The sequence below is a fragment of the Mumia sp. zg.B53 genome (genome assembly GCF_019550935.1).
Lineage (GTDB): Bacteria > Actinomycetota > Actinomycetes > Propionibacteriales > Nocardioidaceae > Mumia.
In genome coordinates this window covers 337,576-449,781 of the sequence record NZ_JAHWCK010000002.1, presented here as the reverse complement: position 1 = coordinate 449,781, position 112,206 = coordinate 337,576, and the positions used below count along the sequence as shown (strand labels likewise).

The window sequence follows — 112,206 nt, the reverse complement described above, 5'->3', positions numbered from 1 at the left end:
GGGTGGCGAGCCGCGAGCGCAGGCCGATCCGGCCCCCGACGACGACACCCAGGATCGTGGCCAGGGTGACGAAGCCGAAGCCGCCGACCTGGACGAGCACGAGGATGACGACCTGCCCGAGCGGCGTCCAGTAGGACGAGACGTCGACCGTGCTGAGTCCGGTCACGGTCACCGCGGACACCGACGTGAAGGCGGCCGGCAGGACCGCGCCACCCTGCTGACCGTCGGTCCGCATGCCTGGGAGGAGCAGGAGGAGGGTGCCGGCGACGCTGCCGAGCACGAACGTCGCCGGGAGGATGCGGACGGGGTGCGCCAACGCCGTCAGCATGCCGCTCATGCCCGAACGCTGGGAGGACACAGCCACCCGAGGCACGCTACCGCGTGCGTGGCCCGTCCGGGCGTGGAGCCATCGTGCTCGAGCGGATCACGAGGTCCAGGCCGAGCTCGGTGTGGACGGGCTCGCGGTCCACGGAGTCGTCGTCGAGCTGGCGGAGGAGAAGGTCGGCGGCCTGGGTCGCCTGCTCGCGCACGTGCTGGTCGACCGTCGTCAGACCGAACACGCCGCCGAGGTCGTGCCCGTCGATCCCCACCACCGACACGTCACGCGGCACGTCCAGACCGAGGTCCCGCGCGGCGGTGATCGCCCCGATGGCCAGCTCGTCGGAGGCGGCAGAGATCGCGGTCGGACGCAGTCGTGGGTCGGACAGCAGACGCTTGGCGGTGGAGTAGCCCTCCTGCATCGTGAAGTCTCCGAGGGCGACCAGCTCCGGTGCGACCTCGAGGCCCGCATCGCGCAGCGCCCGCGCATAGCCGTCCTCCCGGGTCGCTGCCAGAGCGAAGTCCCCGGCGCCCTCCCAGCCGATGTGCGCGATGCGGCGGTGTCCGAGCGCGACGAGATGGTCGGTGGCGAGACGCGCGGTCGCGAAGTCGTCGACGCTGACCGTCGACACGCCGGGGATCACGCCGCCGATGCAGACGACCGGGGTGCCGACTCGCAACAGGTCGACGCGCTCGGTGTCGTCGAGCTCGAGCGCCACGGCAAGGAGCCCGTCGACACGCTTGCGGAGCAGGAAGTCGCTGAAGACGAGCCCACGCTCGCGCTTGCCGCCACCGAGGTAGTAGAGAGTGACGTCGTACCCCGCCGCCGCCAGAACCGTCGATGCGGTCTCGATGATCGTGCTGAAGAACCAGCGGTTCACCCAGGGCACGACCAGCCCGACGTTCTTGCTGCGTCCCGAGGCGAGACTGGCCGCGTTGTACGAGGCGACGTAGCCCAGGTCACGAGCAGCCTGGGCGCTCAGCGTCCGGGCGGTCTCCGAGACGTGACCGCGCCCGCTGAGCGCGCGCGACACGGTGGCGACCGACAGACCCGCCCGTTCGGCGACGTCCTTGATCGTCACTCCCGCCACCGGATCAGCCTTCCGTCAGACCCGTGCCGGCCGGCGCGCGGAACCACGCGGTCGCGTCCGGGGCCAGGAGTCCGTCGCTGACCGCACCCGGGACGCTCTCGAGCACGATCTCGTCGGCCTCGGCAGGGACGGGGTGGTCGGAGAGGTTGGCGACCACGAGGACCTCCCCGTTGACGAAGGCGAGCACCGCCGGCTCGTCGGCGCGGACCCACCGTAACGAACCCGCGCCGAGCCCGAGGACCTTTCGCGTCGCCAGGGCGTGGGTGTAGAGCGCCAGGGTCGACGTCGGTTCGGCGCCTTGGACGTCGCGGGCGTAGCGGGCCCACTGCGCGGGCTGTGGCAACCAGGAGGAGCCGCTGCCGTTGAAGCCGTACGCGGGGGCGTGCGCCTCCCACGGGATCGGCACCCGGCAGCCGTCGCGGCCGACCACGGCGCCACCGCTGCGCAGGAAGTAGGGGTCGTGCCGCTGGTCGTCGGGGATGTCCAGCACCTCGGGCAGCCCGAGCTCCTCGCCCTGGTAGAGGTAGACGGCACCGGGCAGTGCCAGCATGAGCGCCGTGGCGGCACGAGCCCGCCGCTCCCCCCGCTCGGGGTCGAGGGGCGTGTCGGCCCGGAAGCCGTGCCCATGGGCGACGTGAGCGGCGTCGACCAGCGCGAAGCGCGTGGCGTGGCGGACGACGTCGTGGTTGGACAGGACCCACGTGCTCGGTGCGCCCACGCCACCGAACGCGGCGAGCGACTCGTCGATGACGCGGCGCAGGGCGACGGCGTCCCACGGCGCGTGGAGGTAGGCGAAGTTGAACGCCTGGTGCATCTCTCGCGGACGGACCCACTTGGCGGCGCGCTCGAGGGGCGCGACGTTGGCCTCGGCGCACAGGATGCGGTCGGGCCCCCAGCGCTCGAGCCGCTCGCGCCAGCGCTCGTAGACGGCGTGCACGCCGGGCTGGTCGAACATCGGGGCCTCGTGGCCGGGGAACCCGGGTGAGCTGGCGCCATCGGCCCGTCCGCCCCAGTCGGGCAGGCCGGGGGCCTTGACGAGCGCGTGGGCGACGTCGACGCGGAAGCCGTCCACACCCCGCGCGAGCCAGAAGTCGAGGACCTCGTCGAAGAAGGTGAGGACGTCCTCGCTGTCCCAGTTGAAGTCCGGCTGGGTGGGGTCGAAGAGGTGCAGGTACCACTGCCCCGGGCGCCCGTCGGGCTCGGTGACACGGGTCCACGCGGAGCCGCCGAAGTGCGACTGCCAGTCGTTCGGGGGCAGCTCACCGTGCTCGCCACGGCCGTCACGGAAGTGGAAACGCGCTCGCTCCCTGCTGTCCGGAGGCGCCGCGAGAGCCGCCCGGAACATCGGGTGGTCGCTGGAGCAGTGGTTCGGGACGAGATCGATGATCACCCGCAGGCCGTGGGCGTGCGCGACGTCGACGACACGGTCGAGGTCGGCCAGGGTCCCGAAAGCGGGATCGACGTCGCAGTAGTCGCTCACGTCGTAGCCCCCGTCACGCTGCGGCGACGGATAGAACGGCGACAGCCACACCGCGTCGACTCCGAGTCCGGCGAGGGCCGGCAGGCGGTCGCCGATGCCCATGAGGTCACCCGTGCCGTCCCCGTCGCCGTCGGCGAAGGAGCGCGGATAGACCTGGTAGACGACGGCGTCACGCCACCAGTCACGCTGCGACACAGGGGTGTCGGCGGGTCCGTCGGCGCGGGGGGCCACGTCGATCGCCATTTCTGCTCTCCTTCGAGGCCGGATTTGTGGAAGCGATTACACCATAGTCAACACCCATGGCTTATCCGGCCATCCGGCCCGTACGGAGGCCCGTTATCGAAATGTTGCGATCAGGTTTCGTCGCGCGACTTGCTTGAGGTAACTCTTGTCGCTTAGAAATGGAACCGATTCCACTCTTACGAAGGAGCACACCTCATGCTCGTGAACCGCAGAGGCGTCCTGGCCGCAGTTGCCCTGGCCGTCGCCTCGTCTCTCCTGCTCGGCGCCTGCGGCGGGTCGTCCGACGACGACGCCGCCGACGACTCCGCTAAGTCGTCGGGTTCGACCCTCACGATGTGGGTCGATGCCGAGCGCGCGCCGGCTCTGAAGGACGCGGTCGCCTCCTTCAAGAAGGACAAGGACGTCGAGGTCAAGCTCGTCATCAAGGACTTCCAGTCGGCTCGTGACGACTTCATCACCCAGGTACCGACCGGCAAGGGTCCTGACATGATCGTCGGCCCGCACGACTGGCTCGGGAAGTTCGTCCAGAACGGCGTCGTCGCCCCCCTCGAGCTCGGCGACAAGGCCGGTGAGTTCGAGGACGCGGCCATCCAGGCGATGACCTACGAGGGCAAGACGTACGGCCTCCCGTACGCGATCGAGAACGTGGCGCTCGTCCGCAACACCGCGCTCCTCGCCGAGCCGGCCACCACGATGGACGAGGTCGTCGCCGCCGGCACGAAGGTCGTCGACGCCGGCAAGGCGAAGTACCCGTTCCTCGTCGGGCTCGACCCGAAGCAGGGCGACCCGTACCACCTCTACGGCATCCAGACCTCGTACGGCGTCCCCGTGTTCGAGCGCAACGCCGACGGCGACTACGACCCGAGCAAGCTCGGCCTCGGCAACCCTGGCGGCGTCGAGTTCGCGAAGGACCTGGCGGCGTGGGCGAACGCCGGCGCGCTGAACCCGAGCATCACCGCGGACATCGCGAAGGAGACCTTCAACAAGGGTCAGTCGCCGTACTTCCTGACCGGACCGTGGAACGTCCCGGACATGCAGAAGGCCGGCCTCGAGATCGCCATCGACCCGATCCCGACCGGTGGCAGCGAGCCGGCGACCCCGTTCATCGGCGTCAACGGGTTCTTCATCAGCGCGAAGGCCACCAACGCCCTCGCCGCCAGCGAGTTCGTGCTCAACTACCTGAGCTCCGAGGACGCCCAGGACGCGCTCTTCGCCCAGGGCGGTCGTCCGCCGGCGCTGAAGGCGTCGTTCGAGAAGGCGGCGTCCGACCCGATCGTCGCGGCGTTCGGCGCGATCGGCAAGAGCGGTTCGCCGATGCCGGCCATCCCGCAGATGGACGCGGTGTGGGCCGACTGGGGCGCGACCGAGCTCGACATCATCAAGGGCAAGGCTCAGCCTGCCCAGGCGTGGCCCAAGATGGTCGCGAGCGTCCAGACGAAGGTCGCAGGCTGACATCTCTCACTGACGGCCGGGGAGCGGTTCCGCTCCCCGGCCGGTCTGCTCTCCCCCGCTCTCACCCCAGGAGGGGCACGCCCTGATGACGCTCACCGACGAGCACCGCAGCGAGGACTCGGGCTCTCCCGACCAGCGACCGGGGCGCCGGGGCCCGTGGGCACGGCTGCGCCGGCCCGGAGAGACCGACGGGCTGATCGGCATCCTCGTGAAGATCGCGCTCCTCGGCCTCGTCGACGCGCTCGCGGTGTATGCGGTCTTCATGCTGGCCGCCCAGGAGAAGTGGCTGGTCCTTGCCGTCACGGTGGTCGTGACGGTCGCCGTGAACGTCGTCTACCTGCGCCGCGACGGCCTGCCGGCGAAGTACCTCGCGCCCGGGATCACGCTGCTGCTGATCTTCCAGGTCTTCGTCATGGTCTACACCGGCTACATCGCCTTCACCAATGCCGGCGACGGGCACAACAGCACCAAGGAGGACGCGGTCACGGCGATCGCGACCAAGGGCCAGGAGCGTGTCCCCGACTCCCCGCAGTACCAGCTCGCCGTCCTCGAGAAGGGCGACGACCTGTGGTTCCTGGTCACCGCTCCCGACGGCACGGTCTCCCTCGGCTCGGCCGACGAACCGCTCTCCGAGGTCGAGGACGCCGAGGTCTCCGGCGGCGGAAAGGCGACGCAGGTCGACGGCTACGCCCCCCTCGCGTTCGAGGACCTCCTCCAGCGCCAGGACGAGATCCTCGACATCTCCGTCCCCGTCTCCGACAACCCCTCCGACGGCACACTGCGCACGGCCGACGGCAGCAGCGCCTACGAGTACCGCTCGAACCTGCGCTACGACGAGGACGCCGACAGCTTCACCGACGTCGCCACCGGCACGGTCTACACCGACGGCGGCGAGGGCGCGTACGTCTCGGCCGAGGGCGAGGAGCTGGTCCCGGGCTGGAAGATCAACGTGGGCCTGGAGAACTTCCGCCGCGCGGTCGAGACACCCCAGCTGCGCGACTCCCTGGTCTCCGTGATCGTGTGGACGTTCGCCTTCGCGACCCTGTCGGTCGTGCTCTGCTTCGGGCTCGGGCTGTTCCTCGCGATGGTCTTCAACGTGCCGAGCATGCGTGGCAAGAAGGTCTACCGGGTGCTGCTGATCCTTCCCTACGCCTTCCCCGCCTTCCTGTCGGGACTCGTCTGGTCGGGGATGCTCAACACGGAGTTCGGGTTCGTCAACCAGGTGCTGCTGGGCGGCGCCGAGATCGAGTGGCTCACCGACCCGTGGCTGGCCCGCTTCAGCGTGCTGTTCGTCAACCTCTGGCTCGGCTTCCCCTACATGTTCCTCGTCTGCACCGGGGCGCTGCAGTCGATCCCCGACGAGATGACCGAGGCCGCCCGCATGGACGGCGCCGGCCCGTGGCGGGCCTTCCGGTCGGTCAAGCTCCCGCTGCTGCTCGTGTCGGTCGCACCACTGCTGATCACGACGTTCGCCTTCAACTTCAACAACTTCAACGTCATCTACATGCTGACCCGCGGCGGGCCGCGGTTCGAGGACACGAGCAACGACATCGGAGCCACGGACCTGCTGATCACGATGGTCTACAAGGTCGCGTTCGGCACCGGGACCGGTCGCGACTACGGCCTCGCCAGCGCGCTGGCCATCATCATCTTCGTCGTCATCGGCGTCATCGCGGCGATCATGTTCCGCCGTACCAAGGCCCTGGAGGACATCCACTGATGAGCACCGTCCACGCTCCGCGCCGGCGCAGCTTCCGGCGCTGGTTCACCGCCCTGGGCTGGCGGCACCTTGTCGGCATCGCCGTCGTCGTCTATGCGACGTTCCCGATCCTCTACGTCCTGTCCGCCTCGCTCGACCCCGCCGGCACGCTGTCGGGGAGCAGTCGGCTCTTCAGCACGTTCGACCTCACCAACTACCGTGCACTCTTCGACGACCCGAGCCGGCCGTACGGGCGGTGGTTCGTCAACACGCTCGTGGTCGGCACGGTCACCGCACTCGGCACGGTGTTCCTCGGTGCGCTGGCAGCGTATGCGTTCTCGCGGATGCGGTTCACCGGGCGGCGGTTCGGGCTGCTGTCGCTGATGCTCGTCCAGATGTTCCCGCAGATGCTGGCGGTCGTCGCGATCTTCATCCTGATGTCGAACGTCGGCGACGTCTTCCCCGCGCTGGGCATCGGCACCCACGCGGGGCTGATCCTCGTCTACCTGGGCGGCGCGCTCGGCGTGAACACCTACCTGATGTACGGGTTCTTCAACACGGTGCCGGTCTCGATCGACGAGGCCGCCCGGCTCGACGGAGCCAGCCATGCTCAGATCTTCTTCGGGATCGTCCTGCGCCTGGTGACGCCGATCCTGGCGGTCGTGGGCCTGCTGGCCTTCATCACCGCCACCAGCGAGTTCATGATCGCGAGTGTGTTCCTCACCGACCCCGACAACCAGACGCTCGCGGTCGGGCTCTTCGGGTTCGTCTCCGAGCAGACGTCGTCGAACTGGACGATCTTCGCGGCCGGCGCGGTGCTGGCCGCCCTCCCCGTCACGATCCTCTTCCTCGCGCTCCAGCGCTACATCGTCAGCGGACTCGTGTCGGGATCGGTCAAGTAGGACCGGCAGCAGGCGTCGCCATAATGCGTGAGGTCTCGGAGACCCTCCCTGCCTAGACTGACGAGGGCGTGAGGCGAGAGCCGCCGCCACGAGGTCGATGACGAGGAGTACGCGTGAGATCAGGGATCGACGGCAGCGGCAGCGACCAGGCGGTGCGTCCCCAGGACGACCTGTTCCGCTACGTCAACGGGGGCTGGCTCGCCACCGCCGAGATCCCGCCGGACCGCGCTGTCGCCGGCTCGTTCGTCACCCTCGTCGACGAGGCCGAGGTGCACGTCCGCGCCATCGTCGAGGAGTGCCAGGCAGACCCGGCCGGAGACCCGGCCGGTGGCAGCGTGAACGACGAGGGCGCCAAGATCGGTGCTCTCTACGCCAGCTTCATGGACGTCGACCGGGTGGAGGCGCTCGAGGCGGCCCCGCTGGCCGACGACCTCGCCCACGTCGACGAGGTACGCGACCTCGCCGCCGTCGTCGACGCGCTCGGCCGGCTGGAGCGCCAGGCCGCCTCCGGCGCCTTCGGGATGTACGTCGGGCCCGACCCCGGTGCGCCCGAGCGCTACGTGGTCACCGTCGTGCAGGGCGGCCTGGGTCTTCCTGACGAGGCCTACTACCGCGAGGAGCAGTTCGCCGCGGCGCGCACGGCCTACCAGGCGCACGTCGCGATCATGCTGGGCCTCGCCGGTTTCGACGACGCCGACGCCCGGGCGGCGCGGGTCTACGGCCTCGAGGAGCGGCTGGCGAAGGGGCACTGGGACCGGGTGGCGAGCCGCGACGCGGTCGAGACCTACAACCTCCTCGACCGCGATGCCCTCCAGGGGCTCTCCCCGGCCCTCGACTGGCACGCGTGGGCCGCCGCCGCACGCTTCGACCCGGCGGTGCTGTCCGAGGTCGTCGTCTCCCAGCCGTCCTACCTCCAGGCGCTGTCCGACGCGCTCCGCGAGGAGCCCGTGGCCGCGTGGCAGGACTGGCTGCGCTTCCGCCTCGTGTCCGCGGCGGCCCCGTACCTGTCGAGTCCGTTCGTCGACGCGAACTTCGACTTCTACGGCAAGACGCTCTCGGGCACCGACGAGCTGCGCGCCCGCTGGAAGCGCGGCGTCGCGTTCGTGGAGGGCGCGATCGGCGAAGGGCTCGGCCGGCTCTACGTCGAGCGTCACTTCCCCCCGACCGCCGCGGCACGCATGGACGCCCTCGTCGCGAACCTCGTGGCGGCCTACCGGCACAGCATCTCGACGCTGCCCTGGATGAGCGACGAGACCAAGGAGCGCGCGCTCGAGAAGCTCGACGCGTTCACCCCCAAGGTCGGCTTCCCGAAGCGCTGGCGTGACTACGCCCCGCTGGCCGCCGACCCCGCGGACCTGCTCGGCAACGTCCGCCGCGCCTCCAACGTGGCGACCGACCGCGAGCTCGCCAAGATCGGGAAGCCGATCGACCGGGACGAGTGGCTGATGACGCCGCAGACGGTGAACGCCTACTACAACCCGACGATGAACGAGATCGTCTTCCCCGCAGCGATCCTCCAGCCGCCGTTCTTCGACGCCGAGGCCGACGACGCGGTGAACTACGGCGGGATCGGCGCCGTGATCGGCCACGAGATCGGCCACGGGTTCGACGACCAGGGATCGCAGTACGACGGTTCCGGAGCCCTGCGCAGCTGGTGGACCGACGAGGACCGGGCCGCGTTCGAGAAGCTCACGAGCTCGCTGATCGCTCAGTACGACACGCTCTCCCCCGACGGCGCCGATGGCAGAACGGTCAACGGTGCCCTGACGATCGGCGAGAACATCGGGGACCTGGGCGGGCTGGGGATCGCGTACCAGGCCTACCTCCTCGCCCTCGACGGACAGGAGCCGCCCGTGCTCGACGGTCTGACGGGCGCGCAGCGGTTCTTCATCTCGTGGGCGCAGTGCTGGCGGGGCAAGGTGCGCCCGGCCGAGGTCGTCCGTCGCCTCACGATCGACCCGCACTCCCCGCCGGAGTTCCGCACGAACCAGGTGGTCCGCAACCTCGACGCCTTCCACGACGCGTTCTCCGTGACCTCCGACGACGGCATGTGGTTGGCGCCGCACCAGCGCGTGACGATCTGGTGACGACGACGTCCTGGTCTCCCGAGCACGTCGCCGCCGTCCAGCGGCGTACGGTCGGCGTCCTCTCGTCCGCCCAGGTCATCGGTGGGCTGGGAGCGGGCGCCGCGCTCTCGATCGGGGCGCTGCTGGTCAAGGAGGTCTCGGGCTCTGCGGCCGTCGCCGGACTGGCGACGACGATGCTGACTCTCGGCGCGGCCGTGCTCGCGCTGCCGCTGGCTGGTCTCGCCTCGGTTCGTGGGCGGCGGACGAGCCTGGCCACCGGATGGCTCGTCGCCGCGATCGGTGCGGTCGTGGTGGTCGCGGGCGCCGTCGCCGACTCGACGTGGATCCTGCTCGCCGGGCTCTTCGTGGTGGGCGCCAACAGCGCGACCAACTTCCAGTCGCGCTACGCCGCCACCGACCTCGCCGAGCCGATGCACGTCGGCCGCGCGTTGTCCCTGGTCGTCTGGTCGACCACGATCGGATCGGTGATCGGGCCGAACCTCACCGGCCTCGGCGCCCAGGCGGCCGGTGCTCTCGGCATCCCGGCCCTCGCCGGCCCGTTCGTCTTCGCCGCGGTCGGGTTCGCGCTCACCGCGCTCCTCATGGCCGTCGCCCTGACGCCGGACCCCCTCCACGTCGCCAAGGAGATCCGTCCGGCGACCGACGGGCCGCGCCCGCGTTCGCGGATGAGCGACGCGTGGCCGCTGCTCCGGTCGAACGCGGCGGCGCGGACGGGCGTGGTGACCGTGGCGGGGGCCCACGCACTGATGGTCGCGGTGATGGCGATGACGCCGGTCCACATGGAGGACCACGGATCGAGCCTCACCATCATCGGCCTGACCATCAGCCTGCACATCGCCGGCATGTTCGCGCTCGCACCGGTCATGGGCCTGCTCACCGACCGGTGGGGGCGCGGGCGCACCATCATCCTCGGTCAGGCGACGCTGCTCCTCGCCACCCTCGTCGCGGGCACCGCCGGAGAGTCGGAGCTCCAGATGATGGTCGGCCTCGTGCTGCTGGGGCTGGGTTGGTCGGCGTCGACCATCGCCGGGTCCTCGCTCGTCGCCCAGTCGGTCCTGCCGGCGTCCCGTCCGGCCGTCCAGGGTGCCTCCGACCTTCTCATGAGCCTGGCCGGTGCGTTCGGCGGCCTGCTCGCGGGCGTGGTCGTCAACGTCTGGGGCTTCGGCCCGCTCAACGTCGTCGCCGCCTTCCTGACCGTCCCCGCGATCCGGATGGTGGTGGCACGGCGGCACCGCATCATCGGAGCAGGCAGACTGGGGAGGTGAGCACCACGACGGACGACCCCAACTCGACCAAGGGCGCGTACGTGCACGCGGGCGAGGACTTCACCCGCGACATGCGCTATCTGACCACTCGCATCACGCGCGACGGCCGTGACGGCTACCCGGTGGAGCCGGGCCGGTACCGGCTGGTCGCCGCCCGCGCCTGCCCCTGGGCGAACCGGACAATCATCGTCCGTCGCCTCCTCGGCCTGGAGGACGCGATCTCCCTCGGCCTGTGCGGACCGGTCCACGACGCACGGAGCTGGACCTTCGACCTCGGTCCCGGCGGCGTCGACCCCGTCCTCGGCTACGAGCGCCTGCAGCAGGCCTACTTCGCCCGTGTCCCGGATTATCCCCTCGGCATCACCGTGCCCGCCATGGTCGACGTGCCGACCAAGGCCGTGGCGACGAACGACTTCGACCAGATCACTCGTGACCTGTTCTTCGAGTGGTCCGACCACCACCGCGCCGGCGCGCCGGACCTGTGGCCCGAGCACCTCCGCGACGAGATGGAGACCGTGATGAGGCGCGTCTTCACCGAGGTCAACAACGGTGTCTACCGGTGTGGCTTCGCGGGCTCGCAGGCCGCGTACGACGCGGCGTACGAGCGCCTGTGGACCGCGCTCGACTGGCTCGAGGAGCGGCTCGCGACACGGCGCTACCTGATGGGCGACACGATCACCGAGGCCGACATCCGCCTGTTCACCACCCTGGTGCGCTTCGACCCCGTCTACCACGGCCACTTCAAGTGCAACCGTCAGAAGCTGACCGAGATGCCGGTCCTGTGGGCGTACGCACGAGACCTGTTCCAGACCCCTGGCTTCGGTGACACGATCGACTTCGACCAGATCAAGGCGCACTACTACGTCGTCCACACCGACCTGAACCCGACGCAGATCATCCCGGCCGGTCCCGACCTGACGGGTTGGCACTCCGCGCACGGACGTGAGGCGCTGGGCGGCTCGCCCTTCGGGGAGGGGACCGCTCCGGACGCGCTCCCCGAAGGCGTCCTGGCGCACTGAGGCGGTGACCGGCCGCGTCGCCACGTTCACGCAGCCCTTGCCAGCCGCCGAGCAGCGACCTAACGTCGTGCTCAGGCTGCTGGGGGGCAGCGCTGAACCTCGGGGGACGCTATGAAGGACGAGATGCCATGGGGGCCGTCGCCGGCTCTCGGTCACTACACGTACTGGATGCGCGACGACCGGTGGGAGTTCTCCGACGGGCTGTACGCGATCCTCGGTCTCGGGCCGTCCGACTGCATCACGACGGAGCTGTTGCTCCGCCACCAGCACCCCGACGACATCGAGCGCACCCGCGCGCTGATCGCGGAGGGCTTCAATGAGTCGGCCGGCTACAGCTACCAGCACCGGGTCGTCGACACCGCGGGCTTCGTCCACGAGGTCATCGCGGTGGGGAGCAACGTCGGCAGCGAGGACGACGAGGGCGGTCCGCGAAGCGAGGGCTTCGTGGTCGACATCAGCGAGGTGGGCGGCCACCCGGCAGTCAGCACACCGATGATGCCGGTCGAGTTCGATCCGGACGACCTCGTGATCACACCGTGCCCGCACTGTCCGCACTGGTGGGCGGAAGTGGTCCCGTCTGCCGGCTCGACCGTTCTCCGCGAGTGGCACGCGCCCTTCTGCCCCGAGGTGCTGCACTGGACCACCCCCGACCCCGCGACGCTGGCACGCGGACCACGCTGAGGCTGCTGCTACGGTGGCGGCCGTGCCCGACTCGACCGCTGCCAGGCCCGATCGCCCGACCCTCGCGGAGTATCGTGCGGTCGCCCAGCCACCCGAGGTGCGCGCCAGGCGCAGCGCCGAGCACTGGGTCGCCGACCTCTACCTGAGAGACATCTCGCCCTACGTCAGCCGTCCGCTGGTGCGCCTCGGTCTCAGTGCCAATGCGGTGACGGGTCTGATGATCCTGAGCGGCTGGTTCGCCGCGGGGTCCTTGCTTGTCCCCGGCATCGTCGGAGTGGTGCTCGCCGTCCTCTTCGGACAGCTCCAGATGCTGCTCGACTGCGCCGACGGCGAGGTCGCGAGGTGGCGTCAGACGTTCTCCCCCGCGGGAGTCTTCCTCGACAAGATCGGCCACTACACGACCGAGTCGCTGATCCCCATTGCGCTCGGCGTACGAGCGGCCGGCGGCTTCCCCGACCTCGACGACCACTACGGGTGGACGACGCTCGGTGCGCTGCTCGCGGTGATCATCCTGCTCAACAAATCGCTCAACGACTTCGTGCACGTCTCCCGGGCCTTCGCCGGCCTCCCCCGGGTGCCTGACAGCGCCGAGGCCTCGGCACCCCGGCCGGGCGTCGTCGCGCGTCTGCGCCGGGTCGCCCGCTTCGTCCCGTTCCACCGCCTCTACCACTCCGTCGAGCTGACCCTGCTCGCCCTCGTCGCCGCGGTGGTCGATCTCGTCGCGGGCGACGCCTGGGGCGGCCTGGCCGGGACGCGCACCCTCGTCGTCGTGCTCGTGCCCCTCGCGCTGGCCGCGGTCGTCGGCCACTTCCTGGCGATCATGGCGTCCTCCCGGCTTCGCGCTCCCGCGCCGTGACGGGCGGCGGACGCCGGTGCGACCGGCGGTAGAGTGACCGGCGTGCACCGGATCCGCCGCCTCGCCTCTGTCGCGCGCCGAGGCGTCGCGACGGTGCGCAACCGCCTCGACCGCGGGGCGTTCGCCGCTCGTTGCAACACCGACCCGGCTGCCCTCGAGGCGCCGATCGTCCTCTACTTCGCCGACGGCCCGGAGAACCTCTACCAGCTGCACCAGTGGGACCGCGTCCTCGCCGCGCTCCCCTGGCCGGTGGCCGTGGTGGTCGCCCGACCCGACACGGGACGGCGGGTTCTCGAGGAGACAGCGTTCCCCGTCTACTTCGCGCCAGGGTCCTCGTACCTCGAGGACCTCGTCGGTCGAGGCGCCGTCAGGGTCGTGCTCTACGTCAACCATCTCCCCCTCAACTTCCGCATGCTGCGGTTCGCACGACCCGTGCACGTCCACCTCGGGCACGGTGAGAGCGACAAGGACTCGAGCGTCACCAACCAGAACAAGGCGTACGACCGCGTCCTCGTCGCCGGTCCTGCGGCGCGCGAACGCATCACCGGAGCGCTACGGGAGTTCGACGCGACGACGCACGTCCGCGAGGTGGGCCGCCCGCAGCTCGACCTCGACTACCCGGGGGCGCCGTCCTGGCCGGCCGACGGCAGTGTCCGCGTGCTCTACGCGCCGACGTGGGAGGGTGACCGGGCGAGCATGGCCTACGGGTCCGTGGCTTCCCACGGGGTGGCGCTCGTCGCCTCGCTGGTGGCCGACCCCCGCTACCGGGTGATCTACCGTCCGCACCCGCGCAGCGGCGTGCAGGACACCGCGTACGCTGCCGCGGACCGCCAGATCCGCGCCCTGCTCGCCGACCACGGAGACCGTCACCTGGTCGACACCGGGCCGTACGGCTGGCAGTGGTCGTTCGCCGACGTGTGCGTGACCGACCTGTCGTCGGTGGCCTACGACTGGCTCGCCACAGGCAAGCCGATGGTCGTCACCGTCCCGAGCGAGCCCCGGACGACCCTCCCAGCGTCGCGGTTCCTGGACGAGGTGCCACGACTGTCGGCTGAGGATGCGCCCCGGACCGCGGAGCTGCTCGACCGCCCGTGGCCTCGCGAGCGGATGCACGCGCTGTCGTTCCACTACTTCGGCGAGACGGCCGACGGGGCGAGCACACGCCGCTTCACCGACGCGCTCGACGAGGCCCTCAGACTCGCTGACGAGCCGGTCGGACCACCCTCCGCGCCTTCGACCTGATCCGGTCGGCCAGCGCACGGGAGCGTCCCACCCCGACGACGGGCTCTCCGACGGGCGGCGGGAACGACTTGCGGGCGATCCGTTCGTCGAACGCCTGGGCACCCGCGGCCTGACCGGGATCGAACACGTGCGAGAGGCCGTGGGAGTGGAGGAAGGCGGAGTAGCGACCGAAGCGCTCGGCGTGGCCGGCCGTCATCGGGGTCCAGTCCGCCTCGGCGTACAGGGCCGCCGCATCCACACCGTCGACGTCCACGTCGATGCGACGGTGCGGGATCTGGTGGTAGCGCGCCAGCTCCAGGGTGCGGGCGTCGTGGGCGAGGACGTAGGCCGGCGTGCCCGCGAGGAGGGCCGCGATGTTGCCATGGATCCGCGTGCCGTACGAGAACGGGTACGTTGCGAGCGCCTCCATCCACGTCGTCGCGTCCAGCGGGAACCGGGTCCGGCCCTCGGCGATCAGAGGATGGTCGGCGTGGATCGGCAAGCGCTCATCGATGACCGTGCGATCGCTGCTGCCCTCGAGCAGGAGCCCGAGGGTCTTGATGTCCTGGGCGAAGTAGACCAGTCCCGGGTAGCGCGCGACCTGGTCCTCGACGACAGGCGCCATCTTGGGGAGGTACGGCGAGAGGTTGAAGGCGACCGGCCCACGGGGGTCGAGCGGCCGCGTCGAGCGGCGCAGCGGGAGCTGGTCGCCGTGGAGGAACATCGACGGACAGCCGATGACCTCGACATGGTCGGAGCCGAAGCCGAGCCCTTCGAGATACTCGGCGGTCCACTCGCCACGGACGCCGATCGACGGCGAGTGCTCGAGCACCGCCCGGACGAACCGGGTGACCGACTCGCCGACCTGCCGAGGGGCCCTCACGCGCTCCCCCACCGCCGACTGCACCCCGACCCCGACCACGGTGACGGGGATCTCGAGCTTCTCGATCGTCTCGCTGATCGCGTCGAGGTTGGGCAGGAACCGTTTGCGGAAGGCGTTCGCCAGCGGGATCACGACGTGGTCGTACCGCTCGGCGATCTCCTCAGGGCTCAGCGTGCGTGCACGGTTGAGACGCGCCACGTCGACCGACGACCCCGGCACGGACAGCGTCCGCTGGACCGCATAGCTGAAGACGAGGTTGCCCACGTTGTCACCGACCAGGTTGCGCGCGAGGACCCGTGCCGCGGACGGCGTGGTGAACGGGCTCCGGTGAGCCCGCAGCAGCAAGCGCGTCATTTGTCTCCTAGGTTAGTCGACTAACTTGTGAGAAAGCCTACCCCCCAGGCACCGTGCATCGTCACCATGGCCACCGGGAGCCGCCGGCGCGCCTGCGGATCCAGGTCACGGCCCTCCCACAGCGCCGCGGCCGTGACCCCCGCCAGGTAACCTGCGGGGGCCGCGAAGCCGAGGAGCAGCCACGGCGTCGTGAAGAGGCCCGCCACTCCTGCCGCGAGGCCCAGGCCCGAGGCCACGACGACCGCCGGAGGCGCGAGATAGCGTACGGAGGCTGTCTCCGGGTGCTCCTTGATCACGCGACGCCGCCAGCCGCCCGTGCGGTACTGCTGCGTGGCGAAGGCCTTCCAGGTCTCCCTCGGATGGTACGTGACGGCCACGTCGGGCAAGAACCAGACGATCTCGCCGTTCTCACGCAGCCGGTGGTTCAGCTCCCAGTCCTGAGCCCGGACGAAGCGCTCGTCGTAACCACCCACCTTCTCGAGCGCGCTGCGGCGGAAGGCACCGAGATACACGGTGAGCTGCTGGCCGGGCTCGCCGCCGGTGTGGAAGGCAGCACCGCCGATCCCGAACCGGGAGGACATCGTCCGAGCGACCGCACGGCCGAACGCGCTGTGACCGACCGGGTGCATGCGGCCCCCGACGTTGGCCGCGCCGGTGGTCACCAGTGCCGAGACCACGCGTTCGAGGTAGTCCGGCGGGAAGAGGGCGTGCCCGTCGGCGCGGACGAGCCACTCGTGCCGCGCGGCGGCGACCGCGGCGTTGAGACCGTGCGGGGTGAGGCCCGTCGGGTTGTCCACCACCGTCACCGTGGGGTGCCTCGACGCGAGCTCGTCCGCGATCTCGCGCGTCCGGTCCTCCGACGGACCCACCGCGACGACGACCTCGACCTCTCCGTCGTAGTCCTGCGCCAGGATCCGCTCGACGCACTCGGCCAGGTCACGCTCCTCGTTGCGTACGGCCATGAAGACCGAGACCGGCGGCATCGACGTCGCACGCTCGGGGATCAGGGTCTCGTCCGTGGTCATCGCAGTCCTTCGTCGAGGGGCCCGGCGTCGACGAGACGCCGCGCTCTGGTCAGGAACCCGTCGGCGTACGAGCCGGCAGGGAAGTCACCGAGGTAGTACGTCCGCGTCTTCTGGCGGTCTGCGGCGAGCGGGTCGTCACCCAGCATGGCGTCGAGCGCCTCCTCGACGTTGGACAGCGCGCCGTCCACGACGTACGCGGCCCGCGCCGCCGGGGCCTCCGTCCGGAGCTGCTCGGGCGACCTGCCGACCGAGATCATCGCGAACGGCTTGCCGGACTGCAGGTAGTCCGAGACGACCGCGGAGACGTCGGCGACCATCGCGTCGGAGGCGTTGAAGCAGTCGACCAGCGACATCGCCTCCTCCGCGGCCGGACCCCAGACGTGCTGGCGACCGGTGCGAGCACGATCGGCGTCGAGCAGCGCGCCGATCTTCGTGATCATCCGCTCGGCGTCGGGGAAGCGGTAGTTGAACGGGTGCGACCGGAAGATCACCCGCGCACCGCGCTCGAGCAGGGCGGAGACGATCTCCTTGCCGCGAGGGAGGGAGTAGACCTCGGAGTCGGCGTACGGACCCCTCCAGGTCGGTGCGTAGAGGACGGTGAGGTCCTCCAGCGAGTCGACGGGGCCGCGTGCGGGCGTGATGTCCTCGACCTGGGGCCGACCGACGATCTCGAACTTCTCCCGCGGGATCTCCACGCCGTGGCGCGCGTACCGATCGATCCCCGCCTGCCCCGCAGTGAAGATACGGTCGTAGATCGCGTGGACCGGGTTGTAGCACGCGGGCTTCTCCGAGTCGCCGTGGTTGAGCCAGACGTGCACCATCTGGCGACGCTCGAGGAAGTGGGTGTTGTTGGGAGCGTTGTTGACGTAGAACGACGCCCGCATGCTCGGGACGACGACCTCCTGGAGGCTCCTGATCGTCGGCCGGTGGACCACCGGCGCGTCGGTGAGGCCCCCGATCGCCCGGAACATCCCGAGGTTGCGGGTGACCACCACGAAGGGTCGACCGATCCGTTCGAAGTACGGCATCCACATCCCGAGCTGGTACTGCGCGCCCACGTTGGACCCGAAGTAGACGGCGAACTCGGGGGCGACACCCTCCAACGTCGCGTACAGGCGGTCCTCGGCGTCGACGCACCGGTGGACCCGCCGCAGGCCCGTGACCAGGGCGACGACCGTGGCGGCAGCAACGACGAGGGCGAGCAGCACGAGCGCAGCGGTCAGCCCGGCCATCCCAGCGAGCCAGGCGAGGGCGAGGGCAGCCACGTCCACCACGCCGACCGTGCCCCGCGAGACGATCTCCCGTGTGTCGACGCGCAGCGACGGCAGGTTGCGCGCCTCGAGACCGACCCGCTCCCAGCAGTCGAAGATCGTGGTCTCGACCGCGGTCGCCGCGCCGATCACCGCCAGGCTCACCGCCACCGCCCAGGACGTGCCGTGCCAGTCGAACCATCCGACGAGCAGCGCGAGCACGAGGAGGAGCCGCGAGAGCTGGAGGGTGCCAGCGATCTCCGGATAGTTGCGGTTGCCCGGTCGGGCCCGACGGTGCAGCACCACGAAGAGAGCCAGGGTCACCAGTGCGCCGGCCAGCGGGAGGACTCGTGAGGTCCCGACGAGGGTGGCCACGAAGGTCAGGAGCGCCAGGCCGCCCGTCACGACGTCGCGAGCGGCCACGGCGAGCTGGCGACGGACAGCTCCGAGTGTCAGCCTGACGCCGGCGTCCTCCGTCTCCCCCTCGGCAGCCTCACCTCCCAACGACGAGACGCGCGGATGGTCGATGATCTCGCGGGCACGCTCGACGAAGACGTCGGAATATCCCTCTGCCGGGAAGTCACCCAGGTAGTCCGCACGGACCGCGCGGCGTTCGAGCGCGAGCGGATCGCTGCCGAGCATCGCGTCGAGCGCCTGAGGGAGGGTGGAGGCGTCCCCCTCGATGACGTACGAGGCACCGGCGATCGGGTAGTGAGCGACGAAGTCACGACCGTTCTCGGTCATCGCGGTCATCGCGAACGGCTTGCCCGAGAACAACCAGTCCACCACGACGCTCGAGACGTCGGACACCATCGCGTCGGCGGCGTTGATGCAGTCGAAGACCGACATCTCGCGCTCGGCCCGGTGGCCGTAGACGTGCTGGCGCCCGGTGCGCTCTGCGTCCTCGCGCAGCATCTGGTGGATGGTCCGGATCGTCTCGGTGTCGGTCTCGAAGCGGTAGCTGAACGGGTGCGGCCGGAAGACGACCGTCGCCTCCCTCTCGAGCAGCGCCGCGACGATCTCGGTGCCGATGGGCAGGGAGTGGTACGCGGTCTCGTCCACGTGCCCGCGCCACGTCGGCGCGTACAAGACGGTGGGGTCGGCGGGGACCGGGCCCTCGACCTGCCGGACGCCCTCGACCTGCGGTCGGCCGACGACGTCGAAGGTGTCGCGCGGGATGGCCACCCCGTGGGCCGCGTAGCGGCGGACGGCCGCCTCGCCTGCGGCGAAGATGCGGTCGTACATGGCGTGGGTCGGGTTGTACGACGTCGGCTTGTCGGAGTCGCCGTGCCCCAGGAAGACGTGGGTGATCTGGTGGTGGCGGACGAAGATGCTGTTGCCCGACGACGCGTTGACGTAGAAAGCGGTGGTCAGCGACGGGACGACCAGGTCGTCCAGATCGCGCGATCCGTGTCGCATGACCACGGGAAGGTCGGTGTGCTGAGCGAGGAGCTCGGCCGGGTAGTTGTGGCGCGTGACGACCAGCAGTCGTCGGCCCGTCCGCTGGAGGTACGGGAGCCACATGGTGACCTGGTGCGTGCCGTCGTCGGGCCAGGCGGTGTAGACGATCGCCTGGGGCGCGTAGGCCTCGACGGCCGCCGGGAGGTCGGCCTCGATGCGCCGGCCGGCACGCATCCGCGCCACGGCGTTGATCCCCATGATCACGTCGGGCAGGGCGGCGACGAGCGTCACCGCTGCCCACCACCACGCGGACAGGCCCAGCCCCGCGGCGATCGCGCCGAACGCCAGCGCGCCGAGGTGGGCCCCTGTGGCGGCGGCCTCGAGGTCGATCTGCTTGGGCGCTGGTGTGAGTCCGGGGACGTTGGCCACGAAGGTCACGCGATACTGACGGGCCTGGCTCAGGACGGGCTCGAGGACGACGATCCCGATGCTCGTCAGCGCCGCAAGCGAGGCGACCCAGGCCGAGGAGTCACCCCACGCGACGAAGCAGACGGTGACCGCAGCGCCGAGGGCGCCGCGCAGCGCGCCGTCGTGCCCGAGGAGCAGCCGCTCCACGGTGGGCGGCAGGTCGTCTCGTCGCACGAAGCGCCACGCGTCGAAGCCGAGCGCGGCCACCACGGCCAGGAGGACCGCGACGACGACGGCGTGGACGGCGCCGGTCAGCGCGGCCGCCGTCGCTACGGTGATCGCCGCCGCACTGCCGATCTCGGTCGCGGTATCGCCCGCGCGGGCGGCCGTGACGCGCCCTGCCTCCGGCGGCGCCAGGCCTGCGTCAGCCATTCGTGATCGCCGCGGGGCCGTTCTCGCGCCGGATGTCGATCACGTGCCCGGTCTGCTCTGAGAGGAGCACGTCCAGCGACTGCCGCGCCACCTCTTCGGACGACAGGAGGGTGCCGGCCGGCTCGTCACCGAAGGCCTTGGTCCGCATCGGCGTGCCGGTGCGCTCGGGGTTGACGCAGTTCACGCGGACCTGCCCCGCCCACTCGTCCGCGAGCGCCTGCGTCAGGTTGACCACGGCCGCCTTGGCCGACGAGTAGAGCGAGTATCCCGAGCGCCCGCGGGTGTAGGACGAGGAGGTGAACAACAGCAGCGAGCCGGACGTCTCGGCCAGGTGGGGATAGAACTCCTGGGCGATGAAGATCGGCCCGAGGTAGTTGACCTCGGTCGCGTTGTAGATGGTCTCCTCGCTCGTCTCCGACAACGGAGCGATCGGCAGGACCCCCGCGGTGTTGACGACGTAGTCGATCCGGCCGGTCTTGGCCAGGACCTCGGCAGCGGCCGCGTGGACCTCGTCGCGACGCTCGACGTGGGTGCCGGTCGCCGAGCGGGAGAAGGTGAAGACTGTCGCGCCGGCCCGCTCGGCGGTCTTGGCGATGTCGCCGCCGATCCCGTACGACCCGCCGAAGACCACCATCGTCTTGCCCTCGAGCGCCGCAGCCTGCTCCGACTCGGAGAGGGCGGCCGGGCGCTCGGCGGAGGCGAGCTGGAACAGCTTGTCGGCGATGTAGACGTCGATCGGCTCGGTGACCTTCATGTTGCGCTCGTGCCCGTCGACCACCGTGATCGGGACGTGGGGCGTGTAGCGCAGAACCACGGTGCAGTCGTCCGTCGCCACGAAGTCGGGGTCCTTGGCGGCCTCGGCGTACGCGGCCCGGATCACCGAGAGCCGGAAAGCCTGCGGGGTCTGTCCGCGCCGCAGCAGGTGCCGGGGCAGGACGTCGGCGATGGTGCCGGTGTCCTCGTGGACCGAGACGATCGTGTCGGCCGACGGGATCACCGTGTCGACGGCTTCGTACTCCTCGAGCGCCGTCACGACGTCCTCGATGATCGTCTGCGAGACGAGGGGGCGTACGGCGTCGTGGAGGAGGACGTTGCACTCGGTGTCGCCGAGGGCCGCCAGCGCCCGCTCCGTCGTGGCGTTGCGGGTCTCGGCGCCCTCGAGGATCGCGGTCACCTTGTCGTAGCCGCCGTTGCGGACGATGGCCCGCACGGGGTCCAGGTGACCCGGAGCCATCAGGACCAGGATCTCGTCGATCAGCGGCGACCTCTGCATGGATGCGATCGTGTGCTCGATGATCGGCTTGCCGGCGATCTTGATCAGCTGTTTCGGGATCGACAGCCCGACGCGCGTGCCGGTCCCGCCCGCCAGCACGACGGCCACGTTTCGCATCCTAGTCACGCCCAAGAGAGTAACTTGTGGCGCGAGGCCAGACCCGGAGGGTGTGCGTGGACCCGCGGGATATCGCGCGTACAGTAGCCGTGCGACACGGGGTCTGTCCCCGAGCGGGGCTAGGCTTCGGACGGAAAGGGACCGATGGTCGACTCGAGCTACACGCGGTCGCCCTGGGCGCGGACACGCGCAATCTGGGGCGCCCGCAAGATCTTTTTCCTGCTGGTACGCCGCGACCTGAAGGTCCGGTACGCCGACTCCGTCCTGGGATACGTCTGGACGGTCCTCGACCCGCTGCTGATGAGCCTGGTCTACTGGGCCGTCTTCTCGATGCTCTTCGAGAGAAACGTCCCCGGTGACGACCCCTACATCGTCTTCCTCCTCGCCGGCATGCTCCCGTGGCAGTGGTTCAACTCCACCGTGTCGCAGGGCGCCAAGGCGCTGCGCAGCTCTTCGCGCCTGATCCGGTCGACCAACCTGCCACGCGAGATCTGGGTGCTGCGGGTGGTGGCCTCCAACGCCGTCGAGTACTTCTTCGCGCTCCCCGTCCTCGCCGGCTTCCTCATCGCCTTCCAGGTCCCGCTCCACTGGAACATGCTGATCACGCTGCCCCTGGCGTTCGTGCTGATGAGCGTGCTGCTCTCCGGCATCGGACTCGCGCTCAGCGTGCTCACCGTGCTGGTGCCAGACCTCAACCGGATCGTCGCGATCTTCCTGCGACTGTTCTTCTACGCCTCGCCGGTCCTGTACTCGACGACACGGCTGCCGGAAGAGATCCGGTGGGTGTACGTCGCGAACCCGGTCGCCGACCTCCTCCAGCTCTTCCGCGCGGGGATCTTCCCGCAATACCTCAACTGGCTCCACGTCGGATACGCGGCAGCAGTCTCGCTGCTCGTCCTCGCGCTCGGCTGGTGGGTCTTCGCCCGCCTCGAGCGCACGGTCCTCAAGGAACTCTAGGCATGACCGAACCCATCATCTCCGTCCAGGACGTCTCCGTCCGGTTCCACCGGTCACGACGCCACCGCAGCATCCGTGACCTCGTCTTCCGGGGCGAGGGCGGGGTGCGCGCTGGGGAGTTCTGGGGTCTGCGCCACATCTCCTTCGACGTCCAGCCGGGCGAGGCGATCGGTGTCGTCGGTCGCAACGGTCAGGGCAAGTCGACCCTCCTCAAGACCATCGCCGGGGTCCTCATCCCCGACGAGGGGCGCGCGGTCATCAACGGCGGTGTGGCACCGCTCATCGAGATCACCGGCGGTTTCGTGGGTGACCTCACGGTCCGCGACAACATCTATCTCGCGGCCGGCCTCCACGGCATGAAGAAGAAGGAGATCAACGCGTCGTTCGACGAGATCGTCGAGTTCGCCGAGATCGAGAACTTCGTCGACACCCCGTACAAGCACCTGTCGTCCGGCATGAAGGTCCGCGTGGCCTTCAGTGTCGTGTCGCGCCTCGAGGAGCCGATCCTGCTCGTGGACGAGGTGCTGGCCGTCGGTGACCGTGCGTTCCGCGAGAAGTGCTTCGAGCGCATCGACGAGATGCTCGCCGACGGCCGGACGCTGTTCATGGTGTCGCACAGCGAGGCGAACCTGACCCGCTTCTGCAGCCGCGGCCTCTATCTCCGCGAGGGCAAGCTGATCAAGGACGGCCCGATCGACAAGGTGGTCGAGGACTACTTCAGCGACTCCGGCAACGAGGCTGCCCTGCGACGCCGCCACGAACGCCGGATGCGTCGGATGCGCAACCTCGGTCTCCTGCAGGACGGCGACAGCGACGAGGACGACGACGACGGTCAGACCGAGGGCCGGCGCGTCGGCTGACGCCGGTCAGACGACCGGCGGGCGGCCTCGTCGCGTCATCGCAGCGATGGTCCGCCATCGCATCGGACGCCTCGGGCCCGGGTCGCCGCGCCACCCCTCGGACCACCCGGCGAACCATGGCCGCAGCGCCGCGCGTCCCGACGCCGTCCGCGCACCGCGCAGCACCGCCACGGCCGTCCAGGTCGCGACGTACGCCCAGGTGAACGGCCACGGCAGGTTCCGGCGCGCCAGCCACACACGGTTGCGCGCGTTCAGCCGGTAGTAGAAGTCGTGCCGCGCCGGGTCGATCGCCGGGTGGGCGCACCGCAGGTCCCCTCGGTACCAGACCTCGTACCCCGCGTCCCACACCCGCCATGCGAGCTCGATGCCCTCGTGCGCGTAGAAGTACTCGTCGCCCCAGCCGCCCGCGGCGTCGAAGGCTGCTCGCCGGACGACCAGCACGCCCTCCCACAGCGAGAACGCGGGCGAGGAACGGCGCGGGTCGCCCTTGCGCATCCGGGGGATCCACCGCGTCGGCGCCTCCTCCCCCGGGCTCTCGACGCGAGGCTGGACCACCCCCAGCCGCCGGTCGTCCGCGAACAGCTCCGAAGCCCTCGCGAGGAAGTCCGGGTCGACCAGGCGCGCGTCGTCGTCGACGAAGAGCAGCAGGTCGCCCGTGACGTGGGGCACACCGGCGTTGCGGCCCGCCGGGATCCCGAGGTTCTCCGGGAGCGCGAGCGTCGCGACGCCCTCGGGCAGGTCGACCGGAGCCCATCCGTTGCCGACGCACACCACGTCGACGTCGACCCCCTGCTGGGCCAGCACCGAGTCGATCGCGGCGCGGAGGTCGTCAGGGCGCTTGCCCTGGGTCAGGATGACGGCTCCGACACGGGGGCGTACGGCGGTGGTCACGCGAGCCACCGTACCCGCGGGCCTCAGGGAGGCTCGCTGCCGGTCAGGACGCGACAGCGTCGCCGTACGTCACGGCGAGCCGCCCCGCGGGTGCGACGTCGACGATCAGCGCAGAGGCCCGGACGGCGAGCTGGCCCGAGGTGTGGAGGATCCGGAAGCGCCCGCCCCGTCCACGGCTGAGCTCGACGACCTCGGGCAGGTCCGTGGGGCGTCGGCGCAGCCGCTCGCGCCACGACGGACGCCAGACCGGCACTCGGACGCCGTCGAACGTGAGCACGACGTGGACGGGCACGTCCCCGAGCGGCGAGGAGTCCTCCGAGATCGCCAGCGACACCGACAGCTGCGGCGTCATCCCGCCGTGGAAGGAGACGTGCTGGAGCCGCGAACCAGGGATGCGGGCAAGGATGTCGCCCGCCCACAACCCGTATCCGCGCGCCCGGTCGGAGAGTGTCACGGGCCGTCGCATGAACGCATCACAGCACATCGAGCGGTCACGCTCGCGCTGCCACGCGGGCTCACCGACCCGCCAGCATGTCCTCGAACGAGGACGTCAGGGTGAAGGGATCGGCTGCCGGAGGCGCCTCCCGTGCCGCGACAAGCGCTGCCAGCTCGCCGCCCGCCCGCTCGATCCGTTCCTGCAGAGGACCGGTCGCGCCGTCCGCCCCGCCCCAGTCCTCGGCCGCGGCGAACACCGCGGTCGGCACGACGACCGCGCGCAGGTAGGCGAACAGCGGCCGCAGGGCATGCTCGAGGGCGAGCGAGTGGCGTGCGGTCCCGGCGGTGGCCGCGATCAGGACCGGCTTGGCCGCCAGTGCGTCCTTCTCGAGGACGTCGATGAACGACTTGAACAGCCCTGAGTACGAGGCCGTGAAGATCGGCGTGGCGACGACGAGACCGTCTGCGGCGACGACATCGTCGATCACGGTCTGCAGCCCTGCCGGGGCGAACCCCGTCAGCATCGCGTCGGTGATGTCGTGCGCGTGCTCGCGGAGCCCGTGCACCCGCACATCGGCGTCGATGCCTCGGGTGAGCAGTCCGTCCCGGACGGCCTGCGTGAGCCGGTCGGCGAGCAGTCGCGTCGAGGACGGATCGCTCAGACCGGCACTGACGACGGTGATCGTGCGGCTGGTCATACGGTCGCCTCCTCGGTGCTCTCCTGGACGGACGTCCCGGTGACGTCGTCGCCGTCGGCATGGACGGTGGCGTCGTGGCCGCCGCCGGCAGCGGCCACCAGCGACGCGTGGGTGGGTGCGTCGGGGACGTGGTCGGGCTTGAGCGCCGCGAACTCCTTGCGGAGGACAGGCACGACCTCCTCGCCGAGGAGGTCGAGCTGCTCGAGGACCGTCTTGAGCGGCAGGCCCGCGTGGTCCATGAGGAACAGCTGGCGCTGGTAGTCGCCGACGTACTCCCTGAACCCGAGCGTCCGCTCGATCACCTGCGCGGGACTGCCGACGGTCAGCGGCGTCTCGCGGGTGAAGTCCTCCATGCTCGGCCCGTGCCCGTAGACGGGTGCGTTGTCGAAGTACGGTCGGAACTCGTCGACGGCCTCCTGGCTGTTCTTGCGCATGAAGACCTGTCCACCGAGACCCACGATGGCCTGGTCGGCGGTCCCGTGTCCGTAGTGCTCGAACCGCTGACGGTAGAAGGCGATCATCCGCTCGGTGTGGCTCGCGGGCCAGAAGATGTGGTTCGCGAAGAAGCCGTCACCGTAGTACGCGGCCTGCTCGGCGATCTCGGGACTGCGGATCGATCCGTGCCAGACGAAGGGCGGCACCCCGTCGAGCGGGCGCGGCGTCGAGGTGAAGCCCTGCAGCGGCGTACGGAACTTGCCTTCCCAGTCCACGACGTCCTCGGTCCACAGGCGTCGCAGCAGGTGGTAGTTCTCGATCGCGAGCTCGATGCCCTGCCGGATGTCCTTGCCGAACCACGGATAGACCGGGCCGGTGTTGCCGCGGCCCATCATCAGGTCGTTGCGGCCGTCGGAGAGGTGCTGCAGCGTCGCGTAGTCCTCGGCGATCCGGACGGGATCGGTCGTCGTGATGAGCGTCGTCGACGTCGAGAGGATCAACCTCTCGGTCTGTGCGGCGATGTAGGCCAGCGTCGTGGTCGGCGCGGACGGGATGAAGGGCGGGTTGTGGTGCTGCCCGGTGGCGAAGACGTCCAGTCCCACCTCCTCGGCCTTCGTGGCGATCGCGACGGTCGCCTTGATCCGCTCGTGCTCGGTCGGTGTCCGGCCCGTCGTGGGGTCGGTCGTGACGTCACCGACGGTGAAGATCCCGAACTGCATCGTGTCCTCGTCTCCGACCGCGTCTGCGGTCTCACACCAAAGTAGTGCACAGTTCAACTAAATGACAACGCGCGCTATTCCCCTACCGTGGGTGGATGGCGACAGACTCCGCGCTGGATGCGCTGCGATCCATGCTTCTCGACCGCGTCGACCGCACCGACGAGCTGGTCGACGACCTCACGGACGACCTCCCGACACCGATCGGCACCTACCGCCCGGACGGCGAGGCCAACACCGTCTGCTGGCTGCTCTGGCACCAGGCACGCGTGCTCGACGACCACGGCGCGGATCTCGCGGGCACGCTCCAGGTCTGGACCGACGGCGGATGGTACGACGAGCTGCGCCTCCCCTTCACGAAGGAGGCCACCGGGTACGGCCAGTCCGCCGACGAGGTGGCCCAGGTCGTCGCGAGCGGCGGACAGCTCGCCGGCTACCACCACGACGTCACCGCGCGGGTGCGCGACTACCTCGCAGCGGTGGACGTGGCCGAGCTCGAGCGCGTCGTCGACCGACGGTGGGACCCGCCGGTCACGGCGGCGGTCCGGATCGTCAGCATGCTCGACGACAGCGTCCAGCACCTCGGCCAGGCGGCATACGTCCGCGGCCTGGCCGAGCGTGCAGGTCTCGGCGACGAGTGACCGTCAGGCCGTGTCGATCAGCACGATCGGGTCTGCCGTCGGCTCCTTGGAGCCGCCGGCCGGCTCGACGCTGATCGCGACCGCGGTGACGCCCGAGACGTCCTCCATGACGTGCGCGCCTCTGCCACCCTGCTCATCGCGTGGCAGCACGCCGGCGCTGTGCATCGTGCCGTCGCTCTGGGTCCACATCTGGTAGTCGTACCCGTCGGCGAGCTTCGGCAGGTCGGCGACGACCATGACGGCCTTCGCGAGATCGGCCGACTGCACCACGCTCACCGTTCCGCCACCCGCGACCGGCGCCGACACCATCGCGGCGTCGGGGGCCGAGAGGACCTCGGTGATCGCGGCCTGCTGCGCCTCGATCTGGTCGGCCTGGTCGCGCTGGGACACCCCGAAGACCGCGGCACCGACCACGAGGGCGAGCGCGGCCGCGGCGACGAGCACGCGGGTGGGCCAGCCCTTCAGCCGGCGCCGGCGTCCGCCGAGCTCCACGACCACCGGACGCTCCTGCGGCGTCCGAGCGATCGCGTCGAGGACGCCCTGCCGCAGGTGCGGAGGCGCCACGACCTCCTCGGCGGCACCGAGCCGAGCGGCGGTCACGAGGAACCCTCCGACCTCCTCAGCGCAGTCGGAGCACCGGCTGAGGTGAGCCTCGTACGCCTCGCGCTCCTCGGTGTCGAGGGCGTCGAGGGCGTAGGCACCGGCGAGGTTGTGGGGGTCCGTGGTCATGCCGTCACCCCCAGGCAGTCGCGCAGCCGGATCAGGCCGTCGCGCAGTCGTGTCTTCACCGTCGCCGGATTCGCCTCCAGCATCACCGCAACCTGGGCGTAGGTGTGGCCCTGATAGTAGGCCAGTCCCACGGCCTCTCGCTGCAAGTCTGTCAACGTGCCGAGGCAGCGACGAACCTGTTCGTGCTCCAGCCGCACGGTCACCTCGTCGGCGACCTGGTCGTACGCCGGACCACCGGACCAGTCGTACCGCGCGTCCCGGTCGGCCGCCGCCTGGTCGTGGCGGACGGCGTCGACGGCCCGCCGGTGGGCCAGGGTGAGCACCCACGACCGCGCCCGGCCCCGGCCGGCGTCGAAGTTCGGCGCCTTCTGCCACACCTGCAAGAACACCTCCTGCGTCACCTCCTCCGAGCGGACCGGGTCGCGCAGGACCCGGCGTACGAGACCGAAGACCGCCCCCGACAGGGCGTCGTAGACCGAACCGAAAGCGCCCTCGTCCCCCCGCGCGACACGCGCCATCAGGGCCTCGAGGTCGTCGGTCGCCGGTGGAGGGACCGCGTGCGGGTCCCCGCGTCGATCGTGCTCCGGATCTGGCATCCGTACTCCTGCGCTCGGGGGGTCTCACTGGTGATTCGTCACCGCCCACCACGTGGATGGTCCGTGGCCCGATCACATTCTCGCCCGTCGCGCCCATCCCTGTCGCGGGCGGCCGCGAAGCAGGAGCATGGTCCACCACCAAGCATCGCGCCAGGCGCTGGCAGCAGGGTCGGGCGTCCTCGCCGCCCTTGCCGGCACGGCGGCGGGTGCTGCGGTCGCGACCCTGACCGGTGGTCCCTCGCCGGTCGTGGCCGTCGGCAACGCCTTCGTCGCACGGACACCGGGGTGGCTGAAGGACTTCGCCGTGCGCCAGTTCGGGGAGGACGACAAGGCCGTCCTGCTGGCCGGGACCGCGGTCGTGCTGGTGCTGATCGCGGCAGGTGCCGGCTGGATCGGGCTGACTCACCCGAGGATCGCGGTCGGGCTCGTCGTGGTGACAGGCGTGCTCGCCGTGGCCGCGACCCTGGCGGACACCACGACGTCGGTTCCGCCGGACGTGGCGGTGCTGGCGCCGCTGGCGACGGTCGCCGTCGGCGTCGCCGCGCTGGTGGTGCTGCTCGCCCCCTTGCGCACCCCGTCGCCGCTGGGCCTACGTCGCGAGGACGACCTCCCGTCGGGGTTCGACCGGCGTGCGTTCCTGGTGGCAGCGCTCGGGACGGCGGCGGTCGCCACGGTCGGCGGAGGCGTGACGCGGCTCCTCGGGACGTCCGACGCTGCTGCGTCCCGGGCGACCGTGACGATCCCCCGGCCGATCGACGCCGCGGTGCCGGTGCCCGCAGGCGTCGACCCGCTGCGAGGCATCTCTCCGTACCTGACGGACAACCACGACTTCTACCGCGTCGACACGGCGCTCACGGTCCCCGACGTCCCCGCCGACACATGGCGGCTGCGGATCCACGGCGACGTCGACGAGGAGCTCGAGCTGACCTTCGCCGACCTGATCGCCGAGCCGCTGATCGAACGGCGCATCACCTTGACGTGCGTGTCCAACGAGGTCGGTGGAGAGTACGCGGGCAACGCGACGTGGATCGGCGTCCCCCTCGCAGGCCTGCTGCGGCGTGCCGGCGTGCGCGACGGCGCCGACGCGCTGAAGTCGACGAGCGCGGACGGCATGGTCATCGGCACTCCGCTCGAGGCGGTGCTCGACGGCCGCGACGCCATGGTCGCCGTCGCGATGAACGGCGATCCCCTCCCGCTCGAGCACGGCTTCCCCGCCCGGATGGTCATCCCCGGACTCTACGGCTACGTCTCCGCGACGAAGTGGCTCGTCGACCTCGAAGTCACGCGGTTCTCCGACTTCACGGCGTACTGGACCTCCCGCGACTGGGCCGAGCAGGCGCCGATCAAGCTCGCCTCCCGCATCGACGTCCCCCGAGGATTCCAGTCCTTCGAGTCCGGCGACGTGCGCGTCGGCGGTGTCGCGTGGGCACAGAACGTCGGGATCAGTGCCGTCGAGGTCCGCGTCGACGACGGCTCGTGGGAGCCCGCGCGGCTGGCGCCTGAGGACGGGATCGACACCTGGCGGCAGTGGACGTGGCGATGGGCCGACGCCACCTCCGGCGACCACACGCTCGCCGTCCGTGCCGTCGACGCCGACGGCAACACCCAGACCTCCGACCGCGCTGACCCGCGTCCGGACGGCTCCACCGGCTGGCACAGCGTCCAGTTCTCGGTGGAGTGATCACACCATCGAAGGAAAAGGAAAAGATGATGCGCACCACCACACGCAGGACCCGCTTCATGGCGACGGCGGCGCTGCTCGCCTCGCTCACGCTCGTCACCACCGCGTGCGGCGGTGACGACTCCGACTCGAGCTCCAGCGACTCGACGTCGAGCGCCTCGGCCTCGCCGTCGGAGTCGGCGACTGCCGACGACGCCGCGTCCGAGCTCGTCGGTCCCGGCTGCGCGGCATACGCCGAGCAGGTGCCGGACGGCCCCGGGTCGGTCGAGGGCATGTCCCAGGACCCGGTCGCGACGGCGGCAAGCAACAACCCGCTCCTGAAGACTCTCACCGCGGCCGTGAGCGGACAGCTCAACCCGGAGGTGAACCTCGTGGACACGCTCAACGGTGGTGAGTTCACGGTCTTCGCGCCGGTCGACGATGCGTTCGCGAAGCTGCCGAAGGACACCGTCGCGTCGCTGGGCACACCCGCCGGCGCCAAGACCCTCGAGTCGGTGCTGACGTACCACGTCGTTCCCGGCCAGCTGAGCCCCGACGAGGTCGTCGGCACTCACAAGACCGTGAACGGCGCCGAGGTGGAGGTCGCCGGCTCGCCCGACGCGCTGACGGCCGGTGCGGAGGGTGCCGCGGTGGTCTGTGGCGGCGTCAAGACCGCGAACGCCACCGTCTACCTCATCGACACGGTGCTCATGCCGCCGGCGTGACCTGAGGAGACCAGACCGCCCGCCGGCCCTCCCCCACGACTCGGGGGTGGGGAGGACCGACGGGCGGTCCGTCGCGTCCGCCCTCAGCCCGAGGAACCCCGCTCGGCCTCGGACCCGGGAGACTCCGGCAGGTGCAGGTAGCCGCCGAGCAGCCGGCGGAGCCGAGCGAGCGCGCGATCCTTGGCCGGCACCGGCGACTCCGGGTCGGTCGACGAGAGACCGCGGGATGCCTGGACGATGAGCGAGTCGATGTGCTCGGCGACCGCCTCCGGCTCGGGCTCGCCGAACTCGCTGAGCGCCTCGCGCAGCGGCACCTGGAGCTGGGCGTGGAACTCCGTCATCGGACCGGCCAGGACGTGCGGTTCCACGACCCGGCTCAGCGCCTGCGCGACGGCCTGCTCCGAGCTGGCGAAGAGGTCGACGTTGGCCTCGATGTAGGCCCATACGCGGCCGCTCGGCGTGGAGGCTTCCGCCACCCTGCCCAGGACCTTCCCGGCCCAGTCGGGGAACAGCTCCTCGACGAGGGCGCCCAGCAGCTCGTCAGCCGACGCGAAGTACTGGTACACGCTGCTTCGTGCGAGGCCCGCCCGGCGACCGACCTCGCCCATCGAGGGTGCCTCGCCGGTCTCGGCCAGGATGGTGTGCGCCGCGTCCAGGAGTGCCTGGCGCTGGCGAGCGTGGTGCTCGGCCACCGTCGGCGCCGCGATCCGTGGCATGTCACTCCTTCAGCAGTGTCGGAACCTCCGACGATCCCATCAGACCGACTCGGCGACGACGGGCCCGAGTCGGCCGTCGACCATCTCGAGGACACGGTCGCAGTGGTGGAGGACGTCGTGGTCGTGGGTGACCATGATGCTCGCCACCCCGTGCTCGTGCGCCTCCCGGGCCAGCAGTCCCACCACCTCCTGGCTGCGACGGCGGTCGAGGGCCGCGGTCGGCTCGTCGACGAGGAGGACCTCGGGGCGGGTGACGAGCGCGCGGGCGATCCCGACGCGTTGCCGCTCCCCGCCGGAGAGCTCGTGCGGACGGCGCCGCGCCTTGTGCTCCATGCCGACCTCGGCCAGGAGCTCACGCGGGTCGCGGGCGTCGGCGACCTTGCCGAACGTCAACGGCAGTCGGACCTGGTCGAGGCTGGTGAGCGCCGGGACCAGGTTGCCGCTCTGGAAGACGAAACCGATCCGCTGGCGACGTACGCGCGTGAGCTCACGCGGTGACGCGGTCGTGAGGTCGACGTCGCCGAGGCGGACCTGGCCGGAGGTCGGCGTGGTGAGTGCGCCGGCCACCGCGAGGAGGCTCGACTTGCCGGAGCCCGAAGGTCCGACCACGGCCACGAGCTCGCCCTCGGCGACCTCGATGCTGACCGAGTCCAGGGCTCGGACCGTCTCGTCACCGTCTCCGTGCAGGAGCGTGACGTCGGACAAGGACAGGACGGCGGTCATCGGCTGCCTCCCAGGGCAGTGAGGGGATCGATGCGGGTGAGGCGCACGACGGCGACCGCGGCGCCGGCGAGACCCAGCACGAGCAGCAGCACCGTGGCACCGATGACCGGACCGGCCTCGAGGGCGAACGGCATGGACGTCGTCGCGAGAGCGGCGCCGGCGGCCAGGCCGATGCCGATGCCGATGCCGGCGGAGGCGACGAGCAGGACGATGGACTGCATCAGGCTGTCGCGCAGAAGGTAGCCGGTGCTCGCCCCGAGCGCGCGGAGCACGGCGATCTCCTGTCGCCGCTGGATCGTCAGCACGGTGAAGAAGGCACCGACGACGAGCGCGGAGATGGCATAGAGGAAGCCCTGGATCAGCTGGAGCGTCGAGGTCTCGGCGGTGTAGCCCGGAGAGCCGCCGTACGACTCCTCGCGGGTCAGCGAGGTGGTGCCTGCCGCCTCGTCACCTGCGGCCAGGTCGACCTCGGCGCCGTCCTCGGCCTTGACCGCGACAGCGGTGAACTCGTCGTAGACCCGGTCGGGCACGGCGTCACCGGCGCGGACGCCCGCGCGGATCTCCTGCCACGTCTCGAGCGGGAGGTAGCCGATGTCGACGTGGCCGAAGGTGTGCTGGTCGGCGAGCACGCCGACGACCTTCAGCTCGGTGCCTGAGGGTTGCAGCACGACGGTGTCGCCGATCTCCACCCCCTCCTCGGCGGCGGTCCCGCTCACGACGACCTCCCCCTCACCGGCGATGGGTGAGCCCTCTGCCACGTCGGGATCGAGGAAGGATCCGACCTCGACACCGAACAACGCAAGGTCGATCTCGAGACCCTTGTCGGTGCGGGCGTTGACCAGCGTGTTGCCGAACGGCTCGGCCTCGGCGACGCCGTCCTGCTTCGACCAGGACTCGACCGCGTTCTCGCCGACCACGCTGCGAGAGAAGGCGGAGTCCTTGGAGACGTCCTTCTGGAAGGCGAAGGAGGTCACCGGCATCCGCTGGAGACCGGAGACACCGTCGTTGGCGAGCCCGACCGAGAGGCCGCTGAGGAGCACCATCAGGATGGCGATGAGCGCGACGACGGCTCCCATCAGAGCGAAGCGACCGCGGGCGAAGACGAGTTCACGAAGGGCTAGGAACATCAGGACCGACCGTCCTGGCAGTTAAGCGACACCATGTCGACATGATACCAACAGCATGTCGGCAAACCCCCGCAGGCTACTCCTTGTCCGCGGCGGCCCGCTTCTTCTGCTTCTTGAAGTCACGGACCTTCTGCAACGAGTCGGCGTCGATGACGTCGGCGACCGACCTGTAGCCCTCCAGGGCGTAGTCCCCGGCCACCCCCTCCCAGCCCTCCGGCCGTACGCCCAGCTGCTTGGCGAGCAGCGCGATGAAGATCTGGGCCTTCTGCCGGCCGAAGCCCGGCAGCTCCTGGACCCGTGCGATCAGCTCCTTGCCCGTGGTCGGCTCGGTCCACAGGCGGGTCACGTCGCCGCCGTACCTCGACTCGACCAGGGCCGCGAGCGCCTGCAGCCGCGCGGCCATCGACCCGGGGAACCGGTGGATCGCCGGCGGCTCGCTGCACAGCTCCTTGAACGCCTCAGGGTCGGCGGCGGCGATCGCGGCCGGCTCGAGAGTGCCGAACCGGCTCAGCACCTTCCAGCCGCCGCGGAAGGCGTGCTCCATCCCGTACTGCTGGTCGAGCATCATCCCGACCACGACGGCGAAGGGGTGCTGGTCGAGGACGTCGTCGGCTTCGGGCAGCCCGGTCATCTGGAAGGACATGCCCCCATCCTCTCTCATCAGAACGGATGGCCCGCCGACGCGACGGCGCGTACGGCGGTGGCCCGGCCGGCGCCGTACGCTGAGACATGCCCGCCCCAGTACGTCTCGCCACCGCGGTCGCTGCACTCCCCCTGCACCCCGACAGCGACGTGCTCGAGGTCGGCGGCGGCGGCGGGGTGGCGGCGAAGCTCGTGCTCGAACGCCTGGGTCCGGACGGAAGCTATCTCGGCGTGGACCGCTCGCCGGTTGCGGAGGAACGCACTCGGCGGCGCTGCGAGGCGACCTCGGGCGACGCCCGCTGGGACGTCGTCCGCGGATCGGTCGAGGACGTCGCCCCGAGCCTTCTCGAGGCCTCGCGCGACCTCGTCTTCGCCGTGAACGTCAACCTCTTCTGGACCGGCGACGCTGCCGAGCCCAGCCGCGCCCTACGGCGGCTGCTGCGGCCCGGCGGCTCGTTCTGGCTGTTCTACGAGACGCCCTCGGGCTCGGTCGCCCGCAGGGTCGCCGACGCGGTCGTCGCCTCGCTGCGCGGCGGGGGCTTCGACGTGGTGACCGCGTTCGCCTCGGGTCCGCGGCTCGCGGGCTTCACCGCCACCTGCCAACGAGACCGGCAGTCATGACGCGGCGACCGACGGACGTGTCCGTCGGTCGCGCGTCAGACGGTCATTCGTGGATCGGGCGCGGGATGCTGCGGTTGGCGATCCGGTTCTCGGCCTCCACCATCCACGCGAGCTGCTCGATGCGCTCGAGAACGGCGTGGAGGAGATCGGCCGTCGTCGGGTCCTCCTCGTCGACGGCGTCGTGGATGCGCCGCGCTGTCGCGGCGACCGCGTGGAGCGCGCTCGTGATCAGGTCGACCGTCTCGCCGGTGTCGACCTCGTCGGACGGGAACTCCGGCAGGCTGCTCTGCTTGGCCACCGTCGCTGCCCGACCGTCCGGCGTCACGTAGATCGCCCTCATCCGCTCGGCGACGTCGTCGGAGAACTGACGTGCGGCCGCCACGATCTCGTCGAGCTGGAGATGGAGGTCGCGGAAGTTCTTGCCGACCACGTTCCAGTGCGCCTGCTTCCCCTGGATGTGGAGGTCGATCAGATCGACGTGGATCTGCTGGAGGTGGTCGGCCATCTGCTTCGACGCGCGGTACGGGGCATCCACCGTGGTGCTGTCGCCGCGGCTCATCGTCTTGCCCATGCTTCCTCCTACGTCATCGCTTGTGCTGGCCCTCCCAGGCAAGCACGGATGCGAGGACCTTTCCACCGGTGTGGCCCACGTCTCGTCAACCCGCCAGGCCCGTCACCACGAGCAGGGCGGCCACCGCGACGACCGTGACACCGGTCGTGATCAGTCCCGGGGCCAGGCGGAGCATCTGTGGCGGCCCCACGCCGCGGTCGCGGCGGGCCTCTGCCGACCAACGAGCCGCGAGCACGAGGAGCCCGACGACGACCAGCAGGAGTGCGAGGAGGTCCCAGGCGATCGCCCGGCCACCGACCTCGACGACCGGCAACACGCGGTCGATCCAGGCGAACGGCGCCCGGACGGCAGCGTCGGCACCGGAGAGGCAGCCCACCAGGACGGCGAGAATGCCGACGAGAGCGACCAGACCGGCCCCCTTGTCGCTCCACCATCCGCGACGGATCAGCGCCCGCTCCTGCTTCCAGCCCTCGTCGGTGTCGGGGAAGCGGCGGCGCTGGGCGAACTGGCCGTCCCACCACCGGTTGCGACGCCAGATCGTGGCCTTCACACGGGCGGGATCCAGCGCGCGGACCGAGCGCCGATGCGTGTGCCGCTGGGCTCGCGACACCACCTCCACAGCCGCCCGGTCGTACCCCCGGGCGTGGGCGGCCTCGAGCTCGACCGCGAGACGGCCGTTGTCCAGCAGCCGCTGGAGACCGTCGGGAGGGAGCGAAGCAGCCGCTGGCGCGGGGACGGCGACCGTCTGCGGCGGGGAGGTCACGCTCCGCGGACGGGGCGCGGCCGGTGTCACGACAGGCGCGACCACCGGCCGGGGCTCGGGCGGCCGAGGCGCCGTCGGCTTGGCGACCGGCCGCTCCTCGTCCGGGGCCAGCCGTGCGAGCTCGGCGACCACCTCCTCCATCGGAGGACGGTCGCCCGGTGAGACCGCGGTCGCCGAGCGCACGAGAGGGGCCAGCGCGTCAGGAACACCCCGCAGGTCGATCCGGCCCTCGGCCACGGCGCTCAGCGTCGCCGCGTCGTCTCCTCGCGGGAACGGGGTGCGACCGGAGGACGCGAACGCGACGAGCAGGCCGAGACCGTACACGTCCGTGGCCGCGGTGGCCCGGTCCCCGGTCAACCGCTCGGGCGCCGCCCACGCGACCGAGCCCACCATCTCGCCAGTCGAGGTGAGGTCGTGGGTGTGGTCGCCCTTGGCGATGCCGACGTCGATCAGCGTGGCTCGTCTGCCGGCGAGGACGGCGTTGGCCGGCTTCACGTCACGGTGGACGTAGCCGAGAGCGTGGAGCCGCCCGAGCGAACGCCCGACGTCGAGCGCCGCCACCACGACGGTCGGGACAGCGAGCGGTCCGGCATGGCGTACGGCGTCACCCACCGTGACGCCCTCGAGGAGCTCCATCGCGAACCACGGGCGCGCGGCCTGCAGGTCTCCGTCGATGTAGCGGGGGAACCCGTTGCCGCCGAGCCGGTCGAGCAGCGCCGCCTCTCGGGCGAACCGCTCCCGCGCTCCCGACCCCTCGAACGTCAGCACCTTCACGGCGACGGGCGGACCGCCCGCGGCACTTCCGACGTACACGGCACCGAAGCCACCCGACCCGAGGAGCACCCGGAGCTGGTAGGGCCCGACAGCGGCCGAGGTGGGGTCGCGGGGAAGCGTGGCGCCCGTCGCGAGGTGCACCGTCGGGGCAGCGCCGTCCGCCCGAGGGTCCGGACCCTGGACCGTCGGGACGTGATCCTCCGCGGTGTCGCCCGCTGCCATGTGCCCCTCTCAACCGTCGTCGATGCTCGTTCGAGCGTAACAACGAGGCGATCTCCGAGACGTTCGTCACGGCACGCCGCGTCAGGCGTGGCGGACCAACGAGACGGCGATCACGAGCATCACCACGGCGATCCCCGCGTCCAGGACGCGCCAGGCGCCCGGCCGGGAGAAGACGGGACGCAAGGTCCGCGCGCCGTACCCGAGCCCCAGGAACCAGGCCCAGCTGCCCGCCACGGCGCCGATCGCGAAGAGCCAACGGTCACCCCCGTACGAGCTCCCCACCGACCCCAGGAGCAGCACGGTGTCGAGATAGACGTGCGGGTTCAACCAGGTGAGTGCGGCGGCTGTCGCGACCACGGCCCAGCGCGACGCCGGGGCGCCACGGTCGTCGACCTCCAGCCGGCCGCCGACCCACGCGCGCCGTGCCGCGAGCAGGCCGTACGCGGTGAGGAAGGCAGCCCCGCCCCAACGAGCCAACGCGACCAGGGCTGGGGCCTGGACGACGAGCGATCCCACGCCGGCGACCCCCGCCGCGATCAGGACGGTGTCCGAGGCGGCGCAGACGAGGACGACCGCACCGACGTGCTCGCGACGCAGACCCTGCCGGAGGACGAAGACGTTCTGGGCGCCGATCGCCACGATGAGCGAGAGGCCCGTGACCATCCCTGCCACGACGACCGACATCGCACCTCCTGTCTCCATGCTTCGACGGTAGGTGCGGCGCGTCATCCAATCCAGCTAAACTTCCTTCAGCAGATGAAGGAGCGCTTCATGACCGACCTGGCCCTCGACCAGCTCCGCACGCTCGCGGCCGTGGTCGGCGAGGGCAGCTTCGAGGCGGCCGCCGCGTCGCTCCACGTCACCCCCTCCGCCGTGAGCCAGCGCATCAAGGCGCTGGAGGCGGCGACCGGTCGCGTGCTCGTCCGCCGTACCCGTCCCGTCGCGGTGACCGAGCAGGGCGCCGCCGTGCTGCGCGCCGCCCGCCAGGTCGACCTCCTCCTGGCCGACCTCGTGCCGTCGGTCGCACACCCAGGACCGGTCACGATCCCCGTCGTCGTCAACGCCGACTCGCTGGCCACCTGGTTCGTCCCCTCGATCGCGGTCGTCGCCGACCAGGTGTGCGTCGACGTCCACCGGGAGGACGAGCAGCACTCGCTCGGACGGCTGCGCGACGGCACCGTCCTCGCCGCGGTCGCCGCGGACCCAGGACGCGTGCCCGGGTGCACCGTGACGAGTCTCGGGACGATGCGTTACCGGGCCATGGCCACGCCGGGGTTCGTCGCACGGTGGTTCGCCGACGGCGTCTCGGCCGCCGCCCTCGCGACGGCGCCGGTCGTCCAGTTCGACCGCCTCGACGATCTCCAGCACCGGTTCGTCCGACGGGTCACCCGCCGCCGCGTCGATCCTCCGCACCACTACGTGCCCGGTTCGGAGGCCTACCGCGACGCCATACGCCTCGGGCTGGGATGGGGGATGCTTCCCGACCTCCAGTCCGCCGCGCTGGAGGAGACGGGAGCGGTGCGGGAGATCGGCGAGCGCACGCGGATCGACGTCAGGCTCTTCTGGCACCTGGCGCAGCTCGAGTCGCGACCTCTGGCGCTGCTGTCGGACGCCGTGCACGCAGGCGCTCGCCGGCACTTGAGCTGATCGGCGCTCATCCGGCGGCAGGGACGGTCCCCGCCGTCAGGAAGCTGTCGGCGCCCAGCGCGCGAAGGAACGGGCGGACCAGCGCCGGCACGGCGCGGTGCTGCGGGTCGCGCGCGATCCTCGGGGAGACGAGCGGGAGCGTACGTCCGCGCGTCACGACCGCCGACTTGCCGGGTCCCAGCACGTTGCGGACCCAGTCGGTGTCGTCACCGTACGGCAGCGCGACCACGATCTGCTCACCGTGGCGGAAGACCATCACTGGTGTGCGGTAGACATGGCCGGACCGGCGGCCCCGATGGACGACCACCCCCAGTCCGGGCAGCCGCGGGGCAACGTGCACGACGAGCCGGTTGAGCCCGACGCGGTTGACCCGACGAAGGCGTCGCGGGAGCACCATGGTCGTACGCTCTCACGCGCGCGGCCCTCACGCCACGAAGAACGGCGCATGATGGGCGCATGACCGAGGAGCCTGTCGAGGTGCTGACCCGCTGGGAGCGCGCGGGCGGGACGTGGCGCGTGGTCGCGCACAGCTCGTCGGCGGCGACCGTGACACTGTGCCGGTGCGACGGCGGCGAAGAGGTCGACCGCCTCACATCGACCGATCCCCGACTCCTCGCCTTCCTCGGCTCGCGCAGCAGCAGCGACGACGCTTGGCAAGGCTCCTCCGACCCCCGAGGATGAGCCCATGAGATGCCCGAACGACGAAACCACCCTTGTGATGAGCGAACGCAGCGGGATCGAGATCGACTACTGCCCCGAGTGCCGCGGGGTGTGGCTCGACCGTGGCGAGCTCGACAAGATCATCGACCGCGCCGGCTCCCAGTCGGCCCCCGCCGCACCGTCACCGCCGTCTCCGGGCTCGTACCAGCAGGCGCCGCCGCAGCAGCAGTACCAGCAGCGCGGCTACGACGACCGCCGCTACGACGACCGGTCCCCCAGGCGCAAGAAGAAGGAGAACTGGCTGTCCGACCTCTTCGACTGAACGGCCTCACCGAGCATCACGGGCGGGGCGGCACGTCAGCACGACGGCCGCCCCGACGAGCGAGAAGGCCGCGGTGAGGAGGACGGCGACGTTCCACCCGTCGAAGAGGTCCTGCCGGCTCGTGCCGTGGCTCGCGACGATGACGGCGACGACGGTCACGCCGATCGCCGAGCCGACGTAGCGGGCGGTGTTGTTGGCCCCTGCACCCATCGCCTCGCGGCCCACGGGCACGGCCGCCACAGCCTCGCGACCCAGCGCGGCGTTGAGGACACCACTCGCGACCCCTGCGACGAGCAGAGCGGGGACGAAGCGGGGCCACGACGTGTCCGGCCCGACCGCCGCGAGCCCCGCCTGACCGACGGCGACGCCGACCAGACCGATCGCAAGCTGGACCCGGCCCGAGACTCGGTGCTCGGGGATCCGACGTGCGAGCAGGGACGCCGCCACGCTGGTCGCCGACCACGAGAGCAGGAGCAGGGAGGCACCGAGCGCGTCGATGCCGAAGCCGGTGTCGAGGAAGACCGCCATGAACGAGAACAGGGCGATGATCCCCATGCCCGTGGCGAATGCCGCGACCGTGACGGCCAGGAACCGACGATGGCGCAGCAGCATCAGGTCGAGCATCGGCGCCCGGCCTCGCCGTTCGACGGCGACGAAAGCCACCAGCGCGAGGACGGCACCACCGAACAGCGCGAGCGCCAACGGATCACCGAGATCCTGACGGCTCTCGACGAGACCCGCGAGAAGGCTCCCGAGCCCGACAGCGAGGAGCAACCCGCCCCACCGGTCCACCGGACGCGGACGGGCCGCGCGCGACTCCCTCACCACGCCCAGCGCGAGCGCCGCCGTCGCGACGCAGGCTGCTGCCAGCAGCGCGTAGGCGAGACGCCATGACACCCACGCGTCACAGAGCCCGGCGACCACCGGTCCGACGGCGATGCCCGCGCCCAGCGCGGCACCCCACACGCCGCTGGCCGACGCGCGTTCAGGTCCCGCGGGGAAGGTATGGGCGATGATGCCGAGACTCGAGGCGGTGACGGCGGCGCCACCGACACCTTGCAGGACGCGCGCGAGCACGAAGGTGACTGTGTCGGGCGCGACCACGCACACGACGCTCGTGAGGGCCATCAGGAACAGCCCTGCCACGAAGGTGCGGCGACGGCCGAAGTCGTCAGCGACCGCCCCGCTGGTCAGCAGCGCGGACGCCAACCCGATGCTCATCGAGCTGAGGACCCAGGTCCGGCCGGCGACTCCGGCGTCCAGAGAGGCAGCCGTGGGGACGATCGTCGCGAGCGGCATCGTGAAGGCGACGAGCATCAGGAAGGTGCCGCAGGCGACAGCGGCAAGGGTCCATCCTCGCGACGGCGCCCCACGAGGGACGCTCACATCGCCCTGCGGCAGCGACATCGCGGTCCCCCTCACGGCGACCAGCAGACACCCCGTCACACCAGCCCATCGTAACAATTTTGGTTACCATAGCAGCATGAGTGCGAACAGTCGCCTGACCGTCGCCGTCCACGTGCTCTCTTGGATGGAGCTGAGCCGCCGTCGAGGGCACGAGTGGTCCACCTCGGAGCACATCTCCCGAAGCGTGCGGACCAACGCGGTGGTGATCCGCCGTCTCCTGTCCGACCTGCGCGACGGCGGGATCGTCGCCTCACGCAGGGGAGCCGGCGCCGGATGGCGTCTCGCCCGTGATGCCTCGTCACTCACGCTTCGCGAGGTCGACGAAGCGCTCGGCGCAGAGCCCGTCTACGCGATGCACCGCAACGAGCCCAGCCCTCGATGTGTTGTCGCCCGCGGGATCCGGCCGGCGCTCGCGCCGGTGTACGCACGCGTCGACGACGCGGTGCGCGCAGAGCTTGCCCGGACCACCGTCGCCGAGGCGCTCGACGACGCACTGGCCCATACGATGGAGGTCGCAGAGCCGCAGCGCTCGGCCACGACAGTCCGGGAGGACCGATGAACGAGCGCGAGCGCCTCGTCGAGGTGGCCGACGGCGTGTTGGTGATCACCCACCCGTTCTGCGCCACGAACACCACCGTGATCGTCGGGCACGACGGACGGGAGTGCGTGGTGGTGGACCCGGGTGTCACGGCCGACGAGATCGACGCGCTGGCGACAGCACTGGCGTCACGCGGCCTCACCGTCACCGGAGCGTTCTCCACCCACCCGCACTGGGACCACCTCCTGTGGCGTCGGTCCCTGGGGGACGCGCCACGGTGGGCCACCGACGCCGGCGCGGCGAGGGCGCTCGCCGTCGTGGACGACAACGCCCGCAAGGCGCGTGCTGCTGTCACGGAGGTCGACACCTCCGGACTCGGGCGGGTCGTCGCCCTCGAACCCGGCGCGATCGTGCTCCCCTGGACCGGCCGCCACATCCGCGTGCTCGAGCACCGCGCGCACGCGCCAGGCCATGCCGCGCTGATGGTGACCGACGTCGGCGTCCTGGTGGCCGGCGACATGCTCTCCGACGTGGAGATTCCGTTGCTCGATCTCGAGGCCGGTCGCCCCTGGGACGACTATGCCGAGGCCCTCGACGTCTTCGACGAGGTCGCACGCTCGGTGGCCGTCGTGGTGCCCGGGCACGGGTCGACGGGGGACGGTGTCGAGCTCCGGCGCAGGATCGACGCCGACCGCGCCTATCTCGCGTCGCTCCCGCTGGACGGCGAGGACGACCCTGACCCTCGCCTCGCCGACGCCGCGGACTGGCTCCTCGCCGAGCACGAGGCTGCCGGTCGCCGCGTCCGTCACGACCTGGGCGCTCGGTGACCGGATCACCGGAGATCTAGACGGCCAGCTCCACACGTTCTCCCGGAGCGAGCAGGACCGCCCGCGTGGGCGACCCCTCGGTCGCGTCGACGAAGCGCTCGCCCGGTGTGTCGAACAGGTGGTGACGGATCGCGGGAGCCACGCGCCCCAGACCCACCGGCCAGAACGTCCCCCAGTGCACCGGTACGGCCCAACGAGCTCCCACCCGTGCCACCAGCTCAGCCGCCTGCTCGGGATCCAGGTGGTCCTCACCGAGCGTGGGGCCCCACCCGCCGATCGGCACCAGCGCGAGATCGACCGGCGCGATCCGCCTCACGTCCGCGTGCGGGCCTGTGTCACCGGGGAACCAGAACGTACGGTCACCGACGACCCGGAACCCGAGCGGCTGCGAGGCTCGGCGGGACCAGCGGTGGCGCGACGCGGGATGGTCGGCGTCGGTCACCTCGACGTCGAGACCGGCCACGCGGAGCCTGTCGCCAGGAACAGCCTCGTACACGTCGAGCCCCAGCCCTCCGAGCAGCCCTCCACCGGCCTCGGGGACCACGACGGGCGTGCCCCGCGGAAGGCGTCGCAACGAGGGGACGTGGAAGTGGTCGAGGTGGAGGTGGGAGACCAGCACGAGATCGGCCCGTGCCGCAGACGCCGACGGCGACATCGAGCGGCGGCGCAGGTGGACCACCCGGTCGAGGAGCACCGGGTCGGTGAGGACGCGGGTGTCACCGATCTCGACCGTCGCTGTCGAGTGCCCCCACCAGGTGACGGCCATCGGCGTCACGGGCGCGCGGTCCACACGCGCCATCGTGCCACGGGCTCACGACAGGGACGGCCCGAAGCCGTCAGAGACGAAGAAACCCTGTCCAGCGTCGCGGGACAGGGTCGGGACTTCAGAACACGTGGTGGAGCATAGGGGATTCGAACCCCTGACCTCTTCCATGCCATGGAAGCGCGCTACCAACTGCGCCAATGCCCCGTGCTTCGAGCGGTCTCCCGCTCATCGAGCCGAGGTCGATCTTAGCGGGTCGCCCCGGTCGGACCGAAATCGGGGTCCCCCTGTCGCAAGGGCCCACGGTCCTCGGTGTGCGCCGCATCATCGCTCATCTCCGGGACGGGCAGGTTGCCGGCGTTCCACTCGGTGACCTGCCAACGGGCGAAGCCCTCCTGGAGGACGGCCCAGCAACCGTTGCTGAAGCCGCCGAACGAGCGCCAGTACTCCTCGGGCAGCCCGATGAAGGCACAGATCCCCACCCGGATGACGGCACCGTGCGCGACGACGACGACCGTCTCGTCCTCGCCCATGGCCTCGACGATCTCCTCCAGGGCCCGGCTGAACCGGACCGCGGCTTCGGCGTGCGTCTCCCCGCCGGGCGACACGATCTCCTCACCACGCCGGAAGCGACCCTCCGCCTCGGGATAGCGGCGCGCGATCTCGTGCCGCGTCATCCCCTCGCGCTCTCCGAAGGCCACCTCTCGCAGGCGTTCGTCGGTCTCGACCGGAAGGTCGACGATCCGGCCGAGCGCGGCCGCGGTGGCCGACGCCCGCTGGAGGTCCGAGCTCACGATGCGCACGGGGCCGAGCACGGCCAGCCGCGCCGCCATCTCCGCCGCCTGGGCTCGGCCGGCCGCATTGAGGGGGGTGTCGGTCTGGCCCTGCAGGCGTCCCGCGACGTTCCAGTCCGTCTGCCCATGGCGCCAGACGATGATCCTGCGACTCATGCGTCCGCGACCGGTGGCTCGCCCGCCAGCGGGACCTCGTCCTGCTCGGTGGACTCGCGCGACGTGGGCGCCGAGGGGACGCGCCCCGCAGCCTCGCCGATCTCGGGCAGCGCCACGGCCGGGCAGTCACCCCACAGCCGCTCCAGCGCGTAGAACGACCGGTCCTCGTCGTGCTGCACGTGAACGACGATCTCGGCGTAGTCGAGCAGCACCCAGCGCCCCTCACGCTCCCCCTCACGGCGTACGACCTTGGCGCCGTGCTCGAGGAGCTTCTCCTGGACCGCGTCGCTGATCGCACGCACCTGGCGGTCGTTGCCGGCCGAGGCGAGGACGAAGACGTCGGTGATGACGAGCTGCTCGGAGACGTCGTAGGCGATGATCTCGTGCGCGAGCTTGTCCGCTGCGGCAGCCGCCGCGGCATGGGTGAGCTCGAGCGCCCGCTCGGATGCGGTCACTGTGGTGCCCCCTTCGGGTGGCGTTCGGGGTGGTTCGACGCGGCGACCGCGTCGATGTAGAGACGATGCTTGGCGATGTACTGGACGACCCCGTCAGGGACGAGGTACCAGACGGGTTCGTGTCGCGACACCCGCTCGCGGCAGTCGGTGGACGAGATGGCCAGGGCCGGGATCTCGACGATCGTGACGCGGTCCTTCGGGAGTCCGTCCAGCGTGTGGGGGTCGATCGCGTGCCCTGGTCGGGTACACCCGACGAACTGGGCGAACTCGAACATCTCCCCCGCGTTGTGCCACGTCAGGATCTGGGCCAGCGCGTCGGCGCCGGTGATGAAGAACAGCTCCACGTCACCGCCATAGTGGGCGCGGAGGTCCCGCAGGGTGTCGACGGTGTAGGTGGGGCCGGCGCGGTCGATGTCGACGCGGCTCACCCAGAAGCGAGGGTTGGAGGCGGTCGCGATGACCGTCATCAGGTAGCGGTCCTCACCTGGCGAGACCTTGCGGTCGGCCTTCTGCCACGGCTCACCGGTAGGGACGAACACGACCTCGTCGAGGCCGAACCACGCCTGCACCTCAGATGCCGCAACGAGGTGGCCGTGGTGGATGGGATCGAACGTTCCACCCATCACCCCGACGCGGGGGCGGCGGCCGACCTCGAGCGGCAGGCTCATCAGGTGTGCTGACGTCCCTTGCCGAACGCGAAGAGACCGATGATCAGGAGGAGGAAGAAGACCAAGGTAGCCCCACCCACGACGAACGGCGAGAGGGCTTCCTCGTGCTCGGCGCCCTGCGCCACCACCTGGGTGAGGACGGACCCGTTCAACACTGATTCAGTCAACGACATGGGGTCAATCTACCGTCCCACCCCGGCTCGCACGCGGGCCACCCCGGTCAGCGGACGTGCCCGTCACCCGTGACGACAAACGTCGTCGTGGTCATCTCTGGCAGACCCATCGGTCCGCGGGCGTGCAGCTTCTGCGTCGAGATGCCGATCTCGGCCCCCATCCCCAGCTCTCCCCCGTCGGTGAACCGGGTCGAGGCGTTGACCATGATCGCCGCGGCGTCGACGGCCGCGGTGAACCGCTGGGCGGTCGCCAGCGAGCGGGTGACGATCGCCTCGGTGTGGCCGGACGAGAAGGTACGGATGTGGGCGACCGCGTCCTCGAACGAGTCGACCACCCGCGCGGCGATGTCGAGCGAGAGGTATTCGGTGGCGTAGTCCTCGTCGGTGACCGCCACGACATCGGCGTCGGCCGCGGCGAACGTGGCGTCCCCGTGGATCGTGACGTCGCGCTCGTGCAGCGCAGCCACCACCCGCGGCAGGAAGTCGTCGGCGACCGCCTTGTGCACCAGCAACGACTCGGCCGCGTTGCAGACGCTGGTCCGGTGGGTCTTGGCGTTGACGACGATCGCGAGCGCCATGTCGAGGTCGGCGTCGGCATCGACGTACACGTGGACGTTGCCCGTCCCCGTCTCGATCACCGGCACCTGGGCGTCGCGGACGACGGCCTCGATCAGCCCAGCGCCGCCGCGAGGGATCACGAGGTCGACGAGGCCGCGCGCCTTCAGCAGCGCCGTCGAGCTCGACCGGTCGGACGGGTCGATGGCCTGGACGGCGTCGACCGGCAGACCCGCCGATGCGACGGCGTCACGGAGCACCGACGCGATGGCGGCGTTGGAGTGCTCGGCGGAGCGCGACCCTCGCAGCAGGACGGCGTTGCCCGCCTTCAGGCAGATCGCGGCGGCATCGGCGGTGACGTTGGGTCTGCCCTCGTAGATCATCCCGATCACCCCGATGGGCACCCGGACCTGGCGAAGCTGCAGACCGTTGGCCAGGGTCGAGCCGCGGACCACCTCACCGACCGGGTCGGCCAGGGCGGCGACGTCGCGGATGCCCTCGGCCATCGCGGCGATGCGGTCGGTGTCGAGGAGGAGTCGGTCGATGATGTTGTCACCGACCCCGGCCTCACGGGCGATCGTGATGTCTCTCGCGTTGGCCTCGACGATCTCGGCGGCGTGAGAGACCAGCGCGTCGGCCATCGCGTGCAGAGCCGCGTCCTTGCCGGCCCGCGGGACCGCCCGCAGGTCGAGTGCGGCAGCGCGGGCCCGCCGGGCGGACTCGTGGACGTGGGGCTCGAGGTCGTGGCTCACGTCACCAGGATAGTGACTCAGAAATGGACGGGGACCGGAGCGACCATGCCCACCGCAGGAGGCGACTCCGCGCGGCTGCGACGGTCACGTGTGTCCCGCTCGAGGATCTCGAGACCCACGACCGCCCAGGGAGGCAGTCCGGCCGAGTCGCGGTGCTCCGACCACACGCGCATCGCCATCGCAGCGACGTCCAGCATGTCGGGAGCCTGCTCCCAGTAGCAGATCTCGGCGCGGTCGACGTCGTAGCGAAGGGAGTGCAGGAACGCGTGCTCGTCACGCAGGCGCAGCATCGCCGAGCGCACCGCTTCGTCGGCGAACGGCGTGCCGGCCACCGTCAGGGTGACGTGCCACATCTTGTCCTGCGCAACCACGGATCCTCCTCACCGACGGCCTGTCCGCGGCCACCTTAACCGGGGCTCGGCAACGCAAGCCCCGGGTTTCCTCGATTGGGTCGAGCACCACGCTCGGACCGCGGCCGGTTCAGTCCAGGAGCACGAGATCGTCGCGGTGGACGAGCGCGCGCGCGTACTCCCCGCCCATCTCGGCTGCGAGGTCGTGGGTCGAACGACCGACCATCTTGGGCAGCTCGGTGCTGTCGTAGCCGATCAGCCCACGGGCGACCAGACTCCCCGACTCGTCCACGAGGTCGACCGGGTCCCCAGCCTCGTACGTCCCCTCGCTGGCGACGACACCTGCGGGGAGCAGGGACGCACCCCGCTCGACGAGCGCGCGGACCGCTCCTGCGTCGAGGACGAGGCGGCCCTTGCCGGTCGTCGCGTGCGCCAGCCACAGGAGGCGGGTGGGGCGGCGCCGTCCCGTGGGGTGGAACGTGGTGCCGACGTCGCGTCCCTCGAGCGCTCCGTTGACCTCCGAAGCGCTCGTGAGGAGCACGGGGATCCCGGCGCCGGTCGCGATCCGGGCGGCCTCGACCTTGGTGACCATGCCACCGGTGCCGACCTTCGACGGGCTCGGCCTGGCGATGTCGAGCCCCTCGAGGTCGGCGTCGCCGTGGACGTGGCGGACGAGCCTGGCACCCGGGGTCGCCGGGTTCCCGTCGTAGAGTCCGTCGACGTCCGACAGCAGCAGGAGCCGGTCGGCGTGGACGAGGTGGGCCACCAGCGCAGCGAGGCGGTCGTTGTCACCGAAGCGGATCTCGCTCGTGGCGACCGTGTCGTTCTCGTTGACGACCGGGACGACTCCGAGGTCGAGCAGGCGAGCGAGCGTCCGGTACGCGTTGCGGTAGTTCGTACGGCGCACGACGTCGTCGATGGTGAGAAGGACCTGACCGACGACGAGGTCGTGCCGCGCGAACCGCTCGGTGTACCGCGCCACCAGCAGGCCCTGTCCGACGCTGGCGGCGGCCTGCTGCGTCGCGAGGTCACGCGGGCGCGCCGTCAGGGCCAGCGGCGAGAGCCCGGTCGCGATGGCACCGGAGCTGACGAGCACCACCTCGTCACCGCGTACGCGCGCTGCGGCGAGGGCGTCGACGAGGCCGTGCAGGCGCGCCAGGTCGAGGCCGCCACGCGGGGAGCTGAGCGACGACGAGCCGACCTTGACGACGATCCTCACCTCAGGGCCTCACACGTCCTCGTCGCCGTCCGGCGCCGGTTCCTCGGACCAGAGCGTCTCGGGCGGCACACGCCCGGCCGCGCGATCCCTGCGGGCCGCACGCTCGTACTCGCGCTTGCGTGTCAGGTCCTCGCGGCGCTGCTTGTTGGTGCGCCGGTGGTTCTCGATCAGCCGGTCATCCTCGCCACGTCGCGAGCCGAGCAGCTCAGCGCCGGCGTTCACCTGCGGGTCGAAGTCGAACACGACCGCGTCGTCGACGCCGCCGATCACCACGTCGTCGCCCGCCTCCGCGCCCATGGCGATCAGGCGGTTCTCGACGCCGAGACGGTTGAGCCGGTCTGCGAGGAACCCGACGGCCTCGTCGTTGGTGAAGTCGGTCTGGCGAACCCAGCGCTCCGGCTTCTCGCCGCGGACGACCCACTGACCGGCGGTGCGCGTGATCGTGAAGTCGTCCTCGCCGTCGGCCGAGCGCGGCCGGAGGACGATGCGCGCCGCTGGGGCCGCGGTGACGCTCTTGCGCGAGGACGCGACGACCTCCGCCATCGCGTACGAGAGGTCCTTGAGGCCCTCGTGGGAGGCGGCCGAGATCTCGTAGACGTCGAGACCGCGCGCCTCGAGCTCGCCGCGGACGAACTCGGCGATGGTCTTGGCGTCGGGGACGTCGACCTTGTTGAGGGCCACCAGACGGGGGCGGTCCTCGAGGCCGCCGTACGCCGCGAGCTCGTTCTCGATGACGTCGAGGTCGCTCAAGGGGTCTCGCCCGGGCTCGATCGTCGCGCAGTCGATGACGTGGACCAGCGCAGCGCAACGCTCGACGTGACGCAGGAAGTCGTGACCGAGGCCGCGCCCGTCCGCCGCGCCCTCGATCAGGCCGGGGACGTCGGCGACGGTGTAGGTCACGTCACCGGCGACCACGACGCCGAGGTTGGGGACGAGGGTGGTGAAGGGGTAGTCGGCGATCTTGGGCCGAGCTCGCGAGAGCGCGGCGATCAGGCTCGACTTGCCGGCGCTCGGGAACCCCACGAGACCGATGTCGGCCACGACCTTCAGCTCGAGGGAGATCGTCCGCTCGTCGCCCGGCTCGCCCTTCAGCGCGAAGCCGGGGGCCTTCCGCTTGCTGGAGGCGAGCGCGGCGTTGCCCAGCCCTCCACGACCACCCTCGGCGATCACCAGCTCCGAGCCGGGCCCGACCATGTCGGCGAGGATCTCGCCGTCGGCCCCGCGGACCACGGTGCCGTCGGGCACGGCGAGCACGATGTCCTCGCCCTGGGATCCGCTGCGGTTGCCACCGCTGCCGTGATGCCCCTTGCCGGCTCGACGGTGCGGCTCGTGGTAGAAGTCGACGAGCGTGGTCACGTCGGAGTCGACCCGCAGGATGACGTCACCGCCACGGCCGCCGTTGCCGCCGTCGGGCCCACCGAGGGGCTTGAACTTCTCGCGGTGGACCGAGGCGATGCCGTTGCCGCCGTCGCCACCCTTGACGTGCAGGGTCACCTTGTCGACGAAAGTCGGAACTGCCATCCGTGCCACCTCCTCAGTACGCCGCGCTCAACCTGCGCTGATGCGCGGTCCCGTACGACGGGCGCGGACGCCGTCGACGGTGCTGGAACGAGACGAGGGGCGAGCCCGCGCGATGCGGACCCGCCCCTCGTCGTGGAAGTCCTTCAGGTCACTCCGCCGGGACGATGTTGACGACGCGACGGCCGCGACGCGTGCCGAACTCGACCGCGCCCGCGGCGAGGGCGAACAGCGTGTCGTCGCCACCACGGCCGACGTTGGTGCCCGGGTGGAAGTGCGTGCCGCGCTGACGGACGATGATCTCGCCCGCGCCGACCTGCTGGCCACCGAAGCGCTTCACACCGAGGCGCTGGGAGTTGGAGTCACGGCCGTTCTTGGTAGAAGCGGCGCCCTTCTTGTGTGCCATGTGCTCGAGCCTACTTTCGCGTCACTTCGAGATGCCGGTGATCTTGACCTGGGTGTAGTGCTGACGGTGACCCTGGCGCTTCTTGTAACCGGTCTTGTTCTTGTACTTCTGGATGATGATCTTCGGGCCCTTGGTGGCGCCGAGGACCTCAGCCGTGACCGAGACCTTGCCGAGGGAGTCGGCGTCCGACGTCACCGCGTCACCGTCGACGAGGAGCACGGCGGGGAGCTCGACCGACTCGCCGACCGTGGTCTTGATCTTGTCGATCTCGATGATGTCGCCGACCGCGACCTTCTGCTGCTGGCCGCCACTGCGCACGATCGCGTACACCGCCGACTCACATCCTCACTCGTTGCTGCTCCGCTGTCGGAGCTTGGCTGTCTTGAAACTCTGGGGTGGTGCCGTCACCAGGCACGAGGCGCTCGTGCGGGCACACAGACCGACACGCTCACAGGCGCGCCGCTCATCTAGTCTACGGAGTCTCCCTGTCACCGGTCAAAGCGGGGTCCGGGGCTCCTCCGTCGAGCGTACCGGGTGCCTCAACGCCGGCCTCGGCCGACGGGCCGTCGCTCGACTCCTCCGAGCCGCTGCGGCGACGGCGACGCTTGCGCGGGGTGGTCGCCTCCGGGGTCTCCTGCGTCGCGGCGTCTGCCGTGTCGTGAGACGTCGGCTCCGGCGCCTCAGGCTGCGCGTCGTCCGCGGGCTTCGGCTCCTTCTTCGCCTTGGAGTCGGCGCCCTTGGCGGGCTTGTCTCCCTCGTCGCTGCGCCCACGACCTCGGCCGCTGCGACCGCGCCGGCTCTCCTCCAAGCCCCGCTTGGACTCGACGGGGTGGTCGTGGATCATCAGGCCGCGGCCGTGGCAGTGCTCGCACGGCTCGCTGAACGCCTCGAGGAGGCCCGTCCCGATCCGCTTGCGGGTCATCTGGACCAGCCCGAGGGAGGTCACCTCCGCCACCTGGTGCCGGGTCCGGTCGCGGCCGAGGCACTCGACCAGACGGCGGAGCACGAGGTCGCGGTTGCTCTCCAGCACCATGTCGATGAAGTCGACCACGATGATGCCGCCGATGTCGCGCAGCCGGAGCTGACGGACGATCTCCTCGGCGGCCTCGAGGTTGTTCTTGGTGACCGTCTCCTCGAGGTTGCCGCCCGATCCGGTGAACTTCCCAGTGTTGACGTCGACGACGGTCATCGCCTCGGTACGATCGATCACCAGCGAGCCGCCGGACGGCAGCCAGACCTTCCGGTCCAGTGCCTTGGCGATCTGCTCGTCGATCCGGTAGGCGGAGAAGACGTCACCGGACTCGGATCCGCTCCACGCCTCCACCCGGTCCTTGAGATCCGGGGCGACGTGGCTGACGTAGCCGTCGATGATCTCGGTGGCGTCGGTCCCCTCGACGACGAGGCGCGCGAAGTCCTCGTTGAAGAGGTCACGGACGACCTTGATGGTGAGGTCCGGCTCGCCGTACAGCAGCTGCGGGGCCGATGCGGAGGCGGCCTTCTTCTCGATGTCCTTCCAGCGGGCGTCGAGCGCCTCGACGTCGCGGGTGAGCTGGTCCTCGGTCGCGCCCTCGGCGGCGGTCCGGATGATCACGCCCGCGTCCTCGGGGAGGATGCCCTTGAGCAACGACTTGAGCCGGTTGCGCTCGGTGTCGGGCAGCTTGCGGGAGATCCCGCTGGTCTGGCCGCCGGGCACGTAGACCAGGAAGCGACCGGGCAGGCTGATCTGGCTCGTGAGCCGCGCGCCCTTGTGCCCGACGGGATCCTTCGACACCTGGACGAGGACCGACTGGCCGGACTTGAGCGCCTCCTCGATCTTGCGCGGCTTGCCGTCACCGAGCTTGCTCCAGTCGACCTCGCCGGCGTAGAGCACCGCGTTGCGGCCCTTGCCGATGTCGACGAACGCCGCCTCCATCGAGGGCAGGACGTTCTGGACCCGCCCGAGGTAGACGTTGCCGATGAGCGAGGTCTGCGACTCGCGCGCCACGTAGTGCTCGACGAGGACGTCGTCCTCGAGAACGGCGATCTGCGTGAGGTCCTCGCGCTGGCGGATGACCATCTCGCGCTTGACCGACTCGCGCCTGGCGAGGAACTCGGCCTCGGAGACGATCGGCGTGCGGCGACGACCCGCCTCACGACCCTCGCGGCGGCGCTGCTTCTTGGCCTCCAGCCGGGTCGAGCCCGAGACGCTCGTGATCTCGTCCTCGGCGCTGCGGCGCTCGCGCACACGGATGACGGTGTTCTCAGGGTCGTCCGCGGCCGCGTCGCTGTCCTCGCCGCGACGACGGCGGCGACGACGACGACGGCTCGAGGTGCCGCTGTCGTCCTCACCGGTGCTCGAGGACTCGTCGTCGGACGTGTCGTCGTCCTCGGACTCGTCAGGGGTCTCATCGGCTGCCGCCGTCGCGCCTTCTGCGGCCTCGCCGGAGTCGGACTCGGCGTCGAGGTCGAGGTTCTCGACGTCGTCACCGTTGCCCGAGCGACGTCGACGACGGCCACCGCGGCGGCGACGGCGACGGCCGGGCGTGCTGCCGTCGCTCTCGTCGTGGCCGTCGTCGGAGTCGGAGTCGGAGTCCTCGTGGTCGCGCTCCGGCAGATCCGCGTCGTCACGGCTGCGTCCACGGCGGTCGTCCGAGCCGTACCCGCGGCCGTCCTCCTCGCGGTCCTCCGTCTCGTCGGCCACGTCGGCTGCACGGCGGCGGCGGCGCGGCGCGGCCTTGGGCTCGGGCGCCTGGAAGAGCGGTGCGACGAAGGGCGCGCGAGCCGAGGTTGCCGGTCGAACCTCCTGCTCGTCCTCCTCGTCGACCTCGTCGACGCGCTCGACCACAGCCGGAGCGGCTTCGGCGGGCGCGACGGGGTCGTCGGTGACAGGGAGCTCGTCGGCCGGCTCGACGGCGGGCGTGTCGCCGGACGGCACGTCCGCGGCGACGGGCGCAGGATCTGCGGGACCTGCCGACCGGGAGGCGGCCTTCTTGCGGGTCCGGGTCGTACGGGTGACCTTGGGCGGCTCGGCGGCCTCGGGAGCGGCCGTCTCGACCGAGGTCTCGGGCTTCTCCTCGGACACGCTCTGCGCGGCGCCGGCGCTCGCGGGAGCCTCGCTCGCGGGAGCCTTGCGTGACCGGCTCGAACGCGCGGGCTTCGCAGGTGCCCCGGGCTCCGAGAACACGGCGGCGGTCGGGGGGCCAGCCGGTCGGGAAGCGGTGCGACGCCGGCGAGTCACGGCAGCGACCGGCTGATCACCGGGGGCCTGTGGGGTGTCGACGTCTTCCGAGGTCGAGTTCGGCGGGTTCTGCTCGTCGAGCATGTGTGCTCCTCCGGCCCCGCGGCCGCCGAAGCTGCACGCGAGGCGATGTCGTCGCCGCGTGCAACGGGGTCGCACTGCGGACGCAAGCCTGCGGTCGGCCCGGCTACCCGGGCTACGGCGACGCTCCCCACTTAGGTCGGCCTGTCACGGGCTCTCCCCTCGCCGCCGCGGTCGTCGCCGCAGGCATCGTGCGCCTACGACGCGTCGCGGTCGGGCGCGAGTGGATCGCCGACCGTGCCGGACTGCGCATCGAGTGGACCTTGTGCCGTCCGGGTGGCCACAGGGACCTCCGAGGGCACGAGACCCGCGATGGCGCGGAGCCCGGCGAGAACATCGTCGGGTCGTACGGACGGGGTTCCGTGACGCACGACCACGTCCAGTATCGCACACGTGCCCTGAGTGTCAGGGGACCTCCGGCTCTCCAGGCGCACCACGGCGGCGCGGCTGTCGAACGTCCGCAGGCCCTTCTTGGTCATCCGGTCCACCAGAACCTCCGGGGCCGCGAGGAAGGCATCGACCGCCGAGGCGGCCGTCTCGGGCGACACGGTCGGCAGCACCAGCGTCCATGCACTGGCCTCCAGCCGATCGGCCAGACTGCCGCTCCCCTCGCGTACGGCGACGACCTCGAGGATGTCCAGGCCCGGCGGGAGCGCGGTGTCCAGCGCCCTCGCGAGCTCGTCCGGGTCCACGTGGCGCACGACGCCGATCTCGAGGTACTCGGCCTCGCTGGCGGCACCGGTCGGCGAGGCGCCGGCGTACGAGATCTTGGGGTGAGGGGAGAAGCCGGAGGAGTGGGCGATGGGGACACCGGCGCGACGCACCGCGCGCTCGAAGGCACGTCCGAAGTCCCGGTGGCTCGTGAAGCGCAGCCGACCTCGCTTCGCATAGCGGATCCGTAGCTTCTGGACGCTCGGGAGCTGCGGGTTCGGCGCCTCCGGGTTGGCGGGGACGCGGTCAGGGCTGGTCACCGTGCGAGGGTACCCAAGGGCGCCCCTCCGCCGGCTCCCGCGCGTCCCGTGACAGATTTGTCCGGTGACGTCCCCCACTCTCGAGTCTCGTGGCAACCGAGCCTTCGTCCTCGCGTGCATCATCCTGCTCGCGCTGAACCTGAGGGCGTCGGTGGGCAGCGTCGGCGTGGTCCTCAACGACATCCGCGGTGACCTCGACATGTCGGCGACCGCCGCCGGCGCGCTCACCACGCTCCCGGTGATCTGCTTCGCCCTGGTCGGCTCGCTCGCGAACACGATCGTGCGCGCGATCGGCCTGCACACCACCGCTATCGCGTCGACCGCGGTCGTCGCGCTCGGACTCGCGGCACGGACGTTCGCCGAGAGCGGCGGGCTCTTCCTCATCGCCTCGGCTGTGGCGCTCGCGGGCTGCGCGATCGGCAACGTGATCCTTCCGCCGTTGGTGAAGGTCCACTTCCCCGACCGGATCGCCCTGGTGTCGTCGATCGCCGGCGCCGCGATCGTCGGAGGGGCGACGCTGTCGGCCGCCCTCACCGTTCCCATCGCGGAGGCGACGGGTGACTGGCGGTGGGGCCTGTTCACGTGGGCCCTGCTCGCGGCCGTCACGCTCGTCCCCTGGCTCCGGCTGCTCCGCCACGACGTCCGCTCCACCGACGCGGCGACCCCGATCACGATCGGGGAGCTGGTCCGCGCTCCGTTGGCCTGGATGATGGCGGTCTGCTTCGGGGCACAGGCCGCGCAGGCGTACGCCCAGTTCGGCTGGTTCCCCGCGATCCTGGAGGATGCCGGGCTCAGTGACGCCTATGCGGGCAGCATGCTGGCGATCGTCACCGGGATCGGGATCCCGGCCGCGCTCCTGCTGCCGGCGGTCATCGGCTGGTCACGCGACCGCGCGTGGTTGCCCTGGTCGTTCGCCGTGGTCACGGCGGCCGGCTGGCTCGGCGTCCTCTGGTGGCCGACCGCGGCGCCGTGGGCCTGGGCGGTCCTGCTGGGCATCGGAGGCGCCGCCTTCCCCTGGGTCCTGACGATGATCGCCAAGCGGTCCCGCACGCACGAGGGCACGGTCGCGCTCTCGGGGTTCGTGCAGGGACTCGGCTACCTCATCGCGGCGCTCGGCCCGTTCGGGACGGGACTCCTCCACGACTCGACGGGTGGGTGGGGCGCCCCGGTCGCGATGCTCGTCGCGCTCGCGCTGCTGATCGGGGTCGTCGGGACCTACGTCGCCCGGCCCGTCATGGTCGAGGACCAGCTCCACGCTCGCTGAGTCCTTCCTGGGGCCGCAGCATGAGGTCGTGGTCGCCGCTGAACCCCGCGCGTGCGTAGAGCGAGACCGACCGTGCGGTCGGGCTCAGGACGAGACGGACCAGGCCGGTCTCGTCCGCGTACGAGGTCAGTGCCCCCATCAGCCGCCCTCCGACACCCGCGCCCCGGTGCGCGGGCACCACGTAGACGTTGGCGACGTAGCCCCAGCTGCCCGTGGCCCGGCCCGGCCGCGGCATCCGCTCGAAGAGCATCACGTTGAGCATGCCGACCGGCGAGCCCTCGCCGGTCTCGGCCAGCCAGACCACCCGCTGCGCCGACTCGCGGGCGAACCACGCGTCGAAGCGGTCGAGGAACGACGGGTCGTCGGTCGGACCGTCCAGCTCCTCGGTCCACCGCGCCCGGAGACCGGCGAGGGCCCGCACGTCGGCCGCCCCGGCGCGGCGTACCCGCATCAGAGGACGCTGAGCGGGAGCAGCGTCTTGCCGGTGGGGCCGATCTGGATGTCGAGGTCCATCTGCGGGCAGACGCCGCAGTCGAAGCACGGGGTCCAGCGGCAGTCCTCGACCTCGCGAGCCCCGTCGGGGTCGATGGCGTCCTGCCAGTCCTCCCAGAGCCAGTCACGGTCGAGCCCGGAGTCCAGGTGGTCCCAGGGGAGCACCTCGGCGTACTCGCGCTCCCGCGTGGTGTACCAGTCGAGGTCGACCGGCTCGTCGGCCAGCGCCTCGTCCGCGCAACGCTCCCAGCGCTCGTACGAGAAGTGCTCGCTCCAGCCGTCGAATCGGCCGCCGTCACGCCAGACCGCCTCGATGATGCGGCCGACCCGTCGGTCACCCCGCGAGAGGAGGCCCTCGATCGTGCCCGGCTTGCCGTCGTGGTAGCGGAAGCCGATCGCCCGGCCGAAGCGCTTGTCGGACTGCACCGAGGAGCGCAGCTTGCGGAGTCGCTCGTCGGTGGTCTCGTGGTCGAGCTGGGCGGCCCACTGGAACGGGGTGTGCGGCTTCGGGACGAAGCCGCCGATCGACACCGTGCAGCGGATGTCCTTGCGGCCGGACACCTCACGGCCGGTCTCGATGACCTTCTTGGCGAGCTCACCGATCTGCATGACGTCCTCGTCGGTCTCGGTGGGGAGGCCGCACATGAAGTAGAGCTTGACCTGGCGCCAGCCGTGCGAGTACGCCGCGGAGACCGTCCGGATCAGGTCCTCCTCGGTGACCATCTTGTTGATCACCTTGCGCAGGCGCTCCGACCCGCCCTCGGGAGCGAACGTGAGGCCGGACCGGCGCCCGTTGCGGCTGAACTCGTTGGCGAGCGTGATGTTGAACGCGTCGACGCGGGTGCTCGGCAGCGACAGCGAGGTGTTGGACCCCTCATAACGGTCGCCGAGCTGCTTGGCGACCTCTCCGATCTCGGTGTGGTCGGCGCTGCTCAGCGAGAGGAGGCCGACCTCCTCGAAACCGGACTTCTTGAGCCCGTTGTCGACCATCTCTCCGATGGTCTGCAGGCTGCGCTCGCGCACCGGGCGGGTGATCATGCCGGCCTGGCAGAAGCGGCAGCCGCGGGTGCAGCCGCGGAAGATCTCCACCGAGTAGCGCTCGTGGACGGTCTCGGCGAGCGGGACCAGCGGGTTCTTCGGGTACGGCCACTGGTCGAGGTCCATCAGCGTGTGCTTCGTGACGCGCCACGGGACCCCGGGACGGTTGGGGGCCACCCGCTGGATGCGACCGTCGGGGAGGTAGTCGACGTCGTAGAACATGGGCACGTAGACGCTGCCGGAGCTCGCGAGGCGCATCAGCAGCTCCTCGCGACCACCGGGACAGCCCTCGGCCTTCCACTCCCGCACGACCTCGCTGATCTTGAGCACGATCTCCTCGCCGTCACCGAGCACCGCCGCGTCGACGAAGTCCGCGATCGGCTCGGGGTTGAAGGCGGCGTGCCCGCCGGCGAGGACGATCGGGTCGGCGTCGGTGCGGTCGGCCGCGCGCAGCGGGATGCCCGCGAGGTCCAGAGCCGTCAGGAGGTTGGTGTATCCGAGCTCGGTGGAGAACGAGACACCCAGCAGGTCGAACGCCCTGACCGGGCGGTGGCTGTCCACCGTGAACTGAGGGATCCCGTGCTCGCGCATCGCGGCTTCCATGTCGGGAAAGACCGCGTACGTGCGCTCGGCGAGGAGCCAGTCGCGCTCGTTGAGGACCTCGTACAGGATCTGGACGCCCTGGTTGGGGAGACCGACCTCGTAGGCGTCGGGATACATCAGGGCCCACCGGACGTCGACGGCGCTCCAGTCCTTGTTGACGGAGTTGAGCTCCCCGCCGACGTACTGGATCGGCTTGCTGATCGTGGGGAGGATCGGCTCGAGCCGGTCGAAGACCGACGCGACGGAGTCGTCGAGGTGGTTGACGGGCATGCCACCAGGGTAACGAGGGATGTCCCGCCCACCGAATCCCTCGCGGGTCACCGTCTGGCGGCCGCGGGTCAACGTCTGGCGGCCGCGGGTCACCGTCTGGCGGCCGCGGGTCAGCGGGAGCGGGTGGCCCGGGACCGGACGACCACGGCCGGAGGCGCGCTGCGACGGCCGATCGCGACCAGCAGGCCCACGGCCATCGCCGAGGCGAACAACGCCGTGCCGCCGTACGACACGAACGGCAGCGGCACCCCGGTGATCGGCATGATGCCCAGCGACATCCCGATGTTCTGGAACGCCTGGAAGCCGAACCAGCACCCGATCCCCGCCGCCGCCAGCCGGTCGAAGAGGTCGTCGGCCCGTGCGGCGATCCGCAGGCACCGCCACACCAGGACCCCCAGGAGCAGCACGACGAGCCCGGCGCCGAGGAGACCGAGCTCCTCCCCCGCCACCGTGAAGACGAAGTCGGTGTGCTGCTCGGGGACGAAGCCGGCCTGCGTCTGGGTGCCGTGGAAGAGTCCTTGACCGAGCAGACCACCGTTGCCGATCGCGATCCGTGCCTGCACCGTGTTGTAGCCAGCCCCGCGCGGATCGAGCTCAGGGTCGGTGAAGGCCTCGAAGCGCAAGACCTGGTACTCCTCGATGACCCCCACGGCGATCGCTCCGAGGACCACCGCCAGCCCGACCGTCACGAGTCCGCCGAGCCACAGGAGACGGACACCCGCGACGGCGAGCACACCCAGGACGATCGCGGCCATCACCATCAGCGTCCCGAGGTCGGGCTGGGCGAGGATCAAGGCAGCCGGCACGGCAGCGCAGGCCAGGGCCAGCAGGACGTCGGACGAACGGACGACCCGGCGCATCCTGCCCTCGGTCCGCTCGGCGAAGAGCAGGGCCATCACGAGCACCACGCCGAGCTTCGCGAGCTCGGCCGGCTGGAGCGAGAGCCCGCCCACCTGAAGCCACGAGCGTGACCCGTTGACCACGGCGCCGACACCGGGCACGAAGACCAGCACCAGCCCCAGGACCGCGGCGCCGTAGACGACCGGCGCCCACAACCGGATCCACCTCCGGTCGGTCGACGCCATGACCACGCCGAGCCCGACGGCGATCACGACGTTGGTCGCCTGCTTGACGAGGTACGCAGTGGGATCGCCACCGGTGAGGTCGTCGCGCGACGCGGTCGCCGACCAGACCAGCAGAGTCCCGACGACCGAGAGCGCGAGGGCCGACGCGACCAGAGGCAGGTCGACGTCGCCCCACGAGGTCCGCACCGAGGCGCCAGGCCGCAGCGCCGGGCGTACGGTCCCCCGGCCGCTCACCGGTCGTCCTCCTCGTCGGCATCGGCCTTCGTGCGCTTCGTGACCGGCGGCAGGATCCTGCCGTCGTCGGCGACCCGAGGGAGCGAGACCGGCGGTCTGGCTCTCGGCATGAGTGCCCGGTCCCGCCGGACCTTGCCGCCCTCGATGCCGTACAGGCCCTCCCAGATCGCCCGCACCGCGTCGCCGGACGACCCTGAGCCGGTGCCCGCCTGCTCCATCATCATCACGACGACGTAGTTCTCGTCGTACGAGGCGACCCACCCGGTCGTCTGACGCCCTGTGACCTCGGCGGTCCCGGTCTTGGAACGGACCTTCACCTGGTCGAGCGGGAAGCCGCCCATCTTCCAGGCCATCGTGCCCGTCTTGGCGGTGTCGAGGAGCGCGCCGTCGATGTAGCGCAGGTGCTTCTTGCTGACCGGCACGCGTCCGGCACGCTCCGGAGCGATCTCGCGCACCACCGAGCCGTCGGCGTCCAGCACCGCCTTCGCCACCCGCGGCTCGTAGAGCGTGCCTCCGTTGGCGAGCGCCGCGTAGCCGACAGCGAGCTGCAGCGGCGTCACCAGGGTCTCGCCCTGACCGATCGAGAAGTTGACCGCGTCTCCCGCTCGGTAGACGTAGCCGTCGGCGCAGAACTCGCGCGCGAACAGGCGCAGGTAGGCGCTCTCCACCTTCTCGGGCTTGCGGGCGATCGCGCAGTAGCGGTCCTTGTTGGCCTTCCAGTAGTCCTGGCGCCACTGCCGGTCGCCGAGGCGCCCGCCGGCCTCGCCGGGGATGTCGATGCCGGTGCGCTCGGAGAACCCGAACGCGCGTGCCATCTCGACCAGCGGGTCGTGGACGCCGGTCTTGGCGTCGGTGCCGCCCTGGTCCGTCCACGCGGCGTAGGCGATCCGGTAGAAGAACGTGTCGCAGGACGCCGCGAGCGCCCGGTCGAAGCCGATCGGCCCGTACGAGGCCGACTCGTAGTTCTTGAACCACCGGTTGCCCACCTGGAGCCCGGAGGAGCAGTCGAGGCGCGATCCGGTGTCCCACCGGTCCTCGAGCGCTCCCGCGGCGACGAAGGGCTTCCACGTCGACCCCGGCGCGAGCTGCGCCTGCGTCACGCGAGACAGCAGCGGGGTCCCGGAGTCCTCGGCGTAGAGCGACTCGAGCTGCCGGTTGGTGATGCCGTCGACCCAGACCTGCGGGTCGTACGACGGGTAGCTCGCCGCCGCGATCACTCGCCCGTCGTCGGGGTCCAGGACGACGGCGGCCGCGGCGGTCGCCTCGTAGCTGCGTCCGGTGACGTCGTCGTGGGTCGTGCGGGCCTTCTCGATCGCCTTCTTCAGCTGCCCCTCGGCGAGCGCCTGGACCCGGGAGTCGATGCTCGTGACCAGGGTCCTGCCCGCCTGCGGGTCCACCGCCGTACCCTCCGCGATGACCCGACCTCGCGAGTCCACCGACTTGCCGGTCGTCCCCGGGACTCCACGCAGGTCGGCGTCGTAGCTGCGCTCGACCCCGGCCCGTCCGACCACGGAGGCCGCGTTGAGGCTCTCGTCGTCGCGCTCGCGCGCCGCGTCGTACTCGTCAGCGGTGATCGGCGTGACGTAGCCGAGCAGCTGCGCGGCGTTGACCCCCTCGGGGCGCGGGTACGCCCGGACCGAGCGCTGCTCGGCGGCGACCGCGGGGAACTCCTCGGCCCGCTCCGACAGCGACAGCGCCACGTCCCGCGGGACGTCCTGCGCGACCGGGACCGGCTCGTACGGCGAGCCGTTCCAGCAGGCCGGGGGCTCCGGCGCCCCCTGCTCGCCACACAGCTTGATCCGGTCGAGGAGCACGTCGTAGTCGAGGTCGACCAGCCGGGCGAGCCGTCCCAGCACGTCGCTCTGCTCCTCGGACTCGAGCCGCGTCAGCCGCGAGCGGTCGACCGTGACGACCCAGGTGACCTTGTTGGCAGCCAGCGGGCGCCCCATCGCGTCGACGACCAGGCCGCGCTGAGGCTGCACGAGGACCTGGCGGTTGGCGTTGTTCGCGGCACGCGCTTGGTATTCGTCGCCGCCGACGACCTGGACGTACCAGAGGCGGGCGCACAACGTCGCGAACAGCGCGACCACGAGCACCTGCACCACGACGATCCGTGCCCGCCCCCGCCGCACCGTCACCACCTGACCTGTGGGGCAGGCTCGACCCTGCCGAGCAGAGCACGGACGCCGGGCACCAGCGCCAGGCCCAGCACCACGTCGTAGACGACGGCGAGCGCGACGACCGGGAGCACCATCGCGAGGTGCGCCCCGGGCTCACCGAGGGCGAGGCTGCTCAGCGCGAAGATCGAGGTGCCGACGAAGGCGGCCGCAGCCACGGTGAGGCTGTCGCTCAACCACGACGGCCGGCTCCCCCGGTCGACGGTCCCGGCGAGGTAGCCGACCACCGTGAGCGCCAGTGCCCACTGACCGAGGACGTGGTCGGCGGGCGGCGCGGCGTCGAGCAGCAGGCCGCCGGTGAACCCGGCCCACGCGCCTTCGGTGGTCCCCCCGCACAGGCCCACCGCCACCACGAGGACGAGCACGACGTCGGGAACCACCGCGGTCGGGACCAGCGGCGCCAGCACGCTGGTCTGAGCGACCACGCCGACGACGAGCAGGGCCACGACGAGGGCGACCCGACGGCCGTCCACCGTCACGATCCCTTCCGGGCGCCGACGACGACCGAGACCGTGTCGAGGGCGGAGAAGTCGACGTAGGGCGCCACCGTCACCGATGCCGTCTCGTCACGCGGCGACTCCACGACCTTCTCGACGCGGCCGATCGGGATCCCGGCGATGTACGGGACACCGTCGCGCGATCCCCACGAGACGATCGGGTCACCGACCTTCGGCACGGCGGAGCGGTCGAGCACCTCGAGGTTCAGCCGCCCCGTGCCCGACAGGCTGCCGTCACCACGCAGCATCCCGAGCTCGTGCTCGGCTCCGAGCCGCGCACCGACCACCGAGTCGGCGTCGACGAGCAGGAGCACGACGGCGTTGCGCGAGGTGGCGCTGATGACGCGACCGACGAGGCCGTCGGGACCCAGCACGGTCATGTCCCGGCGGACACCGCGTGACGTGCCCGCGTCGAGGACGACGGTGCGCCGGAAGGACTGCGCTGCACCGATCCCGACGACGTGGGCCGTCACCGTCTCGAGGTCCGCCGAGGTCGCGAACGCCGCGAGCGCGTCGTACTCGGCGAGCCGCGTCCGGTCGACGTCGGACGAGGCCACCAGCCCTCGCAGGCGGGCGTTCTCCGCCTCGAGCGCGGCCTTGTCGTCGCGGAGCTGGTCGCGGGTGGCGAAGCTGTCGACGCCGAACGGCGACAAGAGCCGATGGGCGCCCGACTCCAGTGGTCCGAGCACGGAGCCGGCGAGCGTACGGGCGGGCGATCCGGCTCCGGACAGGTCGACGCTGATCAGGGCGACGGCGGCGAGCAGCAGCACGAGCAGCACCGTCCGCGGACGGTGCTGCTGGTCGGGGCGACGACGGGTCCTGGCCACGCCGTCACCTGCGGGGCTCGGAAGTGAGCACCTGCTGCAGGGCGTCGAACTCCTCCACGCACTTGCCGGCGCCGAGCGCGACCGAGTGGAGGGGGTCGTCGACCACGTGGACCGGGATCTGCGTCTCGTGGCGGATCCGGTCGTCGAGGCCCGGCAGCAGCGCCCCGCCGCCGGTGAGGACGATGCCCCGGTCCATGATGTCGCCCGCGAGCTCGGGCGGCGTCAGGTCGAGCGTGCCCCTGATGGCGTCGACGATCGCCGCCACGGGCTCCTCCAACGCGCGACGGACCTCGCCGACGGTGACGTCCACCGTCCGAGGGAGACCTCCGACGAGGTCGCGGCCGCGGACGTGGACGGTCCGTTCGTCGGGCAGGGGGAAGGCTGATCCGGCCGTCACCTTGAGGTCCTCGGCCGTACGGTCGCCGAGCAGCAGCGCGTGCTCCTTCTTGAACCACGCCACGATGGCCTCGTCCATGTCGTCGCCCGCGGTGCGGATCGAGCGGCTGGCCACGATGCCCCCGAGCGCGATCACCGCGACCTCCGTCGTGCCTCCGCCCACGTCGACGATCATGTTGCCGGTCGGCTCGTGCACGGGCAGACCCGCACCGAGCGCTGCCGCCATCGGCTCCTCGACGATGAACACCTGGCGGGCTCCGGCCTGGTAGCCAGCCTCTCGGACCGCACGCTGCTCGACCGAGGTGATGGCGCTCGGGACGCACACGACCAGGCGAGGCTTGGTGAAGTAGCGACGCCGGTGGACCTGCTGGATGAACAGCCTCAGCATGTGCTCGCACGCCTCGAAGTCGGCGATCACGCCGTCCTTCATCGGTCGGACCACCGAGATCGCGTCTGGCGTGCGCCCGTGCATCCGCTTGGCCTCAGACCCCACGGCGAGGATCTCATGGGTCTGCGCAGCGAGGGCGACGACCGACGGCTCGTCGAGCATGACGCCCTTGCCCCGCACATAGACGAGGGTGTTCGCCGTGCCCAGGTCGACCGCCATGTCGCGCCCGAGCAGGCTGCGCAAGGGGAAGGACATGGGCTCAGGCTAGGTCGGCGTCGCAGTCTTCCCGGGCAGACACGCCCGCGAACCGCCGTACGGCCCGTCCGAGCGGGGATGTCGGTGCCTGCTGCCAGGGTGTGGTCATGTCCTCTGCGCCTGCCCTCGTCGAGCTCCGCCGCTACGCGCTGCACGCGGGTCAACGCGAGACGCTCGTCCGCCTGTTCGAGTCGGAGCTCGTGACCCCGCAGGAGGAGGTCGGGATGTCGGTCCTCGGACCGTTCCGAGACCTCGACGATCCCGACCAGTTCGTCTGGATACGCGGGTTCGACGACGCCGCGAGCCGCGGGCCGGCACTGCGCGCGTTCTACGAGGGGCCGGTGTGGGCCCGGCACCGCGACGCCGCGAACGCCACGATGATCTCGTCGGACGACGTCCTGCTGCTCCGTCCGGTCTCGGGACGTGCCTTGTCCCCCACCGCCGACCTCGCTGCGGACATCGTCGTCGTCACGCTGTACGAGCCGGACGACGTCGACGACTTCGCCGCACTCATGGCAGAGCAGGGCGACGACCTCCTCGCCGAGCTGGGCTCGGTCGCTGTCGCGGCGTACGCCACCGCCGACGTCGTCAACGCGTTCCCGGCGCTGCCGGTACGCGAGGACGTCGACGTCTACGTCCGCGTTGCACGGTTCGCCACGGCGTCCGAGCACGCCGCCCACCGACGGCGGCTGGAGTCCGCCCAGCGGTCCGACGGACTGTTGTCCGCGCTGCGCGCAAGCGTCACCGGCGAGCTCCGGCTCGTGCGGACGGAGCAGTCCGCCTCGCGCTAGGTGGCGCGAGACCTCAGCCGGCCACCGCCCGGTGCAGGGCGTCGCGGTGCTCGGCCAGCCAGACCTGGCGACGTCGGATCGCCTCGCCGACACCCTCGTCCCACATCCGCGCCCAGCCGCCACCGAGCGTCTCGGCGTTGTGCCGCATGCGGAACCATGCCCGCGCCGCGGCGTTCTCGACGACGTCGACCAGCCGTGCGCGGTCGGCCGCGGCGAGCCCGTACGCGTCGACCAGCAGGCGGGCCCGCGCGAAGACGTCCACGTCGGCGAGGGGGCGAGGTCGGTCCTGCACAGGGACGAGGGGAGCCCACCAGAGCAGGAGGTTCTGCACCTCCTCCGTCCGGGTGGCCGGACGAACGAAGTCGAAGTCGATGAGTGCACGGGCCTCGCCGTGGGCGAAGACGACGTTGTCCGGCGTCACGTCGAGGTGGCCGATCAGCTCGGGTGTCCCGGCGACGCGCGCCGGGGTGCCGGCTGGGTCGGCAGGCGGCAGGCCGGTTGCCGCGGCCGGGACGCCGAGGGTCTCGACGGCGTCGTCGTAGCGGCGAAGCAGCCGAGCGACGCTCACGATCCGTGTCTCGTCGGCGATCCAGCCCGGTCGCGGGCGTGAGGCGACCTCCCCCGGGACGTACGAGACCACCTGCCGGCCGGCCTCGTCGATCCCGAGGTGGCGCGGGGCACCGTCGAAACCGACCCGCTCGAGGTGCGTCAAGACATCGATCACGAGCGGCGTCTGCGGACCGGTGGGTCGGCGTACGGTGTCGCCGACGCGCACCAGGCCCTCGGTGACGTCACCGCCGAGGAGGGGGACCTCGGGGAGCGAAGGGTCGGGCTCGCGATATCTCACGCGGCCCGCGCGGTCAGACCAGCTCGGGGAACCACAGGGCGATCTCCCGCTCCGCCGACGCGGTGGAGTCCGAGCCGTGGACGAGGTTCTCGCGGTTGGACAGCGACAGGTCGCCGCGGATGGTGCCCGGCGCCGCGACCCGGCCGTCGGTCGCACCGTTGAGCACGCGCACGACGTCGATCGCCGCGTCGCCCTCGAGGACCAGTGCCGCCATCGGGCCGGACGTGACGAACGCGCGCAGCGGCGGATAGAAGTCGCGCTCGACGTGCTCGGCGTAGTGGGCGTCCGCCTTCGCGCCGTCGATCGTGCCGAACCACATCGCGGCGATGCGGAGCCCCTTGGACTCGTAGCGGCCGAGGATCTCACCGACGAGACCGCGGCCGACGGCGTCGGGTTTGAGCAGGACCAGAGTGCGTTCGGACATGGACCGAAGCCTAGCGAGCCGGGGTGGAGCGGCTTCTCAGCGGGCGTAGAACTCGGGGTTGGCGGCCCGGTCGCGCTCGATGCGGCGGCCGAGCACCCACGCCGTGGCCCAGATCGCCGCGAACACGCCGCCGACGAAGAACGCGATCGGGAGCAGGAAGCCCATCGCCACCGCGCCCACCTGGACGAGCCACCCCAGGGCGTACGCCCACGGGAAACGCAGCAGACCGGCTGTCACCAGCGCCAGGGCAGCCAACCCCACGCCCCAGGCGAGCGCCACGCCTGTGGACACGCCCTCGACCTGGATCATCACCGGCGTCGCCAGTGCCAGGACGATCGCCTCGAAGAACAGCACTCCGGCACACATGCCGCGCATCAGTCCACCGTCTCTCTCGGGGCAAGCAGCACTCGCGCCTCTCCCACGGTCACCACCGAGCCGGTGACGAGGACACCCCCGCTGCCGACGCCCTCGCCGTAGCGCTCGCTCTCGGCCAGCGCGACGGCCTTCTCGATCGCGTCCGGGAGCCGTCGCGCGACGTGGACCCGATCCGAGCCGAAGATGCCCTCGGCGACGTCGGCGAGCTCGTCGGCGGGCATCGCCCGGTCGGTCGCGTTCTGTGTGCAGACGATCTCGGCCATCACCGGCTCGAGCGCCTGCAGGATCTCGTCGACCTCCTTGTCGGCCATCACGCCGACCACCCCGATCAGAGGTGTGAAGGAGAACGCCTCCTGGACCGCCTCCGCGGTCGCACGTGCACCGGCCGGGTTGTGGGCCGCGTCGAGGACGACGGTCGGGCTGCGCCGTACGACCTCGAGCCGGCCCGGCGAGGTCACCGCGGCGAAGGCGTCGCGCACGATCGTGCCGTCCAGCTCCTTGGACCCGGTGAACGCCTCGACGGCAGCCAGGGCGTACGCGGCGTTGTCGGCCTGGTGGCTCCCGAACAGCGGCAGGAAGACCTCCGGGTAGGTCCCCCCGATGCCCTTGAGCGTCAGGAGCTGACCACCGAGGGCGGGCGTCCGGTCGATCACGCCGAACTCCACGCCCTCGCGGTGCAGCGTCGCTCCGACCTCGGTGGCCCGCGCCGCGATCTCGGCGGCGGCATCCTCGGGCTGGCGGGCCACCACGACCTGGGCGCCGGGCTTGATGATCCCGGACTTCTCGACGGCGATGTCGCCAGGCGTGTCACCGAGGTAGCTGGCGTGGTCGACGTCGATGGGAGTGATGACCGCGACCGCGGCGTCCACGACGTTGGTGGCGTCCCAGGTGCCGCCCATGCCGACCTCGACGACGGCCACGTCGACCGGGGCGTCGGCGAAGGCCTGGTAGGCGATCCCGACCATGAGCTCGAAGTACGACAGCGGGACCGGCTGGCTGTCGTCGACCACCTGCGCGTACGCGGCGACGTCGGCATAGGCCTCGACGAAGAGCTCCTCGCTCAGCGGCTGGCCGTCGATGCTGATGCGTTCGGTCATCGAGACCAGGTGCGGGCTCGTGAACCGGCCGGTGCGCACTCCCAGCTCGCGCAGGAGTGCGTCGATCATGCGGCCGGTCGAGGTCTTGCCGTTCGTGCCGGTGAGCTGGATCACCGGGTACGCCGTCTGGGGGTCGCCCATCAGACGGCACAGGGCGCGGATGCGCTCCAGCGACGGCTCGAGCCTGGTTTCGGGCCAGCGCGCCAGCAGGGCCTGCTCGACGTCGGCGTACGTGGGGTTCGTCATCGCGTCCAGTATCCCAGGGATGCAAACGATGACTTCCTGACGCCCGGCCGGTCGTAGGGTCGAACAGCTGCTTTTCAGGGGGAACACCATGCACCGATCGATCGCCGGATGGATCAACCACCGCTTCACACCTGTACTTGCGATCGTCTTCTGGGTCGTGGTCGTCGGTCTGCTCGGCTCGACGGCCGGACAGCTGACCGACGTTCAGGAGAACGAGGCAGAGAACTGGCTGCCCACCAGCGCGGAGTCGACGAAGGCGCTCGACGCTGCCAAGAGCTTCTCCTCCCCCAACCTCATCCCGGCGGTGGTGGTGTACGAGCGCGAAGGCGGCCTGCAACCGGCTGACACGGCTGCCGCACAGGAGGACGCGGCGACGTTCGCCCAGCGCGACGACATCGACGGGAAGGTCGTCGGTCCGATCCCGTCCGAGGACGGCGAGGCCCTCGAGATCATCGTCCCGCTCAACCTGGGCGAGGACGGCTGGAACAAAGCAGCCGAGGTCGTCGACGAGCTGCAGGCCACCGCGGGCGACGGTGATGACGGGCTCGAGACGTACGTGACCGGCCCTGCGGGGCAGGCCGCGGACTCCGCCGCGGTCTTCGAGGGCATCGACAGCACCCTGCTGCTCGCGGCCGGCGGCGTGGTGACCATCCTGCTGCTGCTCACCTACCGCAGCCCGGTCCTGTGGCTCCTGCCGGTCGTCTCGGCCGCCGTCGCGCTCGTCGTCGCCCAGGCGGTCATCGTCCTGCTGGCCAAGTACGCGGACCTCACCGTCGACGGTCAGAGCGCGAGCATCCTGACGGTCCTGGTCTTCGGCGCCGGCACCGACTACGCCCTCCTGCTGGTCGCCCGCTACCGCGAGGAGCTGCGACGGCACGAGAGCCGTCGTGAGGCGATGGCGAGCGCTCTGCACCGCGCGGGACCCGCAATCGTCGCCAGCGGCGCGACCGTCGCGATCGGCATGCTGTGCCTGCTGCTCGCCCAGATGACGTCGACCCGCGGCCTCGGTCCGGTCGCCGCGATCGGCATCGTGTGCGGTCTCGCGGTGATGCTCACGATGCTGCCCGCGCTGCTGGTGGTCCTGGGGCGATGGATCTTCTGGCCGCGCATCCCGCACTTCGGCGACGTCGACCCGAGCGCGCACGGCGTGTGGGCCGGCGCCGGTCGCCGCATCGCCCGGCGCCCCCGGCGGATCTGGGTCGGAACCTCGCTCGTGCTGGCGGTCGCGAGCATCGGCATCATTCAGCTCAACGCGACCGGTCTCAGCACCGAGGAGGCGTTCCTCGGCACGCCCGACTCCGTCGCGGGCGAGAAGGTCCTCTCCGACCACTTCCCAGGCGGTGCCGGCGCGCCGGTCGTCGTGGTCTCGAGCCCCGAGACAGTCGATGACGTCCGCGCGGCGTTCCAGGCCGACGACGGGATCGCCGACCAGAGCGTGACCGAGCCGACGGTCAAGGGCGACCTGGCCTACATGGAGGGCACCCTGGAGTCCGAGCCCGACAGCGACGCCGCCTACGACGCGATCGAGAACCTCCGTGACGACCTCGACGCCGCCGACCCCGACGCGCTGGTCGGTGGCACCACCGCTGTCACCCTCGACATCCAGAACGCCTCGGCCCGCGACAACCGGGTGATCATCCCGGCGATCCTCGTGGTGGTCGTGCTCATCCTGATGGCACTGCTGCGCGCCCTGGTCGCGCCCGTCATCCTGCTCGCCACGGTGGTGCTGTCCTTCGGGGCGGCCCTCGGCATCAGCGCGCTGGTCTTCCGTCACGTGTTCGGGTTCGCGGGGACCGACACGGCCTTCCCGCTGTTCGTGTTCGTCTTCCTCGTCGCGCTCGGGATCGACTACAACATCTTCTTGATGACCCGGGTGCGCGAGGAGGCGCACCGGGTCGGCACACGCAGGGGTGCCCTCATCGGGCTCGCCGCGACCGGCGCCGTGATCACCTCGGCGGGTCTGGTGCTCGCCGGCACGTTCTCAGTGCTGGCGACGCTCCCGCTGGTGTTCTTCGCGCAGATGGGCTTCACGGTCGCGTTCGGCGTGCTGCTCGACACCCTCGTCGTACGGTCGGTGCTGGTGACCGCTCTGAACCTCGACGTGGGGCGCCACATGTGGTGGCCGAGCGCTCTCGCGCGCCAAGAGGACGTCGCCGGCGAGGACGTGCTCGGTCCGCACGCAGATCCGGTCGCGGTCGGAGGCGAGGGTGGACCACGGACCCCGTGACGGGAGGTTGCAGCCGGGTCACGGTCGAGGATCGCCGCACTCCTAGACTGGCGTCATGAGCAACGTGCCGGAGAAGCCTGCCCTGGAAGGGCTCGAGCAGAAGTGGTCCGCGCTGTGGCAAGAGCGTGGCACCTACGCGTTCGACCGCTCCAAGACGCGGGACCAGGTATACGCGATCGACACACCGCCGCCGACCGTCTCCGGGTCGCTGCACGTCGGCCACGTCTTCTCCTACACGCACGCCGATCTCATCGCCCGCTTCCAGCGCATGCGTGGCATGGAGGTCTTCTACCCGATGGGTTGGGACGACAACGGTCTGCCCACCGAGCGCCGCGTCCAGAACTACTTCGGTGTCCGCTGCGACCCCTCGCTGCCGTACGACGAGGACTTCACGCCGCCCGAGAAGCCCGACCCGAAGCGCCAGATCCCGGTGAGCAGAGAAAACTTCATCAAGCTCTGCGAGGAGCTCGTCGAGATCGACGAGAAGGCGTTCGAGGACGTCTGGCGCACCGTCGGCCTGTCGGTCGACTGGGAGCAGACCTACACGACGATCGGTGACACCTCGCGGACCGCGTCGCAGCGGGCCTTCCTCCGCAACCTCGCACGCGGGGAGGCCTACACCTCCGACGCCCCGACCCTGTGGGACGTCACCTTCCAGACGGCGGTGGCGCAGGCCGAGCTCGAGGCCCGCGACTACCCGGGGCACTACTACCGGGTCGGCTACACGCTCCCCGACGGCTCGAAGGTCCACGTCGAGACGACCCGGCCCGAGCTGACCCCGTCCGCGGTCGCGCTGATCGCCCACCCCGACGACGAGCGCTACCAGCACCTGTTCGGCACGACGGCGACCTCGCCGATCTTCGGCGTGGAGCTGCCGATCATCGCGGATGCCGCCGCCGATCCTGAGAAGGGCTCAGGCATCGTCCACTGCTGCACCTTCGGCGACCTGACCGACGTCCAGTGGTGGCGCGAGTACGACCTGCCGACGCGGACGGTCGTCGGTCGCGACGGCCGCATCCTCCGGGAGGTCCCGGGCTGGATCTCGTCGCACGACGGACGCCGGGCGTACGAACAGCTGGCCGGCAAGACCGTCTTCTCCGCGCGCGAGGCGCTCGTCGCCGCGCTGCGCGAGTCCGGCGACCTCGACGGCGAGCCCAAGCCGACGACCCGCATGGCGAACTTCTACGAGAAGGGCGACAAGCCCCTGGAGATCGTCTCGACGCGCCAGTGGTACCTCGCCAACGGCGGTCGGGAGCCGGAGCTGCGCGGTCAGCTCGTGGCGCGTGGCCACGACATCTCGTGGTCCCCGCCCTACATGCAGACGCGCTACACCAACTGGATCGACGGTCTCAACGGTGACTGGCTGCTCAGCAGGCAGCGCTTCTTCGGGGTGCCCATTCCCGTCTGGTACGCCCTCGACAACGAGGGTGAGCCCGACTACGAGAACCCGATCGTGCCGACCGAGGCCGACCTACCGGTCGACCCGCAGGCGCAGGCACCGAGAGGCTTCGATGAGTACCAGCGCGGCAAGCCGGGCGGGTTCGTCGGCGACCCGGACATCTTCGACACCTGGGCCACGTCGTCGCTCACCCCGCAGATCGCCTGCGGCTGGGAGCGCGACCAGGACCTGTTCGAGCGAACGTTCCCGATGGACCTCCGGCCCCAGGCGCACGACATCATCCGCACCTGGCTGTTCTCCAGCGTGGTGCGTGCCCACCTCGAGAACCACACCGCGCCGTGGTCGCACGCGCTGATCTCAGGCTTCGTGGTCGATCCCGACCGCAAGAAGATGTCCAAGTCCAAGGGCAACGTGGTCGTCCCGACCGACATCCTCGAGAAGTTCGGGGCCGACGCGGTGCGTTGGCGCGCCGCGGGCGCACGACCCGGTGCCGACTCGCCGTTCGACGAGGCCCAGATGAAGGTCGGGCGCCGCCTCGCGATGAAGGTGCTCAACGCGTCCAAGTTCGTGCTCGCCGCGCCCGAGGCGTACGGCCTGGGGGTCGACGCCTCCTTCCTCGAGCCGCACCGGGTGACCGAGCTCCTCGACCTCTCGATGCTGCGCCGGCTCCGCCAGGTCGCCATCGAGGCCACGGAGGCGTTCGAGGCCTACGACTACACGACGGCGCTCGAGGTGACGGAGCGGTTCTTCTGGGACTTCTGCGACGACTACCTGGAGCTCGTGAAGGACCGCGCCCGTGGCGAGGGCGCGGGCGCGGACTCGGCACGCTGTGCCTTCGCGATCGCCCTGTCGGTCCAGCTGCGCCTGCTCGCACCGTTCCTGCCCTACGTCACCGAAGAGGTCTGGTCGTGGTGGCAGGAGGGCTCGATCCACCGTGCTGAGTGGCCCGTGGCCGACATCGAGATCACGACCACTCCCCACGATCCTGCGCTGCTGGTGGCGGCCGGTCAGGTCCTCGCCGGCATCCGCGGCGCGAAGTCCACGGCGAAGGTCAGTCAGCGCACCGCTGTGACCGGACTGGTCGTGCGCGGCGCCGAGCAGCGCCTCGAGATCGTGAAGCGGGCCCTTCCCGACCTGCGTGCCGCCGGCAACGTCACCGGCGACGTCGAGTTCGTCGTCGACACCTCGCAGCAAGGTGACGAGATCGCGGTCGAGGCCGAGCTCGCGGACCCGGAGCCGAAGAAGCCCGCCGAGAGCGCGGCGAAGCCGAGCGAGTGAACGACCCGGCGATGCGGGACGCCGTCCCCGACGACGTCCCGCAGATCGTGGCCATGCTCGCCGACGACCCGCTCGGCGCGACCCGTGAGTCACCTGACGACCTCAGGCCCTACTACGAGGCGCTCACCGCGCTCACGGGCGACCCGAGCCAGCGCATCGTGGTCGCAGAGCGCGGCGGCGAGGTGGTGGGCACGCTCCAGCTCAGCTTCCTGCGCGGGCTGGGGCGGCGTGGAGCAACGCGAGCCCAGATCGAGGCCGTACGCGTTCGGCGGGACCTGCGCGGTGACGGGCTCGGGTCGACGATGATCCAGTGGGCCGTCGACGAGGCCCGTGCTGCGGGCTGCCACCTCGTGCAGCTCACGTCGGACGCCTCACGTGAGGGTGCACACCGCTTCTACGAGCGGCTCGGGTTCACGGCGAGCCACGTCGGGTTCAAGCTCACGCTCTGACGGGGCGCGACGTGTCAGAGCGTGTGGAAGTACGGCAGGCGCGCCATCAGCGCGTCCCCGGCCGCCACCGCCGTCGTGACCTGGCCGGCCGTCTCCGGCAGGTCGTTGTACGACAGCGCCAGCATCGTCTCGCCGAGCATGCGCGCGGTCTCGGTGTATCCGGGGTCGCCGCCGGCAGCCTCGGTGATCAGACGGGTGTCACCCGCCTGCGCCTCGAACCGGACCCGGAACCACGAGCGCGCACGTCGTGCCTCGCTGGGCCCCTCCCCCGAACCCTTCATCCCCAGCAGCGCCTTGCGGACGGGCGGGACCTGCACGCCGACAGCGAGCGCACCCAGCCCGAGCGTCGTGGCGACCGCCGTCGGCAGATGACGGAACTGCGCATAGTGCCCGTAGGAGAAGTCAGGTCCGTACGCGGGCAGGGCTCGAGCGGACCTCAAGACGACCTGCGGGTCGATGGTCGGCAGCGGGAGCGCCCACCCTCTGCCCGACGCTCCACGCCCGGGCCGCTCCGACAGAGAGTGCACCCTCCTACCCTCGGGACGTGGCTCGCGCCGGCGGCGTTCCTGCGCCGTCGACCGGCTCGTACGGACCGCGGCGAACCCGCCGAGTGCGGACTGGTAGGTCCCACCCGAGATCTCGCCCGAGGCCCGGACGTACCCCCGGATCGTGATCGGCACGCCCGTCGGGAGCTGCCTCACCGTGTAGAGCACGCCGATGTCGTGCGGCACCGAGTCGAAGCCGCAGGAGTGCACGAGACGCGCGCCCGTGCGTACGGCGGTTTCGTGGTGCTCCAGCCACATGCGGTCGACGAAGTCGGGCTCGCCGGTGAGGTCGCAGTAGGTGGTGCCGGCCTCCGCGCAGGCTGCGACGACAGGCCCGCCGTGGAGGGCGTACGGGCCGACCGTGGACGCCAGGACGGCGGTGGACTCCGCCAGCGCGCGGAGCGAGCGCGGATCGGTCACGTCGGCGACGACGACGTCAGGTGTCGCCCGACCGGTCGCGGCGATGCGACCAGCGACGGCGTCGAGCTTGGCACGGCTGCGTCCCGCGATCGCCCACGAGGCACCGTCTGGCGCGTGCGCGGCGAGGTAGTCGGCAGTGAGGCCGCCGGTGAACCCGGTGGCACCGAGCAAGGCGAAGTCGTATGTCACGCGGCGAGTCTAGGCTCACCGACGCGGGCGGTCCGACTCAGGAAGCCTTGTCGCGACGCTCTTCGTCGCGGTGCGGCACGAGCGTCGGGTTGACGTTGTCGAGGACCGTCTCCTTGGTGACGACGACCTTGGCGACGTCGTCACGGCTCGGGACGTCGTACATGACGTTGAGCAGGACCTCTTCGATGATCGCGCGCAGTCCTCGGGCACCGGTGCCGCGCAGCAGCGCGAGGTCGGCCATCGCGTCGATGGCGTCCTCGGTGAACTCCAGCTCGACGTGGTCGATCTCGAAGAGCTTGGCGTACTGCTTGGTCAGCGCGTTCTTGGGCTGGGTGAGGATCTCGACGAGGGCTTCCTTGTCGAGGTTCTCGACCGTCGCGATGACCGGCAGACGCCCGATGAACTCGGGGATCAGACCGAACTTGAGCAGGTCTTCGGGCATCAGCTGGTTGAACGACTGCCCGGTGACGCGCTCGGCGGCCGCCTCCTCGCGGTTGGGGTTGAAGCCGAGCGACATCTTGCCGTTGCGGCTCTCGATGATCTGCTCGATGCCGGCGAACGCGCCGCCCACGATGAAGAGGATGTTGGTGGTGTCGATCTGGATGAACTCCTGGTGCGGGTGCTTGCGCCCGCCCTGGGGCGGCACGGAGGCCGTCGTCCCCTCCAGGATCTTGAGCAGCGCCTGCTGCACGCCCTCGCCGGACACGTCACGCGTGATCGACGGGTTCTCGCTCTTGCGGGCGATCTTGTCGACCTCGTCGATGTAGATGATGCCGGTCTCGGCCTTCTTGACGTCGTAGTCAGCGGCCTGGATCAGCTTGAGGAGGATGTTCTCGACGTCCTCACCCACGTAGCCCGCCTCGGTGAGCGCGGTCGCGTCGGCGATCGCGAACGGGACGTTGAGCATCCGGGCGAGCGTCTGCGCGAGATAGGTCTTGCCGCAGCCGGTGGGACCCACGAGCAGGATGTTGGACTTGGCCAGCTCGACCACGTCCTCCTTGTGACGGCCGGCGGCGGCGCCGGCCTGCACCCGCTTGTAGTGGTTGTAGACCGCCACCGCGAGCGACTTCTTGGCCGGGTCCTGGCCGATGACGTACTGGTTGAGGAACTCGTAGATCTCGCGGGGCTTCGGGAGCTCGTCGAGCGAGACCTCGGACGTCTCCTGCAGCTCGTCCTCGATGATCTCGTTGGACAGCTCGATGCACTCGTCGCAGATGTAGACGCCCGGCCCGGCGATCAACTTCTTGACCTGCTTCTGACTCTTGCCGCAGAACGAGCACTTGAGCAGGTCACCGCCGTCGATGCGTGCCACCGCTTCCTCACCCTTCGTCGTGCGGGGCTGTGTCCCCCGCCGCTGCTTCTTCGACCGTACCCTGTGCCGGGCCGACGTGTGGCCGACCCGGCGTCGGGCGTGTCAGTTCTGTCAGACCGCCGGAGTCTTGAGCGTCTCCAGGATCTGGTCGACGAGGCCGTACTCGACGGCCTGGTCGGCGGTGAGGATCTTGTCGCGCTCGACGTCGCGGCTGACCTCGTCCTTCGGCTTGCCCGAGGCCTCGGAGATCATCGTCTCCAGCAGGTCGCGCATGCGCAGGATCTCGTTGGCGGTGATCTCCAGGTCGGAGCTCTGACCGTAGGTGCCCTCGGTGTAGGGCTGGTGGATCAGGATCCGGCTGTTGGGCAGTGCGAGGCGCTTGCCCGGGGTGCCGGCCGCCAGCAGGACAGCCGCGGCGGAGGCCGCCTGCCCGAGGCACACCGTCTGCACGTCGGGCTTGAGGTAGCGCATCGTGTCGTAGATGGCCGTGAGCGCCGTGAACGAGCCGCCGGGCGAGTTGATGTAGAGCGAGATGTCGCGATCGGGGTCCATCGACTGCAGGCACAGCAGCTGTGCCATCACCGCGTTGGCGACGTCGTCGGAGATCGGCGTGCCGAGGAAGATGATGCGGTCCTCGAACAGCTTGGCGTACGGGTCGATGCGGCGGAAGCCGTACGACGTCCGCTCCTCCCACTGAGGGATGTAGTAGTTCATCGAGGGGGCGAACTGCTGGTGGGGCATGGTCATGCCGGCTCCTGGGGTCGGGCCGCTGATCGGGAGGACGGAGGCGGTCACGACGCCTCACCCCGTGTCACGTCGTTCACGCGGGCGATCACGTGGTCGATGAACCCGTAGTCCTTCGCCTGCTCGGCGGTGAACCACCGATCGCGATCGGAGTCGCGCTCGATGGTCTCGAGCGTCTGGCCCGTGTGGGTGGCCTGGAGCTGGTTGAGCTGCAGCTTGAGGAGCAGGCTCTGCTCGGCCTGGATGCGGATGTCGGAGGCCGAGCCGCCGAGACCGCCGGACGGCTGGTGCATCATGATCCGCGCGTGCGGGAGCGCATAGCGCTTGCCTGGAGCGCCGGCGGCGAGGAGGAACTGCCCCATCGAGGCGGCGAGCCCCATGCCCACGGTCACGACGTCGTTGGAGATGAACTGCATGGTGTCGTAGATCGCCATGCCGGAGTCGACGGAGCCGCCGGGCGAGTTGATGTAGAGCCGGATGTCGGTCTTGGGATCCTCCGCGTTGAGCAGCAGCATCTGCGCGCAGATCGCGTTGGCGTTCTGGTCGCGCACCTCCGACCCGAGGAAGATGATGCGCTCCTTGAGGAGGCGCTGGTAGATGTGGCCGTCGAGATCGTTCGGGCCGACCTCGCCAGCCATGCGCGGTGTCATCTCTGTGTTCACGCCCTCGACCCTAGCGGGGCCGGGAGACGAACCCGAGGGGAACCCGGCCGATTTCGCTACGGGCGCACAACCCGACCCGCCGCGACCCTGGACGTGGTCGCGGGACGGAGGTGAGGCATTCACGGACGACGCTCGACCGCAGCCTTGATCCGATCCAGCGTCGCTTCCATGTCACGCTCGAGCTGGGAGCCGTAGGCGGCGTCCCCGCCGAGGAACCGCTTGATCAGTGCGCGCGAGACCGGCGTCGTGCCCTGCGGCGCCTCACGGCGCTCGACGAGACGGGTGCGGCCCTCGCCGAGGTCCTCGAGGTGGTAGGACCACACCGTGCCGTTGACCGGCACCGAGAACGCGATCGCCCGCTGCGGGTCGTACCTCACGACGGTGGAGGTGGTGGGCCACACCCTCCACCCGTACTTGTTGATGTTGAGCGTGCGGGTGCCCTTCCCGATCCGCCCGCGCACGATCATCCGCCGGGTCTGCGGGCTCCACTCCGGCATCCGCCGGAGGTCGGAGACGACCTCCCACACGGCGCGCGGCGGCGCGTCGACGTCGGTGCTGACCTCGAGGAGGTACGGGTCGGGGGCGACGTTCATGGTCGTCCTTCCTGGGTGGGGGTGGAGTGCGGGTGGTCTGAGCCGGTGACGAGCGCGGGAGGGCGGCCGTTGACCCACCCGACGAGCCGCTCGGCGATGCGGGGATGGTTGAGAAGGCCGAGGTGGCCGCCGGGGACGCGGGAGGCCGACGCGTGAGCCACCACGACGGCGCCGTCGCGCCCTGCTCCGGCCGCCGAGCGACCGCTGACGATCAGGTCGGCCGCCGCGGCGACGAAGTGGTAGGTCGCATGCGGCAACGGTGCCACGGCGAGCCGGCCGTCGCCCCAACGGGCGGTGAGGTCCTGCCCGTGCCACTCGTCGCGGGTGACGTAGCCGTGGCGGAGGTCAACGATCCCGGCCGACCGGGCGCCGAGGACGGTGGCGAACGGGAGGCTCTCGGGGACGGCGCTCAGGACCCGCGAGCCCGCGTGCGCGGCGCGTTCCATCGCGGCGCCGAGGTGCGGTGTGCCGAGGCAGACGACCGTGGCGACGATCTCGGTCCACGCTGCTCTGCCCGCGACCCCGTGGGCCGTCGCGGACCGGACCACGAGACCACCCATCGAGTGCCCCACGAGATGGAGCCGGGTGACCGGAACCGGCCACGCGGCGACGAGGTCGGCGAGCAGGTCAGACAGCTCGGCGCCGTTGTCGGAGACGTGGCGGCCGGTGTTGTAACGCAGGCGGACGGGGGTCGCGGCCGTCTGCTCGTGCAGGGTGTCGTCGTACGTCCGTCCGTGCCGCTGCGCCCGGAAGTCCCAGGAGTCGTCGTTCTCCCCGAGCCCGTGGACCAGCACGACGACCTCGCCGGTGGCGGCCGGGTAGGCACGGGCGAAGCCGGCCCCATCGGGCACGACGTCGGCGCCATCGCTGCGGAGCACCATCGGCAGCGCGTACGGGTCCTTCCCGTCGGCGAGCCGGTCACCGACGAGGGCGTTGACGGCAGAGCGCAGCAGCCGCGTGCGCGGCGTGCTCTCGACCGACCGGCCGACTCCTCGGTCGGCGAGGTGCCGCAGCCCGCGGCTGGCCCCACGGAGCCCGCCGGAGACACCCGCGTAGGCCACCGAGGCCACGGCGTCGTGGGCCACCTTGGGGACGTGACCGCCCCACCACCTGCCGAACACGCGGCGCGCGACGGCGTCGTGGACCTCGCGGACGCACCGGACCACCACGTCGTCGGCGTAGCCGAAGGCGACCGCGGCGGTGTGCGCGGTGCGGGGAGCGGTGGACGTCACGCCTCACATACTCGCGGTATCCGACCGCTCGCCGCTACCCCGCCCCTGGACGGTCAGCCCGAACACGGCGACGGCCCCTCCCCGCAGCGCGGGAAGGGGCCGTCGTACGGTCCAGGACCGACGTCAGCTCTCGTCGGAGTCCTCGGCCGCGGCTGAGTCCTCGTCGTCGGCGAAGCTGCCGTCGCCGCGGAGCTTGGCGAGGTCGATGACGTTGCCCGACTCGTCCTTGACGGTGGCGTTCTCGACGACCGCCGCGAGCGCCTTGCCGCGCACGACCTCGGCGACGAGCTCGGGGATGTGGTTGTGCTCGACCATGTGCTGCATGAACGACTGCGGGTCCTCGCCCGACTGCTGGGCGCGACGCAGCATGTGCTCGGTGAGCTCGTCCTGCTCGATGCCGATCTCGGAGTCGGCGGCGACCTGGTCGAGGAGGAACTGTGCAACGAGCGAGTCGCGGACGCGCTTGTCGAGATCGGCCTCGAACTCGTCGGCGGTCTGCTCCTCGGACTCGAGGTAGGCGTCCATCGTCATGCCGGCGTAGGCGAGCTGCTGCTCGATCTGCTGGCGACGGCTGGCGATCTCGGCCTCGACGACCGAGTCGGGGACCGGGACGTCCAGCTTCTCGAGCGCGGCCTCGAGCACCGCGTCGCGGGCATCGGCGGCCTGCTCGATGCGCTTGCCGCGCGTGAGCTTCTCGCGGATGTCAGCACGCAGCTCGTCGACGGTGTCGAACTCCGACGCCGTCTGGGCGAAGTCGTCGTCGAGCTCGGGAAGCTCCTGCTCCTTGACGGTCGTCACGGTGACCTCGACGTCGACGTCCTCGCCCTTGAGATCGCCACCGGCGAGCTGGGTCTGGAACGTCGTGCTCTCGCCGGCGGACATGCCGGTCACGGCGTCGTCGAGCCCGTCGAGCATCGAGTCCTTGCCGACCTGGTAGACGATCCCGCTGGCCTGCGCGACGTCGAGCTTCTCGCCGTCCTTGCTGGCGGAGAGGTCGATCGTGACGAAGTCGCCGTCGGCGGCCGGGCGGTCGACCTCGGTCAGCGTGGCGAAGCGCTCACGCAGCGCCTGCACCTGCTCGTCGACGTCGGAGTCGTCGACCGAGACGTCGGGCACGGTGACCTCGACGTCGCTCAGGTCGGGCGTCTCGAACTCGGGGCGCACGTCCACCTCGACGGTGAACTCGACGAGCTCGCCGTCCTCGAGGCGGCTCACGTCGACCTCAGGCTGTCCGAGGGGCTGGATCTCGGCCTCCGCGACGGCCTGCGAGTAGATCCCCGGAAGGGCGTCGTTGATCGCCTGGTCGAGGATGGTGCCCCGTCCCACGCGCTGGTCGACGACCTTCGTGGGGACCTTGCCCCGACGGAAGCCGGGGACCGAGATCTGCGACCCGATCGTCTTGTAGGCCTTGTCGAGGCTCGGCTTGAGCTCCTCGAACGGGACCTCGATGGTCAGCTTGACCCGGGTCGGGCTCACTGTCTCCTGGGCACTCTTCACGAGTACGTTCTCCTTGGTCGTCGTGCAGGACAGTCGCCGGATGTGGCGACACGTCGTCGGCTGTCGGGATGACAGGATTTGAACCTGCGACCCTCCGCTCCCAAAGCGGATGCGCTACCAAGCTGCGCTACATCCCGGTACGCACCGTTCCAGCGGTGCGGGCGCCCGCTCCACTGTAGTGGACGAACACCTCGCACCCAGAACTGCGGGCACACGCGACGCCCGCGAGGATCGGTGCCACCGGGTCGCGAGAGTGCGGCAGGGGTGTGGCATCATGGTCGCGGTCGGCCGCACGGCTCAGCGCCCCGAAGTCGACACGCGGACGTAGCTCAATGGTAGAGCCTCAGTCTTCCAAACTGATTACGCGGGTTCGATTCCCGTCGTCCGCTCCACGACCATCACCGCTGGTCAGCAGGTGTTTCTCGCACCGGTTGACGTTAGGACGGCGGCGCGGTCTTGGGCAGTTCGTGCCCAACCGTGCCCAATCGCGCCCGGCTACGGCCGCCGCGACGGATCCGTAAGGACACCGAGCCGATGCCTACCCACGACACCAGCACCTCCCCCGTCACCACCTCGATGACGTCCCCTGAGCCGCACCTGGGCGAGCCGCCGGCCAGCCCGCCGCGAGCGTCGGAGCCGCGCGCGCGGCCGCGGCCCCGCCGTCGGCCGGGCAAGCGCGCCCACGGCTCGATCCGCCGCACCGGGTCTGGACGGTTCCAGGTCCGCTACACCGACCCCACGAGCGGCAAGCGGCGCAACGCTCCGCAGACGTTCGAGACCCGCGCCGAGGCCCAAGACTGGCTGGCGGGCAACCGGACCGACATCGTGCGTGGCGCGTGGCGCAGCCCGGAGGCCGGCGCCGAGTTGTTGGGCGACTACCTGGCCGCGTGGCTGGCCTCGCGAGTCGACCTCGCGCCCCGCACGGTCGACCTGTACGAGCAGGTGGCCGCGCGGTGGCTTCACCGGCCGCTGGTAGGGCCGAGGACCTGGCGGGGCGCTCTGCCGATCACGATCGCCCACGTCGAGCTGCGCCACGTGAGCACGACGCTGGTGCGCGACTGGTATGCGGCCGCGGTGCACACCGCGAGAGCTGAGGCCGCGGAGCGAGCGGCACGCGGCAACGCGCGCCGTCGTCAGCGCTCGGTTCACGCTGCACGGGCGTGGGCGCGCGAACGCGGGTTGGACGTCGCCCCTACGGGGCGCCTGAGTCCGGCTGTGCTGGCCGCGTGGCGAGCCGACGGCAGCCCGGAGCCGGACGGCGCCGAGGAGTCGTTGCAGGCCCTCCACGCGCGGTCTGCGGTCCCGACTCCGGTGACGCAGGCGTACCGGCTGCTGCGAACCGTCATGCAGGCGGCTGTACGTGAAGGTCAGGTGATCGCCAACCCGTGCCAGATCCCTCGTGCGGGCGTGCACCGAGCTCCCGAGCGTGTCCCGGCGACAGCCGAACAGGTGGCAAGGATCGCGGCTGCGATGCCTGAGCGGTATGCCGCGGCCGTGCACCTGGCGGCATGGTCGGGGTTGCGCGCGGGCGAGCTGTTCGCCCTCGCTCGTCGCCACGTCGACCTTGAGACCGGCCGAGTGCGGGTGGAGCGTGCGGTGCTGGAGCTGCGAGGGCGCCCGTCGGGGTTCGGGCCCCCCAAGACCGATGCGTCGCTGCGGACGGTGACGTTGCCGCCTCACGTCACGGCGATCCTTCGGGCGCACGTCGAGGCCTACACCGCGCCCGGTTCTGACGCGCTGCTGTTCACGACCGAGGCGGGACGGATCTTGTCGACGCCGCAGCGCACTGTGATGTTTCGCAGGGCTTGCGCCGTGGTCGGGCGCGACGATCTGCGCTGGCACGACCTGCGCCACACCGGGGCGACGATGGCTGCCCATGCGGGAGCAAGCATCCGCGAGATCCAGGCACGGCTCGGTCACTCCACCGTCGCCGCGGCGATGATCTACCAGCACGCCACCGATGAGCGCGACCGCGCACTGGCCGAGCGGATGACGGCGTTGGCGCAGGCGGCGGGTGCCGAGAACGTGCACGCGTTGCCCCTGCGTCGGGCTTGACGGCGACCTGCTCGCGAGCGGCCGAGGGTCGCGCCGGGCGGTCTGTGGCATCGACGCGCGAACAGGCGGCGTCTGCGGTCTAGACGAACTACACCGGTGGAACTAGGGTGACCAGTATGTGCACGGCAGTCGTATTTGGGGCGTTCGTCCCTGTTGCTGTGCCATCGGCTCCCCGCTCGCATCGGAGGGCGCGGGTGGGCCCGGACCCGGGCGCGGTTCATGCGCGAGCTGGTCGCGTGCAGGCTCTCCAACGCGAGCAGCGCAGGCGGCGACAGGCTGCCCGGTCCCTCATGCCCGATCAGCTTGAGACCGACGATGACGTGGCAGCGTGGAACGCGGCAGCCGCCGCGCACGACGTCCTGAACCGCCGCGTGCCGTGGCTTCGCGCACTTGTGCGCCGGCTCGCCGCCGCCAACCCGGCTCTGGTGTCCCGGCTGGTGCTGGCGCGACTGCTGGAGATTTCGCATCTCGAGCAGGCCCTCGCGGCCGAGCGCACCCGGGCAGGCGTGGCGCTGGCCGCCGAACGATTGCGTCCACCGAGCACGGTCGATGCCGTCGCGCCCACTGGTCCACGCGCCCCGCCACATGGCTGGTCGGTCGTGGTGGCCTGGGCTGACCAGCTCAGCCCCCGTTCCTAACCGGGGGCGGACAAAGCAAAATCCGTGCCGCACGGCGCGGCAGCCACGACCCGCCGACATTCATGCTCGGTCCCGTCTACCCAAGCGCGGCTAGTGTCGTGCGGCGACGACGCGGGCCGCGCCGTGCGGCTCGGTGGAGGTAAGTCATGTCTGAGACCTATCGTCCGGTCGCGCCTGAGCCGGTGCGCAACGTCGACCCGCTGCTGACCGTGCCTGAGGCCGCGGTCTACCTGAGGGTGTCGGTGGCCTTCGTTCGTCGCCGCATCCGTCAGGGCGTGATCCCGGTAGTCCGCGTGGGATCCCGAAATCAGCGAGTGCAACGCTCGGCGCTCGACCGGTACCTGCAAGAGGCGGCCGACCAGTGAGCGCGACGACTCCCCAGCAGGTCACGGCGTGGCTCGACGTGCACGCGCGTGCCAACATCGAGCCCATCGACCCCGTGCCTCCCGGCGCCGTCGTCACGCTGGATCTGGTCAACCTCACGCGCGACGACCACTGGCTGCGCGTACGGCTGCTGCGTGTACTGCGCCGAGCGCGGGTCGTCTACGTCAATAGCGGAAGCCCGAGTGTCCGCAGGAACGTGGTCGAGCTGCTGCGCGCCGCTGGCGTACCCGAGGTGGGCTCGGGTACATCCCTGCCGCGCCTCTCTGCCGATGGGCGTTAGCTTGGTGTCGGCCGCGGTCACACATGCCTACCCGATCCTCGGCCGAAACCACGCCGCACGCGCCGCACTGGCGGTCATGTGCATGCGAGCACAGGATCGCGACCATCCCCCGCGCTGGTTCGGGGGACACAAGTTCTTGGCTGTCGCACTTGGACACAGCGTGAGCACGAGCACCGGGGCACGACGCGACGACCACCGCAGCGTCACCCGCGATATCCGGCTCTTGCACGAGCTGGGGTATCTGGTGCGCGACCGCATGCCACCGTCCGACCGCGGTCGGACGGTGGGCGCCACGTACATGGTGGTGGTGCGGGCGGAGGACGAGGAGCATGTCCGCGAGCACCTGCGCGATGTCAAGGACACCGACCGGCTCATCGAGTTCGAGGCAGCACTAGAGCAGCGCACCGCCCGGTTGGCCCGACAGTGAGCGTCGGGGGTGGCCCCGGCAGTAAGAGTCGGGGTCACCAGCCACTAAGCGTGGCGTCTGACCGGACGTTAGGTGTCGGGGTGACCCGGCGGAGAGCGTCGGCCCCTATAAGAGAGGAGGTAGTAAGGAGACAGTGGAGGAGAAAAGAAGGACATACATGGTGGGCGTTACTACTTACGTTGAGTACGCGCGCGCGATGGCCGATCGCCCGACGCATCGCGAGGTGAACGAGAGCGAGCTACCGCCCCCCGACCCAAGGTGACAGAGTTTTTTTTGACAACCGGCTGACCTGGAAGCCCCGCACCTTCCCGATTTTCCCCCGGCGACCTGTCAATTTCTGGACCGTCTGGACCGTCTGGACGGTATAGCGCTGCAAACCTGCGAACGACCCTGTCGGTGCCGCAGTAGCCGAAATGCGGCCGTCATGGGGAAAAGGAACAGGTATTCCGGCGGCCGCGCGCGAATCGTTCGACTCTTGACCGATGCCGCCACAGCGTGGCCGGACGGGCCAGGCCTCCCACCGCAGACGGGCGACCGTGGCAGCCGAGTGCCGCGCTGCGGGATGTGCCGGGCGCACTACTCGCGCGCTATGGCCGCCTCAGCGCTATGCGGACCGAACAGGACAGCCGGCGCTGCCAGCACGCCCACCAGAGCGCCATGCGATGAAATATCACCGACTGACGATGTCGTTCGCAACCTCAATCGGGCCACCCTCCGCCTCGATTCGGCGCACGTCAATGAACAGCATGCGGGATCATTCGTCACATGAAACCAGCGCCGTATCACTCCGCTCCGGATCCGCCGGACCGGTCGGTGTGGCAGCGAGTCCGGAACGAGTCGTGGCCGCTGAAGGACCGCGACGGCAACGGCCACGCACGCGGCGTCAAGAACCGGGCTCCCGTTCCCGTGATGGTCTGGTTGGACTTTGACCGGGACGGCGTGTGCTGGCTCCCAGCTCGGGCCATGCGGTGGCACCGTTCGCACGTGTGCGTGACCTTGACGGACGACAGGCTGCCGACGCCGTATGTGTGGCTGGACGCCGGCGACGTACAGCGGCTGTGACTTGGGCGCTGCCGCGTTGCCGAATCGGGAGACTGTGGCCCGCCCGCCTCGGTACCGTCGCCGGATGGCAGAGAGAGCCGTGGTGGGCGAGTCGCGCGTAGAGCGGTGGGAGAAGCGCTCGGAGTGGCCCATGTTGCTGCTGGCCGTCGCCTTCATCGTCGCGTACGCCTGGCCGGTGCTGGACGAGAACCTGGACCAAAGTTGGCAGACGTTTCTAGTCGGGGTGTCGTGGACCGTGTGGCTCGCGTTCGCTGTCGACTTTGCGATCCGCCTAGCGCTGTCGACAGACCGGGGCCGCTACGCCTTGCACCACTGGTACGACGTCGCCCTGGTGGTGCTGCCGCTGTTGCGTCCACTCCGGCTGCTGCGACTGCTGGCCCTGGTGCGCGTTCTGGACCGGTCTGCCTCCAACTCGTTCACGGGCAGGGTGCTGGTGTACATCGCGGGCGCAACGGTGCTGGTGGTGGCGCTCGGTGGGATCGCTGTGCTGGACGCCGAGCAGGAGGCCAGCGACGCGAACATCACCAGCCTCGGGGACGCGTTGTGGTGGGCGGTCACAACCGCGACAACCGTCGGATACGGCGACCACTTCCCGGTCACGTTAGAGGGCCGTCTGGTGGCGGTGGTGCTGATGGTGTTCGGGATCGGCCTGGTGGGCGCGGTGACGGCATCGGTGGCTTCGTGGATGCTGACCCGGACGGCAGCAGACCGCAAGAATGAGGATTCCGAGAGATGAGTGATGGTCCTTGGCCAGGCCACGGACCCGCCCGGCTTACAACGATGGGACGATGATGGTGAAGGACCAGCGCGTGCGTCGGCAACACGCGCCTGTGAGTAGCCGCGTGTCCTCACCCGTCACCCGTGTCCGGTAGTCGGCGCAAGGGTATCCGACCGATAGCCGGGTGACCGCCGAACCGTGCTTGGTAGCCGAGTCGGCACGTGCGCCGAGGGGTGGTGATGGGACAACTGACCCATCACCACCCCTCCTGCAATTCCAGAGCGAAACCGCGTTACGTCGACTCGGCGCACCTTGGGGCTGCAAGACTCTCCCCATGGAGCGCTTGTGGGCTGGGCTGAGGCGATGCTTCAGGTCCCAGGCGGCGAAGATCGCAATCGGGATCATCGTGGCGATCCTCGCCGTGCTGACACTTTGGATACTCCCGCCCGAGCTGGTCGATGTGAGCGGCGGCAAGGACCTAAAAGGGAAGGACCGTGTCGATGCTGTCGCCAACGAACGCCGCACCGTCCTTGCCGCGCTCGCTGGTCTCGCCGCCGCAGTGGGCCTCGTCTACACCGCGTTGAAACACCAGCTGGACCGCGACAGCAACGTCACCGAGCGCTACACCCGCGCCATCGAGCAACTCGGCCACGACAGCATCGCGATCCGCCTCGGCGGCCTCTACTCCCTCGACCGCATCGCAGCCGACTCCGAACGCGACCGCGACACGATCCTCGAAGTGATGGCCGCCTTCATCCGCAACCAAAGCAAGAGGACAGAGCCTGAGAACCCACCCGATACTGACGTCGCAACGACGCTCGCCCTGCTCACGGGCAAAGCGAGCTGGATCACGGCAGGTAAGACACGGATACCGTTGGACCTAACCGACGCCAACCTCACCCGTGCCAACCTCACCCGTGCCAACCTCACCCGTGCCATCCTCACCGGCGCAGACCTCACCGCCGCCAACCTCGGCGGCGCAGACCTCACCGGCGTCCACCTCGATTTCACCAACTTCACCGGCGCCCGCCTCGACGGCGCCAACCTCGACGGCGCCAACCTCACCGGCGCCAACCTCGCCCTCGCCCACCTCGACGGCGCCCACCTCACCGGCGCCGACCTTCACGGCGCCAACCTCGGCGGCGCCGACCTCACCCTCGCCCGCCTCAACGGCTCCCACCTCGGCGGCGCCGACCTCACCCTCGCCCGCCTCGGCGGCGCCGACCTCACCGACGCCGACCTCGCAGACGCCAACCTCAACGGCGCCGACCTCACCCGCGCCAACCTCGCCCGCGCCATCCTCGACGGCGCCGACCTCACCTGCGCCGTCGATCCAGACGACCCGCACGACACCACCGACAGCGCCAACCTCACCCTCGCCGACCTAAGGGGCGCTGATCTCACCGACGCCCACCTTGCAGGCGCCAACCTCACCGGCGCCAACCTCACCGGTGTGATCGGTTTGGGCAGCGTGACCGGTTGTAAGAGTGTCATCGGGCTGGAGAGCGCCACCGGGCTGCCGCCAGGCTTCCCGGCGCCAAGTGCATGATCTTTCCCCTGAGATGGACTCGGCTCGATCGGGGTGGGCCTGGCGGCATCGCTGATCCGAGAGGCCGAGGCGATGACGATGGCGGCCGACACGCTTCAGTCGACCGGCATCAGACAGTACGTCTGGTGGGCGAGTTCGGTCTCCTTGGTCATGTAAAAGTCCGACGACGCACCGGCGACAGATTCACACTCGTTCGGGTTGTCGACTTGGTCCCCGACCCTGAAGTCTGCGCGGGGGTCGTCACACTGCACGGTCGTCATGTGGCTCGTCGCACTGGTCGGCTGATCGTTCATGACGCACTCGTCGGTGCTAGAACTCGGCGTGGACTCCACGAACTGATTGATAACGCCCGAGACCGCGGCGAGCCCGAGCACCGACGCCAGGATCAAGGCGAAAATGTTCGGTCGGCGCTTCCGCGGCGCCGGTGGCGGGAGGGCGCGGGCGTAGTCCGTCCAACTTCCGCCGTCCCAATACCGTTGCCCGGCCGGGCTCTGCGGGTCTGGATACCAACCCGGGTCCGCCATGTCGGGAGCGTAGGCCGGGTCGGGTGTCGGATGTGGCGGTTTGTCCGGCGACCTGGTCGTGGCTCCAGGTGTGGCGAACAGGCCGCCGGGCGCTTGCACTGGACGATTAAGGCCGTGCCCAATCGTGCCCAATCGTCGGGCACGAGCAGCCCTCAGGGAGACCCAGCAGGCTCAACGAGTCCCCTCCGCCTGGTAGCATCGTCGCAGGTCAGAGCCTAGAACTTGCGACCTGACCTGCATGGACTGCAAACGCGGGCACGGAATCTTCCAAACTGATTACGCGGGTTCGATTCCCGTCGTCCGCTCTCAGTACGAAACCGCTGGTCAGGGCCACTTTTCGGTCGGCCCCTGACGGTCATCCAGCGGCGCGTCTGAGGCACTCCGTGCCCTACGTGCCCTAACGACCGCAGGAGCAGCGCCATGAGCATCCCGACTGATGATCCCCGCGTCTTCGTCCTCGTTTCGGCAGACGACAGTTTTCTGTCGTCCTTCATGCCGTCGGGTGACGGCGACGTCGTCTCACCACACCCGCTTCCGTGACCACGAAGGGCGCGTCAGACTGCGGCTCAACCGGATATCCCGCGCTCACACTGAACGAAACTCTTGGCCCGTGATGTCCGTATTGACACTGTTAACCCCGATGTCACCGCGGGCTAACCGGTCGGAATCCTCGGCCGTCTAACGTGACGAGCGTCGGTCGGTGATCACGCATCACCAGGACGACGCAGCACGCGGCGCCTGGCCGGTCTGGGCAGGGTAGGCGGACCAGGCGCCGCGTCCGAGTCTCGACAATCCTCTGGAGGAATCGATGAGACCGCTCAGCTTCGCCTGGCATGTCGCGACCTCCGGGCTCGCGCGGTTCGCGTCCACCGACGTGGCGTGCGCCAACGCGCTGGGGTCCGCCAACGAGCTCGCCGCCGTCCGCCGTGAGCGCGAGGAGATCAGCGCGCTGCTCGCCGCCCGCGCCCTTCCCGACGTCAGCTGACCGACACCACGCTGTGACGGATCAGAGGCGGACGGGGGTGCGCCGTCGGCTCCTTGGCTGACACCGCGGACACCAGAAGAGGTTTCGGCCCGCCACCACCTCGGTGCGCACCGGCGTACCGCACACCAGGCACGGCAGGTGGGTGCGCCGGTAGACGTAGACCTCGCCGCCGTGGTCGTCCTTGCGCGGTGGCCGGCCCATCGCCTCCGGCTCGTGCTCGGGCCGGACCGTGTCGATGCGGTTGTGGACGACGCCGTACGCCATCAGCTTCACGAGGTCGCCCCACACCGCGTCCCACTCTGCTCGTCGCAGGAACCGCCCCTCCATGAAGGGGTCGAGGTTGTGCCGGAACAAGACCTCCGCCCGGTAGACGTTGCCGACCCCGGCCAGCACCGACTGGTCCATCAGGAGCGCGGCGATCGAGACCCGCGAGCGGGCGATCCGCCGCCACGCGGCGGACGGGTCGGCGTCGTCGCGCAGCGGATCGGGTCCCAGCCTGGCGACGTACGCAGCCTTCTCGTCCGGCGTGAGCAGCGTGCAGACCGTGGCACCTCGCAGGTCCGCCCACGCCCGCACCGACTCGAGCCGCCAGCGGACCTGTCCGACGACCGGCCGGGCCGAGACATCACCGACCGCCCCAGGCTCGGGTAGCCCGTCGTGGATCGTCAGCCCGCCGATGAGTCCGAGGTGGACCCGGACCTCGTCCTCCAGCCCGGCGAACCGGACGAAGAGCTGCTTGCCGTAGGCCTCGGCGCGTTCCATCACACGTTGCCCGATCCGGGCAGCGCCGTCGGCGAAGCGTCCCTGCGGGCTCGACGACCACGTCGTGTCGCCGGCGAAGGTCGCGTCGAGGTCCAGCGCGAGGCGGTGGAGAGTGTGGCCCTCGGGCACCCCTCAGAAGTCCTCGCGCCGGTCCGCGACGTCGGTGCCGCGTGACTGCTCGTAGGCGGTCAGCAGCGACACGCGCCGCGCGTGACGCTCCTCGCCGCTGAACGGCGTCGCGAGGAACGTCTCGACCAGGGCCACGGCATCCTCCGTCGAGTGCATCCGCGCGCCGACGGCGACGACGTTGGCGTTGTTGTGCTGGCGGGCGAGCCGCGCGGTCTCCGGTGACCAGGCCAGCGCGGCGCGGATCCCGTCGACCTTGTTGGCGGCGATCTGCTCACCGTTGCCCGAGCCACCGATCACGACACCCAGGCTGCCCTGGTCGTCGACCACGGCCTCCCCCGTCGCGAGGCAGAAGGGCGGGTAGTCGTCCTCCGCGTCGTACGTGGACGGGCCATGGTCCACCACGTCGTGGCCCTGTCGGCTCAGATGGTCGACGAGGTGGTTCTTGAGCTCGAATCCGGCGTGGTCGCAACCGATGTGAACGCGCATGCGGTCAGTCTCTCAGCGAGGCGGCGAGGTCGCGCAGCGTCCCCGCCACCAGCCGTACGGCCGAGCGTGACGCGTCGAACTCCCAGGGGCGTCGCCAGAAGCCGTGGGTCATGCCCAGTGCCCGCCAGGCCACGGTCGAGACGCCCGCGTCGGCGAGCCGTGCCGCGTACGCCTCGCCCTCGTCCCGCAGCAGGTCGTGCTCGGCGGTGATCACGAGCGCCGGCGGGAGGCCGCTCACGTCGACGGCCCGCAGCGGCGACACCTCAGGCTCGGCCCTGACCTGCGCCGACGGGACGTACTGGTCCCAGTACCAGTCGATGTCGGCGGCCACGAACCCGTTCTCCGCGACGCTCTCTGTGCGGCGCGACTCCGTGTCGGCGAGCGCGTCCAGCACCGGGTAGACGAGGACCTGGTACGCCAGCGCACCCGGGTCGCGCACGCAGAGCCCGGCGATCAGGTTCGCGCCGGAGGAGTCTCCGATCCCGGCCACGAGCGTCGTGTCCACCTCGAGCTCGTCACCGTGGGCGCGCAGCCACGTCAGTGCCGTGGCGACGTCGTCGAGCGGAGCGGGATACGGGTGCTCCGGCGCGAGCCGGTAGCCGACCGCCAGCAGCGACCACCCGGTCGCGTTCGCGAGGTAGCGGCAGAACGCGTCGTGGGTGTCGAGGTCGTGGAAGACCCAGCCGCCGCCGTGCACGTAGAGGAGGACCGGAGTGTCCTCCTCGGGGCGGTAGAGGCGCACATGCACCCCGTCCGCGTCGAGGTCGGCGACGTGGGCGACGTCGATCCGGATGGTCTCGGCGAGCGCGGCCTCACGGTCGGCGAGGCGTTCGGCCGCGAGGTCGCGGACGCCGGCGCCAGCGTCCACGTCGGCATCCGCGACCTCGGTTCGTGCCTGTGGATAGAGCATGTCGCGACCCTAGCCACTCGGCACGCGATCCACCGTGTGGTGACGGTCAGTCGAAGATCGGCTCCCGCGTACGGGTCCGCTTGAGCTCGAAGAACCCGTCGGTGCCCGCGACCAGGAGACAGCCGTCCCACAGCCTGCCGGCAGCCTCGCCCTTGGGAGCCGGCGAGACGACCGGGCCGAAGAAGGCGACGCCGTCGATGGCGACCACCGGGGTGCCGACATCCTCGCCGACCAGGGTGATGCCGCGCTCGTGGGACGCACGGAGCGCCTCGTCGTACTCCTCGGAGTCGGCCGCCTCGATCAGGTCGGCCTCGAGCCCGACCTCCTCGAGCGCCTCGGCGAGCACGGTGCGGTCGAGCGTGCGGCCGCCGGGGTGAACGCGGGTGCCGATCGCGGTGTACAGATCGCGCAGGACGTCGTCGCCGTGCTTGTGTGCGGCCGCGACGGGGACGCGGACCCCGGCCCAGCCACGGGCGAGCATGTCGCGGTACTGCTCGGGAAGGTCGTCGTTGCCCTCGTTGAGGACCGACAGGCTCATCACGTGGAAGCGGACCTCCACGTCACGGACCTTCTCGACCTCCAGCAACCAGCGCGATGTCATCCAGGCCCACGGGCACAGCGGATCGAACCACATGTCGACGGTCTTGGACATGCTCACCTCTCGGTCGGGGAGCCCGAGTCGTGGATCGCTTCGGGCACAGGCGCAGAAGGATGATCCCCTGCACCACGTCACAACACCGGGCAACCGGCGTACATTTCCTCGACCAACGAGAACACCACCGGTTGAAGGTCTCCCCCATGACGGCCCGCGATCTCGCGCTGCCGCTGGTAGGAGGCACCGACGCGCAGGATCGTCTCCACGTCAGCCAGCTCCTCGGTGCAGCCCAGCCGCTCGGCGGCGGGCGCGAGCACCTCCAGGAGCCGGCGTACGTCGGTGGTCACCAGGTCCTCGTCACCCTTCGCGTTCAGGATCAGGATGGCGTCCATCCCGTAGCGCGCGGAGCGCCACTTGTTCTCCTGGAGGAACCACTGCGGCAGGTCGGGCAGCTCGCGGCCGGCGTCGAGCTCCGCGGAGAAGTGCTCGACGAGGCACTGGGTGAGCGCGGCGATCGCGAGCAGCTCGGTGAGCGTGGGAGTGCCATCGCAGATACGCACCTCGAGGGTGCCGAACCGCGGGGAGGGTCGGATGTCCCACCGCACCTCGCCGAACTCGTCGATGACGCCGGTGTGCAGCATGTCGTCGGTGTAGCGCTCGAGGTCCTCCCACTCCTCGAGCCGGAAGGGCAACCCCGCCGTGGGGAGCTGCTGGAACATCAGCGCGCGGTTCGACGCGTACCCGGTGTCCTTCCCTCCCCAGAACGGGGACGACGCCGACAGCGCCTGGAGGTGACCGAAGTAGGCGAGCACCGCCCGCATCAGCGGCAGCACCTTGGCCCGGTCCTCGATGCCGACGTGCACGTGGACGCCGTAGATGAGCATCTGGCGCCCCCACCACTGCGTACGGTCGATGAGCGTGTTGTAACGCTCCTTGTCGGTGACCTTCTGGTGGTCCCACTGCGCGAACGGATGGGTGCCCGCGCACATCAGCTCGACGCGCAGCGGCCCGGTGACCGCCCGCACCTCCTCGATGCTGCGCTGGAGGTCGCGCCCGGCGTCGCCGATCCGCTGGTGCACACCGGAGACGACCTCGACGGTGTTGAGGAGGAGCTCCTGGTGGACGTGCGGGTGCGGCGCACCGCCGGGGCCGGCGAGGCCCTCGAGCACGGTCCGGGCCACCTGACGGAGGTCACCCGTATCCGCGTCGACGAGTGCGAGCTCCCACTCGATGCCGACGGTGGAGCGCCGAGACTGCGCGAAGGGCAGGACCATGTCTCCATCCTGCCAAGCGCCCCCTCAGAGCGTGTATCGCAGGGTGAACCTGTATCCCGTCTCGCTGTGGCCCTCCACCTCCGGGACGCCCGTGCCGCGAAGGGTCTGGAGGCCGCCCGTCCCCATGCCCTCGACCACCTCGACCGCGTCGACGACGGACTCCGCCTCGTGCGATCCCCGGTGCAGCATGACGCAGGTTCCCTCGTGGCCCCCGATCGATCCGGTGAAGCGCTCGAGCGCCACGACGGGTGCGGGCCCCTCCTTGTAGGTCATCAGGTAGTGGACGACGCCCTCCCCCTCGAGATCACCGCTGTAGGCGTACCGGACGGTCGCGCGGGTGATGCCGCGATCGGGGTAGTAGGTGCCGTTCCGCTCGCTGCCGGTCCCGTCGATGTCCTCGACCACGGACTCCTCCCAGCCCGCCACCGTGAACATCGCTTCTGCTGTCTTCTCGTCGCTCATGCCTCGAGACTAGGACCGACGACGCGGCCGGGTCTTGAAGGAACGCGACAGGTCTAGGCTGAGGCGGTGAGCGCTGGACCGTCCGACGAGCCACGGGGCTATCCCGCGGCGATCGTGGGGCGCGCCGATCCCATCGCCGTCCGCCGGATCGAGCCCTCTGCCGACAGCCCGGGTGTCGACTACCTGTGGCGGGTGCGCTGGGATGTCGCCGAGCCGTACGACCAACGGGTCGTGCCGCAGCCACGACTCCACCTGGCGGCCGAGCAGGGCCGCCTGCTGGTCCACGGCGTCACCCGACGACCGTTCTTCCGCCACCTCGTCGGCCGCGGTCACGTGCTCGGCGCGTCCTTCCGGCCGGGAGGCTTCCACGGCTACCTGCGCGCGTCCGTCGGTGCGCTGACCGACGTCGTACGACCCGCCGGCGACGTGCTCGGTGTCGACGACCGCCCGCCCGCCGCCCGCATCCTCGACGCCGAGGCCTCCGACGACGCGATGGTGGCCGCACTGACGGACTACCTCCGGGCGGTGGGGTACGAGTCCGAGCCCCGGGCGGCCGAGATCGGACAGCTGGTCGCGCTCGCCGAGCACGACCGGAGCCTCGTGCGCGCCGATGCTCTCGCCGACGCCGGCGGCGTGAGCCTCCGGACGCTGCAGCGCGAGTTCGCGACGTACGTCGGCATCGGCCCGAAGTGGGTGCTCCAGCGGTTCCGCCTGCTCGACGCGGCGGCCGCGGCGCGCAGCGGCACCGTGGTCGACTGGGGCGCGCTCGCCTCGGAGCTCGGGTTCAGCGACCAGGCGCACCTCGTGCGGCGCTTCACCGACGTCGTCGGCACCCCGCCGGCGACGTACGCCCGCGAGGTGACCGAGGGCTGAGCGCCCGTGTCACACGGTGACGCGGGCGGCCACGACCCCGGCGACGATCAAGGCCAGAGCGGCGATACGCCCCGGCGAGACCGGTCGCCGTGGACGACGACGCCGAGCGAGACGGCGCCGACGGCCCCGATGCCGGTGAACACCGCGTACGCCGTCCCGACCGGCACGGTCTGCATCGCGCGAGCCAGCAGGTAGACCGCGCTCGCGCCGAGCAGGACACAGACGACGGTCGGGCCCAGCCGTGTGAAGCCGTCGGTCGGCTTGATGCTCTGGCTCCACACGATCTCGGCGAGCGCTGCCGCTCGCGAGGCTCGGTGCGTGCCAGAAGGTCGCTCAGCAACGGGTCGACGAGCGCGTTCACCCGCTCGGTCGTCAGGAACCGGACGTCGTCGATGCCGAAGTGGCCCGCGATGAAGTCCCGCAGGTAGCTCTCCTGATACTCGTACGGGGCGCGGGGTGCCCCTTCGGCGTACGAGCCGCCACGCGCTCCGACGACGACGAAGCTCGTCCCGGTCAGTGACATGCGTGGGAACGTCACCTGGTCGATCCAGGCCTTCAGTGCGGCGGGGATCCCGAAGTTGTACATCGGCGCCCCGACCAGGACGACGTCGGCCTCGAGCAGCTCGTTGAGCAAGGGCTCGGCGATCGCCCAGGCCTCGCGCTCTGCGGGCGTGCGCACCGCGCTCGGGTAGTGGACGGGGTCGGTGATCTGCTCGGTGAGGATGGTGTCACAGATGCTCGTCCAGGCCTCCCCGATCACCGGGACGGGCTGACGTGCGAGGTCGCGGTAGACGTAGTCGCCGTCCGGACGAGCCTCTCGCCATCGTGCGGCGAAACGTGCGCCGAGCTCGCGCGTGTGCGACTGGGTGCGGGCGCTGGAGTCGAGATGGAGCAGGCGTGGCATGGTGGCCCGACACTCGCCTGGACGCCGCAGCACGGCTGTACGCCGAGCGAGGCGCCGCGCACGTGACGATGAACGACATCGCACGCGCGGCAGGGGTGGGCCGCGGCACGCTCTACCGCCGCTATCCCGACCGTGCCTCCATCGCCACCGCCCTGCTGGACGAGCACGAGCGCAGGCTGCAGGAGGCGCTCCTCTCCGGGCCGCCACCGCTCGGGCCCGGGGCCCCGCCCGCCGATCGGCTCGCCGCGTTCTACGACGCGATGACGCAGTTCCTCGAGGACCACGCCCCTCTCGCGCTCGGCGCCGAGGTCGGACGCTCACGGTTCATCGTCGGCGCGTACGGCTTCTGGAGAGTGCACGTGCGCATGCTCGTGGCGTAGGCGGGCGCCGCGGATCCGGACGCCATGGTCGAGCCGCTGCTGGCACCGCTCGCTCCGGAGGTGTTCGTGCGGCAGCGCGAGCTCGGCCTCTCGGTCGAGCGCATCGCCGCGGGCCTCGGTGTCCTGGCGCACGGCGTGCTCGGCCATCCCTGAGCCATGCCGTCGTCCGCCCCGCAACGGCGAGCCACCGCGCGTGGAAGGATGGGCGCATGCCTGGAACCAACCTCACGCGCAACGAGGCGCAGGAGCGGGCCGCGCTCCTCGACGTCCATCACTACGCCGTCGATCTCGACCTGACCGTCTCCGACACCGAGTTCTCGTCCACCACCGTCGTCCGGTTCTCCAGCCGTGAGGCCGGCGGCGCGACATTCGCCGACCTGGTCGACGCGCGCGAACCTCGGATGTGGCTGAACGGCACCGAGCTGGACGCCGCGGCGTACGCGGACAACCGCATCGCGCTGAGCGGGCTGGCCGAGGGCGACAACGAGCTCCGGGTCGAGACGCGTCTCCCCTACTCGCGCACCGGCGAGGGCCTGCACCGCTTCGTCGATCCCGCCGACGACCGCGTCTACCTCTACACCCAGTTCGAGGTGCCCGACGCCCGCCGCGTGTACACGACGTTCGAGCAGCCCGACCTCAAGGCGACGTTCACCTTCACGATCGACGCCCCCGAGGGATGGACCGTCGTCTCCAACTCTCCGACCCCGGAGCCAGAGACGCTCGGTGAGGGCGTGAGCCGCTGGGCCTTCGCCGAGACCAAACGCATGTCGACCTACATCACCGCGCTCATCGCCGGCGAGTACGACACCGTCACCGACTCCTACCGCGGCGACTACGACGAGATCCCGCTCGGCATCCAGGTCCGCAAGAGCCTCCGAGAGCACCTCGACCACGAGGAGATCTTCGAGATCACCAAGCAGGGCTTCGCCTTCTTCGAGAACACCTTCGAGATGGGCTACCCGTTCGGCAAGTACGACCAGGCGTTCGTGCCGGAGTACAACATGGGCGCGATGGAGAACGCCGGCGCGGTGACCTTCCGCGACGAGTACATCTTCCGAAGCCGCCAGACCCACGCCGCGTACGAGAGCCGTGCCAACACGATCCTCCACGAGATGGCGCACATGTGGTTCGGCGACCTCGTGACCATGAAGTGGTGGGACGACCTCTGGCTCAACGAGTCGTTCGCGGAGTTCGCCTCGCACCATGCCGAGGTCAACGCCACGAAGTACACCGGCGCCTGGACCGGCTTCACGAACCAGCGCAAGAACTGGGCGTACCGCCAGGACCAGCTCCCCTCGACGCACCCGATCGCCGCCGACAACTACGACCTGCACGCGGTCGAGGCCAACTTCGACGGCATCACCTACGCGAAGGGCGCCTCGACCCTCAAGCAGCTCGTCGCCTGGGTCGGCGAGAAGGACTTCTTCGCCGGACTGCGGTCGTACTTCACCAAGCACGCCTTCGGCAACACCGAGCTCAAGGACCTGCTGGCCGAGCTCGAGGCCGCCTCGGGCCGTGAGCTCGGCTCCTGGTCGCAGGAGTGGCTCCAGACGTCCGGCGTCAACACGCTCCGGCCCCGCTTCGTCGTGGACGAGCAGGGCGGGTTCACGTCGTTCGCCGTCGAGCAGACTGCCACCGACGACTATCCGACGCTGCGGCGCCACCGCATCGCGATCGGTCTGTACGACCACACCGACGCCGGTCTCGTCCGGCGCGCGCGGGTCGAGACCGACATCGAGGGAGCACTCACCTCCGTCGACGCCCTCGTCGGGCAGCCGCAGCCCGACCTCGTGCTGCTCAACGACGACGACCTGACCTACGCCAAGATCCGTCTCGACGAGCGGTCGCTCGCGACGCTGACCAGCTCGATCGCCGACATCCCCGACTCGCTGGCGCGCGCGCTGTGCTGGGGTGCGGCGTGGGACATGCTGCGCGACGCCGAGCTGCCGGCGCGCCAGTTCGTGCCGATCGTGCTCGCCGGCGTCGGCACCGAGTCCGACCTCACCGCCGTGCAGACGCTGCTGCGTCAGGGCGGATCTGCCGTCGCCCTGTACTCGGCGCCGGACAACCGGGCCGCGCTGACCGCCGAGTGGGAGCACGGCGTCCGCGCGCTGCTCGATGCCGCTGCACCCGGTTCGGACCACCAGCTGGCGCTCGTCAGGGCCTACGCCGGGGCCGCGGAGTCGGACGAGGCGATCTCGTTCGTCACGGGTCTGCTCGACGGGTCGACGACGCTGGAGGGCCTGACCGTCGACACCGACCTGCGCTGGTCCCTCGTCACCGGCCTCGCCCGCGCCGGCGCGTACGGGGACAAGGAGATCGACGCGGAGCTCGCGCGCGACAACACCATCGCCGGTCAGGAGAACGCGGCCGGGGCACGTGCGGCGCGTCCGGACGCCGCCGCGAAGGAGGCGGCGTGGGAGTCGGTCGTCGTCCGCGACGACCTGCCCAACGAGACCCAGCGCAGCATCGCCGGCGCGTTCCAGCAGCCCGGTCAGGCCGAGCTGCTGCAGCCGTACGTCGAGCGCTACCTCGACACCGCCCGCACGGTCATCCAGAAGGGCGTCTGGCGCGCCTCGGAGATCCTCCAGAGCTTCTTCCCGCGGGCCAACCCGAGCGCCGAGAACCTCGCGACGATCGACGCGTGGCTCGCCGACAACGACGACCTCGACCCGACGACCCGCCGCTACGTCGACGAGGGACGCTCCGACCTCGCCCGCGCACTCGCGGCACAGGAGCGCGACGCCGCCGTCTGACGCCGTCGGCCGTCCATCAGGGCCCTCGCTGCGCGGGGGCCCTGACGGACGGCACCGCTCAGCGGGCGGGACCGCGGAGACCGGCGGTGACCAGCGCCCGCTGGATCGTGCGGTCGCGCTCGAACGGTGCCGGGATGAACTGGATGTCGCGCAGCCCCTGAGCCTGGGCCGCGGACTCGAACACGAAGTGGCCGTACCCGAGAACCCTGCCGAGGAGCGTCCGCTCCACGGTGATGTCGAGGATTCGGGCCATCGGCATCGTCGCGACCTTCACCTCGAAGACGCCACGGATCTTGAGCACACGGTGGTTCGTGATCACGAAGACGTCGAGGTGCTGCTCGGCCGCACGGTACATCCCGTACCCGACGACGCCCAGCCCGACGATCGCGACCACCCCGGCGGTCCGCATCGGGAGCACCGGGAACAGCGCGATCATCAGCACCCCGATGAGCACGATGGCGTACGGCACGACGAAGACGATCCAGTGGTGGCGCACGACGTCCTTCACGCGCTCACCGTCGTCCAGCAGCAGGTGGCTGCCGATGTTGCGGTCGGGCACCAGTCTCAGGATCGCGCGCAGCACGACGGGCTCCTCGTCAGGACAGCAAGGTCTGGAAGAAGGCCGCGAGCTGTCCGAGCGCCTCGATGATCCACGTGAAGACCAGCTCCACGGTATTGGCAGCACCGGTGGGGTTCGTGAGCAAGAAGTAGATCAGGAACACCACCACGATGGCGGAGATCGCCTTTTTCACCACTGCTGCCTTTCTCGAGGGCAGAAAGCCGGCGGGCACGCTGCACGCTCACGACGTTTATAGCCGATCGCGGGGGGTTCGTGACGCCAGGCGCGCCGGATCTGGACGGGCTGGGTCACAGATTTTGTCATGCCGATCGTCGCACGTCTGCCGTGCGTTCGGTCACAGCTCCTCCAGCAGCGCCTTCGACGCGGCGAACGTGTCCGAGCGTCCCGCGACGACGTCAGCGGCGAGCGCCTCGAGCCGCCCGTGGGTGCCGAGAGCGGTGAAGCGAGAACGCAGCTCCGTCGTCGCGAGGGTCTCGATCTCGTCGCGCGTCCGCCGCAGCCGCCGGCGCTCGAGGCCGCCGCCGGCGCGCAGGTGCCCCAGATGAGCGTCCAGGGCGTCGACGACCTCGGCGACGCCCTCCTGCCGGTGTGCGACCGTCAGGAGGATCGGCGGCTGCCACCCACCGTCCGGACGCTCCGTCAACGACAGCATGCTCCGCAGCTCGCGGCGGACCTGCGGTGCTCCGTCGCGGTCGGCCTTGTTGACGACGTAGACGTCACCGATCTCGAGGATCCCCGCCTTCGCGGCCTGGATCCCGTCGCCCATGCCGGGCGCGAGCAGGACGACGGTCGTGTCGGCCAGGCGTGCCACCTCGACCTCGGACTGGCCGACCCCCACCGTCTCGACGAGGACCACGTCGCAGCCGGCGGCATCGAGCACCCGCAGCGCCTGGGGGGCCGCCCACGCGAGCCCGCCGAGGTGCCCTCGCGTCGCCATCGACCGGATGATCACCCCTGGGTCGCCGGCATGGTCCTGCATGCGGATGCGGTCACCGAGCAGCGCGCCCCCCGAGAACGGCGAGGTCGGGTCGACCGCCAGCACGCCCACCTTGCGCCCCTGCGCGCGCATCGCCGCGACGAGGGCGCCGGTGGTGGTCGACTTGCCCACACCCGGGGATCCGGTCAGGCCGACCACGTGGGCGCGTCCGACGTGGGGCGCGAGGGCCGCGCTGACCTCGGGCAGGAGCGGCGACGCATCCTCCACGAGGGAGATCAGGCGCGCGACCGCGCGCGGATCGCCGCCGGTGGCTCGTTGGACGAGCTCACCGACGGCGACCGTACGACGTGCCATCGGTGCGATGACCTCCTCCGCCCCGCCGACCGGCGCCCGGCCCGTCTCAGCGCTGGGGGACGCGGATGATCAGCGCGTCACCCTGGCCACCACCGCCGCACAGCGCCGCGGCGCCGACGCCGCCACCGCGCCGTCCGAGCTCGAGCGCGAGGTGCAGCACGACACGGGCGCCGCTCATGCCGATGGGGTGGCCGAGCGAGATCGCGCCGCCGTTGACGTTGACCTTGTCCTCGTCGATGCCGAGCGCCCGCTGGCTGGCGACACCGACCGCGGCGAACGCCTCGTTGACCTCGATCAGGTCGAGGTCGGTCGGAGCGATGCCCTCCTTGGCGCAGGCCTTCGCGATCGCCTCGGCGGGCTGCAGCTGCAGGGTGGAGTCCGGACCGGCGACGTAGCCGGCGGCACCGATCTCGGCGATCCAGGTGAGGCCGAGCTCCTCGGCCTTCTCCTTGGACATCACGACGACGGCGCACGCCCCGTCGGAGATCTGCGAGGCGGTGCCGGCCGTGATCGTGCCGTCCTTGGCGAACGCGGGACGAAGCCTGCTGAGCGTCTCTGCCGTCGTGTCGCCGCGCACGCCCTCGTCGGTGGTGACGGTGACCGTCTCGCGACGTCCGACGATCTCGACCGGGACGATCTCGTCGTCGAAGACGCCATTCTTCTGCGCCTGGGCGGCGCGGTGGTGCGAGCGCGCACCGAACGCGTCCTGCTCCTCCCGCGTGAGCTCCTCGACCTCGCTGTTGCGCGCCTCGGTCAGCTTGCCCATCGCCTGGTCGGTCAGCGAGTCCCAGAGGCCGTCGTACTCCATGTGGTCGAGGATGGTCTGCGCGCCGTACTTGTAGCCCTCGCGCGAGCCCTTGAGGAGGTGCGGCGCCTGCGTCATCGACTCCTGGCCGCCGGCCACCACGACGTCGTACTCGCCGGCCCGGATCAGCTGGTCGGCCGTCGCGATCGCGTTGAGCCCGGAGAGACAGACCTTGTTGATCGTGATCGCCGGGACGTCGAGCGGGATGCCGCCCTTGTGGGCCGCCTGGCGAGCGGGCACCTGGCCGGCACCGGCGCCGAGGACCTGGCCCATGATCACGTACTCGACCTGGTCGCCGGTGATGCCTGCGCGCTCGAGCGCACCCTTGATGGCGACGCCACCGAGATCGGCGGCCGACTGCGTCTTGAGGCCTCCGAGGAGGCGACCGATCGGCGTGCGGGCACCAGCGACGATGACGGACTGACGGGACATGTGAACTCCTTCAGGCGCAGCGTCTGCGCGCGTTCGGCCAAGGACGGCAGGCTTGTGCTCTCAGCACGATACTCGCCCGTAACATCGCCGAGGGCTGCGGTGAGGAAGGTCACAGCAGGGGTCGTGGCCTCTGCGCGGCGGCGCTCTGCCCTAGGGTGCGTCGCATGGTTCCCGATCACCTGCTCATCGCCATCGACCACGTCGGCATCGCGGTGCCCGACCTCGACGAGGCGCTCGAGTTCTACGCCCGCGTCTTCGGACTCCACTCCGTCCACGAGGAGATCAACGAGGAGCAGGGGGTGCGCGAGGCGATGCTCGCCGTCGGTGACACCGACCAGCGGATCCAGCTTCTCGCGCCGCTGTCGGACCAGTCGACGATCGCGAAGTTCCTCACCCGCAACGGACCGGGCATCCAGCAGCTGGCCTACCGCGTCAGCGACATCGACGCCGCCAGTGCCGTGCTCCGCGATCGGGGCGTGCGCCTGCTCTACGACCAGCCCAAGCGCGGCACGTCCGACAGCCGTGTGAACTTCGTGCACCCGAAGGACGCCGGCGGCGTGCTGGTCGAGCTCGTCGAGCCTGCGGCCCAGCCGTCCCACTGACGCCGGCCGCGAGGGCGGCGAGGGCGGGGCCTCAGATCCACCGGAACCGCAGGGACTGACCCGGCCTCGCCTGCGCGGCCCGGTCGACGTCGGCGTCGACGACCACCCCGACGACCGGGTAGCCACCGGTGACCGGATGGTCGGCGAGGAACACGACGGGCTCACCGCTGGGCGGCACCTGGACGGCGCCGCGGTACGCGCCCTCCGACGGCAGCTGGCGTCCCGGCACGGCAGGACGCATCGGCGGTCCCTCGAGCCGCATGCCGACGCGGTCGCTGTGCGGCGAGACCGTCCAGCGACCGCGGACGAGTCCGTCGGCGTCGCGGACCCAGTCGTCGCGCGGGCCACGGACCACCCTGAGCGCGACGTCGCCGTCGTGGACGGGCACGGGTACGGCGTCGACCTGCGGGTACGTGCGCGGCGGGCGCCCGACCGGCAGCCGGTCGCCCACCACCAGCGGAGCGGGCCCGATCGCGGCGAGCACGTCACGGCTGCGCGACCCCAGCACCGGCGGCACGTCGACGCCGCCTCGCACGGCGACGTACGACCGCAGCCCGGCCTTCGGCACGCCCAGCCGCAGCCGCTCGCCCTCACGGACGCAGACCGCCGCGTACGGGTCGACCACCCGTCGCCCCACCCGCAGCTCGACCGGCGCACCCGTCACGGCGACCCAGACGTCACCGCCGCGAGCCGCGACATCGAACCCGCCGAGCGTCACCTCCACCGCCGCGGCGCCCTCGGGGTTGGCGAGGAGGCGGTTCGCGAGCTGATAGGCGCCGCGGTCGGCAGCACCCGAGCGGCCGACGCCGACCGCCGACCACCCCGGTCGGCCGAGGTCCTGCACGAGAGCGAGCGGCCCAGGGCGGACCACCTCGAGCTCCCTCACACCCGCACCGCCTCGAACCGGACCGTGGCTCCCGGCCGCAGCAGCGCCGGTGGGTCGCGGTCGAGGTCCCACAGCACGGCGTCGGTGGTGCCGATGAGCTGCCAGCCGCCCGGTGAGGGCCTCGGATAGATCCCCGAGTACTCCCCCGCCAGCCCGACCGCGCCCGAAGGCACGCTCGTCCGAGCGGTGTGCCGGCGCGGCACCTGGAGGCGGGGGTCTCCACCGACGAGGTAGGCGAATCCGGGCGCGAACCCGCCGAAGGCGACCCGCCACGAGGTGGCGGTGTGCGCCGCCACGACGCCGTCGGGCCCGAGGCCGGTCAGCTCTCCCACGTCGCCGAGGTCGGGCCCTCCGTACTCCACGCGGATCACGATCTCGTCGTCGCGCACCTCGGCCGCGCTGGGCTCAGCCTCACCTCGCCCGGGGTCCACCTCGACGTGCTGGAGCACTGCGGCGAGCGCCCCGACGTCGGTGCCGTCTGCGGCGGCGACCAGGACCGTCCGTGCGGCGGGGACGACGTCGGCGACGCCGGGCAGACGCGCCTCACGGATCGCCGACACCCATGACACCACCTCGCGGGCGTCAGCCAGGTCCAGGATCAGCGCGCGGTCGCCGTACGGCCTGACCCTCACACGAACGCCCCGAGTCTCACCCCGGCGCCCTCGAGCATCGTGCGCACGTATCGCGCCATCGTGACCGTCCCCGGCGAGTCGCCGTGGACGCACACGGAGTCGGCCGCCACGGCGACCAGCGTGCCGTCCACGGCCTCGACGTCACCCTCGGTCACCATCCGCAGCACCCGCCGAGCGACGTGGTCGGGATCGAGCAGGACGGCGCCAGGCTCCCGGCGGCTGAGCAGGGAGCCTTGGGGGGTGTAGGCGCGGTCGGCGAAGGCCTCGCGCACCGTCCTGAGTCCCAGCCGCTCCCCCCAGGCCAGCAGCCTCGAGCCGGGAAGGCCCAGCAGCGGCAGCCCCGGGTCGTACGCCCGCACCGCCTCCGCGACCGCTCGGGCCTGCTCGTCGTGGTGCACGACGGCGTTGTAGAGGGCCCCGTGCGGCTTCACGTAGCGGACCCTCGTGCCCGACGCCCGCGCGAGCCCGTCGAGCGCACCGATCTGATAGACCACGTCGTCGGTCAGCTCGGCCGGCTCCATGTCGATGAAGCGGCGGCCGAACCCGGCGAGGTCGCGATAGCTGACCTGCGCACCGACCGCGACCGCGTTCTCCGCCGCGTGCTCGCAGGTGCGGCGCAGCGTACGGGCGTCGCCGGCATGGAAGCCGCAGGCGATGTTGGCGCTGGTGACGACCTGGAGGATCGCGGTGTCGTCCCCGAGCTCCCATCGCCCGAAGGACTCGCCGACGTCGCTGTTCAGGTCCAGTGTCGTCACGTCGCTCCCGAGCGGTGGATGGGCGGCGTCCACGGTACGCGTGGAGAATCAGGCCCGGCAAGCGCCGTCGCCGAGGGCAGATCCGGCCCGCCGAACACCACTCGCGGCGGCGCGCGGCGGACTCTACGAGCAAGCGACATCGGTCACACTCCTGACCACATCCATTACTGCTGAGTAATATCCGCGTAACGCATCCGCGCGGCACAACTCTGGAGGACGACGTGCAGCACATTCTCGACGCCATCATGGCCGGGGACACCTCGAGCGAGGACTTCGCGAACATCTCGGTGCCCGAGTCGTACCGGGGCGTGACCGTCCACAAGGACGAGGTCGACATGTTCGAGGGCCTCGCCACCCGTGACAAGGACCCTCGCAAGAGCCTGCACGTCGATGACGTCCCGGTCCCCGAGCTCGCGCCCGGGGAGGCGCTGGTCGCCGTCATGGCCAGCTCGATCAACTACAACACCGTGTGGACCTCGATCTTCGAGCCGCTCTCGACGTTCAGCTTCCTCGAGCGGTACGGCCGCCTGTCGGAGTACACCAAGCGTCACGACCTGCCGTACCACGTCGTCGGCTCCGACCTTGCCGGTGTCGTGCTGCGCACCGGCCCGGGCGTCAACGCCTGGAAGCCGGGCCAGGAGGTCGTGGCGCACTGCCTGTCGGTCGAGCTGGAGAGCCCCGACGGCCACAACGACACGATGATGGATCCTGAACAGCGGATCTGGGGCTTCGAGACCAACTTCGGCGGCCTGGCCGAGGTCGCGATCGTGAAGGCCAACCAGCTGATGCCGAAGCCCGCCCACCTCTCGTGGGAGGAGGCGGCGAGCCCCGGCCTGGTGAACTCCACCGCCTACCGCCAGCTCGTGTCCAAGAACGGTGCGGCCATGAAGCAGGGCGACACCGTGCTGATCTGGGGCGCCTCGGGCGGCCTCGGCTCGTACGCCACCCAGTTCGCCCTCAACGGTGGAGCGACGCCGGTCTGCGTCGTGTCCTCCCCCGAGAAGGCCGAGATCGTGCGCTCGATGGGTGCCGACCTGGTCATCGACCGGTCGGCGGAGGGCTACAAGTTCTGGAAGAACGAGCATGAGCAGGACCCGCGCGAGTGGAAGCGCTTCGGCGCCAAGATCCGCGAGCTGACCGGCGGGGACGACCCGGACATCGTCTTCGAGCACCCGGGTCGCGAGACCTTCGGTGCCAGCGTCTTCGTCGCCCGCAAGGGCGGCACGATCGTCACCTGCGCCTCCACCTCGGGCTACATGCACCAGTACGACAACCGCTACCTCTGGATGAACCTCAAGAACATCTTGAGCTCGCACTTCGCCAACTACCGCGAGGCCTGGGAGGCCAACCGGCTGATCGACAAGGGCATGATCCACCCGACCGTCTCCAAGGTCTACAGCCTGGAGGAGACCGGCCAGGCAGCGCTCGACGTGCACCGCAACGCGCACCAGGGCAAGGTGGGCGTCCTCTGCCTCGCCCCCCGGGAGGGCCTCGGCGTCCGGGACACCGAGAAGCGCGCTCGCCACATCGACGAGATCAACCGGTTCCGAGGAGTCTGAACACGGTGAGGGGCGGGGTGAGGTCGCGCTAGGATTTGGCGGAGCGACCTCACCCCGAACTACGAACTGAAGGCACCCCATGTCAGACCCTTACGGCAGCTACTCCTCAGACGGCGACTCGTACGCCCGCACGACCGGTGACCCGGCGACGGGGGCCGGTTTCCCTCTGGTCCGTCGCGGCGGCTACGACAAGGACGCCGTCGACGCCTACCTCAACCAGCACCGCAGCGACCTCTCCCGGGCGCAGGCGGCGGTCCAGGCGGCCGAGACCAAGATCGCGCGCCTCGAGACCGAGCTCGCCGACCTGCGGAGCCAGCTCACCGAGAACAACAAGCCGAGCTACGCCGGCCTCGGTGGACGCGCTGCTGAGCTGCTGGGGCTTGCCGAGTCGCAGTCGGCCGAGATGCTCGAACGCGCCAGGCGGGAGGCCGACGACCTGCGTCGTGTCGCCGAGTCCGAGGCCACGGCCATCAAGGCGTCGGCGGCCAAGGAGGCCGACGACCTGCGCGCCGTGCAGCTCGCAGACGTCGAGGAGACCCGCGAGCGCCTCCTGGCCGAGGCCGAGAGCGAGCGTGCCCTCGCGCTGGCCGAGGCCGACGACGTCCTGGCCAAGGCCAAGCGCGAGGCCGAGCAGATCCAGCTGGCCGCCAACCAGGCCGCGAGCTCCGCGCGCCTCACCGCGACGCGTGAGGCCGAGCAGGTCCGCGCCGCTGCCGACCGCGAGCTGACCGAGGCGCGCCGGGTCCTCGCCCTCGAGAAGGAGCGGATGGCCAAGGAGGCCACCGAGTCGCACGCCGTGGCGACCGAGCAGACCTCGCGGATGATCGCCGACGCCGAGTCGCGCGCCGCAGCCGCCGAGTCGCGGGCGCGTGAGGCGATCGCCGCCGCGACCAAGCGCCGCGAGGAGACCAAGGCCGAGTCCGAGCGGATGGTCGCTCGGTCGCGCCGCGAGGCCGAGCAGATCATGCACACCGCTCGTACGCAGTCGGAGCACTCGCTCGCCCAGGCGCGCGCCGATGCCGAGAAGCAGATCTCGACGGTCCGACACGAGCTCGACTCGCTCGTCGCCAAGCGTGATGCCGTCAAGACCCAGCTCACCAAGCTGCGCGAGGTCATCGGCTCGTTCGCGGGTCTCGACGCGCTCGACAGCGACGCTGAGACCGACAAGGCGGGGGCGCTTCCCGCGCCGGCCGTCGCCGAGGTCGCCGCGGCAGCCGACGAGGTCGCCGCTGCCGTCGAGGAGGCCACCGCAGCGGCCGAGGAGCCCGACCTGGAGGAGATCGACCGCGCGGGCACCGACTCCCGTGCGCACGACGCCACCACGATCGTCCCGGCCGTCCAGAACGACTCCACCGTGGTCGACGGCACGCCGACAGATCGCCCGACGGCCGAGCGCAGCGTGCGCCGTGCCAAGCTCGGCGGCCCGGCGGCAGCCGAGCTCGCCGAGGACGACGAGGAGTCTCAGGCCTCCTGATCGCCAGGCTGCGGGCCGACGCTCTCGAACGCCGCGACCGTCTGGTCGCGGTACGCCGAGGCGTCGGCCTGCTGCATGTCACCGGACCACTGACGGGGCAGCGGGACGGAGACACGCGGGTTCAGGCGAGAGGCGACCTCGTCGAGCACGCGTTCTGAGTCGCCCACCCAGAGGTGCTTCGCGCCGTCCACGCCGATCACCTCGGCCTGCGGCACCCGGGAGAAGCGTTCTGCGGCCTCGGCGGGACGCAGGTAGTCGTCGTGCTCGGGGACCAGCGCGACGAGGGGTTTGCCGGACTGCGCCCAGGCGTCGAGGTCGGCGTCGTCGGAGTAGCGCAGCGGCGGCGACAGCAGGATCGCGCCGTGCACCTCGGCGTCGAGCCCGTACTTGAGCGCGAGATCGGTGCCGAAGGACCATCCGACGAGCCAGATGTCGGGAAGATCCTCGAAGTCGGCGAGTTCGATCGCCGCAGCGACGTCGTACCGCTCGCCCTGCGCCTCATCGAACGCGCCGCCGCTCGTCCCCTGCACGCTGGTGGTGCCGCGGGTGTTGAACCGAAGGACCGCGATGTCGGCGAGCGCGGGAAGGCGGTACGAAGCCTTGCGGAAGAGGTGGCTGTCCATCATGCCGCCGTGGGTCGGCAGCGGATGGAGGCAGACCATCGTCGCGACCGGCTCGCGCTCCAGCGGGAGCGCCAGCTCCCCGACGAGGTTCAACCCGTCGGCGGTGTGGAGGGTGATGGGGGTGCGGCGGGCAGGGAGAACCGAGTTGCCGCGGATGACCTGAGCGTCTTTCACGCCTGTCAGCCTACGTTCCGCGGCGGCAAGAGCCGTGCGGGGCAGGTCCGGTGCAGCTAGCCTCCGAGGTGCCAGCGCGCACGGGGGTGCAGCCGCTCGGCACCAGGGGGCGGGCATGGCGTTGGAGGCGCACCAGCAGGTGTTCGTCGACGAGGGGGTCATCGTCCGTCGCCGACTGCTCGCCACACTCGATCGCGCGACGCGGCGACCGGTGACGCTCGTCGCCGCACCGACGGGGTACGGGAAGACGACCCTGCTGCGCCAGTGGGCGGACGAGCACGCGCCGGACGCCGCGTGGCTCGACGGCAGCGGCACCCGGCCCTGGGAGACGGCGACCAGGGAGCTCCACCGCGGGCGCCCTGTCGTCATCGACGACGCCCACCTTGCGGGGTGGGGCCCGTCGTTCACCCGCGCGTGCGAGGCGGCACGGGTGGCGGCGCCCCTGGTGCTGGTGGCACGCCTCGACCCTCTGGTCGCCCTCCATCCTGCTCGTCTGGCGGGGCGTGTCTCGGAGGTCCGGGCCGGCGAGCTCGCCTTCACGGTCGGCGAGGTGGCCCGCGTCGCCAGCCGCTCAGGGCGTCGGCTCGACCACGAGCAGGCCCAGGCGCTGCACGACCAGACCGATGGCTGGCCCGCCGGTGTCCGTCTCTGCGCCACCCAGGATCCGGTCGCCCCCACCCCGACCGGCGCCTATTCGCCGACAGGCAGCTATCTCCTCGCGCACGTGCTCGACACCCTCGACCCTTCGCTGGTCGACTTCCTGCGGACCACCGCCGTACCGGTGCGGTTCGACACCGACCTCGCCGCCCGTCTGTCCGGACGAGAGGATGCGGCGGCGGTGCTCGACGAGGTGACGCACCGCGTGGGCTTCGTCTCGGTCGACGGCGAGACCGGTCTTTTCCGCTATCACCAGCTCCTCCGGCAGCTGCTTCTCAGCGAGGTGGAGCGGCAGTCGCCGGGCCGGCTCCCCGGTCTCCACGACGTAGCCGCCCGGTGGTCCGCGGCGCGAGGTGACGCTCGTGCGGCGGCCGCGCACGCCCTGCATGCTCGCTCCTGGGACATCGCCGTCGACTGCGCGGTGGCGCTCGCGTGCACGGCTCTCGGTGACGGCGACTGGACGTCGTGCGACCAGGTCATCGACGCCGTTCCGGAGGTCGAGGTCCTCGCAGACGACCGGCTGCGCGTGCTCGCGGCCGTGCAGGCGCTGCGCGCCGACGACGTGCTCCTGAGCCGTCAGAAGCTGGGCGAGGGCAGGGGCGCGGTCGGCCGGAGCATCACCTCCGAGCGCCTGGAGGTGTTGCGGCGCCTGTGCCTGGCGCGCCTGGCACTGATCGACGGCCACGTCACCGACGCCGCGGCTGCTCTCGGCAGTCCCCAGCCTCGCCTCTCCGAGGGCGGCTCGTCGCCGCACTCCCCGGCCGCGGCGCTGCAGGCCACGTGGGCCTCGACCTACGGCCTGCTGATGACGCTCCGCGGAGACACCGGTGGCGCCGCGGGCCATCTGGCGACCGCTCGCCACGTCAGTCGTGGCGAGCTTTCCCTCTCGGAGGCTCGAGAGGCGGAGGTACGGATGTGGTCTGCCGTCGGCAGGGGAGATCCCGCTGCCGCCGACGCATCGATCGCCCTCCTCCGCGCGGCCGCCGACGATACGGTGCCGGGCGCGACGGCGGTCGTCGACGAGTGGCTCGCGATGGAGCGCGGAGGCGCGACGGTGCCAACGCACCACGACGCGCCCTCGTCCCACCAACCCCTCGGCCTTCTCCCGGCCCGGTTCCTGGAGGCCTTCCGCCGCACCGTCGCCTCACGCGCGGCCGGCGGTCCCCCGCCGCGGGACGTGCTCCTCGGACAGCTTCCGGACGAGTCGACCTGGCTGGTGGCGCGGCACACGGCGCTCGCCGGGGTCACCAGGCTGCTGGCTCAGGGCGACGCGGCCGCGGCGACGGCCGCCGTCGACCGAGCAGCCGAGCACTGCTCGGTGCTGGACCGCACGCCGTACGACCTGTGGATCGCAGCGACGTCCGTGCTGCAGCGGCGCCACCGCGAGGCCGCGCCGGAGGAGCTCGAGGCGATCCTCGACGACGAGACGGCGGTGCCGGAGGACCTGGCGGTCAGGATCGCCGCGACGGCTGCCGTCATCGAGCTCGCCCAGGGCCCCTCTGCCCGGGGCACGGCGTTCTTCCGACGTGCGCTCGTGAGCACCGAGAGGCACGGGTGGCGACGCCCGTGGCGCGAGCTCGGCACCTCCGCTATCGAGATGCTGACCGCCGAGCGCGCCCGCCGCGGCACGAACGGCCCGCTGGTGGCTCGGCTGCTCGTCGAGCTGCGCGACGAGCGCCCTCGGAACAGCCTCGGCCTGGTGGTCGCCCTCTCCTCCCGCGAGGACGAGATCCTGCAGTACCTGCCGACGGCGATGGACCAGTCCGACCTGTGCGAGGCCCTGTTCATCTCGCGCAACACTCTCAAGACGCACCTGCGCGCGATCTACCACAAGCTCGGGGTGGAGTCGCGACGCGAGGCGGTCCTGAAGGCACAGGAGTCCGGACTGCTGTGAGTGGGAACATCTCGCCCGCCAGGGGTGAACCGTCACCACCTCGTGCCCCGCAGACTGACGCCATGGCCCGGGACGGATTCGCGTCGTCGTACGAGGTGGTCGTCGAGGGCGGGGCGTCCGAGAGGGTCGTGGCGGAGCTCGGGCGTCGCGGACTCGAGATCGCGGTGCGCGGCGAGCACCTGGTGCTGCGGGGCGACTTCGCCGACCTGGCCCAGCTCAACGCTCTGCTCTTCGCCCTCGACGACCTCGGCCTCGCGCTGGTCTCCGTCCGACAGCTCCCGTGACCGACCGTGATCTCACTCCGCCGGGGTGAGCCGCTGCGCAGCACTGCTGTCCTAGCGTCGGGAACGTGCCCGAGCAGTCAGACAGCCCTCCCAGGCTTGCGCTCCCCCGCGAGCCACTGATCGTCCTGACCTGTGCCGGGGCGGTCGTCGCCGTGCAACCACTCTGCGACCTGGCCGTTCGGCGAGGGGTTCCCGTGTGGCTCTCCGACGTGGGAGACCGCCTCGAGGAGCTGGGCATCGGGAGCACGCAGGTCCAGAGCGTGCTGACGTCGATCGACGTGAGCAGCCTGGTCGACGTGGTGAAAGCCGTGCTCGTCGACGTCAGTCCGGACCGCGGATGATCGGACGCCTGCTGTCCAACGACCGCCCCCTCCCGCTCGAGCCACCGCCGGCGCCGCCACGAGGCGACGCGCCCACCACCACCGAGGGGAGCCCGTCATGAGTGCGCCGGACGAGGAGGTGGCGCGCCTGCGCGCCGAGGTCGACGAGCTCCGCGCGCGCCTGAGCGCGTCGCCGCCCGGCACCGACGAGCGTGAGGCCGACCACGGACGCGCCGGCTGGTGGCGCACCCCGCTGGTGACCGTGCTGGTCGTCCTCGGTGCTCTCACCGCTCCCCTGTCGGTGGTCGCCACCTGGGCTCACGACGAGACCGGGGACAGCGACCGCTACGTCGAGACCGTCGCCCCGCTCGCCGCCGAACCGGCGATCCAGGGAGCGATCGCCGACGCCGTGACCACGGTGATCGTCACCAATCTCAGGATCGAGGACGTGACCTCCGACGCGCTCTCGGCGCTCTCCCAGCAGAGCTTCATCCCGACGCGCGCCGCTCCGCTCCTTCCGGCGCTCGCCGTCCCGTTGTCCGACGCCGTCGAGCGGTTCGTCCGCGACACGGTCGAGCGAGTGGTCCAGTCGGACGCCTTCGAGGAGGCGTGGGTCACCGCCAACCGCACGGCGCACGAAAGCGCCGTCGCCGTCCTCACCGGGAAGGGCACGGACCGGATCGCGATCCAGGATGGTGAGGTCAGCGTGAACATCGGGTCGATCGTCGAGACGGCGAAACAGCTCCTCGTCGACCGCGGGTTCGCCCTTGCCGAGCGCATCCCGGAGGTCGACG

113 protein-coding genes, 3 tRNA genes and 1 pseudogene (2 of these 117 cut by a window edge) are annotated in these 112,206 nt (G+C 70.7%); 45 read left to right on the top strand and 72 right to left on the bottom strand.

Going from position 1 to position 112,206, the window contains the following annotated elements; translation table 11 throughout:
• The 3 genes in view from KV102_RS13295 to KV102_RS13285 are tightly spaced (at most 37 nt apart) and all read right to left on the bottom strand, a layout consistent with a single transcriptional unit that may run on beyond the window.
• A protein-coding gene (locus KV102_RS13295) for a TrkH family potassium uptake protein (RefSeq protein WP_220344181.1) crosses the window boundary here: on the bottom strand, nt 1-337 show its 5' end (the start). 1,007 nt of this gene lie to the left of the window's left edge; 337 of the gene's 1,344 nt are visible here — the first part of the coding sequence; its start codon is at nt 335-337; its stop codon lies off the left edge, out of view.
• Nucleotides 338-374: 37 nt separating this feature from the next.
• Nucleotides 375-1,409 (bottom strand): LacI family DNA-binding transcriptional regulator, encoded by a 1,035-nt coding sequence (locus KV102_RS13290; RefSeq protein ID WP_220344180.1) that lies wholly within the window; start codon nt 1,407-1,409, stop codon nt 375-377.
• A 4-nt stretch (nt 1,410-1,413) separates the two neighbouring features.
• Nucleotides 1,414-3,132, bottom strand: coding sequence for an alpha-amylase family glycosyl hydrolase (locus KV102_RS13285; protein ID WP_220346558.1), 1,719 nt, complete (start codon nt 3,130-3,132; stop codon nt 1,414-1,416).
• A gap of 195 nt (nt 3,133-3,327) precedes the next feature.
• On the opposite strand from KV102_RS13285, the gene KV102_RS13280 reads away from it, so the two are divergent.
• The 9 genes from KV102_RS13280 (at nt 3,328) to KV102_RS13240 (ending at nt 14,335) form a co-directional block, all read left to right on the top strand.
• The gene (locus KV102_RS13280; protein ID WP_220346557.1) at nt 3,328-4,584 is read left to right on the top strand and encodes a maltose ABC transporter substrate-binding protein; all 1,257 of its coding nucleotides are present in this window, start codon (nt 3,328-3,330) and stop codon (nt 4,582-4,584) included.
• Nucleotides 4,585-4,669: 85 nt separating this feature from the next.
• The gene (locus KV102_RS13275) at nt 4,670-6,304 is read left to right on the top strand and encodes an ABC transporter permease subunit (protein ID WP_220344177.1); all 1,635 of its coding nucleotides are present in this window, start codon (nt 4,670-4,672) and stop codon (nt 6,302-6,304) included.
• Nucleotides 6,304-7,185 carry a sugar ABC transporter permease gene (locus KV102_RS13270; RefSeq protein ID WP_220344176.1) on the top strand — a complete coding sequence of 294 codons (882 nt, stop codon included), beginning with the start codon at nt 6,304-6,306 and terminating at the stop codon, nt 7,183-7,185. Before KV102_RS13275 ends, KV102_RS13270 begins: the two co-directional genes overlap by 1 nt.
• Nucleotides 7,186-7,298: 113 nt before the next feature.
• The gene (locus tag KV102_RS13265; protein ID WP_220346556.1) at nt 7,299-9,272 is read left to right on the top strand and encodes a M13-type metalloendopeptidase; all 1,974 of its coding nucleotides are present in this window, start codon (nt 7,299-7,301) and stop codon (nt 9,270-9,272) included.
• The gene (locus KV102_RS13260) at nt 9,269-10,537 is read left to right on the top strand and encodes an MFS transporter (RefSeq protein WP_220346555.1); all 1,269 of its coding nucleotides are present in this window, start codon (nt 9,269-9,271) and stop codon (nt 10,535-10,537) included. Before KV102_RS13265 ends, KV102_RS13260 begins: the two co-directional genes overlap by 4 nt.
• Nucleotides 10,538-10,608: 71 nt before the next feature.
• The gene (locus tag KV102_RS13255) at nt 10,609-11,556 is read left to right on the top strand and encodes a glutathione S-transferase family protein (RefSeq protein WP_220346621.1); all 948 of its coding nucleotides are present in this window, start codon (nt 10,609-10,611) and stop codon (nt 11,554-11,556) included.
• Nucleotides 11,557-11,667: 111 nt separating this feature from the next.
• Entirely contained in the window at nt 11,668-12,237 is a 570-nt protein-coding gene (locus KV102_RS13250; protein ID WP_220346554.1) for a PAS domain-containing protein, read from the top strand.
• A 22-nt stretch (nt 12,238-12,259) separates the two neighbouring features.
• A complete protein-coding gene (locus KV102_RS13245) occupies nt 12,260-13,093 on the top strand; it encodes a CDP-alcohol phosphatidyltransferase family protein (protein WP_220344172.1) in 834 nt (277 codons plus the stop codon).
• 42 nt (nt 13,094-13,135) lie between these two features.
• Entirely contained in the window at nt 13,136-14,335 is a 1,200-nt protein-coding gene (locus KV102_RS13240) for a CDP-glycerol glycerophosphotransferase family protein (RefSeq protein WP_220346553.1), read from the top strand.
• On the opposite strand, the gene KV102_RS13235 is transcribed toward KV102_RS13240, so the two are convergent.
• From KV102_RS13235 to KV102_RS13220, 4 genes are read right to left on the bottom strand one after another with little or no spacing between them, the layout of a single operon-like run.
• On the bottom strand, nt 14,286-15,551 hold the full coding sequence (locus tag KV102_RS13235; protein ID WP_220346552.1) for a polysaccharide pyruvyl transferase family protein: 1,266 nt from the start codon (nt 15,549-15,551) through the stop codon (nt 14,286-14,288). The two genes, KV102_RS13240 and KV102_RS13235, sit on opposite strands and share 50 nt — an antisense overlap.
• Before the next feature lie 20 nt (nt 15,552-15,571).
• The gene (locus tag KV102_RS13230) at nt 15,572-16,576 is read right to left on the bottom strand and encodes a glycosyltransferase family 2 protein (protein WP_220344169.1); all 1,005 of its coding nucleotides are present in this window, start codon (nt 16,574-16,576) and stop codon (nt 15,572-15,574) included.
• Nucleotides 16,573-20,067, bottom strand: coding sequence for a CDP-glycerol glycerophosphotransferase family protein (locus KV102_RS13225; RefSeq protein WP_220346551.1), 3,495 nt, complete (start codon nt 20,065-20,067; stop codon nt 16,573-16,575). Before KV102_RS13225 ends, KV102_RS13230 begins: the two co-directional genes overlap by 4 nt.
• Nucleotides 20,060-21,457 (bottom strand): bifunctional cytidylyltransferase/SDR family oxidoreductase, encoded by a 1,398-nt coding sequence (locus KV102_RS13220; RefSeq protein ID WP_255561041.1) that lies wholly within the window; start codon nt 21,455-21,457, stop codon nt 20,060-20,062. The genes KV102_RS13225 and KV102_RS13220 overlap by 8 nt, the downstream gene beginning before the upstream one ends.
• Before the next feature lie 144 nt (nt 21,458-21,601).
• Between KV102_RS13220 and KV102_RS13215 the strand changes: the two genes are divergently transcribed.
• Nucleotides 21,602-22,414, top strand: coding sequence for an ABC transporter permease (locus tag KV102_RS13215; RefSeq protein WP_220344166.1), 813 nt, complete (start codon nt 21,602-21,604; stop codon nt 22,412-22,414).
• Nucleotides 22,415-22,416: 2 nt separating this feature from the next.
• The gene (locus KV102_RS13210; RefSeq protein ID WP_220346550.1) at nt 22,417-23,274 is read left to right on the top strand and encodes an ABC transporter ATP-binding protein; all 858 of its coding nucleotides are present in this window, start codon (nt 22,417-22,419) and stop codon (nt 23,272-23,274) included.
• Nucleotides 23,275-23,280: 6 nt separating this feature from the next.
• Here the strand turns inward: KV102_RS13210 and KV102_RS13205 are convergent, their stop codons facing one another.
• The 4 genes from KV102_RS13205 to KV102_RS13190 are packed head-to-tail and all read right to left on the bottom strand — an operon-like array spanning nt 23,281 to nt 26,452.
• Nucleotides 23,281-24,165, bottom strand: coding sequence for a glycosyltransferase (locus tag KV102_RS13205; RefSeq protein WP_308290332.1), 885 nt, complete (start codon nt 24,163-24,165; stop codon nt 23,281-23,283).
• A gap of 43 nt (nt 24,166-24,208) precedes the next feature.
• A complete protein-coding gene (locus tag KV102_RS13200; RefSeq protein WP_220344164.1) occupies nt 24,209-24,631 on the bottom strand; it encodes a hypothetical protein in 423 nt (140 codons plus the stop codon).
• 49 nt (nt 24,632-24,680) lie between these two features.
• On the bottom strand, nt 24,681-25,298 hold the full coding sequence (locus KV102_RS13195) for an FMN reductase (protein ID WP_220346549.1): 618 nt from the start codon (nt 25,296-25,298) through the stop codon (nt 24,681-24,683).
• On the bottom strand, nt 25,295-26,452 hold the full coding sequence (locus KV102_RS13190) for an LLM class flavin-dependent oxidoreductase (protein ID WP_220344161.1): 1,158 nt from the start codon (nt 26,450-26,452) through the stop codon (nt 25,295-25,297). Before KV102_RS13190 ends, KV102_RS13195 begins: the two co-directional genes overlap by 4 nt.
• A 95-nt stretch (nt 26,453-26,547) precedes the next feature.
• Between KV102_RS13190 and KV102_RS13185 the strand changes: the two genes are divergently transcribed.
• Nucleotides 26,548-27,090 (top strand): DinB family protein, encoded by a 543-nt coding sequence (locus KV102_RS13185; protein WP_255560939.1) that lies wholly within the window; start codon nt 26,548-26,550, stop codon nt 27,088-27,090.
• Nucleotides 27,091-27,093: 3 nt separating this feature from the next.
• On the opposite strand, the gene KV102_RS13180 is transcribed toward KV102_RS13185, so the two are convergent.
• Nucleotides 27,094-27,819 (bottom strand): anti-sigma factor domain-containing protein, encoded by a 726-nt coding sequence (locus KV102_RS13180; RefSeq protein ID WP_220344160.1) that lies wholly within the window; start codon nt 27,817-27,819, stop codon nt 27,094-27,096.
• The gene (gene sigK / locus KV102_RS13175; protein WP_220344159.1) at nt 27,816-28,415 is read right to left on the bottom strand and encodes an ECF RNA polymerase sigma factor SigK; all 600 of its coding nucleotides are present in this window, start codon (nt 28,413-28,415) and stop codon (nt 27,816-27,818) included. Before sigK ends, KV102_RS13180 begins: the two co-directional genes overlap by 4 nt.
• A gap of 127 nt (nt 28,416-28,542) precedes the next feature.
• Here sigK and KV102_RS13170 point away from each other — a divergent pair, with 127 nt between their 5' ends.
• Together KV102_RS13170 and KV102_RS13165 are read left to right on the top strand one after the other, a co-directional pair.
• Nucleotides 28,543-30,096, top strand: a complete 1,554-nt coding sequence (locus tag KV102_RS13170; RefSeq protein ID WP_220344158.1) for a molybdopterin-dependent oxidoreductase — start codon at nt 28,543-28,545, stop codon at nt 30,094-30,096.
• Between the two features lie 29 nt (nt 30,097-30,125).
• The gene (locus KV102_RS13165; RefSeq protein WP_308290330.1) at nt 30,126-30,800 is read left to right on the top strand and encodes a fasciclin domain-containing protein; all 675 of its coding nucleotides are present in this window, start codon (nt 30,126-30,128) and stop codon (nt 30,798-30,800) included.
• 83 nt (nt 30,801-30,883) lie between these two features.
• On the opposite strand, the gene KV102_RS13160 is transcribed toward KV102_RS13165, so the two are convergent.
• The 4 genes from KV102_RS13160 to KV102_RS13145 all read right to left on the bottom strand — a co-directional run bounded on the left by KV102_RS13160 (nt 30,884) and on the right by KV102_RS13145 (nt 34,009).
• Complete coding sequence (locus KV102_RS13160) at nt 30,884-31,516, bottom strand: TetR/AcrR family transcriptional regulator (protein WP_220344156.1); 633 nt, start codon at nt 31,514-31,516, stop codon at nt 30,884-30,886.
• Between the two features lie 39 nt (nt 31,517-31,555).
• Nucleotides 31,556-32,239 (bottom strand): ABC transporter ATP-binding protein, encoded by a 684-nt coding sequence (locus KV102_RS13155; protein ID WP_220344155.1) that lies wholly within the window; start codon nt 32,237-32,239, stop codon nt 31,556-31,558.
• Nucleotides 32,236-33,366, bottom strand: coding sequence for an FtsX-like permease family protein (locus KV102_RS13150; RefSeq protein WP_220344154.1), 1,131 nt, complete (start codon nt 33,364-33,366; stop codon nt 32,236-32,238). Before KV102_RS13150 ends, KV102_RS13155 begins: the two co-directional genes overlap by 4 nt.
• A 76-nt stretch (nt 33,367-33,442) precedes the next feature.
• On the bottom strand, nt 33,443-34,009 hold the full coding sequence (locus KV102_RS13145; RefSeq protein WP_220344153.1) for an HhH-GPD-type base excision DNA repair protein: 567 nt from the start codon (nt 34,007-34,009) through the stop codon (nt 33,443-33,445).
• 86 nt (nt 34,010-34,095) lie between these two features.
• Here KV102_RS13145 and KV102_RS13140 point away from each other — a divergent pair, with 86 nt between their 5' ends.
• Nucleotides 34,096-34,629: a methyltransferase domain-containing protein gene (locus tag KV102_RS13140; RefSeq protein WP_220344152.1), complete on the top strand. Its 534-nt coding sequence runs from the start codon at nt 34,096-34,098 to the stop codon at nt 34,627-34,629.
• Between the two features lie 43 nt (nt 34,630-34,672).
• Here the strand turns inward: KV102_RS13140 and KV102_RS13135 are convergent, their stop codons facing one another.
• The 3 genes from KV102_RS13135 to KV102_RS13125 form a co-directional block, all read right to left on the bottom strand.
• Complete coding sequence (locus KV102_RS13135) at nt 34,673-35,200, bottom strand: Dps family protein (protein ID WP_220344150.1); 528 nt, start codon at nt 35,198-35,200, stop codon at nt 34,673-34,675.
• An 85-nt stretch (nt 35,201-35,285) separates the two neighbouring features.
• Entirely contained in the window at nt 35,286-36,959 is a 1,674-nt protein-coding gene (locus KV102_RS13130) for a serine/threonine-protein kinase (RefSeq protein WP_220344149.1), read from the bottom strand.
• An 81-nt stretch (nt 36,960-37,040) separates the two neighbouring features.
• Nucleotides 37,041-37,661 carry a LysE/ArgO family amino acid transporter gene (locus KV102_RS13125; protein ID WP_255560935.1) on the bottom strand — a complete coding sequence of 207 codons (621 nt, stop codon included), beginning with the start codon at nt 37,659-37,661 and terminating at the stop codon, nt 37,041-37,043.
• A gap of 69 nt (nt 37,662-37,730) precedes the next feature.
• Between KV102_RS13125 and KV102_RS13120 the strand changes: the two genes are divergently transcribed.
• Nucleotides 37,731-38,606: a LysR family transcriptional regulator ArgP gene (locus KV102_RS13120; protein ID WP_220346548.1), complete on the top strand. Its 876-nt coding sequence runs from the start codon at nt 37,731-37,733 to the stop codon at nt 38,604-38,606.
• A 7-nt stretch (nt 38,607-38,613) separates the two neighbouring features.
• Here the strand turns inward: KV102_RS13120 and KV102_RS13115 are convergent, their stop codons facing one another.
• Nucleotides 38,614-39,003: a nitroreductase family deazaflavin-dependent oxidoreductase gene (locus KV102_RS13115; protein WP_220344147.1), complete on the bottom strand. Its 390-nt coding sequence runs from the start codon at nt 39,001-39,003 to the stop codon at nt 38,614-38,616.
• 59 nt (nt 39,004-39,062) lie between these two features.
• Here KV102_RS13115 and KV102_RS13110 point away from each other — a divergent pair, with 59 nt between their 5' ends.
• Together KV102_RS13110 and KV102_RS13105 are read left to right on the top strand one after the other, a co-directional pair.
• Entirely contained in the window at nt 39,063-39,287 is a 225-nt protein-coding gene (locus tag KV102_RS13110) for a hypothetical protein (protein WP_220344146.1), read from the top strand.
• Between the two features lie 4 nt (nt 39,288-39,291).
• Nucleotides 39,292-39,588, top strand: a complete 297-nt coding sequence (locus KV102_RS13105; protein WP_220344145.1) for a zf-TFIIB domain-containing protein — start codon at nt 39,292-39,294, stop codon at nt 39,586-39,588.
• A gap of 6 nt (nt 39,589-39,594) precedes the next feature.
• Here the strand turns inward: KV102_RS13105 and KV102_RS13100 are convergent, their stop codons facing one another.
• Nucleotides 39,595-40,995: an MFS transporter gene (locus tag KV102_RS13100; protein ID WP_220346547.1), complete on the bottom strand. Its 1,401-nt coding sequence runs from the start codon at nt 40,993-40,995 to the stop codon at nt 39,595-39,597.
• Nucleotides 40,996-41,071: 76 nt separating this feature from the next.
• Between KV102_RS13100 and KV102_RS13095 the strand changes: the two genes are divergently transcribed.
• Both KV102_RS13095 and KV102_RS13090 read left to right on the top strand, forming a co-directional pair.
• A complete protein-coding gene (locus KV102_RS13095; protein WP_220346546.1) occupies nt 41,072-41,554 on the top strand; it encodes an Rrf2 family transcriptional regulator in 483 nt (160 codons plus the stop codon).
• Nucleotides 41,551-42,360 carry an MBL fold metallo-hydrolase gene (locus KV102_RS13090; protein WP_220346545.1) on the top strand — a complete coding sequence of 270 codons (810 nt, stop codon included), beginning with the start codon at nt 41,551-41,553 and terminating at the stop codon, nt 42,358-42,360. Before KV102_RS13095 ends, KV102_RS13090 begins: the two co-directional genes overlap by 4 nt.
• A 16-nt stretch (nt 42,361-42,376) precedes the next feature.
• Here KV102_RS13090 and KV102_RS13085 read toward each other — a convergent pair whose 3' ends face one another.
• The 14 genes from KV102_RS13085 to KV102_RS13020 form a co-directional block, all read right to left on the bottom strand.
• On the bottom strand, nt 42,377-43,150 hold the full coding sequence (locus tag KV102_RS13085) for an MBL fold metallo-hydrolase (RefSeq protein ID WP_220346544.1): 774 nt from the start codon (nt 43,148-43,150) through the stop codon (nt 42,377-42,379).
• 104 nt (nt 43,151-43,254) lie between these two features.
• Nucleotides 43,255-43,330 (bottom strand) — tRNA-Ala (locus tag KV102_RS13080).
• A 41-nt stretch (nt 43,331-43,371) separates the two neighbouring features.
• Nucleotides 43,372-44,073, bottom strand: coding sequence for a histidine phosphatase family protein (locus KV102_RS13075; protein ID WP_220344141.1), 702 nt, complete (start codon nt 44,071-44,073; stop codon nt 43,372-43,374).
• A complete protein-coding gene (rsfS, locus tag KV102_RS13070) occupies nt 44,070-44,528 on the bottom strand; it encodes a ribosome silencing factor (RefSeq protein WP_220346543.1) in 459 nt (152 codons plus the stop codon). Before rsfS ends, KV102_RS13075 begins: the two co-directional genes overlap by 4 nt.
• Entirely contained in the window at nt 44,525-45,196 is a 672-nt protein-coding gene (gene nadD / locus KV102_RS13065; protein WP_220344137.1) for a nicotinate-nucleotide adenylyltransferase, read from the bottom strand. The genes rsfS and nadD overlap by 4 nt, the downstream gene beginning before the upstream one ends.
• A complete protein-coding gene (locus tag KV102_RS13060) occupies nt 45,196-45,351 on the bottom strand; it encodes a hypothetical protein (RefSeq protein ID WP_220344764.1) in 156 nt (51 codons plus the stop codon). Before KV102_RS13060 ends, nadD begins: the two co-directional genes overlap by 1 nt.
• Before the next feature lie 65 nt (nt 45,352-45,416).
• Nucleotides 45,417-46,676, bottom strand: a complete 1,260-nt coding sequence (locus tag KV102_RS13055; RefSeq protein WP_220346542.1) for a glutamate-5-semialdehyde dehydrogenase — start codon at nt 46,674-46,676, stop codon at nt 45,417-45,419.
• A 17-nt stretch (nt 46,677-46,693) separates the two neighbouring features.
• On the bottom strand, nt 46,694-47,047 hold the full coding sequence (locus KV102_RS13050; protein WP_220344134.1) for a hypothetical protein: 354 nt from the start codon (nt 47,045-47,047) through the stop codon (nt 46,694-46,696).
• Nucleotides 47,048-47,156: 109 nt separating this feature from the next.
• Complete coding sequence (gene proB / locus KV102_RS13045; protein ID WP_220346541.1) at nt 47,157-48,245, bottom strand: glutamate 5-kinase; 1,089 nt, start codon at nt 48,243-48,245, stop codon at nt 47,157-47,159.
• Between the two features lie 9 nt (nt 48,246-48,254).
• Nucleotides 48,255-49,766: a GTPase ObgE gene (gene obgE / locus KV102_RS13040; RefSeq protein ID WP_220346540.1), complete on the bottom strand. Its 1,512-nt coding sequence runs from the start codon at nt 49,764-49,766 to the stop codon at nt 48,255-48,257.
• 148 nt (nt 49,767-49,914) lie between these two features.
• A complete protein-coding gene (gene rpmA / locus KV102_RS13035) occupies nt 49,915-50,169 on the bottom strand; it encodes a 50S ribosomal protein L27 (RefSeq protein WP_220344131.1) in 255 nt (84 codons plus the stop codon).
• Between the two features lie 21 nt (nt 50,170-50,190).
• Entirely contained in the window at nt 50,191-50,499 is a 309-nt protein-coding gene (gene rplU / locus KV102_RS13030; RefSeq protein ID WP_220344129.1) for a 50S ribosomal protein L21, read from the bottom strand.
• A 142-nt stretch (nt 50,500-50,641) separates the two neighbouring features.
• Nucleotides 50,642-53,470, bottom strand: coding sequence for a ribonuclease E/G (locus tag KV102_RS13025; RefSeq protein ID WP_220346539.1), 2,829 nt, complete (start codon nt 53,468-53,470; stop codon nt 50,642-50,644).
• 194 nt (nt 53,471-53,664) lie between these two features.
• Entirely contained in the window at nt 53,665-54,438 is a 774-nt protein-coding gene (locus tag KV102_RS13020) for a TIGR03936 family radical SAM-associated protein (RefSeq protein ID WP_301022401.1), read from the bottom strand.
• A gap of 64 nt (nt 54,439-54,502) precedes the next feature.
• Between KV102_RS13020 and KV102_RS13015 the strand changes: the two genes are divergently transcribed.
• Nucleotides 54,503-55,702: an MFS transporter gene (locus tag KV102_RS13015; protein WP_220346538.1), complete on the top strand. Its 1,200-nt coding sequence runs from the start codon at nt 54,503-54,505 to the stop codon at nt 55,700-55,702.
• On the opposite strand, the gene KV102_RS13010 is transcribed toward KV102_RS13015, so the two are convergent.
• From KV102_RS13010 to KV102_RS12980, 7 genes are all read right to left on the bottom strand, one after another.
• A complete protein-coding gene (locus KV102_RS13010; RefSeq protein ID WP_220346537.1) occupies nt 55,671-56,153 on the bottom strand; it encodes a GNAT family N-acetyltransferase in 483 nt (160 codons plus the stop codon). The two genes, KV102_RS13015 and KV102_RS13010, sit on opposite strands and share 32 nt — an antisense overlap.
• On the bottom strand, nt 56,153-58,105 hold the full coding sequence (locus tag KV102_RS13005) for a TIGR03960 family B12-binding radical SAM protein (protein ID WP_220344123.1): 1,953 nt from the start codon (nt 58,103-58,105) through the stop codon (nt 56,153-56,155). Before KV102_RS13005 ends, KV102_RS13010 begins: the two co-directional genes overlap by 1 nt.
• A 110-nt stretch (nt 58,106-58,215) precedes the next feature.
• The gene (rodA, locus tag KV102_RS13000) at nt 58,216-59,424 is read right to left on the bottom strand and encodes a rod shape-determining protein RodA (protein WP_220344122.1); all 1,209 of its coding nucleotides are present in this window, start codon (nt 59,422-59,424) and stop codon (nt 58,216-58,218) included.
• Nucleotides 59,421-61,562: a penicillin-binding protein 2 gene (mrdA, locus tag KV102_RS12995; RefSeq protein ID WP_220346536.1), complete on the bottom strand. Its 2,142-nt coding sequence runs from the start codon at nt 61,560-61,562 to the stop codon at nt 59,421-59,423. The genes rodA and mrdA overlap by 4 nt, the downstream gene beginning before the upstream one ends.
• Nucleotides 61,559-62,074, bottom strand: a complete 516-nt coding sequence (gene mreD / locus KV102_RS12990; protein ID WP_220346535.1) for a rod shape-determining protein MreD — start codon at nt 62,072-62,074, stop codon at nt 61,559-61,561. The genes mrdA and mreD overlap by 4 nt, the downstream gene beginning before the upstream one ends.
• Before the next feature lie 2 nt (nt 62,075-62,076).
• Nucleotides 62,077-62,925: a rod shape-determining protein MreC gene (gene mreC, locus KV102_RS12985; RefSeq protein WP_220346534.1), complete on the bottom strand. Its 849-nt coding sequence runs from the start codon at nt 62,923-62,925 to the stop codon at nt 62,077-62,079.
• A 4-nt stretch (nt 62,926-62,929) separates the two neighbouring features.
• Entirely contained in the window at nt 62,930-63,964 is a 1,035-nt protein-coding gene (locus tag KV102_RS12980) for a rod shape-determining protein (protein ID WP_220344118.1), read from the bottom strand.
• Between the two features lie 107 nt (nt 63,965-64,071).
• On the opposite strand from KV102_RS12980, the gene KV102_RS12975 reads away from it, so the two are divergent.
• Nucleotides 64,072-64,755 (top strand): NIPSNAP family protein, encoded by a 684-nt coding sequence (locus tag KV102_RS12975; RefSeq protein WP_220344117.1) that lies wholly within the window; start codon nt 64,072-64,074, stop codon nt 64,753-64,755.
• 13 nt (nt 64,756-64,768) lie between these two features.
• On the opposite strand, the gene KV102_RS12970 is transcribed toward KV102_RS12975, so the two are convergent.
• From KV102_RS12970 to KV102_RS12955, 4 genes are read right to left on the bottom strand one after another with little or no spacing between them, the layout of a single operon-like run.
• Nucleotides 64,769-65,602 carry an aminoglycoside phosphotransferase gene (locus tag KV102_RS12970; RefSeq protein ID WP_220346533.1) on the bottom strand — a complete coding sequence of 278 codons (834 nt, stop codon included), beginning with the start codon at nt 65,600-65,602 and terminating at the stop codon, nt 64,769-64,771.
• 13 nt (nt 65,603-65,615) lie between these two features.
• Nucleotides 65,616-66,026, bottom strand: a complete 411-nt coding sequence (ndk, locus tag KV102_RS12965; RefSeq protein WP_220346532.1) for a nucleoside-diphosphate kinase — start codon at nt 66,024-66,026, stop codon at nt 65,616-65,618.
• 36 nt (nt 66,027-66,062) lie between these two features.
• The gene (locus KV102_RS12960) at nt 66,063-66,401 is read right to left on the bottom strand and encodes a DUF4233 domain-containing protein (RefSeq protein ID WP_255560932.1); all 339 of its coding nucleotides are present in this window, start codon (nt 66,399-66,401) and stop codon (nt 66,063-66,065) included.
• Nucleotides 66,401-67,744: a folylpolyglutamate synthase/dihydrofolate synthase family protein gene (locus KV102_RS12955; RefSeq protein WP_220344113.1), complete on the bottom strand. Its 1,344-nt coding sequence runs from the start codon at nt 67,742-67,744 to the stop codon at nt 66,401-66,403. Before KV102_RS12955 ends, KV102_RS12960 begins: the two co-directional genes overlap by 1 nt.
• Before the next feature lie 88 nt (nt 67,745-67,832).
• On the opposite strand from KV102_RS12955, the gene KV102_RS12950 reads away from it, so the two are divergent.
• The 3 genes from KV102_RS12950 to KV102_RS12940 are packed head-to-tail and all read left to right on the top strand — an operon-like array spanning nt 67,833 to nt 73,097.
• Entirely contained in the window at nt 67,833-69,971 is a 2,139-nt protein-coding gene (locus KV102_RS12950; protein WP_220346531.1) for an MMPL family transporter, read from the top strand.
• Between the two features lie 55 nt (nt 69,972-70,026).
• A complete protein-coding gene (gene valS, locus KV102_RS12945; RefSeq protein WP_220346530.1) occupies nt 70,027-72,648 on the top strand; it encodes a valine--tRNA ligase in 2,622 nt (873 codons plus the stop codon).
• Between the two features lie 11 nt (nt 72,649-72,659).
• Entirely contained in the window at nt 72,660-73,097 is a 438-nt protein-coding gene (locus tag KV102_RS12940; protein ID WP_220344110.1) for a GNAT family N-acetyltransferase, read from the top strand.
• Between the two features lie 14 nt (nt 73,098-73,111).
• On the opposite strand, the gene KV102_RS12935 is transcribed toward KV102_RS12940, so the two are convergent.
• The 8 genes from KV102_RS12935 to KV102_RS12900 form a co-directional block, all read right to left on the bottom strand.
• A complete protein-coding gene (locus KV102_RS12935; RefSeq protein WP_220346529.1) occupies nt 73,112-74,251 on the bottom strand; it encodes a trans-acting enoyl reductase family protein in 1,140 nt (379 codons plus the stop codon).
• A gap of 37 nt (nt 74,252-74,288) precedes the next feature.
• Nucleotides 74,289-75,563 (bottom strand): ATP-dependent Clp protease ATP-binding subunit ClpX, encoded by a 1,275-nt coding sequence (clpX, locus tag KV102_RS12930; protein WP_220346528.1) that lies wholly within the window; start codon nt 75,561-75,563, stop codon nt 74,289-74,291.
• 111 nt (nt 75,564-75,674) lie between these two features.
• Complete coding sequence (locus KV102_RS12925) at nt 75,675-76,310, bottom strand: ATP-dependent Clp protease proteolytic subunit (RefSeq protein ID WP_255559416.1); 636 nt, start codon at nt 76,308-76,310, stop codon at nt 75,675-75,677.
• A 44-nt stretch (nt 76,311-76,354) separates the two neighbouring features.
• Entirely contained in the window at nt 76,355-76,945 is a 591-nt protein-coding gene (locus KV102_RS12920; RefSeq protein WP_220344707.1) for an ATP-dependent Clp protease proteolytic subunit, read from the bottom strand.
• 143 nt (nt 76,946-77,088) lie between these two features.
• A complete protein-coding gene (locus KV102_RS12915; RefSeq protein WP_220344107.1) occupies nt 77,089-77,562 on the bottom strand; it encodes an SRPBCC family protein in 474 nt (157 codons plus the stop codon).
• The gene (locus KV102_RS12910; protein WP_220346527.1) at nt 77,559-78,794 is read right to left on the bottom strand and encodes a triacylglycerol lipase; all 1,236 of its coding nucleotides are present in this window, start codon (nt 78,792-78,794) and stop codon (nt 77,559-77,561) included. The genes KV102_RS12915 and KV102_RS12910 overlap by 4 nt, the downstream gene beginning before the upstream one ends.
• A 123-nt stretch (nt 78,795-78,917) precedes the next feature.
• Complete coding sequence (tig, locus tag KV102_RS12905) at nt 78,918-80,291, bottom strand: trigger factor (RefSeq protein WP_220344105.1); 1,374 nt, start codon at nt 80,289-80,291, stop codon at nt 78,918-78,920.
• Between the two features lie 63 nt (nt 80,292-80,354).
• Nucleotides 80,355-80,428 (bottom strand) — tRNA-Pro (locus KV102_RS12900).
• A gap of 181 nt (nt 80,429-80,609) precedes the next feature.
• Between KV102_RS12900 and KV102_RS12895 the strand changes: the two genes are divergently transcribed.
• The 8 genes from KV102_RS12895 (at nt 80,610) to KV102_RS19610 (ending at nt 87,404) form a co-directional block, all read left to right on the top strand.
• A tRNA-Gly gene (locus KV102_RS12895) sits at nt 80,610-80,683 on the top strand.
• Nucleotides 80,684-80,825: 142 nt separating this feature from the next.
• Nucleotides 80,826-82,346, top strand: coding sequence for a site-specific integrase (locus KV102_RS12890; protein WP_220346526.1), 1,521 nt, complete (start codon nt 80,826-80,828; stop codon nt 82,344-82,346).
• Nucleotides 82,347-82,636: 290 nt separating this feature from the next.
• Entirely contained in the window at nt 82,637-82,984 is a 348-nt protein-coding gene (locus KV102_RS12885; protein ID WP_220346525.1) for a hypothetical protein, read from the top strand.
• A gap of 146 nt (nt 82,985-83,130) precedes the next feature.
• Complete coding sequence (locus tag KV102_RS12880; protein WP_220346524.1) at nt 83,131-83,349, top strand: helix-turn-helix domain-containing protein; 219 nt, start codon at nt 83,131-83,133, stop codon at nt 83,347-83,349.
• Nucleotides 83,346-83,648: a hypothetical protein gene (locus KV102_RS12875; RefSeq protein WP_139106564.1), complete on the top strand. Its 303-nt coding sequence runs from the start codon at nt 83,346-83,348 to the stop codon at nt 83,646-83,648. Before KV102_RS12880 ends, KV102_RS12875 begins: the two co-directional genes overlap by 4 nt.
• Nucleotides 83,649-83,808: 160 nt before the next feature.
• Entirely contained in the window at nt 83,809-84,075 is a 267-nt protein-coding gene (locus KV102_RS12870) for a hypothetical protein (protein WP_220346523.1), read from the top strand.
• A 1,192-nt stretch (nt 84,076-85,267) separates the two neighbouring features.
• Nucleotides 85,268-85,873, top strand: a complete 606-nt coding sequence (locus KV102_RS12865) for a potassium channel family protein (protein WP_220346522.1) — start codon at nt 85,268-85,270, stop codon at nt 85,871-85,873.
• Between the two features lie 166 nt (nt 85,874-86,039).
• Nucleotides 86,040-87,404, top strand: a complete 1,365-nt coding sequence (locus tag KV102_RS19610; RefSeq protein WP_220346521.1) for a pentapeptide repeat-containing protein — start codon at nt 86,040-86,042, stop codon at nt 87,402-87,404.
• A gap of 95 nt (nt 87,405-87,499) precedes the next feature.
• Here KV102_RS19610 and KV102_RS12855 read toward each other — a convergent pair whose 3' ends face one another.
• The gene (locus KV102_RS12855; protein ID WP_220346520.1) at nt 87,500-87,928 is read right to left on the bottom strand and encodes a DUF2510 domain-containing protein; all 429 of its coding nucleotides are present in this window, start codon (nt 87,926-87,928) and stop codon (nt 87,500-87,502) included.
• A gap of 808 nt (nt 87,929-88,736) precedes the next feature.
• Between KV102_RS12855 and KV102_RS12850 the strand changes: the two genes are divergently transcribed.
• On the top strand, nt 88,737-88,913 hold the full coding sequence (locus tag KV102_RS12850) for a hypothetical protein (protein ID WP_220344104.1): 177 nt from the start codon (nt 88,737-88,739) through the stop codon (nt 88,911-88,913).
• 21 nt (nt 88,914-88,934) lie between these two features.
• On the opposite strand, the gene KV102_RS12845 is transcribed toward KV102_RS12850, so the two are convergent.
• From KV102_RS12845 to KV102_RS12820, 6 genes are all read right to left on the bottom strand, one after another.
• Nucleotides 88,935-89,804, bottom strand: coding sequence for a zinc finger domain-containing protein (locus KV102_RS12845; RefSeq protein ID WP_220346519.1), 870 nt, complete (start codon nt 89,802-89,804; stop codon nt 88,935-88,937).
• 3 nt (nt 89,805-89,807) lie between these two features.
• Entirely contained in the window at nt 89,808-90,290 is a 483-nt protein-coding gene (locus KV102_RS12840; RefSeq protein ID WP_220346518.1) for a ribose-5-phosphate isomerase, read from the bottom strand.
• A 4-nt stretch (nt 90,291-90,294) separates the two neighbouring features.
• Nucleotides 90,295-91,200: an alpha/beta hydrolase gene (locus KV102_RS12835; RefSeq protein WP_220346517.1), complete on the bottom strand. Its 906-nt coding sequence runs from the start codon at nt 91,198-91,200 to the stop codon at nt 90,295-90,297.
• A 46-nt stretch (nt 91,201-91,246) separates the two neighbouring features.
• On the bottom strand, nt 91,247-91,852 hold the full coding sequence (locus KV102_RS12830) for a DsbA family protein (RefSeq protein ID WP_220344100.1): 606 nt from the start codon (nt 91,850-91,852) through the stop codon (nt 91,247-91,249).
• 77 nt (nt 91,853-91,929) lie between these two features.
• Nucleotides 91,930-93,069: a glutamate--cysteine ligase gene (locus KV102_RS12825; protein ID WP_220346516.1), complete on the bottom strand. Its 1,140-nt coding sequence runs from the start codon at nt 93,067-93,069 to the stop codon at nt 91,930-91,932.
• Between the two features lie 24 nt (nt 93,070-93,093).
• Nucleotides 93,094-93,531, bottom strand: a complete 438-nt coding sequence (locus KV102_RS12820) for a DUF3224 domain-containing protein (protein ID WP_220346515.1) — start codon at nt 93,529-93,531, stop codon at nt 93,094-93,096.
• Between the two features lie 66 nt (nt 93,532-93,597).
• On the opposite strand from KV102_RS12820, the gene KV102_RS19605 reads away from it, so the two are divergent.
• A complete protein-coding gene (locus KV102_RS19605) occupies nt 93,598-94,404 on the top strand; it encodes a helix-turn-helix domain-containing protein (protein ID WP_220346514.1) in 807 nt (268 codons plus the stop codon).
• A 47-nt stretch (nt 94,405-94,451) separates the two neighbouring features.
• Here the strand turns inward: KV102_RS19605 and KV102_RS12810 are convergent, their stop codons facing one another.
• Together KV102_RS12810 and KV102_RS19755 are read right to left on the bottom strand one after the other, a co-directional pair.
• The gene (locus KV102_RS12810) at nt 94,452-94,685 is read right to left on the bottom strand and encodes an SMR family transporter (protein WP_308290329.1); all 234 of its coding nucleotides are present in this window, start codon (nt 94,683-94,685) and stop codon (nt 94,452-94,454) included.
• A gap of 134 nt (nt 94,686-94,819) precedes the next feature.
• Nucleotides 94,820-95,308: pseudogene (locus tag KV102_RS19755) on the bottom strand (FMN-dependent NADH-azoreductase); the annotation flags it as partial.
• Between KV102_RS19755 and KV102_RS12800 the strand changes: the two are divergent.
• The 3 genes from KV102_RS12800 to pepN are packed head-to-tail and all read left to right on the top strand — an operon-like array spanning nt 95,302 to nt 98,444.
• A complete protein-coding gene (locus KV102_RS12800; protein ID WP_220346513.1) occupies nt 95,302-95,688 on the top strand; it encodes a TetR/AcrR family transcriptional regulator in 387 nt (128 codons plus the stop codon). The pseudogene KV102_RS19755 and the gene KV102_RS12800 sit on opposite strands and share 7 nt — an antisense overlap.
• A gap of 24 nt (nt 95,689-95,712) precedes the next feature.
• Nucleotides 95,713-95,841, top strand: coding sequence for a hypothetical protein (locus KV102_RS19225; RefSeq protein WP_255560927.1), 129 nt, complete (start codon nt 95,713-95,715; stop codon nt 95,839-95,841).
• A 56-nt stretch (nt 95,842-95,897) separates the two neighbouring features.
• The gene (pepN, locus tag KV102_RS12795; RefSeq protein WP_220346512.1) at nt 95,898-98,444 is read left to right on the top strand and encodes an aminopeptidase N; all 2,547 of its coding nucleotides are present in this window, start codon (nt 95,898-95,900) and stop codon (nt 98,442-98,444) included.
• Nucleotides 98,445-98,502: 58 nt separating this feature from the next.
• Here the strand turns inward: pepN and KV102_RS12790 are convergent, their stop codons facing one another.
• The 4 genes from KV102_RS12790 to KV102_RS12775 form a co-directional block, all read right to left on the bottom strand.
• The gene (locus KV102_RS12790) at nt 98,503-99,027 is read right to left on the bottom strand and encodes a PH domain-containing protein (protein WP_301022226.1); all 525 of its coding nucleotides are present in this window, start codon (nt 99,025-99,027) and stop codon (nt 98,503-98,505) included.
• 13 nt (nt 99,028-99,040) lie between these two features.
• The gene (locus KV102_RS12785; RefSeq protein ID WP_220344091.1) at nt 99,041-99,196 is read right to left on the bottom strand and encodes a hypothetical protein; all 156 of its coding nucleotides are present in this window, start codon (nt 99,194-99,196) and stop codon (nt 99,041-99,043) included.
• Nucleotides 99,197-99,358: 162 nt separating this feature from the next.
• Nucleotides 99,359-100,315, bottom strand: coding sequence for a methylmalonyl Co-A mutase-associated GTPase MeaB (gene meaB, locus KV102_RS12780; RefSeq protein WP_220344090.1), 957 nt, complete (start codon nt 100,313-100,315; stop codon nt 99,359-99,361).
• Nucleotides 100,316-100,361: 46 nt separating this feature from the next.
• Entirely contained in the window at nt 100,362-101,552 is a 1,191-nt protein-coding gene (locus KV102_RS12775) for an acetyl-CoA C-acetyltransferase (RefSeq protein WP_220344089.1), read from the bottom strand.
• Nucleotides 101,553-101,716: 164 nt separating this feature from the next.
• Here KV102_RS12775 and mce point away from each other — a divergent pair, with 164 nt between their 5' ends.
• Nucleotides 101,717-102,154, top strand: a complete 438-nt coding sequence (gene mce / locus KV102_RS12770; protein WP_220344088.1) for a methylmalonyl-CoA epimerase — start codon at nt 101,717-101,719, stop codon at nt 102,152-102,154.
• 31 nt (nt 102,155-102,185) lie between these two features.
• On the opposite strand, the gene KV102_RS19220 is transcribed toward mce, so the two are convergent.
• The 3 genes from KV102_RS19220 to KV102_RS12760 are packed head-to-tail and all read right to left on the bottom strand — an operon-like array spanning nt 102,186 to nt 104,427.
• Complete coding sequence (locus tag KV102_RS19220) at nt 102,186-103,040, bottom strand: biotin-dependent carboxyltransferase family protein (protein WP_301022225.1); 855 nt, start codon at nt 103,038-103,040, stop codon at nt 102,186-102,188.
• Nucleotides 103,037-103,672, bottom strand: coding sequence for an allophanate hydrolase subunit 1 (locus KV102_RS19215; protein WP_308290328.1), 636 nt, complete (start codon nt 103,670-103,672; stop codon nt 103,037-103,039). The genes KV102_RS19220 and KV102_RS19215 overlap by 4 nt, the downstream gene beginning before the upstream one ends.
• Nucleotides 103,669-104,427, bottom strand: a complete 759-nt coding sequence (locus tag KV102_RS12760) for a LamB/YcsF family protein (RefSeq protein ID WP_220346511.1) — start codon at nt 104,425-104,427, stop codon at nt 103,669-103,671. Before KV102_RS12760 ends, KV102_RS19215 begins: the two co-directional genes overlap by 4 nt.
• 221 nt (nt 104,428-104,648) lie before the next feature.
• On the opposite strand from KV102_RS12760, the gene ccrA reads away from it, so the two are divergent.
• Together ccrA and KV102_RS12750 are read left to right on the top strand one after the other, a co-directional pair.
• A complete protein-coding gene (ccrA, locus tag KV102_RS12755; protein WP_220346510.1) occupies nt 104,649-105,986 on the top strand; it encodes a crotonyl-CoA carboxylase/reductase in 1,338 nt (445 codons plus the stop codon).
• Nucleotides 105,987-106,065: 79 nt separating this feature from the next.
• Nucleotides 106,066-107,460 carry a hypothetical protein gene (locus KV102_RS12750; RefSeq protein ID WP_220344085.1) on the top strand — a complete coding sequence of 465 codons (1,395 nt, stop codon included), beginning with the start codon at nt 106,066-106,068 and terminating at the stop codon, nt 107,458-107,460.
• Here the strand turns inward: KV102_RS12750 and KV102_RS12745 are convergent.
• On the bottom strand, nt 107,448-108,257 hold the full coding sequence (locus tag KV102_RS12745; protein WP_255560925.1) for an alpha/beta hydrolase: 810 nt from the start codon (nt 108,255-108,257) through the stop codon (nt 107,448-107,450). The two genes, KV102_RS12750 and KV102_RS12745, sit on opposite strands and share 13 nt — an antisense overlap.
• Before the next feature lie 115 nt (nt 108,258-108,372).
• Here KV102_RS12745 and KV102_RS12740 point away from each other — a divergent pair, with 115 nt between their 5' ends.
• From KV102_RS12740 to KV102_RS12725, 4 genes are all read left to right on the top strand, one after another.
• A complete protein-coding gene (locus tag KV102_RS12740) occupies nt 108,373-110,808 on the top strand; it encodes a LuxR C-terminal-related transcriptional regulator (RefSeq protein WP_220346509.1) in 2,436 nt (811 codons plus the stop codon).
• Between the two features lie 62 nt (nt 110,809-110,870).
• Nucleotides 110,871-111,092: a hypothetical protein gene (locus tag KV102_RS12735; RefSeq protein ID WP_220344083.1), complete on the top strand. Its 222-nt coding sequence runs from the start codon at nt 110,871-110,873 to the stop codon at nt 111,090-111,092.
• Between the two features lie 65 nt (nt 111,093-111,157).
• Entirely contained in the window at nt 111,158-111,433 is a 276-nt protein-coding gene (locus KV102_RS12730; RefSeq protein ID WP_220346508.1) for a hypothetical protein, read from the top strand.
• A gap of 97 nt (nt 111,434-111,530) precedes the next feature.
• On the top strand, nt 111,531-112,206 hold the beginning of the coding sequence (locus KV102_RS12725; protein ID WP_220346507.1) for a hypothetical protein. 692 nt of this gene lie beyond the right edge of the window; only the first 676 of its 1,368 coding nucleotides appear in the window; its start codon is at nt 111,531-111,533; the stop codon falls past the right edge of the window.

Coding starts and splice junctions, on each gene's coding strand:
- KV102_RS12840 (WP_220346518.1), bottom strand. CDS start 90,290: ATGCGCGTTCACATCGGTTGCGACCACGCCGGATTCGAGCTCAAGAAC.
- KV102_RS13105 (WP_220344145.1), top strand. CDS start 39,292: ATGAGATGCCCGAACGACGAAACCACCCTTGTGATGAGCGAACGCAGC.
- KV102_RS13195 (WP_220346549.1), bottom strand. CDS start 25,298: ATGACCAGCCGCACGATCACCGTCGTCAGTGCCGGTCTGAGCGATCCG.
- sigK (WP_220344159.1), bottom strand. CDS start 28,415: ATGCCAGATCCGGAGCACGATCGACGCGGGGACCCGCACGCGGTCCCT.
- KV102_RS12835 (WP_220346517.1), bottom strand. CDS start 91,200: ATGCTCTATCCACAGGCACGAACCGAGGTCGCGGATGCCGACGTGGAC.
- nadD (WP_220344137.1), bottom strand. CDS start 45,196: ATGAGCCTGCCGCTCGAGGTCGGCCGCCGCCCCCGCGTCGGGGTGATG.
- pepN (WP_220346512.1), top strand. CDS start 95,898: ATGCCTGGAACCAACCTCACGCGCAACGAGGCGCAGGAGCGGGCCGCG.
- KV102_RS13210 (WP_220346550.1), top strand. CDS start 22,417: ATGACCGAACCCATCATCTCCGTCCAGGACGTCTCCGTCCGGTTCCAC.
- KV102_RS13155 (WP_220344155.1), bottom strand. CDS start 32,239: ATGACCGCCGTCCTGTCCTTGTCCGACGTCACGCTCCTGCACGGAGAC.
- KV102_RS13215 (WP_220344166.1), top strand. CDS start 21,602: ATGGTCGACTCGAGCTACACGCGGTCGCCCTGGGCGCGGACACGCGCA.
- KV102_RS12880 (WP_220346524.1), top strand. CDS start 83,131: ATGTCTGAGACCTATCGTCCGGTCGCGCCTGAGCCGGTGCGCAACGTC.
- KV102_RS13125 (WP_255560935.1), bottom strand. CDS start 37,661: ATGGAGACAGGAGGTGCGATGTCGGTCGTCGTGGCAGGGATGGTCACG.
- KV102_RS13225 (WP_220346551.1), bottom strand. CDS start 20,067: ATGGCTGACGCAGGCCTGGCGCCGCCGGAGGCAGGGCGCGTCACGGCC.
- KV102_RS13250 (WP_220346554.1), top strand. CDS start 11,668: ATGAAGGACGAGATGCCATGGGGGCCGTCGCCGGCTCTCGGTCACTAC.
- KV102_RS12820 (WP_220346515.1), bottom strand. CDS start 93,531: ATGAGCGACGAGAAGACAGCAGAAGCGATGTTCACGGTGGCGGGCTGG.
- KV102_RS13110 (WP_220344146.1), top strand. CDS start 39,063: ATGACCGAGGAGCCTGTCGAGGTGCTGACCCGCTGGGAGCGCGCGGGC.
- KV102_RS13200 (WP_220344164.1), bottom strand. CDS start 24,631: ATGCGACGGCCCGTGACACTCTCCGACCGGGCGCGCGGATACGGGTTG.
- ndk (WP_220346532.1), bottom strand. CDS start 66,026: ATGTCCGAACGCACTCTGGTCCTGCTCAAACCCGACGCCGTCGGCCGC.
- KV102_RS12885 (WP_220346525.1), top strand. CDS start 82,637: ATGCCCGATCAGCTTGAGACCGACGATGACGTGGCAGCGTGGAACGCG.
- KV102_RS13280 (WP_220346557.1), top strand. CDS start 3,328: ATGCTCGTGAACCGCAGAGGCGTCCTGGCCGCAGTTGCCCTGGCCGTC.
- KV102_RS13100 (WP_220346547.1), bottom strand. CDS start 40,995: ATGTCGCTGCCGCAGGGCGATGTGAGCGTCCCTCGTGGGGCGCCGTCG.
- rpmA (WP_220344131.1), bottom strand. CDS start 50,169: ATGGCACACAAGAAGGGCGCCGCTTCTACCAAGAACGGCCGTGACTCC.
- KV102_RS12925 (WP_255559416.1), bottom strand. CDS start 76,310: ATGACCATGCCCCACCAGCAGTTCGCCCCCTCGATGAACTACTACATC.
- KV102_RS13130 (WP_220344149.1), bottom strand. CDS start 36,959: ATGGCAGCGGGCGACACCGCGGAGGATCACGTCCCGACGGTCCAGGGT.
- KV102_RS12855 (WP_220346520.1), bottom strand. CDS start 87,928: ATGGCGGACCCGGGTTGGTATCCAGACCCGCAGAGCCCGGCCGGGCAA.
- KV102_RS12830 (WP_220344100.1), bottom strand. CDS start 91,852: ATGTCCAAGACCGTCGACATGTGGTTCGATCCGCTGTGCCCGTGGGCC.
- KV102_RS13115 (WP_220344147.1), bottom strand. CDS start 39,003: ATGGTGCTCCCGCGACGCCTTCGTCGGGTCAACCGCGTCGGGCTCAAC.
- KV102_RS12740 (WP_220346509.1), top strand. CDS start 108,373: ATGGCGTTGGAGGCGCACCAGCAGGTGTTCGTCGACGAGGGGGTCATC.
- KV102_RS12940 (WP_220344110.1), top strand. CDS start 72,660: ATGCGGGACGCCGTCCCCGACGACGTCCCGCAGATCGTGGCCATGCTC.
- KV102_RS13285 (WP_220346558.1), bottom strand. CDS start 3,132: ATGGCGATCGACGTGGCCCCCCGCGCCGACGGACCCGCCGACACCCCT.
- KV102_RS13095 (WP_220346546.1), top strand. CDS start 41,072: ATGAGTGCGAACAGTCGCCTGACCGTCGCCGTCCACGTGCTCTCTTGG.
- KV102_RS12960 (WP_255560932.1), bottom strand. CDS start 66,401: ATGCGCGGCATGTGTGCCGGAGTGCTGTTCTTCGAGGCGATCGTCCTG.
- KV102_RS13135 (WP_220344150.1), bottom strand. CDS start 35,200: ATGGGCAAGACGATGAGCCGCGGCGACAGCACCACGGTGGATGCCCCG.
- KV102_RS12750 (WP_220344085.1), top strand. CDS start 106,066: ATGTCAGACCCTTACGGCAGCTACTCCTCAGACGGCGACTCGTACGCC.
- KV102_RS13140 (WP_220344152.1), top strand. CDS start 34,096: ATGCCCGCCCCAGTACGTCTCGCCACCGCGGTCGCTGCACTCCCCCTG.
- KV102_RS13255 (WP_220346621.1), top strand. CDS start 10,609: ATGCGCTATCTGACCACTCGCATCACGCGCGACGGCCGTGACGGCTAC.
- KV102_RS13160 (WP_220344156.1), bottom strand. CDS start 31,516: ATGCCACGGATCGCGGCGCCGACGGTGGCCGAGCACCACGCTCGCCAG.
- KV102_RS12975 (WP_220344117.1), top strand. CDS start 64,072: ATGTCCTCTGCGCCTGCCCTCGTCGAGCTCCGCCGCTACGCGCTGCAC.
- KV102_RS12955 (WP_220344113.1), bottom strand. CDS start 67,744: ATGACGAACCCCACGTACGCCGACGTCGAGCAGGCCCTGCTGGCGCGC.
- KV102_RS19225 (WP_255560927.1), top strand. CDS start 95,713: ATGGTCGAGCCGCTGCTGGCACCGCTCGCTCCGGAGGTGTTCGTGCGG.
- valS (WP_220346530.1), top strand. CDS start 70,027: ATGAGCAACGTGCCGGAGAAGCCTGCCCTGGAAGGGCTCGAGCAGAAG.
- KV102_RS13180 (WP_220344160.1), bottom strand. CDS start 27,819: ATGACCACGGACCCCCACAACCTCGCCGGTGCCTACGCCCTCGACGCC.
- mce (WP_220344088.1), top strand. CDS start 101,717: ATGGTTCCCGATCACCTGCTCATCGCCATCGACCACGTCGGCATCGCG.
- KV102_RS13010 (WP_220346537.1), bottom strand. CDS start 56,153: ATGCGGGTACGCCGCGCCGGGGCGGCCGACGTGCGGGCCCTCGCCGGT.
- KV102_RS13275 (WP_220344177.1), top strand. CDS start 4,670: ATGACGCTCACCGACGAGCACCGCAGCGAGGACTCGGGCTCTCCCGAC.
- KV102_RS13005 (WP_220344123.1), bottom strand. CDS start 58,105: ATGCCCGTCAACCACCTCGACGACTCCGTCGCGTCGGTCTTCGACCGG.
- KV102_RS13075 (WP_220344141.1), bottom strand. CDS start 44,073: ATGAGTCGCAGGATCATCGTCTGGCGCCATGGGCAGACGGACTGGAAC.
- KV102_RS13230 (WP_220344169.1), bottom strand. CDS start 16,576: ATGACCACGGACGAGACCCTGATCCCCGAGCGTGCGACGTCGATGCCG.
- KV102_RS12890 (WP_220346526.1), top strand. CDS start 80,826: ATGCCTACCCACGACACCAGCACCTCCCCCGTCACCACCTCGATGACG.
- KV102_RS12850 (WP_220344104.1), top strand. CDS start 88,737: ATGAGACCGCTCAGCTTCGCCTGGCATGTCGCGACCTCCGGGCTCGCG.
- KV102_RS12980 (WP_220344118.1), bottom strand. CDS start 63,964: ATGTCCTTCCCCTTGCGCAGCCTGCTCGGGCGCGACATGGCGGTCGAC.
- KV102_RS13220 (WP_255561041.1), bottom strand. CDS start 21,457: ATGCGAAACGTGGCCGTCGTGCTGGCGGGCGGGACCGGCACGCGCGTC.
- KV102_RS12915 (WP_220344107.1), bottom strand. CDS start 77,562: ATGAACGTCGCCCCCGACCCGTACCTCCTCGAGGTCAGCACCGACGTC.
- meaB (WP_220344090.1), bottom strand. CDS start 100,315: ATGGCACGTCGTACGGTCGCCGTCGGTGAGCTCGTCCAACGAGCCACC.
- KV102_RS13150 (WP_220344154.1), bottom strand. CDS start 33,366: ATGTTCCTAGCCCTTCGTGAACTCGTCTTCGCCCGCGGTCGCTTCGCT.
- KV102_RS12825 (WP_220346516.1), bottom strand. CDS start 93,069: ATGGTCCTGCCCTTCGCGCAGTCTCGGCGCTCCACCGTCGGCATCGAG.
- KV102_RS12950 (WP_220346531.1), top strand. CDS start 67,833: ATGCACCGATCGATCGCCGGATGGATCAACCACCGCTTCACACCTGTA.
- KV102_RS13145 (WP_220344153.1), bottom strand. CDS start 34,009: ATGTCCTTCCAGATGACCGGGCTGCCCGAAGCCGACGACGTCCTCGAC.
- KV102_RS12735 (WP_220344083.1), top strand. CDS start 110,871: ATGGCCCGGGACGGATTCGCGTCGTCGTACGAGGTGGTCGTCGAGGGC.
- KV102_RS13235 (WP_220346552.1), bottom strand. CDS start 15,551: ATGACGCGCTTGCTGCTGCGGGCTCACCGGAGCCCGTTCACCACGCCG.
- KV102_RS12920 (WP_220344707.1), bottom strand. CDS start 76,945: ATGGCTGGCGAGGTCGGCCCGAACGATCTCGACGGCCACATCTACCAG.
- KV102_RS12775 (WP_220344089.1), bottom strand. CDS start 101,552: ATGTCCCGTCAGTCCGTCATCGTCGCTGGTGCCCGCACGCCGATCGGT.
- obgE (WP_220346540.1), bottom strand. CDS start 49,766: ATGGCAGTTCCGACTTTCGTCGACAAGGTGACCCTGCACGTCAAGGGT.
- KV102_RS13090 (WP_220346545.1), top strand. CDS start 41,551: ATGAACGAGCGCGAGCGCCTCGTCGAGGTGGCCGACGGCGTGTTGGTG.
- KV102_RS13270 (WP_220344176.1), top strand. CDS start 6,304: ATGAGCACCGTCCACGCTCCGCGCCGGCGCAGCTTCCGGCGCTGGTTC.
- KV102_RS13185 (WP_255560939.1), top strand. CDS start 26,548: ATGGCGACAGACTCCGCGCTGGATGCGCTGCGATCCATGCTTCTCGAC.
- KV102_RS12865 (WP_220346522.1), top strand. CDS start 85,268: ATGTTGCTGCTGGCCGTCGCCTTCATCGTCGCGTACGCCTGGCCGGTG.
- KV102_RS13190 (WP_220344161.1), bottom strand. CDS start 26,452: ATGCAGTTCGGGATCTTCACCGTCGGTGACGTCACGACCGACCCCACG.
- KV102_RS13025 (WP_220346539.1), bottom strand. CDS start 53,470: ATGCTCGACGAGCAGAACCCGCCGAACTCGACCTCGGAAGACGTCGAC.
- KV102_RS13165 (WP_308290330.1), top strand. CDS start 30,126: ATGCGCACCACCACACGCAGGACCCGCTTCATGGCGACGGCGGCGCTG.
- KV102_RS13120 (WP_220346548.1), top strand. CDS start 37,731: ATGACCGACCTGGCCCTCGACCAGCTCCGCACGCTCGCGGCCGTGGTC.
- KV102_RS13170 (WP_220344158.1), top strand. CDS start 28,543: ATGGTCCACCACCAAGCATCGCGCCAGGCGCTGGCAGCAGGGTCGGGC.